The sequence below is a fragment of the Burkholderia sp. AU33803 genome, from assembly GCF_002223095.1.
In the GTDB taxonomy this organism is placed as follows: domain Bacteria; phylum Pseudomonadota; class Gammaproteobacteria; order Burkholderiales; family Burkholderiaceae; genus Burkholderia.
The window spans coordinates 55,463-170,805 of record NZ_NKFJ01000003.1; the positions used below are offsets into that span (position 1 = coordinate 55,463).

Sequence of the window (115,343 nt, forward strand, 5' to 3'; positions counted from 1 at the left end):
CCTGGCTGCGCGGCCGCTCGGCGGCTTCGAAGCGGCAACCGCCGGCTTCACGCTGTTCGCCGCGCCGCTCAGCCGTGTGCTCGACGTCGAACTGAGCGCGCTCGAGGCGCAAGGGCGGGGCCAGATCGTGTCGAGCCCGCGCGTGGTGACTGCCGATCGCGTCAAGGCCATCGTCGAACAGGGCTCGGAGTTGCCTTACCAGGCGAAGGTCGGGAACGGCGTGAGCGGCGTGCAGTTCCGCCGGGCCACGCTCAAACTGGAGGTCGAGCCGCAAATCACGCCGGACGGGCGCGTGGTGCTCGACCTGGACGTGACGAAGGACAGCATCGGCGAGCCGACGGCGGCCGGCCCCGCGATCCATACGAAGCACGTCCAGACGCGCGTCGAGGTCGAGAACGGCGGGACGGTCGCGATCGGCGGGATCTATGAACAACTGAACCGGAACGATGTGACGCGCGTGCCGCTCTTGGGCAAAATACCGTTTCTGGGCGCGCTATTTCGGCACCGCGCGCAACGCGATCAACGTAACGAACTGGTCGTTTTCATCACGCCGACCGTCGTCGATGCGCGCTGCAATGCGCGCGGCGCGGTCAGCACGGATGCCGAAAAAACGGGGACGGAAGCCGCCGACGCAGGCTCGACAAGGCAGCCGCTTTGCCAGTAAGCTGCGCCACACACCAGCAAGATTGAAGCAGAGGAAGCCGTTGCAAGCGCGGGACCCACATGCAAACGTATTTTTCGTCGGCCTTATGGGAGCGGGTAAGACCACCGTGGGCCGTGCGGTCGCGCGTCGTCTCGACAGGACGTTCTTCGACTCCGACCACGAAATCGAGGCCCGCACGGGCGCGCGCATTCCGGTGATCTTCGAGATGGAGGGCGAGGCCGGGTTTCGCGATCGCGAAACGCAGGTGATCGCCGATCTCACGCAGCGCGAGAACATCGTGCTCGCGACGGGCGGCGGCGCGGTGCTGCGCCCGGAAAACCGCGACTGCCTGAAAAACCACGGCATCGTCGTCTACCTGCGCGCCAATCCGCACGATCTGTGGCTGCGCACGCGCAAGGACAAGAACCGCCCGCTGCTGCAGACCGAAGATCCGAAGGGGCGTCTCGAAGCGCTGTACGAGGTACGCGACCCGCTGTACCGCGAATGCGCGGATTTCGTCATCGAGACCGGCCGTCCGTCGGTCAACGGTCTCGTCAACATGGTGCTGATGCAACTCGAACTGGCCGGCGTCATCGCCAAGCCGCTACAAGCATGATTACTGTCAACGTCGACCTGGGCGACCGCGCCTATCCGATTCACATTGGCGTCGGCCTGATCGGCCGCGCCGAGCTGTTCGCGCCGCATATCAAGGGCTCGTCCGTCACGATCGTCACGAACACGACGGTCGATCCGCTCTACGGCGACGCGCTGCGTGCGGCGCTTGCGCCGCTCGGCAAGCGCGTGTCGACGGTCGTGCTGCCGGACGGCGAGGCGTACAAGAACTGGGAAACGCTGAACCTGATCTTCGACGGCCTGCTGACCGACCGCGCGGATCGCAAGACGACGCTCGTCGCGCTCGGCGGCGGCGTGATCGGCGACATGACGGGTTTCGCGGCCGCGTGCTACATGCGCGGCGTGCCGTTCATCCAGGTGCCGACGACGCTGCTGTCGCAGGTCGACTCGTCGGTCGGCGGCAAGACGGGCATCAACCACCCGCTCGGCAAGAACATGATTGGCGCGTTCTACCAGCCGCAGGCCGTGATCGCGGACATCGGCGCGCTGACGACCCTGCCCGACCGCGAACTGGCGGCCGGCGTCGCCGAGATCATCAAGACCGGCGCGATCGCCGATGCGGAATTCTTCGACTGGATCGAGGCGAACGTCGACGCGCTGAACCGTCGCGACCCGGCTGCGCTCGCGCATGCGGTGAAGCGCTCGTGCGAGATCAAGGCGAGCGTGGTGGCGGCCGACGAACGCGAAGGCGGCCTGCGCGCGATCCTGAACTTCGGCCACACGTTCGGCCACGCGATCGAGGCCGGGCTCGGCTATGGTGAGTGGCTGCACGGCGAAGCGGTCGGCTGCGGGATGGTGATGGCGGGCGACCTGTCGGTGCGGCTCGGCCTGCTCGACGAAGCGTCGCGGCAGCGCCTCGATGCGGTGATCGCGGCCGCGCACCTGCCGACCCGCGGGCCCGCGCTCGGCGACGCGCGCTATATGGACCTGATGCGCGTCGACAAGAAGGCCGAGGCCGGCGCGATCAAGTTCATCCTGCTGAAGCGATTCGGCGATACGCTGATCACGCAGGCGCCGGACGAAGCCGTGTTCGCCACACTGGCGCAGACCACCCGCTAACGGCGGCCCGGATGCCCCGGCGCCCCTGACATGGAGGAGACGTGAGCGAGACATCCAGCAGCACACTGCCCGAAGCCGGCCACGCGTCAGCTGCGCCGGTGGCCGAGCCGCCGACGCTGGCGGCGCTGGAAGCCCATCTCGCTCCGTATGCCGCACACGCGTCGCAGTCGCGCGGCCGTCGCCATCCGGAAGCACCGCCGGCGGCGCGCACCGAATTCCAGCGCGACCGCGACCGCATCGTCCATTCGACCGCGTTCCGCCGGCTCGAATACAAGACGCAAGTCTTCGTCAATCACGAAGGCGACCTGTTCCGCACACGCCTCACGCACAGTCTCGAAGTCGCGCAGATCGCGCGCTCGGTCGCGCGCAACCTGCGCCTGAACGAGGATCTCGTCGAAGCGATCTCGCTCGCGCACGACCTCGGGCATACGCCGTTCGGCCATGCCGGGCAGGATGCGCTGAATGCCTGCATGCGCGAGCATGGCGGCTTCGAGCACAACCTGCAGAGCCTGGCGGTCGTCGACGAGCTCGAGGAGCACTACGGCGCGTTCGACGGGCTGAACCTGTGCTTCGAGACGCGCGAAGGCATTCTGAAGCACTGCTCGCGCGAGAATGCGCGCAAGCTCGGCGCGCTCGGCGAGCGCTTCCTGCAGGGCCGCCAGCCGTCGCTCGAAGCGCAGCTCGCCAACATCGCGGACGAGATCGCGTACAACAACCACGACGTCGACGACGGCCTGCGTTCCGGCCTGATCACGATCGAGCAGCTCGCGGAAGTCGAGCTGTGGCAGCGCCACTACGAGGCGGCGCTCGCCGAATTCCCGCACCTCGAAGGCCGCCGCCTCGTGCACGAGACGGTGCGCCGCATCATCAACACGCTGATCGTCGACCTGATCGACGAGACGACGCGCAATCTCGCGCGTGTCGCGCCCGCATCGCTCGACGACGTGCGCGCCGCGCCGCCGCTCGTGTCGCACAGCGAAACGGTCGCTGCGCAAGCGGCCGCCCTCAAGCGTTTCCTCTTCAAGAACCTCTATCGCCACTACAAGGTGATGCGCATGGCGAGCAAGGCGCAGCGCGTCGTCACCGGCCTGTTCGACGCGTTCATCGACGATCCGCGCCTGCTGCCGCCGCCGTATCAGTCCGACGACACCGCGCAGCAGCCGCGCCTCGTCGCGCACTACATCGCCGGCATGACCGACCGCTTCGCGCTGAAGGAGTATCAGCGCCTGTTCGTCATCGGCGACAACTGACTGTCACAAACGATCACTAGACTTCGCCGGTTCAATGGCGACGGGAATGTTGCAGACGCTGTTGGTAACGTTTTCATAGGAGAGAGGTCGATGAAGAAGAAGCCTGCGGGGACACTGGTTCGTTCGATCGCGCTCGGCGGCGCGCTGATGTTCGGGATGCAGCACGTGGCGCTCGCCGCGACGGAAATCCAGTTCTGGCATGCGATGGAGGCCGCGCTCGGCGAGCGGGTCAATGCGATCGCCGACCAGTTCAATGCGTCGCAGAGCGACTACAAGATCGTGCCGGTCTTCAAGGGCACCTACGACCAGGCGCTCGCGGCCGGCATCGCCGCCTATCGCAGCGGCAACGCGCCGGCGATCCTCCAGGTCTATGAAGTCGGCACGGCCACGATGATGCAGGCGAAGAAGGCCGTCGTGCCGGTCTACGACGTGTTCAAGCAGGCCGGCGTGCCGCTCGACGAAAAGGCGTTCGTGCCGACCATCGCGAGCTACTACAGCGACGCCAAGACGGGCCATCTCGTTTCGATGCCGTTCAACAGCTCGACGCCGGTGCTGTACTACAACAAGGACGCGTTCAAGAAGGCCGGCCTCGACCCGAACCAGCCGCCGAAGACGTGGGCCGACGTGCAGGCCGATGCCGAGAAGCTGCGCAAGTCGGGGATGGCATGCGGCTTCACGACCGGCTGGCAGGGCTGGATCCAGCTCGAGAACTACAGCGCGTGGCACGGGCTGCCGTTCGCGAGCCGCAACAACGGCTTCGACGGTACCGACGCGGTGCTCGAATTCAACAAGCCGCAGCAGATCGCTCACATCTCGTTCCTGCAGCAGATGGCGAAGGACGGCACGTTCACGTACGCGGGCCGCAAGGATGAAGCGTCGGCGAAGTTCTACAGCGGCGACTGCGGGATCCTGACGACGTCGTCGGGCGCGCTCGCGAACGTGCAGAAGTTCGCGAAGTTCAGCTACGGCACGGGCATGATGCCGTACGACGCGAACGTGAAGGGCGCGCCGCAGAACGCGATCATCGGCGGTGCGAGCCTGTGGGTGCTGGCGGGCAAGGATCCGGCGACCTACAAGGGCGTCGCGAAATTCCTCGCGTATCTGGCGTCGCCGGCCGTCGCCGCGAAGTGGCACCAGGACACGGGCTACCTGCCCGTGACGACCGCGGCGTACGACCTCACGCGCCAGCAGGGCTTCTACGCGAAGAACCCGAGCGCCGAAACCGCGATCAAGCAGATGCTGAACAAGCCGCCGCTGCCGTACACGAAGGGGCTGCGCCTGGGCAACATGCCGCAGATCCGCACGGTGGTCGACGAGGAATTCGAACAGGTCTGGGCGCAGAAGAAATCGCCGAAGGACGCGCTCGATTCGGCCGCGTCGCGCGGCGACGAACTGCTGCGCCGCTTCGAGAAGTCGGGCGGCTGAGCCCGCATCGCACCGTGCCGCCGGCCGCGTCGCGTCCTGTCCGGATGCGTGCGCCGGCCGGCGGCACGACCCCCTTTCCGTTACGCCTGACCGGATATCCGCGATGCAATCCCGTTCCCGTTTTGGTACGAGCCTGCTGCCGTACCTGCTGATCGCGCCGCAGCTCGCGATCACCGCCGTGTTCTTCCTGTGGCCGGCCGGCGTCGCGCTGTGGCAGTCGACGCAGATGCAGGATGCGTTCGGCACGTCGAGCGAATTCGTCGGCCTCGCGAACTTCACGCACCTGTTCGCCGATCCGCTGTATCTCGATTCGTTCCGCACGACGCTCGTGTTCAGCTCGCTCGTCACGGTGAGCGGGCTCGTCGTGTCGCTGATTCTCGCCGCGTGCGCCGATCGCGTGATTCGCGGCGCGCGCGTGTACCGCACGCTGCTGATCTGGCCGTACGCAGTCGCGCCGACGATCGCCGCCGTGCTGTGGGCGTTTCTGTTCAACCCGAGCATCGGCCTGATCACCTATGCGCTCGCGAAGAGCGGCATCGTGTGGAACCACGCGCTGAACGGCGGGCAGGCGATGTTCCTCGTCGTGCTCGCGTCGGTATGGAAACAGGTGAGCTACAACTTCCTGTTCTTCTACGCGGGCCTGCAGGCGATTCCGCGCTCGCTGATCGAGGCGGCGGCGATCGACGGCGCCGGGCCGGTGCGGCGCTTCTTCAACATCGTGCTGCCGCTGCTGTCGCCCACCAGCTTCTTCCTGCTGGTCGTGAACCTCGTCTACGCGTTCTTCGACACGTTCCCGGTGATCGACGCGGCCACCGGCGGCGGCCCGGCGCAGAGCACGAAGACGCTGATCTACAAGATCTTCGCGGAGGGCTTCCAGGGGCTCGACATCGGCAGCTCGGGCGCGCAGTCGGTCGTGCTGATGATCATCGTCGTCGGGCTCACGGTGATCCAGTTCCGCTTCGTCGAACGCAGGGTGCAATACGCATGATCGAAAATCGCAAGGGCTTCGACCTGTTCTGCCACGCGGTGCTGATCGCCGGTGTGGTGCTGATCGTGTTTCCCGTCTACGTCGCGTTCTGCGCGGCGACGATGAACGCGCAGGAAGTGTTCACGGTGCCGCTGTCGCTCGTGCCGAGCACGCACCTGTTCGAGAACGTCGCGTACATCTGGGGGCACGGCAGTGGCGGCACGACGGCGCCGTTCGGCCGCCTGCTCGTAAACAGCTTCGCGATGGCGCTCGGCATCGCGGTGGGCAAGATCGCGGTGTCGATCCTCTCCGCGTACGCGATCGTCTATTTCCGCTTCCCGTTCCGCAACACGGCGTTCTGGCTGATCTTCGTCACGCTGATGCTGCCGGTGGAAGTGCGGATCTTTCCGACCGTGCAGGTCGTGTCGACGCTGCACCTGACGAACACCTACGCGGGGCTCACGCTGCCGCTGATCGCATCGGCGACCGCGACGTTCCTGTTCCGCCAGTTCTTCATGACGCTGCCCGACGAGCTGATGGATGCGGCGCGCATCGACGGCGCGGGGCCGCTGCGGTTCTTCTGGGACGTCGTGCTGCCGCTGTCGAAGACGAGCATCGCGGCGCTGTTCGTGATCACGTTCATCTACGGCTGGAACCAGTATCTGTGGCCGATCCTGATCACGACGGAGGCGTCGCTGTCAACGGCGGTGGTGGGTATCAAGACGATGATCGCAAGCGGCGACGCCGCGACCGAATGGCAATACGTGATGGCGGCGACGCTGCTGGGAATGATCCCGCCGCTCGTCGTCGTGCTGGCGATGCAGCGCTGGTTCGTGCGCGGCCTCGTCGATTCCGAGAAATGAATGACGGACGGCAACCGGGAGAAAGACCAAGAATGGCTGCGCTGAGCTTGAAGGGCGTCAGGAAATCCTACGACGGCAAGCAGCACGTGCTGCATGGCATCGACGTGGAGATCGCCGACGGCGAATTCATCGTGCTGGTCGGCCCGTCGGGCTGCGGCAAGTCGACGTTGCTGCGGATGATCGCGGGGCTCGAGACGGTGACGGACGGCGAGATCGCGATCGGCGAGCGCGTCGTCAACGCGCTGGAGCCGAAGGATCGCGACATCGCGATGGTGTTCCAGAACTATGCGCTGTACCCGCACATGACGGTCGCGCAGAACATGGGCTACGGGCTGAAGATCCGCGGGATCGAGCGCGCGACGATCGACGCGCGGGTGGCGGCTGCCGCGAAGATCCTCGAACTCGAGCCGCTGCTCGCGCGGCGGCCGCGCGAGCTGTCGGGCGGCCAGCGGCAGCGTGTCGCGATGGGGCGTGCGATCGTGCGCGAGCCGTCGGTGTTCCTGTTCGACGAGCCGTTGTCGAACCTCGACGCGAAGCTGCGTGTGCAGATGCGGCTCGAGATCCAGCGGCTGCATGCGCGGCTCGCGACGACGAGCGTCTACGTGACGCACGACCAGATCGAGGCGATGACGCTCGCGCAGCGCGTGATCGTGATGAACCGCGGCTACGCGGAGCAGATCGGCGCGCCGGTCGACGTGTACGAGAAGCCGGCGACGGTGTTCGTCGCGGGCTTCATCGGCTCGCCCGCGATGAACCTGATGCACGGCCGGCTGTCGGACGACGGCGCGACGTTTACGGTCGCGGGCGGTGGCCCGGCGCTGCCGGTCGCGGGCGCCCCCGGCATCGGCCGCGAGATCGCCGCCGGGCGCGACTGGGTGCTCGGCGTGCGTCCCGAGCACATGACGCCGCAGCCGGGCGTCGCGCAGGCGACGCTGCCGGTCGACTCGTGCGAGCTGCTCGGCGCGGACAATCTCGCGCACGGCCGGTGGGGCAGTCACGACGTCGCGGTGCGCCTGCCGCACGCGGACCGCCCGGCGCGCGGCACGGCGCTGGCGGCCGCGCTGCCCGCGCACCGGCTGCATTTCTTCGATCCCGAGACCGGCAAGCGTGCCGGCTGAACCTGCCGACCTTGCCGAGAGACCGACGATGACGACCCGTACCGACTGGTGGCCTTATCCGCGCGTCGTCGCCCATCGCGGCGGCGGCACGCTCGCACCGGAGAACACGCTCGCCGCGCTCGACGAGGGCGCGCGCCGTGGCCACCGGATGGTCGAGTTCGACGCGAAGCTGTCGGCCGACGACGTGACGTTCCTGCTGCACGACGACACGGTCGACCGGACCTCGAACGGTCACGGCGCGGCGGCGGGCATGCGTTATGCGGCGCTGGCCGCGCTCGATGCGGGCACGTGGCGCGACGCGCGCTTCGCGGGCGAGCGGATGCCGACGCTCGAGGCGGCGGCGGCGCGCTGCCTCGCCCACGGGCTGGCAGCGAATGTCGAGATCAAGCCGTGCCCGGGGCGCGAGATTGAGACTGGGCAGCGCGTGGCGGCCGACGCGGCTGCGTACTGGCGTGATGCCGCGGTTCCGCCGCTCCTGTCGTCGTTCTCGTTCGATGCGCTGCAACAGGCACGCGCGACTGCGCCTGCGCTGCCGCGCGGGATGCTTTACGAGGCCGTGCCGGACGATTGGCATGCGCAAGTCGTCGGCGTGCTCGGCTGCGTTTCGTTGCATGCAGACCACAAACAGCTCGACGAACCGCTCGTGCGCGCGATCAAGGCGGCCGGGCTGCGCATCCTGGTTTACACGGTGAACGACCTCGAACGGGCACGCGAACTCGCGCGCTGGGGTGTCGATGCGGTCTGCACGGATCGCATCGACCTGATCGCGCCCGATGCGCTGGACGACATCGCCATCCCCTGACGGCCGCGCCGACGGCCGGCGAAACCCTTGCGCGGAACGTGCCTGACGCGAAAAAACGACGCCCCGACGGGATTTCCGCCGGGGCGTTTTGCATCGTGGAGACGTTACGCCAGGAAAAATCCGCTACAAATTGCAGCAGGATTAACCATTCCCCAAATATTCGACTACGCTTAGAAGCGGTAGCCGACGTTCAGGTACGTGACGATCGGGTTCAGCGAGATGTGGGCCTTCGACGTTTCCGTCAGCGTGCCGACCGGCGTCCGGCGGGCCGTCGTAAAGGTCGCCGTCACGCTGACCGGGATGTACGAGAGCGACAGGCCTGCGAACCAGTGTTTCGTGAAGTTGTACGTGAAGCCGGCGTTGAAGACAGGCGCCCACTGGTTGCTGGTCGTGGCGCTGGTCGGGCCGCCGAGCACGCCGTTCTCGAAGCTGCTGTTCGTGATCTTTGCACCGGTGAACCAGACGTACGTCGCGCCGATGCCGACATACGGACGGAACTTCGCGTTGGCGTCGTTGAAGTGGTAGCGCAGCAATACGGCGGGGCTCCACTGGTACGCACGGCCGAGTACGCCGAATCTATCGAACTGACCCTTGCCGGTAATGTCGAACTTCGGCGGTATCCCCATAACGAGCTCGGTGGAGATATGGTCGGTGATGAAGTAGCCCGTTGCGAGTCCAAGCGTATCGGCGTCGTTGATGCCGGCGCCGGTGTTGGGAATCGATTGGTTGATGGGCGTGCCGCCTACGCCGTAGACGAACAGCGGGTCGCTGCTGTCCTGCGGCGCAAGGTGGAACCAGCCGGTGCTGACGTAGAAATCACCTGCGGATTGTGCATGTGCCGTACCGCCCGCGAAAGCGAATGCGAGCGCTGCGGCCCCCGTAATGGCCAGTTTTCGTTTCATTGTGTCTCCTCCGATCAAAGGCGTGCTCATTATGACGACTGCGTTTAAAACCAAACAAGCTCGTAAGTTAGAGTTTTCTCCCTAGGTTTCGTACGACCGTACGCTTTCGCGCCCCGCGGGGAAAGGCATTCTACGCAGGTGCGCAATTTCGGACCCCCGGGTATTTCCTAACGCGTTCAAACGGACATTCAGCATGGCACGGTTAGCACGACTCTACGTTCCCGACCAGCCGCAGCACGTGATACTGCGCGGCCTGGATCAGCAACCCGCGTTCGTCGACGACCAGGACTACGAACTCTTCATCGATTGTCTGAAGGCCGCCGCGCGCGATCATCACCTGTCGGTGCACGCCTACGTGCTGCTGCCGCGCCAGGTGCAACTGCTCGTGACGCCGAGCGACGAAGCGAGCCTGCCGAAAGCGATGCAGGCCGTCGGTCGCCGCTACGTCGCGCATTTCAACCGCCGCTACTCGCGGCGCGGCACCCTGTGGGAAGGCCGCTATCGCGCGACCGTGATCGAAGGCGAGCGCTATTTCCTGCTCGCGAGCCGCGTGGTCGAGATGAGCCCGGTGCGCGCGCAGCTCGTCGCGACGCCCGAGGCCTATCGCTGGTCGAGCTACCGGCACCACGTCGGGCTCACCGTCGACAGCCTGATCACCGACCATCCGCTCTACTGGGCGCTCGGCAATACGCCGTTCGACCGCCAGCGCGCGTACAAGGAGCTGTGCGAGCAGCCGCTCGACGAGCGCCAGGCCGACCAGCTGCAGCAGGCGACGTTGAAGGGCTGGGTGCTCGGCGGCGAGAATTATCGCGAATGGGCCGCACGTACCGCGAACCGGCGCGTGTCGCCGCTGCCGCGCGGACGCCCCAGAAAGGTGCGTGAAAACACGCCGCCGATCCAGCAGTAAAGCAGGAACGGCGGTTCAGGAGGCGGCGCTGCGGGCGCCGCTTCTTTTTGCACCAAAACGATACGGCCCTAATAAAACGGCACCAGATCGAGGCATCCATTTTATTGGGGTTCGATCAAGCGGTTTTTGTTGCTATTCCTTTGATTCGTCGCGTATATTCCGAATTCCGGTGGCCCGGGCGAAGCATGCCCATCCACGGTCGGCCGCGCCGTCTCCCGCCGGGAGCGGGATCGACGGCAACAAGAAAATGGTTCAACGGCCTCCAGGCCCCCTTTACGACGGTGTCCCCATGAACGACCACCAGCAGCCGCTCGCCGCGGTGCCCGCCGCACAAGGTCTGTATGACCCGCAAAACGAACACGACGCCTGTGGCGTCGGCTTCGTCGCTCACATCAAGGGCAAGAAGAGCCACGAGATCATTCAGCAGGGTCTGAAGATCCTCGAGAACCTCGATCACCGTGGCGCGGTCGGCGCCGATCCGCTGATGGGCGACGGCGCTGGCATCCTGATCCAGATTCCGGACGCGTTCTATCGCGAGGAAATGGCGAAGCAGGGCGTGAATCTGCCGCCGGCGGGTGAATATGGGGTCGGCATGATCTTCCTGCCGAAGGAAAACGCGTCGCGTCTCGCATGCGAGCAGGAGCTCGAGCGGACGGTGAAGGCCGAAGGCCAGGTCGTGCTCGGCTGGCGCGACGTGCCGGTCGACCATGCGATGCCGATTTCGCCGACGGTCAAGGCGAGTGAGCCGCTGATCCGCCAGATCTTCATCGGCCGCGGCAAGGACATCATGGTGACGGACGCGCTCGAGCGGAAGCTGTACGTGATCCGCAAGACCGCGAGCCACCGCATCCAGGCGCTGAAGCTCAAGCACGGCAAGGAATACTTCGTGCCGTCGATGTCGGCGCGCACGATCGTCTACAAGGGGCTGCTGCTCGCGGGCCAGGTCGGCGTGTACTACCGCGACCTGCAGGACACGCGCGTCGTGTCGGCGCTCGCGCTCGTGCACCAGCGCTTCTCGACCAACACGTTCCCGGCGTGGGAGCTGGCTCACCCGTACCGGATGATCGCGCACAACGGCGAGATCAACACCGTGAAGGGCAACGTGAACTGGCTGAACGCGCGTACCGGCGCGATCGCGTCGCACGTGCTCGCCGACGACCTGCCGAAGCTGTGGCCGCTGATCTACCCGGGCCAGTCGGATACCGCGTCGTTCGACAACTGTCTCGAGTTGCTGGTGATGGCCGGCTACCCGCTCGTGCACGCGGTGATGATGATGATCCCGGAAGCATGGGAACAGCACACGCTGATGGACGAGAACCGCCGCGCGTTCTACGAATACCACGCCGCGATGATGGAGCCGTGGGACGGCCCGGCCGCGATCGCGTTCACCGACGGCCGCCAGATCGGCGCGACGCTCGACCGTAACGGCCTGCGTCCGGCGCGCTACATCGTCACCGACGACGATCTCGTGATCATGGCGTCGGAAGCCGGCACGCTGCCGATCCCCGAATCGAAGATCGTCAAAAAGTGGCGCCTGCAGCCGGGCAAGATGTTCCTGATCGACATGGAGCACGGCCGCATCATCGACGACAAGGAACTGAAGGACAACCTCGCGAACGCGAAGCCGTACAAGAGCTGGATCGACGCCGTGCGCATCAAGCTCGACGAGATCGAGCCGAAGGCCGAGGAAGTCGCGGCCGGCCGCACGCAGGGCGCCGCGCTGCTCGACCGCCAGCAGGCGTTCGGCTATACGCAGGAAGACCTGAAGTTCCTGATGGCGCCGATGGCGCAGCAGGGCGAGGAAGCCGTCGGTTCGATGGGCAACGACTCGCCGCTCGCGGTGATGTCGAACAAGAACAAGACGCTCTATCACTACTTCAAGCAGCTGTTCGCGCAGGTCACGAACCCGCCGATCGACCCGATCCGCGAGAACATGGTCATGTCGCTCGTGTCGTTCATCGGCCCGAAGCCGAACCTGCTCGACACGAACAACATCAACCCGCCGATGCGTCTCGAAGTGTCGCAGCCGGTGCTCGACTTCAAGGACATCGCGAAGATCCGCGCGATCGACCAGTACACGGGCGGCAAGTTCAGCGCATACGAACTGAACATCTGCTACCCGGTCGCGTGGGGCAAGGAAGGCATCGAAGCACGCCTCGCGTCGCTGTGCGCGGAAGCCGTCGACGCGGTGAAGTCGGGCTACAACATGCTGATCGTGTCGGACCGCAAGACGGACGCCGAGCATGTCGCGATTCCGGCGCTGCTCGCCACGTCGGCGATCCACTCGCACCTCGTCCAGCAAGGGCTGCGCACGAGCACGGGCCTCGTCGTCGAGACGGGCTCCGCGCGTGAAACGCACCACTTCGCGCTGCTCGCGGGCTACGGCGCGGAAGCCGTGCACCCGTACCTCGCGATGGAAACGCTCGCGAAGATGGCCGAAGGGCTGCCGGGCGACCTGTCGCCGGAGAAGGCCGTCTACAACTTCACGAAGGCGGTCGGCAAGGGCCTGCAGAAGGTGATGTCGAAGATGGGCATCTCGACGTACATGTCGTACACGGGCGCGCAGATCTTCGAAGCGCTCGGCCTGTCGAGCGACCTCGTCGAGAAGTACTTCAAGGGCACGGCGTCGAAGGTCGGCGGCATCGGCCTGTTCGAAGTCGCGGAAGAGGCGATCCGCCTGCACCGCGACGCGTTCGGCGACAGCCCGGTCCTGCGCGACATGCTCGACGCGGGCGGCGAGTACGCGTACCGCGTGCGTGGCGAAGACCACATGTGGACGCCGGATTCGATCGCGAAGCTGCAGCACGCGACGCGCAGCAACTCGTACCAGACGTACAAGGAATACGCGCACCTGATCAACGACCAGACCAAGCGTCACATGACGTTCCGCGGCCTGTTCGAGTTCAAGGTCGAGCCGACCAAGGCAATCCCGATCGACGACGTCGAACCGGCGAAGGACATCGTCAAGCGCTTCGCGACGGGCGCGATGTCGCTCGGTTCGATCAGCACCGAAGCGCACGCAACGCTTGCGATCGCGATGAACCGGATCGGCGGCAAGTCGAACACCGGCGAAGGCGGCGAAGACGAGAAGCGTTACCGCAACGAACTGCGCGGCATCCCGATCAAGTCGGGCGAGACGCTGAAGTCGGTGATCGGCGATGAAATCGTCAGCGACATTCCGCTGAAGGATGGCGATTCGCTGCGCTCGAAGATCAAGCAGGTCGCGTCGGGCCGCTTCGGCGTCACCGCCGAGTACCTCGCGTCGGCCGACCAGATCCAGATCAAGATGGCGCAGGGCGCGAAGCCGGGCGAAGGCGGCCAGCTGCCGGGCCACAAGGTGTCCGAATACATCGGCAAGCTGCGTTACTCGGTGCCGGGCGTCGGCCTGATCTCGCCGCCGCCGCACCACGACATCTACTCGATCGAGGATCTGGCGCAGCTGATCCACGACCTGAAGAACGTGAACCCGAGCGCGAGCATCTCCGTGAAGCTCGTGTCGGAAGTGGGTGTCGGCACGGTCGCGGCCGGTGTCGCGAAGGCGAAGGCCGATCACGTCGTGATCGCCGGCCATGACGGCGGCACGGGTGCGTCGCCGCTGTCGTCGGTCAAGCATGCGGGCACGCCGTGGGAACTCGGCCTGGCCGAAACGCAGCAGACGCTGGTGCTGAACCGCCTGCGCGGCCGCATCCGCGTGCAGGCCGACGGCCAGATGAAGACGGGCCGCGACGTCGTGATCGGCGCGCTGCTCGGCGCGGATGAATTCGGCTTCGCGACGGCGCCGCTCGTCGTCGAAGGTTGCATCATGATGCGCAAGTGCCACCTGAACACGTGCCCGGTCGGCGTCGCGACGCAAGATCCGGTGCTGCGTGCGAAGTTCAAGGGCCAGCCCGAGCACGTCGTGAACTACTTCTTCTTCGTCGCCGAGGAAGTGCGCGAGATCATGGCGCAGCTCGGCGTCGCGAAGTTCGACGACCTGATCGGCCGCGCCGACCTGCTCGACACGCGCAAGGGCATCGAGCACTGGAAGGCGAAGGGCCTCGACTTCTCGCGCGTGTTCTACCAGCCGGAAGAATGCGAGGACGTCGCGCCGCGTCACGTCGACGTGCAGGATCACGGCCTCGAGCGCGCGCTCGACCACGTGCTGATCGAGAAGGCGAAGGCCGCGATCGAGAACGGCGAGCATGTGTCGTTCATCCAGCCGGTGCGCAACGTGAACCGGACGGTCGGCGCGATGCTGTCGGGCGTGATCGCGAAGAAGCACGGCCACGAGGGCCTGGCCGACGACGCGGTGCACATCCAGCTGAAGGGCACGGCCGGCCAGAGCTTCGGCGCGTTCCTCGCGAAGGGCGTGACGCTCGACCTCGTCGGCGACGGCAACGACTACGTCGGCAAGGGCCTGTCGGGCGGCCGGATCATCATCCGCCCGACCAACGACTTCCGCGGCAAGTCCGAGGAAAACATCATCTGCGGCAACACGGTGATGTACGGCGCGATCGAAGGCGAATCGTTCTTCCGCGGCGTGGCGGGCGAGCGCTTCTGCGTGCGCAACTCGGGCGCGACGGCGGTCGTCGAAGGCACGGGCGACCACGGTTGCGAATACATGACGGGCGGCACGGTCGTCGTGCTCGGCGAGACCGGGCGCAACTTCGCGGCCGGCATGTCGGGCGGTCTCGCGTACATCTACGATCCGGAAGGCACGTTCGCGGCGAAGTGCAACAAGTCGATGGTCGCGCTCGAGCCGGTGCTGCAGCAGGCCGAGCAGGAGCGCACGGTCGACCGCGCGCTCTGGCACGAAGGCACGACGGACGAAGCGCTGCTCAAGGGGCTCGTCGAGCGTCATTTCCAGTTCACGGGTTCGCCGCGCGCGAAGTCGCTGCTGGAAAACTGGGACGCGGCGCGCCGCCAGTTCGTGAAGGTGTTCCCGCACGAATACAAGCGCGCGCTGGGCGAGATCGGTGCGAAGAAGGCGGCGAAGGAAGAACTGGCCGCCTGAGCGACGAACGACATAGCGAATGCCGCGCGCGCCTGACTGCCGCGCGCGGCTCCCCCACCCGATACACCGAACAGAAGAGCACCTTATGGGCAAGGCAACCGGTTTTCTGGAGTTCGAACGCCGCCACGAGGCGTACGAAGCACCGCTCACGCGCGTGAAGCATTACAAGGAATTCGTCGCGGCACTGACCGACGCGGACGCGAAGGTCCAGGGCGCGCGCTGCATGGATTGCGGCATCCCGTTCTGCAACAACGGCTGCCCGGTCAACAACATCATTCCGGACTTCAACGATCTCGTTTACCGGCAGGACTGGCAGCAGGCGATCGAAGTCCTGCATTCGACCAACAACTTCCCGGAATTCACGGGCCGCATCTGCCCGGCGCCGTGCGAGGCAGCTTGCACGCTCGGGATCAACAACGACCCGGTCGGCATCAAGTCGATCGAGCACGCGATCATCGACAAAGCCTGGGCGGAAGGCTGGGTGAAGCCGCTGCCGGCCGAGCACAAGACGGGCAAGAAGGTCGCGGTCGTCGGTTCGGGCCCTGCGGGTCTCGCCGCCGCGCAGCAGCTCGCGCGTGCAGGCCACGACGTGACGGTGTTCGAGAAGAACGACCGGGTCGGCGGCCTGCTGCGTTACGGGATCCCCGATTTCAAGCTCGAGAAGTGGCTGATCGACCGCCGCATGCGTCAGATGGAAGCGGAAGGCGTGACGTTCCGCACCAGCGTGTTCATCGGCAAGGATCCGCTGCCCGAGTCGATCGGTAGCCTCGCGAAGGAAACCATCTCGCCGGACACGCTGAAGGAAGAATTCGACGCGGTCGTGATCGCCGGCGGTTCGGAAACGCCGCGCGACCTGCCGGTGCCTGGCCGCGAACTCGCGGGCGTGCATTTCGCGATGGACTTCCTGCCGCAGCAGAACCGCGTGAACGCGGGCGACAAGCTCGTCGACCAGCTGCTCGCGAAGGGCAAGCACGTGATCGTGATCGGTGGTGGCGACACGGGTTCGGACTGCGTCGGCACGTCGAACCGTCACGGTGCGAAGCAGGTCACGCAGTTCGAGCTGCTGCCGCAGCCGCCGGAAGAGGAAAACAAGCCGCTGGTGTGGCCGTACTGGCCGATCAAGCTGCGCACGTCGTCGTCGCACGAGGAAGGTTGCGAGCGCGACTGGGCGGTCGCGACGAAGCGTCTCGAAGGCAAGAACGGCAAGGTCGAGAAGCTGATCGCGGTGCGCGTCGAGTGGAAGGACGGCAAGATGCAGGAAGTGCCGGGCTCCGAGTTCGAAATGAAGGCCGACCTCGTGCTGCTCGCGATGGGCTTCACGCAGCCGGCAGCGCCGGTGCTGGAGGCATTCGGCGTCGCGAAGGATGCGCGCGGCAATGCGCGTGCGGCGACCGAAGGCGATCGTTCGTACTACACGTCGGTCGACAAGGTGTTCGCGGCGGGCGACATGCGCCGCGGCCAGTCGCTCGTGGTGTGGGCGATCCGCGAAGGCCGCCAGTGCGCACGCTCGGTCGATGCGTACCTGATGGGGCATTCGAACCTGCCGCGATAAGCGCAGGTCGGTAGCCGTCGTGGAAACCGGGCGTCCGAAAGGGCGCCCGGTTTTTTTGCGCACACGATTCGGTGATCGTGCGGTGCGCGCCGTGCGCTTCGTATCGGGCGACCGGCCGGCGTCTCGCTGCGTCCGACACCGCCCCGGGCGCGCCACGACACGATCCCACGCCGCGGCTGTCGCGATCCTTGCACCTCCGCATTTTCGCGAAGCGTCGCCTAATCTGATCACATCCGGCAGCAATTTCCGGTCATCCCAAACCTTTCGTTTTGTAATGATCCTTGCAAACTGTCATATCATGTCGCCCCTCCGGCCGTGAAGCGAGCGGCTATCACATGTGACTGACCCTATTTACAAGGATTCTGGATGGAAGCACTCGTGCAAGGGCTGATCGACGCCGTCAACGGCGTGTTGTGGAACTACGTGCTGATCGCGCTGCTGCTCGGCGTGGGCCTGTGGTTCACGTTGCGGTTCCGGATGATCCAGCTGAAGGCGCTGTTGCTCAGCGTGAAGCTGGTCGGCAGCAAGGGCGAGCCGGGCAGCATCTCGTCATTCCAGGCGTTCGCGACGGGGCTCGCGAGCCGCGTCGGCACCGGCAACATCGCCGGCGTCGCGGTCGCGCTGACCGTCGGCGGGCCGGGCGCGATCTTCTGGATGTGGATGACGGCGCTGGTCGGGATGTCGTCCGCGTTCGTCGAGGCGACGCTCGCGCAGATCTTCAAGGTGTCGCATTCGGACGGCAGCTATCGCGGCGGCCCCGCGTACTACATCCAGACGGGCCTGCGCTCGCGCGGCTTCGGCGTGCTGTTCTCGCTGTCGCTGATCCTCGCGTTCGGCTTCGTGTTCAATGCGGTGCAGGCCAACGCGATCGCCGATGCGTTCGACACGTCGTTCGGCTGGAGCCGCGCGACGGTCGGTCTCGGGCTCGTGCTGCTGACCGCGCCGATCATCTTCGGCGGGATTCGCCGGATCGCGGCGGTTGCGCAGGTGATCGTGCCGCTGATGGCGATCGGCTATCTCGCGCTCGCGGTCTATGCGGTCGCCACGCATATCGCGCTGGTGCCGGGCGTGATCGCGCTGATCGTGAAGAGCGCGTTCGGTCTCGAACAGGCGGCGGGTGGCCTGACGGGCTATGCGGTCAGCCAGGCGGTCGCGATGGGCGTGAAGCGCGGGCTGTTCTCGAACGAGGCCGGCATGGGCAGCGCGCCGAATGCGGCGGCAACCGCCAGCACGCGGCATCCGGTCGTGCAGGGGCTGATCCAGATGCTCGGCGTGTTCGTCGACACGATCGTGATCTGCAGCGCGACCGCCTTCGTGATCCTGCTGTCGGGCCAGTACGAGCTGGGCACCGGCATGGAAGGTGCGGCGCTCACGCAGCGCTCGATCGCGAGCCACGTCGGCGACTGGGGCGGCATCTACATGGCGTTCGCGATCTTCTTCTTCGCGTACTCGTCGGTGATCGGCAACTACGCGTATGCGGAAGGCAACGTCGAATTCATCACGAAGCGGCGCGGCGTGCTGCCGCTGTTCCGCGTCGCGGTGCTCGCGATGGTGATGTTCGGCAGCGTCGGGCAACTGCCGCTCGTGTGGGCGATGGCCGATACGAGCATGGGGCTGATGGCGATCATCAACCTGATCGCGATCCTCGCGCTCGGCAAGTACGCGCACGCAGCCTGGCGCGACTATCGCCGCCAGCGCGCGGCAGGCGTGGCCGAGCCGGTGTTCACGCGCAACACGATTCCGGAACTCGCGAACGTGCTGCCGACCGACGTGTGGGGCGAGCATGGCCCGCTGCCGCAACGTCCGGCCGCGGCTGATCCGGCGCGCGCGCCGCGCGCGGTGGCGAGCGAGTCATGAACGGCGACCGGCTGCGCGTGTTCGTCGCGCTGATGCCCGATGCGGCATCGCGCGACGCGCTGCACGCGTTGCCGGTTACCCGGGGCGCGCGGCGTCCGCTGCCCGCGCAACTGCATGTGACGCTTGCGTTCGTCGGCGCGATCGAGCGGGCGTGCTGCGACGCGCTGGCCGCGTGCCTGCCGGCGCTCGCGGCCGCGCATGCACTGCCGTTGATGCCGGTCGAACGGATCGCGTGGTGGCCGAGCCTGCCGCGCGCGCGGCTGATCGTCGCCGAGCTGGCCGCCGTGCCGGCGTGCGCGGCGTTGAATCTCGCACTGTCGGCGAAGCTGCGCGAACTCGGCGTGCCGGCCGACCGGCGGCCGTTCCGCCCGCACGTGACGCTCGCGCGGCTGCCGCACGATGCGGTCGGGCAGCCGGCGCACGGCGGTGCGGTGAAGCGGCCGGTCGCGCTGCGGTTCGACGCGCTCACGCTGTTCGAAAGCCGGCTGTCGCACGAAGGCGTGTCGCATCGGCCGATCGTGTCGGCGCCGATTGCGCGGGCGGATGGAGAGGCGGACGGTGAGGCGGGCGGCCACGCGGCGCAGTGAGCGGCTTGTGAGCCGCGTTGCGATTGCCGGTCGCCATGTGTTTTGCGTCAGCGCATCGCGTCGACGATATCGTCGTGCCTGCCGAGCCTACCGAGCGTAGCGCGCGAGCGTCAATCCCGACAGGTCGATCTCCGGATCTCGCCCCGTGACGAGATCCGCCACCACCTTCCCCGAGCCCATCGACATCGCCCAGCCCGTCGAACCGTGGCCGACGTTCAGCCAGAGTCCGTCGACCCCGCTCGCGCCCAGCAGCGGCGGCCCGTCGGGTGTCATCGGTCGGCGGCCGACCCAGAAGCGCGCCGACGCGCGATCGGCCGCGTGCGGGAACCAGTCGTCGAGTACCTTCATCAGCGTATCGAGCGCCTGCTGGCGCAGTGCGGCGTGCCGGTTGCCGAGTTCCGCGGTACCCGCGACGCGCAGCGTCGGGCCGAAACGCGTGATCGCCGTCTTCAGCGATTCGTCCATCAGCGCGGCGTGCGGCGATTTTTCGTCGTCGACAACGGCGAGCGTCGCCGAGTAGCCCTTCACCGGATACAGCGGCACGTCGATGCCGTGCGGCCGCAGCAGGCCGGCGCTGTCGACACCGAGCGCGACGACGATCGCATCGGCGGCGAGCCGCACGTCGCGGCGCTTGCCGCCAGGGTTCGATGCGCGCGGGTTCGGTCCGCCAGCGTCGCCGCCGTTACCGAGGATCCGCACGCCGCGCACGCGGCCGGCTGCAACGTCGAGCGCCCGCACTTCCGTGCGAAAGCGGAACGTCACGCCGTTGGCTTCGCACAGCGCTCGCAGTTCGCGCGTGAAGCGTGCGCAGTCGCCGGCTTCGTCGTCGGGCAGGTAGATACCGCCGACGGGTGCCTGCCGCGCCCAGCGCAGGCCCGGCTCGATCGCCGTGCAGCCGGCCGCGTCGAGTTCGCGGAACGTGATGCCCGCGTCGCGCAGCACCTTCAACGCGGGCTGCACCATCTCGACGTCGAACGCGCCGCGCAGCAGTTGCAGGTAGCCGCGGCTCGCGCCGTAGTCGAACGGATGGCTGTCGCGAAACGCGTGCAGGCACGCGCGGCTGTAGTACGCGATGCGCTGCATCCGCTGCTTGTTCACACGGAACCGCTCGAACTCGCATTCGCGCAGCCAGTGCGCGATCCAGCGCCACTGCGCGGCGTCGAGCGTCGGCCGGAAGATCAGCGGCGAAGCGGGCTTGAACAGGTACTTGAGGATCTTGCCCGGCATCCCCGGCGCGGCCCACGGCGTCACGTAGCCGGGGGCGATCACGCCCGCATTGCCGAGGCTCGTCGCCTGCGCGACGTCGGCTTCGCGTTCGATCACGGTGACGTCGCAGCCTGCTTCGCGCAGGTGCCAGGCGGTGGTGACGCCGATTACGCCGGCGCCGAGAACGATCACGTGCATGCGGTTTCCCGAACGAGGAGGCCGCTCATGACGCGACGGCCGGATCGTCGACGAGCGACTTGCCGCGCGTTTCCGGCAGCACGAGCGCGGCGACGATCACGAGCAGGTAGCCGCCGCCCGCCACGAGGCCGATCGCCTTCACGAGCGACATCGATTGAGACAGCGCGCCGACGAGAATCGGGAAGAACGAGCCGAGCCCGCGCCCGAGGTTGTAGCAAAAGCCCTGGCCCGAGCCGCGGATCGCGCCCGGATACAGCTCCGACAGATAAGCGCCGACGCCCGCGAAGATTCCCTGCACGACGATGCCGAGCGGGAAGCCGAGCAGCAGCATCGCGGTATCGGTGATCGGCAGCATGGTGTACGCCATGCCGAGCGAGAACGAGCCGATTGCGAACAGGATGAACGACGCGCGGCGGCCGAGCCGGTCGGACAGGATCGCGCCGACCACGTAGCCGACGAACGAGCCGACGATCAGCACGACGAGATAGCCGCTCGTGTTGAACACCGACAGGTGGCGGACGGTTTTCAGGTAGGTGGGCAGCCACGTCGTGATGGCGTAGTAGCCGCCGAGCATCCCGGTGCACAGCGCGCTGCCGAATAGCGTCGCGCGCAGGTGCGGCGGCGAGAAGATCTCGAGGAAGTGGCCCGACACGCGGCCTTCGTCGCGCGCGCGGCGGGTGGCCGTGTAGATGTCGGGATCGCTGACGTTGCGGCGGATGTACAGGATCCACAGCGCGGGCAGGATGCCGATCCAGAAGCACGCGCGCCACGCGACCTGCTCGGGCAGCAGCGCGAAGAACGCCCAGTAGAGGATCGCGGCCGCGCCCCAGCCGAACGACCAACTGCTCTGCACGGTGCCGACCGCCTTCCCGCGATGCTCGGGCGAGCGGATCGTCTCGGCCATCATGATCGTCACGACCGACCATTCGCCGCCGAAGCCGAAGCCCTGCAGCGTGCGCGTCGCGAGCAGCTGCCAGAACGAATGGGTGAAGCCGGACAGGCACGTGAACAGCGCGAACGTCGCGATCGTCCACTGCAGCACGCGTACGCGGCCGTAGCGGTCGGCGAGGATGCCGGCGACCCAGCCGCCGAGCGCCGACGAGATCAGCGAGCTCGTCGCGATCATCCCGGCCTCGCTCTTCGTCATGCCCCAGGTGGCGATCAGCGTCGGAATCAGGAACGAATAGATCATGAAGTCGAACGCATCGACCGCGTAGCCGCCGAAACCGGCGTATAGCGTCCTGCGCTCGCGCGTCGACAGTTCGTTGAACCACTGGAATGCCTGCATGCTTGCCGCCCCCTCTTCTGTCTCGTCTCGCGCTGCCGTCTGACGGCTATTTTACGGGCGGGATGCGGGGTGCCAAAAAGGGGAGTGCCGGTGCGTGTCGGCTCAATGAACGGTGAGGGCGGCGGGTGTTTGCTCGCGGAAGGCGGGATGGCGGACCCAATCGCTTGGGCGTCGTGCAGGTCTGGGCAAAGGTGGCGGTCCACGCGCCGGCACCGTGCGCCGGCACGTGCTTCAGAGCGTCAGGCCACCGTCGACATGCACGACCTGGCCGGTGATCTGCCGCGCGGCGTCCGACAGCAGGAACGCGATCAGCGCGGCCACATCGTCGGGTTCGGCGATCCGGCCGAGCGGTGTCGCCTGTTCGGCCTGCGCCCATGCGGCGGCATTGCCGGCGCTCGGCCCGTGGTCCTTGCGCGTGAAGCCGGGCGCGACCGCATTGACGGTGATGCCGCGCGCGGCGAATTCGGCGGCTGCGGAGCGCACGAGCGATTCGAGCGCGGCCTTAGCCGCGGCGGTGGCCGCGAACGGCGCGTCGGCGCGGTAGCGGTGCGCGACGAACGAACTGACCGCGACGATCCGCGGCGCCACCGACGCTTCGAGCAGCGGCCGCGCGCGGCCCGCGAGCGCCGAGAACGCGCCGGGCATCGCCGCGAAGGCCGACGTGAGCGCATCCGCGGAAAGACCGGAAAAGGATTGCCGCGCGGCGAAGCCGGCATTGGCGACGAGATGATCGAGGCCGCCGAAGTGCGTGGCGGTTGCATCGACGAGCGACGCGGCGACGCCCGGCTCGCCGAGATCGCCGGTAAGCGTGACGCACTCCGCGCCGGCCGCCGTGCATGCATGAGCAACGTCGGTGAGCCGGGCGCGCGCCGCTTCGTCCGCGCCGCGCGCATGCAGCGCCAGCGCGATGCCGGGTGCCGCGAGCCGCCGCGCGAGCGCCGCACCGATCCCGGAACCCGCGCCGGTGATCAGCGCGATCCGTGCGATGGGCGCGGCGCGTGTGCTCAAGCCGCGACCTTGTCGCTGTCGTTCACGCGCTCGACGTTGATCGTGCCCACATGGAACGCGGCCAGCGACTCGCGGTGCGCGATGCTGACGATCGCGGCCTTCGGCAGCCGTTCGGCGAACAGGTGGTACAGGCGCGCTTCGTTGTCGGCGTCGAGCGCGCTGGTCGCTTCGTCGAGGAACAGGAAGTCGGGCTTGTGCAGCAGGACGCGCGCGCCGGCCAGGCGCTGCTGTTCGCCCGGCGACAGCACGCGGGTCCAGTGCGCGGTTTCGTCGAGGCGGCCGACGTAATCCTCGAGGCGGCATGCGCGCAGCGCGTCGCGGCAGGCTTCGTCGCTGAACGCGTCGGCCGTCGCCGGATAGGTGAGCGCGGCCTTCAACGTGCCGATCGGCAAGTAGCTCGTCTGCGGCACGAACATCATCCGCGCGCCGACCGGTGCATCGATCGCGCCGTCGCCGAACGGCCACAGGCCCGCGAGCGCGCGCATGAACGTGCTCTTGCCGGAACCCGACTTGCCGACCACGAGCCAGCGCGAGCCGGGCTCGATCGTGACGCTGCCGATGGTCGCGAGCGCGTTGCCGTTCGGCAGCGCGAGCTTGAGCGACGACGTCGACAGCTTCGCGTCGTCGACGTAGTGCAGGTTGATGCCGCCGTGCTCGGTCGCGGGCGACAGGCTTTCCTTCAGGTGCGACGTGCCCATCACGCGCTTGAATTCGCGCAGACGGTTGACGGTGGCGCGCCACTCGACGAGGGTCGAGTAACTGTTGATGAACCACGAGAACGAATCGCTGACGGTGCCGAACGCGGACGAGATCTGCATCAGCACGCCGAACGAGAACGCACCCGCGAAATAGCGCGGCGCGGCGACGACGAGCGGGAAGATGATCGCGATCTGCCCGTAGAAGCTCAGCACGAACGTGAGCCGCTTCGTGTACTTCATCACGTGCCACCAGTTGTCGCGGATGCGCATGAAGAGGTTTTGCGCGTTGCCGGTCTCGGTCTTCTCGCCGTCGTAGAACGCGATCTGCTCGGCGTTCTCGCGCACGCGGATCAGCCCGAAGCGGAAGTCGGCCTCGACGCGCTGCTGCTGGTAGTTGATCGACACGAGCGGATGGCCGACCTTCTGGATGATCAGCGAGCCGACCACCGCGTACAGCGCGGCCGCCCACACCATGTAGCCGGGGATCGCGATCGGCGTCGCGCCGAGCGAAATCGTCAGCGCGCCGGCGAGCGACCACAGGATCGTGATGAACGATACGAGCGTGACGACCGTCGACAGCAGGTCGAGCGACAGCGCGAGCGTGGTCGTCGCGAACGACTGGAGGTCGTCGGTGATCCGCTGGTCGGGGTTGTCGGCGAGGCGGTCACGCTCGATCCGGTAGAACGCGCGATCGCCGAGCCACTGGCCGAGAAAGCGGTCGGTGAGCCACTGGCGCCAGCGGAAGCCGAGCATCTGCCGCAGGTAGCGGCCGTACACGGCGAGGATGATGAACGCGAACGCGAGCGCGGAGAACTGCATCAGCAGGTTCGGGAAGTCGTGGACGTCCTTCGACTGCAGCGCGTTGTAGAACTCCGCATTCCACTTGTTCAGCCGGACGTTGATCCAGACCACGCAGAGGTTGATCGCGATGATCGTGACCAGCAGGCCCCACGCGATTTTCCATTCGGACGATACCCAGTAGGGCTTGATGAGGCTCCATGCGGATACCGGGCGCTCGTCCTGCGGCGCGTCGGAGGCGGAGCGGACGGGATCGATCGATTGGGTCATGTGCTTCCTGATGAGTAGCCGGCGCGCGGGCCGGGCGAAGCCGGGTGCGCGCCGCGATACGGCATGCCGGGACGCGGCGCCGACTGACGGCGGGCGTCCGGATGGTCGCCCGCGCGTCTTAAACGGCACTTAAGGCCGGCGGTGACGCGGCAACCGGCCGCTCGCGCGGCCGGCCTGCGGGCATTGTGCCAGAGCGGCGCGGCACGTCGGCGAATTTGCCGCAAGGGGGACAGTTTGCGGCGCTTTCCGCTTTTATGGTCTAATGGCCGACGACGAAACAGGGGTGCTTCGTGGCGCGGCCGGCAGATGTTCCGGGCAGCGCGATGAGGCTGAGAAAGACCCTTCGCACCCGATCCGGGTAATACCGGCGAGGGAAGTTTCTGATCCCGCCGGGTCGCGCTGGCTGCCATCCCACATGGTCAGCGCCCTTGTCCCGCCCGGCCGGCCTTTGCTGCCGGTTTCGTCCTTTTGGGTACGCGCTTTGCGCGTTACGGAAGGAATGATGACCGCACAATCTTCAGTCTTTTGCATGGTTCCCGGCCCGATGCCGCGTGCGTCCGCATGCGGCGGCGCGTGCGCGTCGACGCTCGTCGTGCGTGCTCGCGCGGAGGGCGCGCGATGAACGCCCGGGATTCCCGACCCGATTTCGCGGTGCTCGGCGGCGGCCTCGTCGGCCGCCTGATCGCCTGGCGGCTCGCGGGCGACGGGCATCGCGTCGCGCTTTACGAGCGCGGCGGCCCGGACGGCGAGCAGTCGGCCGCGTGGATCGCGGCCGCGATGCTCGCGCCGCTCGCGGAAGCGGCGAGCGCCGAGCTGCTGATCACCGAGCTGGGCGCCGCGTCGCTCGCGCGCTGGCCGCAGTGGCTCGCGGAACTGCCCGAACCCGTCTTCTTCCAGCAGCACGGCACGCTCGTCGTCTGGCATCACGCCGATCGCGCGGAGGCGCCGCTGTTCGAGCGGCGCGTGCGCGCGAACGCGCCGGCCGACCTGTTCGACCGCGGTTTCGTGACGCTCGCCGGCGCGCAGGTCGACGCGGCCGAGCCCGTGCTCGCCGGCCGCTTCGCGCGTGGCCTGCTGTTGCCGAACGAAGGCCAGCTCGACAATCGCCAGGCGCTGCGCGCGCTCGCGGCCGGCCTCGTCGAGCGCGGCGTCGACCTGCACTGGCACGTCACGATCGACGACGCGAACCTGCCCGCCGCGCATTTCACGATCGATTGCCGCGGGCTCGGCGCGAAACCCGCGCTGCCCGCGTTGCGCGGCATCCGCGGCGAAGTCGCGCGCGTGCGCGCGCCCGGCATCGGGCTCGCCCGGCCCGTGCGGCTGCTGCATCCGCGCTACCCGCTGTACATCGCACCGAAGCAGGACGATCTCTATGTGATCGGCGCGACCGAGGTGGAGGGCGAGGACATGTCGCCCGTCAGCGTGCGCTCCGCGCTCGAACTGCTGAGCGCGGCGTTCTCCGTGCACCCGGCGTTCGGCGAGGCGCGCATCCTCGAACTCAATGCGCAATGCCGGCCGACGCTGCCGGATCATCGCCCGGCGGTGATCTGGGATGGCGCGTCGACGCTCGCCGTCAACGGCCTGTACCGGCACGGCTTCATGATCGCGCCGGAAGTCGCGCACGCGGCGGTCGCGGTCGCCGAAGCCGCGCTCGGCGGCGCGTTCGGCGATGCCGATGCGTTCGCCGCGTGGCGCGACGCCGCGCGCTGGCCGACGCTCCTTCATCACCGCAACGACGCGCGCCAGCCGGCCTGACGCGCGCTGCCGACCGAATTCGACGAAGCCTCATGGATATCCAGATCAACCAACAGAACCTGACGTTGCCGGACGGCGCAACGGTGGCCGACGCGCTCGCCGCGTACGGCGCGCGTCCGCCGTACGCGGTCGCGGTGAACGGCAACTTCGTCGCGCGCACGCAGCACGCGGCGCGCGCACTCGCGGCGGGCGACAAGCTCGACGTCGTGCACCCGGTCGCGGGCGGCTGAGCGCCGCCGCGTTGTTCACGCATCGTCCCCGCTCTTTCAGGAAAACGACATGACGTCCCTCACCTCCGCCGACGCGTTGACGCTGTACGGCGAAACCTTCGCAAGCCGCGTGTTGCTCGGCACGTCGCGCTACCCGTCGCTGCAGTCGCTGTCCGATTCGATCGCCGCGTCGCGTCCCGGGATGGTGACGGTCGCGCTGCGCCGCCAGATGACGGGCGGCACGGCCGAAGCCGGCTTCTTCGACCTGCTCAAGCGCCACGCGGTGCCGCTGCTGCCGAACACGGCCGGCTGCCAGACCGTCGCCGAAGCCGTGACGACCGCGCACATGGCGCGCGAGGTCTTCGGCACCGACTGGATCAAGCTCGAACTGATCGGCGACGACTACACGCTGCAGCCCGACCCGGTCGGCCTGATCGAAGCGGCTGCGCAACTGGTCAAGGACGGTTTCAAGGTGCTGCCGTACTGCACCGAGGATCTGGTGATCGGCCGGCGCCTGCTCGACGTCGGCTGCGAGGCGCTGATGCCGTGGGGCGCGCCGATCGGCACGGGCAAGGGCGTCGTGAACCCGTACGGCCTGCGCGTGCTGCGCGAGCGGCTGCCGGACGTGCCGCTGATCGTCGACGCGGGGCTCGGCGTGCCGTCGCATGCGTGCCAGGTGATGGAGTGGGGCTTCGACGGCGTGTTGCTGAACACGGCCGTGTCGCAGGCCACGCATCCCGAGATCATGGCGCGCGCGTTTGCGCAGGGCGTCGAGGCCGGCCGTGCCGCGTATCTCGCCGGGCCGATGGATGCGCGCGAGACCGCGCATGCGAGCACGCCGGTCGTCGGGATGCCGTTCTGGCACCAGGACGGAGGCGCCGCATGAGCGCGCGTTTCGCCGATGCATTCTGGCCGCCGGCCGACGAGCTGGCCGAAGCGGCCGAACGGATTCGCGCGCGGCTCGGCGACTGGCCGCGCGGGGCGGCGCCACGGCGGCTCTGCGTCGCGGTGCCCGATGTGCCGGCCGATGGCGACGTGCTGATCGTCTCGGCTGGCGACCACGCCGCGCAGGCGCGCGTGTCGGCCGCGTCGCGGCCCGCGGCGCCGGGCGCCGTCGCGATCGAATTCGACGAGCAGGGCGCGGTGTTTCACACGGCGGGTGCGCGTTATGCGCTCGACGCCGCGCATCCGCTCGGGGACGACTGGATCGCCGCACTCGCGGCGTTCCTCGATTGCGGCTTCGCGCCGATCGATGCGCTGGTGCTCGCGCTGGCCTGGCGCGACGGCGATGAAACCCGCGCCGCCGATGCGTGGCCGGTCGACGCCGCGCAGTTCCCGCGGGTCGCCGGGCTGCCGGCCGCGCCCGAACCCGCATTCGCGCCGTGCCCCGCGCAACTCGGTCTGTATCCGGTCGTGCCGGACGCCGAATGGGTCGAACGCGTGCTCGATTGCGGCGTGCGGACCGTGCAACTGCGTGTGAAAGGCGCGACGCCGGACGTGATGCGACGGGAAATCGCCCGCGCGGTCGCGGCCGGGCGCCGCTGTCCCGATGCGCGCGTGTTCATCAACGATCACTGGCAGATCGCTGCAGAAGAGGGGGCGTACGGCGTGCATCTGGGTCAGGAAGACCTCGAGACGGCCGATCTGGCCGCGATCGCACGCGCGGGCCTGCGGCTCGGACTTTCGAGCCACGGTTATTACGAAATGTTGCGGGCATTGCACGAGCGCCCGAGCTACCTCGCGCTCGGCCCCGTGTACGCGACTGCGACCAAGGCCGTTGCTGCGCCGCCACAGGGCCTCGCGCGGATCACCCGCTATGCGCGCTTCGTGGGTGCCCAGGCGCCGCTCGTCGCGATCGGCGGGGTGGGGCTCGATGCGCTGCCGGGCGTGCTGGCAACGGGCGTCGGCAGTGTCGCGGTGGTCAGTGCGGTGACGGGCGCGGCCGACTATCGGGCTGCCATTGCTGCGTTGCAGCAATGCTTTCCGGGACAATTTGACAATCGTTGACCGCAGGGCCCGGAACGGCTTCACGACATCATTCCAATGCAGGCCCTATAATTCGGCGTTCTGCGTAAAAGGACTGTCAGCTCCGTGAGCCCCACTCCTACCGAGTCACTGCTGGAACTTCGCGACGTCGACTTTGGCTACGGCGACCGCCTCGTCCTGTCCAACCTGAACCTGCGCTTCGGGCGTGGGCAGGTTGTTGCGGTCATGGGCGGGTCGGGTTGCGGCAAGACGACCGTGCTGCGCCTGATCGGCGGCCTCGTGCGTGCGCGCCGCGGCCAGGTGCTGTTCGACGGCGCCGATGTCGGCGCGCAGACGCGCGACGGCCTGTACGCGCTGCGCCGCAAGATGGGCATGCTGTTCCAGTTCGGCGCGTTGTTCACCGACATGTCGGTGTTCGAGAACGTCGCGTTCGCGCTGCGCGAGCACACCGACCTGCCCGAAGACCTGATCCGCGACCTCGTGCTGATGAAGCTCAACGCGGTCGGGCTGCGCGGCGCGCGCGACCTGATGCCGTCCGAGGTGTCGGGCGGGATGGCGCGCCGTATCGCGCTGGCACGCGCGATCGCGCTCGATCCGCAGCTCATCATGTACGACGAGCCGTTCGCGGGCCTCGATCCGATCTCGCTCGGCATCACCGCGAACCTGATCCGCACGCTGAACCAGGCGCTGGGGGCCACGTCGATCCTCGTCACGCACGACGTGCCGGAATCGTTCGCGATCGCCGACTACGTGTATTTCCTGGCCAACGGCGGCGTGCTCGCGCAGGGCACGCCCGACGAGTTGCGCGCGTCGACCGATCCGAGCGTGCGGCAGTTCATCGACGGCGCGCCGGACGGCCCGTTCAAATTTCATTACACGAGCCCGCCGCTCGCAGCGGATTTCGGCCTCGGCGGAGGGCGCGCATGATCAGCGCGATCGGACGTTACGTCATCGGCGGCCTCGAACGCGCGGGCTACGGCACGCGGCTGTTCGTGCGCCTCGTGCTGCAATTCTTCCCGCTGCTGCGCCGGCCGCGGCTGGTCACGAAGCAGATCCACTTCCTCGGCAACTATTCGTTCGTGATCATTGCCGTGTCGGGGCTGTTCGTCGGCTTCGTGCTTGGCCTGCAGGGCTATTACACGCTGAACCGCTACGGTTCCGAGCAGGCGCTCGGCCTGCTGGTCGCGCTGTCGCTCGTGCGTGAGCTCGGGCCGGTCGTCACCGCGCTGCTGTTCGCGGGGCGTGCGGGCACGTCGCTCACGGCCGAGATCGGCCTGATGAAAGCCGGCGAACAGCTCACCGCGCTCGAGATGATGGCGGTGGACCCGATCAAGAACGTGATCGCGCCGCGCATGTGGGCGGGCATCATCGCGATGCCGCTGCTGGCGGCGATCTTCAACGCGGTCGGCGTGCTCGGCGGTTACTTCGTCGGCGTCGTGCTGATCGGCGTCGATCCGGGCGCGTTCTGGTCGCAGATGCAGGGCGGCGTGCAGGTCTGGGCCGACGTCGGCAACGGCGTGATCAAGAGCATCGTGTTCGGGTTCGCCGTGACCTTCATTGCGCTGTATCAAGGGTATGAAGCGAAGCCCACGCCCGAGGGCGTGTCGCGCGCGACCACCAAGACGGTCGTGTTCGCGTCGCTCGCCGTACTCGGCCTCGATTTCCTGCTGACCGCGCTGATGTTCAGCTAAGCCTCAGCCAAGCCAAATTTTGGGATGACGATGAAAAAGACTGCTCTCGACTTCTGGGTCGGCCTGTTCGTGGTGGTGGGCTTCCTTGCGGTGCTGTTCCTGGCGCTCAAGGTCGGCAACATGAGCTCGCTGTCGTTTCAGCCGACCTATTCGGTGAGGATGAAATTCGACAATATCGGCGGGCTGAAGCCGCGCGCGGCCGTGAAGAGCGCGGGCGTCGTGGTCGGCCGCGTGAAATCGATCGGCTTCGACACGAACACGTACCAGGCACTCGTCACGATCGATGTCGACGGCCAGTATCAGTTCCCGAAGGATTCGTCGGCGAAGATCCTGACGTCGGGCCTGATCGGCGAGCAATATATCGGCCTGGATCCGGGCGGTGACACCGAAATGCTGAAGTCGGGCGATACGATCACGATGACGCAATCGGCGATCGTGCTCGAGAACCTGATCGGCCAGTTCCTGTACAGCAAGGCCGCCGATGCGGGCGGTGCGAAGCCGGCCGCCGGCGCATCGGCCGCCGCGCCCGCCGCGCCCGCACCGGTGGCGGTGCCGGCGTCGGCGGTGTCCGGTTCGGCCGGCCAATAACCACACGAGAGAAAACAAGAGGGAATGACCATGCAGACGATCCGCATCAGGCAGGCCGCGCTGGCGGTAGCGGCAGTCGCCGCGTTGAGCGGCTGCGCGACCGTGCAGACGCCGACCAAGGGCGATCCGCTCGAAGGCTTCAACCGGTCGATGTACAAGTTCAACGACACGGTCGACACGTACGCGCTGAAGCCGGTCGCGAAGGGCTACCAGTACGTGGTGCCGCAGCCGGTGCGCGACAGCGTGACGAACTTCTTCTCGAACATCGGCGACGTCTACATCGCGGCGAACAACATCGTGCAGCTGCGCATTGCCGACGGCGTGGGCGACATCATGCGCGTCGTGATCAACACGGTGTTCGGCGTCGGCGGCCTGTTCGACGTCGCGACGATCGCGAAGCTGCCGAAGCACACGGCCGACTTCGGGATCACGATGGGCCGCTACGGCATGCCGTCGGGTCCGTACCTCGTGCTGCCGCTGCTCGGCCCGAGCACGCTGCGCGACACGGCCGGCCTGGGCGTCGACTACGTCGGCAACCCGCTCACGTACGTGAAACCGGATGGCCTGAGCTGGGGCCTGTTCGGCGTGAATCTCGTCAACACGCGCTCGAACCTGCTCGGCGCGGGCGACGTGCTGGATGCCGCGGCGCTCGACAAGTATTCGTTCGTCCGTAACGCGTACCTGCAACGCCGCCAGATGCTGATCAGCAACGCGCGCGGCGAGGCGGCCGCGACGTCGAGCAACGATGCGCTGCCGAAGTACGATCTGCCGGAAGACGGCGCGGCCCCGGCGGCAGCCGGCGCGGCCGGGGCGGCGGGCGCAGCGGCGGTGGGCGGTGCAACGGCGCCGGCAGGCGCATCGGGCGCGGCGGTGGCTGCGCCGGCTTCGGGCACGGCCGAATCGCCGAACCCGGCCAGCGAAACGAACGTGCCGGCGATGCAGGTGGCGCCGCCGTCGCCGGGCGGGTTCCGGTTCCCGAGCATCCGGCTGCACTGACGGATTTACATTCGTTACAGCCGGAAACGATTCAGTCGGTAGCGTATGCGAACTTGCGCGTAAGCTACCTGCTCCAACCTTCGCATCGACTCATTCATGCAGGCCACTATGATGAAAAAACTGTTCCTGATCCCCGTTTTCGCGGCGCTGTTCTCGTTCGGCAGCGCAGCCCACGCGCAAGTCGACCAGTCGAACCCGCAGGCGCTGATCAAGACGGCGACGCAGCAGGTGCTCGACGAAGTCAAGCAGCAGACGATCAAGCAGGGCGACACCAACCGCATCATTTCGATCGTCAACAAGGACATCCTGCCGTACACCGATTTCCGCCGCACCACGCAGCTCGCGATGGGCCGCAACTGGCGCACGGCCACGGCCGACCAGCAACAGCAGGTTCAGGAGCAGTTCAAGCTGCTGCTGATCCGCACGTACTCGGGTGCGCTGGCGCAGCTGAAGCCGGACCAGCAGATCCAGTACCCGCCGTTCCGTGCCGATCCGGCCGATACCGATGTCGTGGTCAAGACGGTCGCGATGAACAACGGCCAGCCGGTCCAGATCGACTACCGCCTGTACAAGACGGCCAACGGCTGGAAGGTGTATGACCTGAACGTGCTCGGCGCGTGGCTGATCCAGACGTACCAGCAGCAGTTCAACGAGAAGATCCAGCAAAGCGGCGTGGAAGGCCTGATCCAGTTCCTCACGCAGCGCAACCAGCAACTTGCCGCCGGCAAGCAAGCGTCGTGAGCGGCTTCGAAGCCGGCTCCTCGCTGACCGTCGCGAGCGCGAAGTCCGCGCTCGCGGACGGTCTTGCGCGCATCGGCGCGGGCGCGACCGCCGTCGATTGCGCGGCGCTGACGCAGTTCGACTCGTCCGCGCTCGCCGTGCTGCTCGCATGGCAACGTGCCGCGAAAGCGCGCGGCGCGACCCTCGACATCCACAATCTCCCCCCGAAGCTCGCCAGCCTCGCGCGCGCGTACGGCGTCGACGCGCTCATCGACGGCACCGGGCGACATTGACCCTGTCCGACCGGAGCCTGCCGCGCCGCCCGGCGCGCGCAAGCTTCAGGCCGCGTGCCTCCGGCACCGGCTCCCCCAGCCGGTTTGCCCTATAATCAAGCGTTTTGCGGGGCAGCCAATCGGCGTCCGGCCCCCATTTTCATACGCAGCAAGCACAGAATAGGCGTCGCGGCCCTGGCGTCGCGCACAGTCATGTCAGCCATAGAAATCCGTCACGTCAAGAAGCGCTACAAGTCGCTTCAGGCGCTCAAGGGCGTCAGCCTGTCGGTCGAGGAGGGCGAGTTTTTCGGTCTGCTCGGCCCCAACGGCGCAGGCAAGACCACGCTCATCAGTATCCTCGCCGGGCTTGCCCGGGCCGACGAAGGCAGTATCTCGGTGCGCGGTCACGACGTCGTCAAGGACTTCCGTGGCGCGCGCCGTGCACTCGGCGTCGTGCCGCAGGAACTCGTGTTCGATCCGTTCTTCACCGTCCGCGAGACGCTGCGGATCCAGTCCGGCTATTTCGGGCTGCGCCGCAACGACGACTGGATCGACGAAGTGATGGCCAATCTCGACCTCACCGAGAAGGCCGACGCGAACATGCGCGCGCTGTCGGGCGGGATGAAGCGCCGCGTGCTGGTCGCGCAGGCGCTCGTGCACCGGCCGCCCGTGATCGTGCTCGACGAACCGACCGCCGGTGTCGACGTCGAATTGCGCCAGACGCTGTGGAAATTCATCTCGCGCCTGAACCGAGAAGGCCACACGATCGTGCTGACCACCCATTACCTCGAGGAAGCCGAGTCGCTGTGCGACCGCATCGCGATGCTGCGCCGTGGCGAAGTGGTCGCGCTCGACCGCACCGACGCGCTGCTTCGCCGCTTCGCGGGGCTGCAGCTCTACCTGCGCCTCGCGACCGGCGCGCTGCCGTCCGAGCTGCGAGGGCTGGAGTCCGACCCGGCCGCCCGCGCGCCGGGCGAGCATCTGCTGCGCCTGACGAGCTATGACGATGTCGAACGCATCCTCGCGCAGTGCCGCGCGGCGGGCTGCACGTTCGACGAGATCGAGGTCCGCAAGGCCGACCTCGAGGATGTGTTCGTCCAGGTGATGAACGGGGCCGACGTCATCGAGGGTCTGGCATGAATCAACAACCCCCACGCGAACTGCGTTCGCTGCCCCCCGAGGGGGCGCCCGCCACTCTTGGGGCGGCCCGGCGAGTGTCGGGAAGCGGTTTTCAAACGCTGTTCTACAAGGAACTGCTGCGTTTCTGGAAAGTGTCGTTCCAGACGGTGTGCGCGCCGATCGTCACGGCGCTGCTGTATCTGACGATCTTCGGTCATGCGCTGTCGGGCCGCGTCGAGGTCTATCCGGGCGTCAAGTACGTGAGCTTTCTCGTACCGGGCCTCGTGATGATGAGCGTGCTGCAGAACGCGTTCGCGAACAGCTCGTCGTCGCTGATTCAGTCGAAGATCACCGGCAACCTCGTGTTCATGTTGCTGCCGCCGCTGTCGTACCGCGACATCTTCGGCGCGTACGTGCTCGCGTCCGTGGTGCGTGGCCTCGCCGTCGGCACGGGCGTGTTCGTCGTGACGATCTGGTTTATCCCGATGCATTTCGCGGCGCCGCTGTTCATCATTGCGTTCGCGTTGCTCGGCTCGGCGATCCTCGGCACGCTCGGCCTGATCGCCGGGATCTGGGCCGAGAAGTTCGACCAGCTCGCCGCGTTCCAGAACTTCCTGATCATGCCGCTGACGTTCCTGTCCGGCGTGTTCTATTCGACGCACTCGCTGCCGCCCGTGTGGCGCGAGATCTCGCGTCTCAATCCGTTTTTCTACATGATCGACGGCTTCCGTTTCGGGTTCTTCGGCGCGTCCGACATCAACCCGTTCGCGAGCCTCGCGATCGTCACCGGTTTCTTCGTGCTGCTCGCGCTGATCGCGATGCGGCTGCTCGCGACCGGCTACAAACTGCGTCATTGATATCGACAGGCAGCGGCCGCCATCCGGGCGGCGCGCGCCGACAGGAGCCTTACACCATGTTGCCGACTCCCGAACAGGTCAAGCAATACATCGCCGGCGGTCTCGCCTGCACGCATCTGGAAGTCGAAGGCGACGGCCAGCATTTCTTCGCGACGATCGTGTCGGCGGCCTTCGAAGGCAAGCGCCCGATCCAGCGGCACCAGCTCGTCTATGCGGCGCTCGGCGATCGCATGAAACAGGAAATTCACGCGCTCAGCATGAAGACGCTGACGCCCGCCGAATGGCAGAACGCATAAACGGAAATCACTGAGTGCAAGTCACCGTCAACGAGCGCGACGCCGTCCAGAGCGTCGCCACGGCACACCCGGCCGCCAACGGGGAAGCGCATGGCCATGGGATGGACAAGCTCGTGATCGAAGGCGGCCACCGCCTGTCGGGCGAGATCGTCGTGTCGGGCGCGAAGAATGCCGCGCTGCCGATCCTGTGCGCGGGGCTGCTCACCGGTGACCCGGTCGATCTCGACAACGTGCCGAATCTCAAGGACGTGCGGACCACGCTGAAGGTGCTGAACCAGATGGGCGTGAAGAGCGAGACCGACGGCTGCCGCGTGCGGCTCGACGCGTCGCGCGTCGACAACCTCGTCGCGCCGTACGAGCTCGTGAAGACGATGCGCGCGTCGATCCTCGTGCTCGGGCCGCTGCTCGCGCGCTTCGGCGAGGCGAAGGTGTCGCTGCCGGGCGGCTGCGCGATCGGCGCGCGTCCGGTCGACCAGCACATCAAGGGCCTGCAGGCGATGGGCGCCGAGATCAGCATCGAGCACGGCTTCATCGAAGCCCGCGCGAAGCGCCTGAAGGGCGCGCGCATCGTGACCGACATGATCACGGTGACGGGCACGGAAAACCTGCTGATGGCCGCGACGCTCGCCGATGGCGAGACGGTGATCGAAAATGCCGCGCGCGAGCCGGAAGTGAGCGATCTCGCACACTTGCTGGTCGCGATGGGCGCGAAAATCGACGGCATCGGCACCGATCGCCTCGTGATCCAGGGCGTCGAGCGGCTGCACGGCGCGCGTCATTCGGTGATCCCCGACCGCATCGAGGCCGGCACGTTCCTGTGCGCGGTCGCGGCGGCCGGCGGCGACGTGATGCTGACGGGCGTGCGCCCGCACATCCTCGACGCGGTGATCGACAAGCTGCGCGAAGCCGGCGTGTCGATCGAGGAAGGCGACAGCTGGCTGCGCGTGAAGATGGACCGCCGCCCGTCGGCGGTGACGATCCGCACGTCGGAATACCCGGCGTTCCCGACCGACATGCAGGCGCAGTTCATGGCCCTCAATACGGTCGCGACGGGCACCGCGCAAGTCGTCGAAACCATTTTCGAGAACCGTTTCATGCACGTGCAGGAGCTGAACCGGCTCGGCGCGAACATCACGATCGACGGCAACACCGCGCTCGTGACGGGGGTCGAGAAGCTGTCGGGCGCGAACGTGATGGCGACCGACCTGCGCGCGTCGGCGAGCCTCGTGATCGCCGGGCTGCGTGCCGACGGCGAAACGCTGGTCGACCGCATCTATCATCTGGACCGCGGCTACGACCGCATGGAAGCCAAACTGACCGCCGTCGGCGCGAACGTGCGCCGCCTTTCCGGGAGCCAAGCATGACCGCGCCGCTGACCCTTGCCCTGTCGAAGGGCCGGATTTTCGAGGAAACCCTGCCGCTGCTGGCCGCGGCCGGCGTGCAGGTGACCGAGGATCCCGAAACGTCGCGCAAGCTGATCCTGCCGACGACGAACCCTGACCTGCGCGTGATCATCGTGCGCGCGAGCGACGTGCCGACCTACGTCGAATACGGCGCGGCCGACTTCGGCGTGGCCGGCAAGGACGTGCTGGTCGAGCACGGCGGCTCGGGCCTGTACCAGCCGATCGATCTGAACATTGCGCGCTGCCGGATGTCGGTGGCGGTATCGGCCGGTTTCGACTACGCGAGCGCGGTGCGCCAGGGCGCGCGGCTGCGCGTCGCGACGAAGTACGTCGAAACCGCCCGCGAACACTTTGCCGCGAAGGGCGTGCACGTCGACCTGATCAAGCTGTACGGCTCGATGGAGCTGGCGCCGCTGGTCGGGCTGGCCGATGCGATCGTCGACCTCGTCAGCTCGGGCGGCACGCTGAAGGCGAACAATCTGGTCGAGGTCGAGGAGATCATGGCGATCTCATCGCGTCTCGTCGTGAACCAGGCAGCGCTGAAGTTGAAGCGCACGGCGCTCAAGCCGATCCTCGACGCGTTCGAACGCGCGTCGCAGAATGGCGGTTGAGCGCATCACCGTAACGGAACTCCCATGTCCATCACCATCCGCAAGCTCGATTCGACGAGCGAAGGCTTCGGCGCCGAGCTGCGCGCGCTGCTCGCATTCGAGGCGAGCGAAGACGCGGCGATCGAGCAATCGGTCGCGCAGATCCTCGCCGACGTGAAGTCACGCGGCGACGCCGCGGTGCTCGAGTACACGAACCGCTTCGACCGGCTGAACGCGACGAGCGTCGCCGCGCTGGAGCTGCCGCAGGACGCGCTGCAGGCGGCGCTCGACGGCCTCGCGCCGAAGGCGCGCGCGGCGCTGGAAGCCGCTGCCGCGCGGGTGCGTGCGTACCACGAGAAGCAGAAGATCGAGTGCGGCACGCATAGCTGGCAATACACGGAAAGCGACGGCACGGTGCTCGGCCAGAAGATCACGCCGCTCGACCGCGTCGGCCTGTACGTGCCGGGCGGCAAGGCCGCGTATCCGTCGTCGGTGCTGATGAACGCGATTCCCGCGCGCGTCGCGGGCGTCGGCGAGATCGTGATGGTCGTGCCGACGCCGGACGGCGTGAAGAACGACCTCGTGCTCGCCGCGGCGCTGCTCGGCGGCGTCGATCGCGTGTTCACGATCGGCGGTGCGCAGGCGGTCGGCGCGCTCGCCTACGGCACGGCGACGGTGCCGGCCGTCGACAAGATCTGCGGCCCCGGCAATGCGTACGTCGCGTCGGCGAAGCGCCGCGTGTTCGGCACGGTCGGCATCGACATGATCGCCGGGCCGTCGGAAATCCTCGTGCTGTGCGACGGCACGACCGATCCGAACTGGGTCGCGATGGACCTGTTCTCGCAGGCCGAGCACGATGAACTCGCGCAATCGATCCTGCTGTGCCCGGACGGTGCGTTCCTCGAGCGCGTCGCAAAGGCGATCGACGAACTGCTGCCGTCGATGCCGCGCCAGGACGTGATCCGCGCGTCGCTCGAAGGCCGTGGCGCGCTGATCAAGGTGCGCGACATGGCCGAGGCCTGCCGGATCGCGAACGACATCGCGCCCGAGCACCTGGAAATTTCCGCGCTGGAGCCGCAGCAATGGGGCCAGCAGATCCGCCATGCGGGCGCGATCTTCCTCGGCCGCTACACGAGCGAAAGCCTCGGCGACTACTGCGCGGGCCCGAACCACGTGCTGCCGACGTCGCGCACCGCGCGCTTCTCGTCGCCGCTCGGCGTGTACGACTTCATCAAGCGCTCGAGCGTGATCGAGGTCAGCGCGGAAGGTGCGCAGACGCTCGGCGAGATCGCATCCGAGCTCGCGTACGGCGAGGGGCTGCAGGCGCACGCGAAGAGCGCCGAGTTCCGGATGAAGAACTGACCGCACGCTGCACGGGGCCGCGGCCGGCGCTGACGTGCCGCCCGGCCTGCCCCGGTAGGCCGGGGCAGGAGACACCTGTGCAGGGCGGCAACCGCCGCTTTGCCGACCCATTGACGCCGGCGCGACGTACGCCGGCTTGAGACCATGACGACGCCACAAGACATCATCCGCCGCGACGTGCTCGCGATGACGAGCTACCCGGTGCCCGACGCGAGCGGGTTCGTGAAACTCGACGCGATGGAGAACCCGTACCCGCTGCCCGAACCGCTCGCCGCGGCGCTTGGCGAGCGTCTCGCGCAGGTCGCGCTGAACCGCTACCCGGCGCCGCGCCCGGCCGCGCTGCTCGACAAGCTGCGCCATGTGATGGGCGTGCCGGCCGGCTGCGACGTGCTGCTGGGCAACGGCTCGGACGAAATCATCAGCATGATGTCGATGGCCTGTGCGAAGCCGGGCGCGAAGGTGCTCGCGCCGGTGCCGGGCTTCGTGATGTACGAACTGTCCGCGAAGCTCGCGCAGCTCGAATTCGTCGGCGTGCCGCTGAAGGCCGACCTGACGCTCGACGTCGACGCGATGCTCGCGGCGATTGCCGAGCATCGTCCGGCGCTCGTCTATCTCGCGTACCCGAACAACCCGACCGGCACGCTGTACGACGATGCCGATATCGAACGGATCGTCGCGGCCGCGCGGCACAGCCTGGTCGTGATCGACGAGGCGTACCAGCCGTTCGCGGTGCGCTCGTGGCTGCCGCGCGCCGCCGAATTCGACAACGTCGTCGTGATGCGCACGGTGTCGAAGCTCGGCCTCGCGGGCATCCGCCTCGGCTATCTGGTCGGTTCGCCCGCGTGGCTGACCGAATTCGACAAGGTGCGCCCGCCGTACAACATCAACGTGCTGACCCAGGCGACCGCCGATTTCCTGCTCGACCACCTCGACGTGCTCGACGCGCAGGCGGCCGACCTGCGAGCGGAACGCACGCGTCTCGCCCAGGAAGTGGCCGCGCTGCCGGGCACGACGGTGTTCCCGAGCGCGGGCAATTTCCTGCTGGTGCGCGTGCCGGACGCGGCCGCCGTGTTCGACGCGCTGCTCACCGAGCGGGTGTTGGTCAAAAACGTGAGTAAAATGCATCCGTTGCTGGCTGAATGCGTGCGGCTGACCGTCGGTTCTCCCGACGAAAACGCGCGCCTGCTGGCCGCTTTGAAACTCGCGCTGCCCGGTTGAGCCTCAGGGCGCCGCAGCGCGAAACGATCAATCCCCATTTACATCGACTCAGTCAAGGAATTGCCATGCGTGTGGCGGAAGTCGTTCGCAATACCAGCGAAACGCAGATCCGTGTGAAGCTCAATCTCGACGGCACGGGCCAGCAGAAGCTGGCCACCGGCGTGCCGTTCCTCGACCATATGCTCGACCAGATCGCGCGACACGGTCTGGTCGATCTCGAGGTTGAAGCGCATGGCGATACGCATATCGACGACCACCACACGGTCGAGGATGTCGGCATCACGCTCGGCCAGGCCGTCGCGAAGGCGATCGGCGACCGCAAGGGCATCCGCCGCTATGGCCATTCGTACGTGCCGCTCGACGAGGCGCTGTCGCGCGTCGTGATCGACTTCTCCGGCCGGCCGGGCCTCGAATTCCACGTGCCGTTCACGCGGGCGCGGATCGGCACGTTCGACGTCGACCTGTCGATCGAATTCTTCCGCGGTTTCGTGAACCACGCGGGCGTCACGCTGCACATCGACAACCTGCGCGGGATCAACGCGCACCATCAGCTCGAAACGGTGTTCAAGGCCTTCGGCCGTGCGCTGCGCGCGGCGGTGGAGCTGGACGAGCGTGCGGCGGGGCAGATCCCGTCGACGAAGGGCAGTCTCTGAACCTGAACTGACCGGACGGCGCGTCAAGGACAACCTCACGGCTTCGGCGCGCGGCGCCGGCTTGCGATGGATCTGCTCAAATCGTTCATCTCGCTGCTGGCGCTGATCAACCCGGTCGGCGCGGTGCCGTTCTTCCTGAGCCTGACGGCGCAGCAGACGGATGCCGAGCGGCGGCGCACGATCCGGATCGCGTCGGTGTCGGTGTTCTGCGTGATCACGGTGACGACGCTGCTCGGGCAGCAGATCATCGACTTCTTCGGCATTTCGGTCGGGTCGCTCGAAGTGGGCGGCGGGATCATCATGCTGCTGATGGCGATCAACATGCTGAACGCGCAGATCGGCAACACGCGATCGACGCCGGAGGAGCGCCACGAGGCCGAGCTGAAGGACAACATCGCGGTCGTGCCGCTGGCGATTCCGCTGCTCACGGGCCCCGGCTCGATCAGCACGGTGATCATCTATGCGGCGAACTCGCATCACTGGTATGAGCGGGCCGGGCTGGTCGCGATCGGCGCGGTCCTGGCTTTTCTGTGTTTCGTCGCGATGCGGCTCGCCGAGCCGATCGCGAACTGGATCGGCCGCACGGGCATCAACATCGCCACGCGGCTGATGGGTCTGATGCTGTCGGCGCTGGCGGTGGAATTCATCGTCAATGGACTGAGGGCGCTACTGCCTGCACTGAGATGAAAACTTCGATTGCGATTGTGGATTATGGGATGGGCAACCTGCGCTCGGTCGCGCAGGCGCTCAAGAAGGCCGAGCCGGCCGCCGAGGTGGCGATCGTCGACACGCCGGCCGCGATCCGCGCGGCCGACCGTGTCGTGCTGCCCGGCCAGGGCGCGATGCCCGACTGCATGCGCAGCCTCGGCGAATCGGGCCTGCAGGAGGCCGTGATCGAGGCCTCGCGCACCAAGCCGCTGCTCGGCGTGTGCGTCGGCGAGCAGATGCTGTTCGACTGGAGCGCGGAAGGCGACACCAAGGGCCTCGGCCTGTTGCCCGGCAAGGTCGTGCGTTTCGCGCTCGACGGCCGCCTGCAGGACGACGGCTCGCGCTTCAAGGTGCCGCAGATGGGCTGGAACCGCGTGCGCCAGTCGCAGCCGCACCCGCTGTGGGACGGCGTGCCCGACGACGCGTATTTCTACTTCGTGCACAGTTATTACGTCACGCCGGACAACCCGGCGCATACGGTTGGCGAAACGGCCTATGGCGCGCCGTTTACGTCCGCGGTCGCGCGGGACAACCTCTTCGCGACCCAATTCCACCCCGAGAAAAGCGCGGAGGTCGGGTTGCGTCTGTATCGCAACTTCGTACACTGGAAACCGTGAAACGTGGTGCGCGAGCCACAGTCGATCTGGCCGAACGGCCTGTCGCACGGCGCGCTCGCGCCTAAGCGCCGAAAGAGTTGTACTAAACTAGCGAGACGGCGCGGTACCGGATTGGCCGGTACGCGCCGGATTCTTTTCTTTTTCCACGACGACACCCGATTGCTATGTTGCTGATTCCGGCCATCGACCTCAAAGACGGTCAGTGTGTGCGCCTCAAACAGGGCGATATGGACCAGGCCACGATTTTTTCCGAGGACCCGGCGGCGATGGCCCGCAAGTGGGTCGATCTCGGCGCCCGGCGGCTCCATCTCGTCGACCTGAACGGCGCGTTCGCCGGCAAGCCGAAGAATCTCGAGGCGATCGAAGCGATCCTCGACGAGGTCGGCGATGAAATTCCCGTCCAGCTCGGCGGCGGCATCCGCAGCCTCGAGACGATCGAGAAGTATCTCGACGCCGGCCTGTCCTACGTGATCATCGGTACGGCCGCGGTGAAGAACCCCGGCTTCCTGCAGGACGCATGCACCGCGTTCTCCGGCAACATCATCGTCGGCCTGGACGCGAAGGACGGCAAGGTCGCGACCGACGGCTGGAGCAAGCTGACCGGCCACGAAGTGATCGACCTTGCGCGCAAGTTCGAGGACTACGGCGTCGAATCGATCGTCTACACGGACATCGGCCGCGACGGGATGCTGCAGGGCATCAACATCGAGGCGACCGTGAAGCTCGCGCAGGCAGTCGGCATCCCCGTGATCGCCAGCGGCGGCCTGTCGAACCTCACGGACATCGAGAACCTGTGCGAAGTCGAGGAGCACGGCGTCGAAGGCGTGATCTGCGGCCGTGCGATCTACTCCGGCGATCTCGATTTCGCGGCCGCGCAAAAGCGCGCGGACGAACTGAACGGCGAACTCGACAACGCGTAAGCGCGGTTGTCCCGCTCGCCGGGGCTGCCTGCAGGCGGCCCCGACCGGAAGCCTCGCGCGAGGCTTTCCGCAACCGGCCGTCCCATCGCGGCATTTGGCGCAACATCATGGCTCTAGCTAAACGCATCATCCCCTGCCTGGACGTGACTGCCGGGCGTGTCGTCAAGGGCGTCAACTTCGTCGAGCTGCGCGATGCCGGCGATCCCGTCGAAATCGCCCGCCGCTACGACGACCAGGGCGCCGACGAACTGACGTTCCTCGACATCACCGCGACGTCCGACCAGCGCGACCTGATCCTGCCGATCATCGAAGCCGTCGCGTCGCAGGTCTTCATTCCGCTGACCGTCGGCGGCGGCGTGCGCGCCGTCGAGGACGTGCGGCGCCTGCTGAACGCGGGCGCGGACAAGGTCAGCATGAATTCGTCGGCGGTCGCGAACCCGCAGCTCGTGCGCGACGCGGCCGACAAGTACGGCTCGCAGTGCATCGTCGTCGCGATCGACGCGAAGCGCGTGTCGGCCGATGGCGAGACGCCGCGCTGGGAAGTCTTTACGCACGGCGGCCGCAAGAATACGGGCCTCGACGCGATCGAATGGGCGCGCAAGATGGCCGACCTCGGCGCGGGCGAGATCCTGCTCACGAGCATGGACCGCGACGGCACCAAGTCGGGCTTCGACCTCGCGCTCACGCGCGGCGTGTCGGACGCGGTGCCGGTGCCGGTGATCGCATCGGGCGGTGTCGGCTCGCTGCAGCACCTGGCCGACGGCATCAAGGACGGCCGCGCCGACGCGGTGCTGGCCGCGAGTATCTTCCACTACGGCGAGCACACGGTCGGCGAGGCGAAGCGCTTCATGGCCGACCAGGGCATCCCGGTGAGGCTGTGATGAATACGGAATCGAATGCATTGCCCGCGTGGCTCGACAAGGTCCGCTGGGACGACAACGGCCTCGTGCCGGTGATCGCGCAGGAAGCGTCGACGAACGACGTGCTGATGTTCGCGTGGATGAACCGCGAGGCACTGGCGAAGACGATCGAGACGCAGCGCGCGGTCTACTATTCGCGCTCGCGCAAGCGCCTGTGGTTCAAGGGCGAGGAGTCGGGCCACGTGCAGCACGTGCACGAGGTGCGGCTCGACTGCGACGAGGACGTCGTGCTGCTGAAGGTCGAGCAGGTGTCGGGCATCGCGTGCCACACCGGCCGGCATTCGTGCTTCTTCCAGAAATTCGAAGGCACCGTCGACAGCGGCGACTGGGTCGCGGTCGAACCGGTGCTGAAAGATCCCGAACACATCTACAAATGACGCAATCGACCGAAGACACGCTGCTGCGCCTCGCGGCCGTGATCGATAGCCGCAAGGGCGGCGATCCCGATCAATCGTACGTATCGCGCCTGTTCCACAAGGGCGACGACGCGGTGCTGAAGAAGATCGGCGAAGAGGCGACGGAAGTCGTGCTGGCCGCGAAGGACGTGCGCCAGGGCGGCGCGCCGACCGCGCTCGTCGGCGAGGTGGCCGACCTGTGGTTCCACTGCCTCGTGATGCTGTCGCATTTCGACCTGAGCCCGGCCGACGTGATCGCCGAGCTCGAGCGCCGCGAAGGGCTGTCGGGTATCGAGGAGAAGGCCCTGCGCAAGCGTCGCGAGCGCGAGGAAAACGGCGGTTGACAGGCCCTTGTCGCGGGATGGCCACAGTGCGGTAAGCTGTAAGAATTGTCATCTAACGGGGGTAGCATCATGACCGATACGCCAAGCCAGTTTCCGCCGCCGTCGGTGCCGGGGGCCGCGGACGCCGAGCGCCTGAACGGGCTGCGCACGCTGACTCACGTGCTCTACGGCCTCTATGCGTTTCATTGGCTGACGGGCGGCGTCACGGGCATCATCGCGATCATCATCAACTACGTGAAGCGCGACGATGTGGCCGGTACGCCGTATGCGGCCCACTTCGAGTGGCAGATCCGCACGTTCTGGCGCGCGCTGATCGCCTACGTGATCGGGTTCGCGCTGATGTTCGTGGTGGTCGGATTCGCAGTGATGTTTGTCACATGGATCTGGACGCTGTACCGTATCATCAAGGGTTGGCTGTACCTGAACGACAACAAGCCGCTCGATCCGCAGGCCTGGTTCTGACCGGCCGCGCTCGGGCGTCTGCAGGAGCAACATGAGTCACGATCCGAATTGCCTGTTCTGCAAGATCGCGGCAGGCGAGATCCCGAGCACGAAGGTGCACGAGGATGACGAATTCGTCGCGTTCCGCGACATCCGCCCGGCGGCCGAGACACACGTGCTCGTGATTCCGCGCCAGCATCTGCCGACGCTGTCGGCGGCGAGCGATGCCGATGCACCGATGCTCGGCCGGCTGATGCTGCTCGTCTCGCGTCTCGCCGGCCAGCTCGGCGTCGCATATATGGGCGGCGAAACCGGTTTCCGTACGGTGATCAACACGGGCCCGGGCGGCGGGCAGGAGGTCTACCACCTGCACGCGCATATCCTGGCCGGCCCGCGCCCCTGGCAGCGGATGGGTTGACGGCGCGGGGCGTTTCCCCGCATCGATGGTCGAAGCCGGCGCGTTGCCGGCGATTTACGCCGCATCGCGGCGTGGTTGAGGAGAGGTTTCATCATGGGTGGATTGAGCATTTGGCACTGGCTGATCGTGCTGCTGATCGTCGCGCTGGTTTTCGGTACGAAGAAGCTGCGCAACATCGGCAACGATCTCGGCAGCGCCGTGAAGGGTTTCAAGGACGGCATGAAGGACGGCGAAGCACCGGCGGACGCGCAGCAACTGCCGCGTGCGGGCTCGGTCGACGTCAACGCGAAGGAAACGACGCGTTCCGACTCGAACAAGGCGTAACGCCGGTACGCTGACAGGCATTCGCGATGCTGGATCTCGGTCTTTCGAAGATGGCGCTGATCGGCGTCGTCGCGCTCGTGGTGCTCGGCCCCGAGCGCCTGCCGCGCGTTGCGCGCACGGCAGGCGCGCTGTTCGGCCGTGCGCAGCGGTACATCAACGACGTGAAGGCCGAGGTCTCGCGCGAAATCGAACTCGACGCGTTGCGCACGATGAAGACCGATTTCGAGGCGGCCGCGCGCAATGTCGAGACGACGATTCACGACAACCTGCGTGAGCACGAGAAGGATCTGAACGACACGTGGCATTCCGCGGTCGGCGGTCTCAACGAAGCGGCGGGCGACGCCGGTTCGATCGGTTCCGGCATGCCTGCCACGCCGTCGTGGCGCGGCAGTACGGCCGCGCTCGCGCCGAAGCGCCGCAACTGGCGCGTCAAGCAGGCGGCTGCGCCTGCCTGGTACAAGCGCGCGACCACCCGCCGTACGCACGTGCAGTCGGGCGCCGCGCGTGTCGCGCGCCACCAGCCGGCCAGCCTGCGCCGGCCGACGCGCTTCTTCTGAGCCGAGCGCATGCTCGCTCGTCAATCCTACCGAGGGCCGGTGTGAGCGACCCCCAGCAGAACCCGGGCGACGCCCCGGAAGAAACCTTCATTTCCCATCTCGTCGAGCTTCGCGATCGCATCATTCGCGCGGGCGCGGCCGTGATCGTCGTGTTCCTCGGGCTCGTCTACTGGGCGCCCGACATCTTCCGGCTGCTCGCGCGGCCGCTGATGGAGAACCTGCCGAAGGACGGCAAGATGATCGTCACCGACGTCACCGGCTCGTTCTTCGTGCCGATGAAGGTCACGATGCTCGTCGCGCTCGTGATCGCGCTGCCGATCGTGCTGTACCAGATCTGGGCGTTCGTCGCGCCCGGCCTGTACCAGCACGAGAAGAAGCTCGTTGCGCCGCTCGTCGGCAGCAGTTACCTGCTGTTCCTGTGCGGGATGGCGTTCGCGTACTTCCTCGTGTTTCCGACGATCTTCCGCGTGATGGCGCACTACAACGCGCCGCTCGGCGCGGAAATGACCACCGACATCGACAACTACCTGAGCTTCGTGCTCGGGATGTTCATCGCGTTCGGGGTGACGTTCGAGGTGCCGATCGTCGTCGTGCTGCTCGTCCGGATGGGCGTGCTGTCGCTGAAGAAGTTGAAGGAGATGCGTCCGTACGTGATCGTCGGCGCGTTCGTCGTCGCGGCGGTCGTCACGCCGCCGGACGTGTTCTCGCAACTGATGCTCGCCTTGCCGCTGGTCGTGCTGTTCGAGATCGGGCTGCTGGCGGCGCGGTTCTTCGTGCCGAAGAAGCCGGCCGAGGAAGGCGAGGCGGAGAACGGCGAAGCCGCCAGTTGACGGCAGCGCACCGGGCGGCGCGTGGGTGGCCGGACATCCGGGTGCCGGGCTTGAGCGAAACCCGGTGGCGTAGTCGGTCGGTAAGCGGAGGATGGGGCCATCTGCCCGGCAACACTGGTCTTTCGAGACAAAGCAAAAGGGCAGCCAACCGGCTGCCCTTTGTCATTTCCCGACGGTGTCCGGGCATGCGGCCGCGCGCCGCTCGCCCGACGTCACTCGGTATCGCTGTCCTGCTCGTCGAGCGCCTGCTTCGGCGGCGGCGGGCGCTTGCCGATCACCACGTTCAGGTCGAATGCCTTGCCCTTGCGCACGACGTGCACCTTGGTCGCCGTGCCGGGCTTGATTTGCGCGACGGTGTTCAGCAGCTTCGTGGTGTCGGTGATCTCGTCGCCGTTGACCGAGATCAGGATGTCGCCCGGCTTGATGCCGGCCTTGTCGGCCGGGCCGCCCTGCAGCACGCCGGCGACGATCGCGCCCGATTTCTGCGTCAGCCCGAACGACTCGGCGATCTCCGGCGTGACGTCTTGGGGCTCGACGCCGATCCAGCCGCGCGTGACCGAGCCCGTCGTGATGATGCTTTCCAGCACCGTGCGCGCGGTCGACACGGGGATCGCGAAGCCGATGCCGAGCGAGCCGCCCGAACGCGAGTAGATCGCGGTGTTGATGCCGAGCAGGTTGCCGTTCACGTCGACCAGCGCGCCGCCCGAGTTGCCGGGGTTGATCGGCGCATCGGTCTGGATGAAGTTCTCGAACGTGTTGATGCCGAGGTGGTTGCGGCCCAGCGCGCTGATGATCCCCATCGTGACCGTCTGGCCGACGCCGAACGGGTTGCCGATCGCGAGCACGACGTCGCCGACCCGCGACTGGTCGGAGCGGCCGAGCGTGATCGTCGGCAGGTTCGTCATGTTGATCTTCAGCACGGCGAGATCGGTTTCGGGATCGCTGCCGATCACCTTCGCGGTGGCCGTGCGGCCGTCGGCGAGCGCGACTTCGATCTGGTCGGCGCCGTCCACGACGTGCTGGTTCGTTAGAATGTAACCTTCAGGGCTCACGATAACGCCCGAGCCAAGGTTGGCGGCCGGTTCGTCCTGCTGCTTGCGGGCGTTGCGGTCGCCGAAGAAGTAGCGGAACAGCGGATCTTTCGCGCGCGGGTCGGGCGGCAGCGAGCCGTCCTTGCTGGAGAACACGTTGACGACGGCCGGCATCGCCTTTTGCGCGGCTTCGGCGTACGACGTGGTCGCCGGTGCGCCGCCGATGCCCGGCGCGACTTCGCGCAGCGCGACGATCGGCGTGGCGAGCTGCTTGCCGAGCTGTCCTTGCCGTTGCAGCCATTGCGGCTTGAGCGTCACGACGATGAACATCAGCGCGAGCAGCACGGTAACCGCCTGCGCGAAGAACAGCCAGAAGCGTCTAAGCATCTGAATGGATTAGAGGTTTATATGGATCGGATCGAACTTGAATTGTACTTGAACAATACCCTTGAAACCGCGCGCTTCAAGGACTATTGCCCGAATGGCCTCCAGGTCGAGGGGCGTCGCAAGATCGACAAGATCGCGACCGGCGTGACGGCGTCGGTCGCGTTTCTCGAAGCCGCGCTCGAATGGGGGGCAGATGCCGTGCTGGTCCATCACGGCTATTTCTGGCGCAACGAGCCGCCGCAGATCACGGGCCGCAGGTACCAGCGCCTGAAGCTGCTGCTCGCGAACGACCTTAACCTGTTCGCGTTCCACCTGCCGCTCGACGCGCATCCCGAATTCGGCAACAACGCGCAGCTCGGCGACCGGCTCGGCCTGATCGGCGAGCAGCGGTTCGGCGAAGGCGACCTCGGCTGGATGGCGACGCTGCCGATGCCCGTCACGCTCGAGCACTTCGTCGCGAAGGTCGAGCGCACGCTTGGCCGCACGCCGCTCGTACTCGGCGATCCGGACATGCAGCTGCGCCGCATCGCGTGGTGCACGGGCGCCGCGCAAAGCTATTTCGACGCGGCGATCGACGCCGGCGCGGACGTGTTCCTGACCGGCGAGGTGTCCGAATACGTGACGCATACGGCGGCCGAGAGCGGTGTCGCGTTCGTTGCGGCAGGGCACCATGCGACCGAGCGCTACGGAATCCAGGCACTTGGCGCCCACTTGTCCGAAGAATTCGATATCGAACACCTTTTTATCGATATCCATAACCCGGTCTGAATGCCGGATTTGCGGCAGCGCATCGAAATTTCGCAATGTAGCAAACGCTTAAAAGCGAAATGATTTAATCGCTCCGATAGTGGGGGGAAACCCTTAACTATCAATCACTTCGAAGGGATTTTCATCTCCGGGCCTTGTAAATGGCGACTCCATTCGCGCAAACTAGCGGCGGAATGAAAAGTCGTGACGGAAAATCCAACTCAGAAGTGGGGCGTGTGATGCGAGACAAGGAAGAGAAACGCGTCGACAGCGGCCGCCGTACCTGGCTGATTGCGACATCCGTAGCAGGTGGCGTGGGAGGCGTAGCCACCGTCATACCTTTCGCGGCGTCGCTTGCGCCGTCCGCGAAAGCGAAAGCGGCCGGTGCACCGGTCGAAGTCGACATCAGCGGGCTGAAGCCTGGTGAAATGGTCACGGTGCCGTGGCGCGGCAAGCCGGTGTGGATCCTGAACCGCACCGACGCGATGCTCGCCGATGTGGTCAAGGCCGACAAGGAAGTGGCCGATCCGACCACCGAAAAGCCTTATACGATGCCGTTGCCCGCGTATTGCGCGAACGAATATCGCGCGCGGGCCGATCGCAAGAACATTCTCGTCGTGATGGCCGTGTGTACGCACCTCGGCTGCACGCCAAGCCAACGCTTCACGCCGGGTCCGCAGCCGAACCTGCCGGACGACTGGCCGGGCGGTTTCCTCTGCCCGTGCCATGGTTCGACCTACGACCTCGCCGGCCGTGTGTTCAAGAACAAACCGGCGCCTCAGAATCTCGACATCCCGCCCTACATGTTCACGTCGGCAACGACCCTCGTGATCGGCAAGGACGAGAAAGGAGAAGCGTGATGGCTGACAACAAGGAAGTCTCCACGACAGGTCTCACCGGCTGGATCGATCAGCGCTTTCCGCTCACGTCCACCTGGAAGAAGCACGTTTCCGAGTACTACGCGCCGAAGAACTTCAACTTCTGGTACTTCTTCGGCTCCCTCGCGCTGCTGGTGCTGGTCAACCAGATCGTCACCGGCATCTTCCTGACGATGAACTACAAGCCCGACTCGACGCTCGCGTTCGCGTCGGTCGAGTACATCATGCGCGAGGTGCCGTGGGGCTGGCTGATCCGCTACATGCACTCCACGGGCGCGTCGATGTTCTTCGTGGTCGTCTACCTGCACATGTTCCGCGGGCTGCTCTACGGGTCGTACCGCAAGCCGCGCGAGCTGGTGTGGATCTTCGGCTGCGCGATCTTCCTGTGCCTGATGGCCGAGGCGTTCTTCGGCTACCTGCTGCCGTGGGGCCAGATGTCGTTCTGGGGCGCGCAGGTGATCGTGAACCTGTTCTCGGCGATCCCGTTCGTCGGCCCGGACCTGTCGCTGTGGATTCGCGGCGACTACGTCGTGTCGGACGTCACGCTGAACCGCTTCTTCGCGTTCCACGTGATCGCGATTCCGCTCGTGCTGGTCGGCCTCGTGATCGCGCACCTCGTCGCGCTGCACGAAGTGGGCTCGAACAACCCGGACGGCATCGAGATCAAGGCGAAGAAGGACGAGAACGGTATTCCGCTCGACGGCATCCCGTTCCACCCGTACTACTCGGTGCACGATTTCCTCGGCGTGTGCGGGTTCCTGATGGTGTTCGCGCTGATCGTGTTCTTCTCGCCGGAGATGGGCGGCTACTTCCTCGAGGCGAACAACTTCGTCCCGGCGAACCCGCTGCAGACGCCGCCCGAGATCGCGCCGGTCTGGTACTTCACCGCGTTCTACGCGATGCTGCGCGCGACCACCGACCCGTTCAAGATCGTGCTGATGATCGTGATCGCGCTGCTCGGCGTGCTCGCGCTGATCCGCGCGCGCGGCAAGTGGAAGGTCGGCCTGCCGGTGCTGGCCGCGGCGATCGTCGTGTTCATGTACCTGACGGAGTCGAAGTTCTGGGGCGTCGTCGTGATGGGTTCCGCGGTGGTCTCGCTGTTCTTCCTGCCGTGGCTCGACCGCAGCCCGGTGAAGTCGATCCGCTACCGGCCGCTGTTCCACAAGGTGTTCCTCGGGATCTTCGTCGTGGCGTTCCTGACCCTCGGGTTCCTCGGCACGCGGCCGCCATCGCCGGCTTCGACGCTGATCGCGCAGGCCTGTGCGCTGATCTACTTCGCGTTCTTCCTCGGCATGCCCGTCTGGACGCCGCTTGGCACGTTCAAGCAGCCGCCGGAGCGGGTGCGCTTCAAGCCCCATTAACGTGAGCGAGGAGAGAACGACATGAAGAAACTGCTTTCGACACTCGCGCTGATCGGGGCGACCGCGTGTGCGCTGCTGGTGGCGCCGGCGGTTCGGGCGGAAGGTAATTTTCCGCTCGACCGGGCGCCCGATAACACGGAAAATCTCGTTTCGCTTCAGCACGGCGCGCAATTGTTTGTAAACTATTGCCTGAACTGCCACAGCGCGAACCTGATGCGCTACAACCGTCTGACGGATCTGGGCATATCCCAGAAGGAGATCGAAAAGAATCTCCTGTTCACGACCGACAAGGTCGGCAATACGATGTCCGTCGCGATGCGGCCCGAAGACGCGAAGAACTGGCTCGGCACCTCGCCGCCCGACCTGTCGGTCGAGGAGCGCGCGCGCGGCCGCGACTGGCTGTATACGTATCTGCGGAGCTTCTACCGCGACGATACACGGCCGAGCGGCTGGAACAACGCGGTGTTCGAGAACGTCGGCATGCCTCATGTACTGTGGCAGCTGCAGGGGCAGCGCACCGCCAAATTCGAAGACAAGACGGACGAGGAGACGGGCGAGAAGGTCCATACGCTCGTCGGCTTCCAGCAGGTCACACCGGGGACACTGTCCGCGGTGGATTATGATTCTGCGGTTGCCGACCTGGTGGCGTACATGACCTGGATGTCCGAGCCGGCTCAGCAGACCCGCAAACGCCTCGGCGTATGGGTGCTGATCTTTCTCGGTGTCCTGACTTTCCTGGCCTGGCGGCTCAATGCCGCGTACTGGAAAGATATCAAGTAATCACGCCTGACCGGCGTGGGGCCGGCGCAAGGTGGAACCCCGGAAGGGGCTCGCCGCGTGCCGGCCCTCGGCTTTTTTGAGGAAACGCAAACATGATGGTTCTGTATTCCGGCACAACTTGCCCGTTCTCCCAGCGTTGCCGGCTGGTGCTGTTCGAGAAGGGCATGGACTTCGAAATCCGTGACGTCGACCTGTTCAACAAGCCGGAAGACATTTCGGTGATGAACCCGTACGGTCAGGTGCCGATCCTGGTCGAGCGCGACCTGATCCTGTACGAATCGAACATCATCAACGAGTACATCGACGAGCGCTTCCCGCATCCGCAACTGATGCCGGCCGACCCCGTGCAGCGCGCACGTGCACGTCTGTTCCTGCTCAACTTCGAGAAGGAGCTGTTCGTCCACGTCAGCACGCTCGAGAACGAGAAGGGCAAGGCAGCGGAGAAGAACCACGAGAAGGCACGCCTCGCGATCCGCGATCGCCTGACGCAGCTCGCGCCGATCTTCGTGAAGAACAAGTACATGCTCGGCGAGGAATTCTCGATGCTCGACGTCGCGATCGCGCCGCTGCTGTGGCGTCTGGATCACTACGGCATCGAGCTGTCGAAGAACGCAGCGCCGCTGATGAAGTACGCCGAGCGGATCTTCAGCCGTCCGGCCTACATCGAAGCACTGACGCCGTCCGAAAAGGTCATGCGTCGTTGATGGTGCAATGAGTGCATGACGGAGAGGGCGGCGCGGCGTGCCGCGCCCCCGCTCCGGGTTCGAGGATTGTGATGCAAGAGATTTCAACGAAGCCTTATCTGCTGCGCGCGTTGTACGAGTGGTGCACCGATAACGGTTACACGCCGCATATCGCGGTGAGGGTCGACAACTCGACGCGCGTGCCGCGTCAGTTCGTGCGTGACGGCGAGATCGTGCTCAACATCAGCTTCGAGGCGACGAGCCAGTTGCAGATGGGCAACGAGTGGATCGAGTTCACGGCCCGGTTCTCCGGGAAGGCGCACAAGATCGAGATTCCGGTTGCCAACGTGCTCGCGATCTATGCGCGCGAGAACGGGCAGGGCATGGCGTTCCAGGTCGATGCGGTCGCGGGCGAAGGCGCGGATTCAGGTGCGTTCGACGATGAAGCCGCGCAGACGGATGATGCGCAGCGCGACGAGTCGCCTGTTGCGTTGACGCCGGTTGCCGACAGCGGCGCGAACGAGGAACCCTCCGAAGGCGCCGACGAGCCGCCGAAAACCGACGGCGATGGCGACGGTTCAAAAGGTGGCAGCAGACCTCGCCTCAAGATCGTGAAATGAGGTAGAATCTCGCGCTACGCCGGCTTAGCTCATCTGGTAGAGCAGTTGATTTGTAATCATCAGGTGGCGGGTTCGAGTCCTGCAGCCGGCACCACATTGAACGAAGGGCCGGGAGGTTTTGCCTCCCGGCCCTTTGTCGTTTCTGCGTTCACTTTACCGGCTCGCGGGTTGTCGCTGGTTCCGTGTGGCGACATATAGCTCGGTTCATCGTTTTGGCATTGAATGTAGCGGCACGTTCGTGGGCGAATGTTGCCGGCTTCATGACAGTCGGTCCGACTCGCCTCAATACGGGCGCGCCGTTCGTAGCGTTGAACGATCCACTTCGGCATGCAGAAGGCCTCAGAACGGAAGGGGTTCTTCGTGCCCGCCAGTTCTCTGGTTTGCGCAGGACCATTTGGCCAAGAGCATCGAGCTCGAGAAGAGCACAACGCAAGACCTCAATAACGCGTTTCACATTACCTTTGCCTAGAAAAAGAAAAATGCAGATCGTTAAGACGTGGTGCGTCACTGTCCTGGTTTCAGTGCTGGCCGGTGGCAGCGCTGCCGCATTTTCCCGACCGTCTGCGCAAGACTGCCTGACGCAAGCCGAGGTCCGGCAGATGGATCGCGACTTCTGGGCGACATTTCCGTCGCCGGACGGTTTCGCCGCGTACGCAGCGCCGAAGTTTTCGCTGGGTACCAACATCACGGAACTGTCGCGGTCGCTTGCGGCCACGACGAGCGGTCCGGCACGGGCGCGCGCCGTTGCCACATTCCTTGCGCAGCATCCGGACGTGTTCGGGACGTTCAAGAATGCGCATGACGCGGCCTATGTGTACTATCCCGGACGCGATCACAGTCCTGATGCCGTGCTTACGTCGTCAACGTTCCCTGTCGGGCAGTGCGTTTCCGAATTCAATTACTCGATCGATACAAGCCGTGCCCGGTGCGAGGCCGGGCAGCGCATTCGCGCATACAGTCTGTCGTTCATCAAGGACAAGGGACGCGTGATGCTGCAAACAGGTGTGCTCGGGCTCGACGCCTGCAATTGAACCGCGCGCCAGCGAACGGCATGGCTGCAGTGTCATCCTGGTTCAGCGCATGGAGGCAGATACCATCACATCTGCCTGAACAACCCCGCATACGCCCGACTGACCGGCAGCATCTCCCGCTGCCCATGCACGCGGATCCGCAACCGTCCCAACAGATCGCGCTCGACACGATCGATCGCTGCGTACGCAACGATCACGCCGCGATGCACCTGCGCGAACCGCGCCGGATCGAGCCGCTGCATCAGTTCCTTCAGCGGCGTGCGAATCACGAGCCGTTCGCCTGCCGTGACGACTTCCGTGTATTTCTCCGACGCCTGGAAGTACAGCACGTCGTCGACCGAGACGAGCCGTGTCGCATCCTTGACGCCTACCGTCAACCAGCGGATCGGCGCCGTGTCCCGCGCTTGCGCCGCCTGCGTGAGCGCATCGGCCTGCGCAAGCGCCGGCCCGCCGCGCTGCAGCTTCGCGATACAGCGCAGCAGCCGCTCGTCGGTCACCGGTTTCAGCAGGTAGTCGACCGCCGCACGATCGAACGCGTCGACCGCGTATTCGTCGTAGGCCGTGACGAACACGACGTGCACGTCGGGTGCCAGCGCCGCGAGCTTCAGCCCGTCGATGCCGGGCATCCGGATGTCGAGAAACGCGATGTCCGGGCGCGGCGACGCGTTCAGCGCAGCCAGCGTTTCGATGCCGTTGCGCGGCATCGCGACGATATCCAGTTCCGGCCAGAGCTGATCCAGCCGCTGCGCGAGGGAGGTGGACAGGTTCGGTTCGTCGTCGGCGATGAGAGCGGTCGGCATGTCAGTCGATCGGAATCAGCAGGGTAGCGGCGACGCCACGCGCGGCGGCGGCGTTCGTCTCGACGCAGACACGGCCGCGCTCGCCGTGCAGCGTCCGGATGCGCGCTGCGACGTTGGCGAGCCCGACGCCGCCGTGCAGGCGCGAGTCGCCTTTGCCGAGGCCGACGCCCGTATCGATCACGTTCAGTTCCAGGCTGTCGCCACGCATCCTGCCGCGAATCACGATCACACCGCCGTCGATCGACGGCTCGATCCCGTGCAGCAGCGCATTCTCGACGAGCGGTTGCAGCAGCAGCGGCGAGAACGGCAGCGCATGCAGATCCGCGGGCACGTCGATCGCATAGGAAAGCCGCTCGCCGAGCCGGATCGACGCGATCTTCAGCAACGCGTCGACGAGCTCGAGCTCCTCGCCGAGCGTCGACGTCGCATCGCGCGTGCGTCGCAGGCTCGCACGCAAGTAGCGGTTCAGGCTGTCGAGCATCGTCGACGCGCGCGCCGGATCGCGCTCGATCAGGCTCTGCACGTTCGCGAGCGTATTGAACAGGAAGTGCGGCTCGATCTGCGCCTGCAGCAGCGCCAGGCGCGCGGCCGTCTCGGCCTGGCGTGCCTCGGCGGCTTCGCGGCGCTCGGTCTCGAGCGTCGCGCGCATGCGCATCGACTGCAGGAACAGCGACACGCACACGAACAGGATCGCCGAGATGAGAAACGACGGCCCGTAGTTGTCCCACGTGCCGATGCGGGCGCGCCCGAACACGTGCGGCACGTTTCCGCTGATGATCGCTGCCGTGATCTCGAAACCGATGAGCACGCTGGCCGGTGCGATCACGATAGCCTTGAGCGCGAGCCCCGGCTTGCGCGGCAGGAGCCAGTCGGCGGCGTGACTGAGCAGCAGCGCGGAGAAACCGATCGCGTTGGCGACGACGAGGTCGGGCAACAGCGGTTCCTGGAAATGGAGTGCCCAGAAACCCAGGCCGACTACCGAGTTGAAGCACGCGAACGCGAGCAGTGCGGCCGGATCGCGCAACAATCGCGGTGCCGCGCTGGCGGGGGGCGGCGAAATCGGCGAAGGGTCGGACGTGGCTCGCATGGTGTCGGGTGAGGAGGGCGCGCGATGCGCTGATGGTCTTGACCTTACTGCCGGGCGGGCTGACTGCGCACGCATTGCGACGAACGGTGCGCGGCCGCGACGAAGCGCGTCGGCTGCCGACGGTTGGCCGGTTTCCGTCACGAGTGTAGTGGAAGGGGCTGCGGAAGGACACCAGGCGCGGCCGGTGTCGTGTCGAGCATGAAGCGCCGGCCTTTCGGTTCGGAAGTCACCGGCCGCCGGATTCTCGGGCACATCGGTCTTCTCGATCAGCCGAACGATCATCGCCGCGACGCGCCACTCGTCCGCGAATTTCGGCCGCCCGTCGCAAGCCCCGCCGTCTGTCGGGATCGGGCAGTACGGTATTGCCGTGTCCACTCCGATCAGGCGACTCCGACCATGTCCGCGCTCCTCCACCTGAAGCCTTACGTGTACGTGATGTTCTGCGTGCTGCTCTATATCGGCATCAAGCGCTGTTTCCCGCGCGAGGTGCCGGCTGTCCGACCGCTGATCTCGCCGGTCGCGTTCGGGATGCTCGGCATCGTCAGCCTGAACGGGCGCTTTCCGCATGCGGGCATCGACGCGAACGCAGTCGCGCTGGCGGCCGTCCTGGGCGGCGCGGCGCTGGGCTGGCTGCACGCAAGCCGGTGGCGGCTCGCGTTCCGTCCGGCCTCGTCGGGTCTGCGCGTGCGCCTGCCCGGCGATGCGAGCCTGCTCGCCACGCTGATGCTGACGTTCGTCGCCGAAACCGGCATCCATTACGCGGTCGCCGTGCATGCGCCGTGGGCGGCGACGGGCGGCTTCGTGATGCTGTCGTTCGCGGTATGGGGCGTGCTCATCGGGATGACACTCGGGCGCGCGGTGAACGTGGTCGTGCGCTGCATGCGCCATGCGAGCGGATCGAAGCAGGGGAGTTTCCCGTATTCGGTCGATCCGCGATGACGGGGTGCGAAACGCCCGGCGAGCGGGCAACTGACGGCCTGACAGGGGATGCGGCCCGTCTTCGTCAATCGTGGCGGCCTCGAACCGAAACGGCGCGTGACGTGCACCGATTTGCGCCCCGTTTTCCTGTCACGGTCGCGTCATGGGGGGCCCATAACGTTGCACGTTCCCGTCGTGGCGGCACTGCCGGACCGGGAACGTGCGCAACCCGCTCGCGACGACGTGCCCGCGTCGCAGGTGGGGGCCGACCGGGATCTCGCTCCCGGCGGCGCAGCGGTCATGCATCGCGCCATTTCATTCGAAAATACGATCGACGACGGTTCGAACCGGGCCGCGGACGATCAGGAGACAGGGACCATGCTGAGTCCGCATGAATTCTCGATGCTGTTGCGCGTCGCGCGTGCGCCGGACAGCGTCGATCCGTCGAATCCGGCCTTCGCCGTGCTGGTCGAGAAGCGGCTGGTCGACGATACGCAGGTGCGAATGAATGCCGTGGCCGCGCGCCCGGCGCTGACACCAATCGGCCAGATGCTGCTGGCGCGCTTCGACGAAGCGGCTTGAGGGGAGGCGTCACGCCTTCGTCGAGACGAAGGGCGTGACGCGTTGAAGCGCCGGGCCGCTTACTGCGCGACCGGGACGGTCACGTCGCTGCCGAACCAGTGCATCGAGATCTTCTTCAACGTGCCGTCCTTGTGCAGCGAGTCGAGCGCGTCGTTGATCGCTTTCTCGAACTTCGGGTTGCCCTTGCGGAACGGGATCGCCATTTCCTGCTTGCCGCCGTTCAGCACCGCGCCCGCGCGCAGCGGCAGGTTCGACGTCTTGATCATGTACGGCAGCATCAGGCGGTCGTCGAGCGTCGCCTCGATCCGGCCCGCGGCGAGGTCGCGCAGCTTCTCCGGCGCGCCCGGATACGTCTGCACCTCGATGCCGGGCACGGTGCGCGCCATCTGGTCATAGTTGGTGCCGAGCGTCACGCCGAGCTTCTTGCCCTTGAAGTCGTCGAGCGACTTGAAGTTGCGCGTGTCGTCCTTGCGCTGGATCAGCTGCGCTGCCGAGTACGTGTACGGCTGGCTGAAGTCGAGCGCTTCCTTGCGCTGCGGCGTGATCGTGACCTGATTGACGATCACGTCGAACTTGCCGGCCTGCAGGCCCGCGATGATGCCGCTCCATTCGGTCGGGACGAACTGCGTCTTCACGCCGAGCTTGCCGGCGACCGCGTTCGCGACGTCGACGTCGAAGCCTTCGAGTTGCCCAGACGTGCCGCGCGAGTTGAACGGCGGATACGTGCCTTCGAGGCCGACGCGCAGCACGCCGGCTTTCTTCACTGAATCGAGCAGGTCGTCCGCGTGCGCGGCAACGGCCGTGAAACCGAGGGCCGACGCAAGCAGCAGGCCCGACAGCAGGAACTTCGAACGTTTCATCGCAGATCTCCAGTGGTCAGCGTGGTGTGGGTGAGCGCCGGCGCCGGGTGGGGCGCGGCGGGCCGCAAGACGGGCACGTAGACACTACTCGCAACCGGGCCGCGCCGGAAGTCGAATTGGCCCTGATTGAAAGCGATTTCATCGATGTGCGGCACGGCGGGCGTGGTTGCCGTCCGCCAGCGTGGCACGCGGGCGGGTCGGATTCTGCTCGTTTAAATCAGGTCAGATTCGAGAGTTTGCGAAGTTTTGTCTGTAAAATCGCGCGAGCAAAATCGAATGCTCGCGCCATCCGAGGGCGTGTCAAAAGAAAAAAGGCCGTTCATGAACATGCAGAACACAATCGCCGCGTTGCGCGGCGGATTGCTTCAGCAGGACCGGTTGCTGAAGCTCGATACGCCATTGGGGGCCAACGTCCTGACCGTTCAGCGGGCAGTCGGTCGCTCACGTATTGGGCGCGCATACGAGTTCACGCTCGACGTGCTGTCGACCGACAGCGATGTGGAACTTAAAAAGCTGATCGCCCAGCCCGTCACGTTGTGGATCCAGCAAGGCGATCTTGGTTACCGGCCGATCAATGGCTATGTGCATACCGCGCGCCGGCTCGGTGACGACGGTGGGCTCACGACCTATCAGCTCGCGTTCGCCGATTTCACCCACTTCCTGAAGTTTCGTCGCGATCAGCGTCTCTGGAACGACACGACCGTCGACCAGATCATCAGCGACGTGCTGAACCAGCACCCGCAGGCGCAGGGGCATTTCCGCTTCGCGCTGTCGAAGCCCTTGCCGAACCGCTCGTACACGCGACAGCACGATACCGACTGGCATTTCGTGCATCGGCTGATGGAGAGCGAAGGGCTCTACAGCGCATGGCAGCAGGCCGACAACGGCAAGTCGCATACGCTCGTGATCACCGACAACCTGCAGGCGTTCGCCCCGCTGTCGCCGGAAACCGTGCGCTTTTATCGCGGCGACGCGGCCAGCGAACCCGACGCGTTCACGCAATGGTCGGGTACGCGCACGCTGCAGAGCGTGACGCGTACGACGCGCACGTTCGACTACAAGAATCCTTCGCAGCCGTCGAACCCGAAAGGCACGTCGCTGCCGACGATGGGCGGCCAGGGCGAGTTGCCGGATCAACTCGAAGTTTACGAGTACACGGGCGCCTACACCTATCTCGACCAGACGCGCGGCGACCATCTGACGAAGATCAAGATGGAGGAGTGGGAGTCGCGGGCGAAGCGTTTCCATGCCGCGGGCGGGGTGCGCGCGATCGATGCCGGCCGGCGCTTCACGCTGGCCGACCATCCCGAGCACGATCGTGATCCCGCGGATCAGCGCGAATTCGCCGCGATCGAGGTGGCGTGGTGGATCGAGAACAATCTGCCCGTCGCAAGCGACAGCGCGGACTTTCCGTACAGCCTGCGCGAAGCGTTGACGCAGGCACAGGACAACTACGGTACCGATCCCGCGTTTCGCGTGCAGCACGACGACGGATCGGCCGGGTTCTATCTCGTCGAAGTCGAAGCGCAGCGCGTGAGCGTGCCGTATCGCAGCCCGTTCGAACATCACAAGCCGGAGATGCATCTCGAGACGGCGATCGTCGTCGGGCCGCAGGGCGAGGAGGTCTATACCGACGAGTTGAACCGGATCCGCGTGCAGTTCGTGTGGGACCGCCTGAATCCGGGTAACGAGAACGCGTCGTGCTGGGTGCGCGTCGTGCAGTCGGATACGGGCGGCGGCTACGGCGGCGTGCATGTGCCGCGCATCGGCGAGGAAGTGCTGATCGATTATGTGGGCGGCGACTGCGACCGGCCGCTCGCGGTCGGGCGCGTGTACAACGGTGCGAACCAGCCGCAATGGCATACCGACGGGATCCTGTCCGGGTATCGGTCGAAGGAGTATTCGGGCGGCGGCTACAACCAGCTCGTGATGGACGACGCGACCGGGCAGAACCGCGTGCAGCTGATGAGCAGCAGCGCGAACAGCCTGCTGCATCTGGGCTACATCATCGACCAGAACGGCAATTCGCGCGGGTCGTACCTCGGCAGCGGGTTCGACCTGCGCTCGGATGCGTATGGCGCGGTGCGGGCGAGCCAGGGCCTGTACGTGACGACGCACCCGAAGGCGGCGAACAGCCAGCCGCTCGACGTGAAGGAAGCGCAGCAGCAGCTCGTGACGGGCGAGAGCCTCGTCGAGGCGATGTCGGGCGTGAGCGAGCAGCATCAGGCGGAAAGCCTGAAGGACGCGCAGGACACGATGCGCGCGTTCACGGATGCGACGCAGGACAGCGCATCGGGTAGCGCGTCGGGCGGGCGTACGGCAGGCGGCGGCACCGGTAACGCGAACGCGTTCAAGGAGCCGGTGATGCTGTTCGGCAGCCCGTCGGGGATCGGGATGTCGACGCAGCAGTCGGTACATGTGGTCGCGAACGATCACGTGAACGTGGCGAGCGGGCAGAGTGTGCACGTCGCGGCGGGCAAGTCGCTGATCGGGAGCATCGGGCAGAAGCTGAGCCTGTTCGTACAGAACGCGGGGATGAAGCTGTTCGCGGGCAAGGGCAAGGTGGAGATCCAGGCGCAGTCGGACAACATCGAGGTGACCGCGCAGAAGGCGGTGAAGGTGGTGTCGGCGACGGACCGGATCGAGATCGCGGCTGATCAGGGGATCCTGCTGACGAGCGGCGGCGGGTATATCCGCATTCAAGGCGGGAACATCGAGATTCATACGCCGGGTGCGGTGGATGTGAAGGGGGCGTCGCATACGTTCGCGGGGCCGGCGAGCATGGGGTATCCGTTGCCGAGCCCGCGGCCCGATCAGCCGGGGCAGTTGGAGTTGTTGCATACGTACGGGAACGGCCAACCGGTGAAGGGCGGTTTGTTCTCGGTGTTCGATGCGAATGGCGGGCTGTTGAAGAAAGGAGCGCTCGATAACAACGGGCACATGATCGTGAGCGGCCTGCCACCGGGGGCGGTGCAGGTGAAGTTCGGGGAGGATCCCCGCTCGCAGGATCAGCAGTCGAGCCGGTTCGATGTGGCGCCGTGGCCGGCCAATCCGGCGCCGGCGGCAGGCGCCGCGGAAACCGCGCAGGCGCAGCTCGGTTCGTTTTTGTCGGCAGCAGGCGGTGCCGCCGGCGCGCTGACGGGCCTGGCCGGTGCGGCGACGCAGGGTGGCGCGGCGCTGGCGAAGGCCGCCGTTGGTCAAGGCGTGGGCATGGCGCAGCAGGCGGTAGGCGGCATGTTGCCGGCGGGTGCGTCGAATGCACTGGGTGCGGCGAAAACGGTCGCGGGATTGGCGAGCTCGGCGTCGCAGGGCGGAGCCGCGTTGGCGAAGGCGGTGGCAGGCCAGGGCCTCGGTATCGCACAGCAGGCTGCGGCCAATATGCTGCCGGCGGGAGCGCAGGCGGCGCTGTCGCAAGCGGGCCAGTTGAGTGCCGCCGCTCAGCAGGTCAGCGGTCTCGCGCAGACGGCGCGTAGCGCCGCAGCCGTGCTGAAAATGAGCTGAGCATCGCCCCTTTCACCTATTCGAGAACAGAAAAATCATGACCACTGCGGGCGTCCTTCAACCCAAACCTACCGACGTGTTCGTGTCTCCGATCATGAAGATCACGGAGGCCGACGTACAAGCCGGCATCGATTCATTCGACAAGTGGCTGATCAAGGTCAGCGGCGGCGTCGTCAACGTCGGCCGGCTGAAGACGGTCGCGGAGAACGTGCCGGTCCTGGCCAATATCTTTGCGGCAGTCGATGCGGTGCTCGATATCAAGGCGATGATCGAGCATGGCGACAAACCGATCGACATGTTCGACTGGGTCAACCTCGGTCTCGACCTGATCGGGGTCGTGCCGCTGCCGCCGGCCACCGCCGAGCTTCGGCTCGGCGCGCGGCCGGTGCTGAAGCTGATTCGACAGAAGGTCGTCGAGAGCGGCAAGGCAGCGGGGGAGGCTGCCATGCTGGCGCTGCGCGATTCGATCATCTCGGCGATGGTGGCGAACGTGCAGGAGCGTTACGCGGGCGAGATCGAGAAATTCCTGAAGGTGATACGTGATGGGCTGAAGGAACTGCTCGACCACTGCGCCAAATTCATCGGCGATCTGATGAAGGCTATTGCCGACGTGTTCGCCCACGCGGCGGGGAAAAAGTACGAAGTCGGGCACAACGTGAAGTCGGCCGGGTCGCATCTGAAGGGTGTCGGGGCGGCTATCGTTGCGTATGACGGCAGGAAGGTTCTCGACAATATCGGGGGATTCCTCTCGGATATCCGCAAGGTCGAGGGGAAGATCGCTATCAACACGGTGACCTCGGCCGCCGATTTGATCGACCCGAATTCGACGAAGAAGCTGCAGCTCTTCGCTGACGATATCTACAAGCGGATTCCGACGGTTCAGAAGTGCATTCGCGAGCTCGATGGGAACGATGCGGGCAAGATCGGGTGGATCATCACGATCGGTGAAGACGGCATGCGGAGCTGGCACAAGCGCAATCCGAAGCCGCAGACGACGGGGATTCAGGAACACACGACGGCGAAGGTCAATGAGACGCGTGCGCAGCATCGAATTGACGAGGTTCAAAAAACCACTGAAGCGCATCATCCGGGGCCGAATTGCTGCCTGACACATACCCCGGTGAAGACGCCACCTGCCGCCACCCTGAATTCAATCGGATTCGCGCTCGGCGACGAGCAGATCAATCACGAAGATTTCACGATCGACGGGCCGTTGCCCATTGTCTGGGCGCGTACCTATCGATCGTTCTTCGACGCGAACGACGAGCATGGCGAACTGGGCGCACGCTGGATTACGCCGTATACGACTCGTTTCGATATTGCCTCAGAAAAGCTCGTCTATCACGACGCCGCCGGACGAAGTATCGAATACCCGCTGCTCCGCGTCGGAAGTGCGCATGATGATCTTTCCGAGGGGCAAACGTTGTTGCGGCTGGACGAGCAGTGGCTGACCGTGACGCGCGGGCATGTGTTGCTCGAAGCGTACGAGCGGCACGGTAACGTGTTCCGTCTCGCATTCGTCAAGGACCGCGCCGGCAATCAGGTGACGCTCGACTACGATGCGGAAGGGCGGTTGCATCGCCTGATTGCACCGCACGTTCAGGTTGCGTTCCGACATGACATGCGAGGGCGGATCGTTGGCGTCACTCATCATGACGCACAAGGCGAATACGTCGGCACGCTTGCGAACTATGAGTACGACGACGAGAACGACTTGATCGGGGCGACGGATCGCTACGGTAATCGCCGCGAATACCGTTATCGACATCACCTCGTGACGCGATATACCGATCGCACCGGTCGAGGTGTGAACCTCGAGTGGAACGGTGACGGGCCGAAGGCAAAATGCTTCCGCGAATACGCCGATGACGGCAGCGATGAGGTTCGCCTCGCGTGGCATCCGGACTTCCGGATGGTCAGCGTGACCGATGCGCTTGGCAATGTCACGCACCACTACTACGACAGCAAGGGTTATTCGTTCCGTGTGATTCATCCGGACGGTAGCGAAGAGTGGATGTACCGGGATGCGAACGACAAACTCGTTCAGTACATCCATCGCGACGGTACCGTTGAGCGCATGGAATACGATGCGCGCGGCAACTTCGTCCGCCATCAACGTACCGACGGCAGCGTGGTCGAGATGGCGTATGACCAGAAGGACCAACTCGTCCGCGTGACCGATCCGCTTGGGCACCCGTGGCTGCGTGAATATGACGATGCGGGGAACATGGTTGCGGAGGTCGATCCGCTCGGCCACAAGACCGAGTATGCGTACGACGAGCGAGGGCTGCTTACCCGGATCAAGGATGCCAAGGGGGGCGTAAAAGCGCTGAAGTATGACGACGTCGGCCAGTTGATCAGCTATACCGACTGCTCGGGCAAGACATCGCAGTGGGCGTATGACGCTCAGGGTCGCCTCTCGGAAGCGAAAGATGCCGAGGGTGGGGTAACGGCATACCGTTATGGCGCGAATGGCCAGTTGATCGAAGTCGTGTCGCCGGCGGGGCGCGAGCAGTTGAGCTACGACGCGGAAGGGCGTCTGCTGACGCATATCGATCCGCTGAACCGCAACACGCGTTACGGATACGACGCGAGCGGGCGTATCAATATCCGCACCGATGCATTGGGACAATCGCTGTCGTATCGCTATGACCGGCTCGGGCGGATCGTCGGGCTGACCGACCAGAATCACGCGAATTACACGTTCCGCTATGACGCAACAGGCCGATTGATCGAGGAGATCGATTTCGACGGGAAGGCCACGCGCTATTCGTATGACGAGGCGAGCAGCCGTCTCGAGTCGGTCGACGAGGCGGGACAAGTCATGACGATGTCCCACGATCGCGGTGGACGGCTTGATGGCCGTTCGGTCGGCGAAGAGGCGGAGCGTTTCGCCTACGATCCGTTGGGACGATTGATCGAGGCCAGCAATCGATATAGCCGCGTTCAACGGTTCTTTGACCCCGTCGGCAATCTGGTGCGCGAGCATCACGCTTACGACCTGTTCGGCGCGAGCCGGAGCTTCGTGTGGCATCACCAGTACGACGAAATCGGTAACCGAATCAGAACGGTCAGGCCGGACGGCCATGCCGTCGATTGGCTCACGTATGGCTCGGGACACGTCCACGGGCTGATGCTGGACGGCAAGGAACTCGTTCAGATCGAGCGCGATGATCTGCATCGGGAAACATTGCGTACCCTGCCGAGCAAGATCGATCAACACACTGCATACGATCGCGCAGGCAGGTTGGCGCAGCGCACGGTACAGCGTGCGAATGCACCTGCGCCGCTGGCAGAGCGCCGGTATCGCTACGACGCGGCCGGCCAGCTCGTGCAGATTGAAGACAATCGCAGAGGGTTGACGGACTATCGTTACGATCCGGTCGGACGGTTGCTGGAGTCGATTGGTCCGGCGGGCAAGGAGCGGTTCGCGTTCGATCCGGCGAGCAATATCATCGACCCGGCACGTGTTGAAGCGCCTCGCACGGAGAGCCGGCCGAGTCCGGTACGTGCTACGGAGAGCACGTTCCCCGCGGAAGTGCCCAAGGTGTTGGGCAACTTGTTGAAGCAATACGCGGGGGAGCATTTCGCGTACGACGCGCGCGGCAATCTCGTTCATCGCAGATCGCCAGCGGGTGAGCAGCGTTACGAGTGGAACGCGTTCAATCGGATGACTGCAGCGACGGTTGACGAGGTCGCTCGCAGGAGCGAGTCGCGGTACTACTACGATGCGCTGGGCCGTCGGATTGCGAAAGAGGTGAACGGCGAGCGCACGGTGTTCGGGTGGGATGGCGACACGCTGGCGTATGAGAGCGGGGAGCAGGGCAGCACGCATTACCTTTACGAAGCGGGTTCGTTCGTGCCGATGGTGCAATACGTAAGTGCATCGGTAGACGGGTTCGAGACGCCGTCACGCCGTGAGACCGATCGCTATGTACCGGAAGACGATCCGTTGCAACGGTTGCCGGAACGGGTGGGTGAGGCGCACGCGTTCTATTACCACTGCGACCAGATCGGCACGCCGCAATTGCTGACGGATGATGAAGGCGATGTGGTGTGGGAGGCGTCGTATAAGGCTTGGGGGGAAGCGCGGGAGGTGATCGCGCGGGCGTCGAAGGCGGCGGGGATCGTGCCGCGGAATCTGTTGCGGTTCCAGGGGCAGCAATTTGATGATGAAACGGGGCTGCACTATAACCGGTATCGGTACTACGATCCGAACAGTGGGCGGTTCGTGTCGAAGGATCCGATTGGGCTCGCTGGTGGCGTCAATGTTTATCAATACGGGCCCAATCCGATACAGTGGGTTGACCCGCTTGGACTGACATGTAAGTGTCCTTGTCCTGGTACGTTCTGGACTGATAGGTCGCTACCTCGCGACAATCACGGCAATCCCGTGCCGGACGTAGACGCGCCTCACACGCAATTGGGTAGGAGAGACGGACGTCGAGGTGCGTACAACCAGGCACGAGAATGGGGTCACGATGCAAACGGGAATCTTGTTCCCACGCGCGACATAGATTTCACTGATCACGGCCGCCCCCAAAACCACCCGTGCCCACATCAGCACAATTGGCTTCCCAATCCGACGGGAGGAACACGACAGCACGGGCCCGCGGTCCCTATGGAGATGCCATGATGCAAATGCGCTCGTTTCCGATGAGTCGGTCAGACGGCTCCAAGATCTCGCTCGAAGAACTGCTATCAGTTGTTCCAGGTAGCGAATGGACTTGGTATGTGCTTGATTTTTACGGTATCGGTTGTGCCCCCGGCGGCCAAACCATGGTCTCTTTTGAAGAAGAGGTACGCTCTTCGGAAAATGGTGTCGCCATGACTTGGGCTGAGTTGAACGACTTTGCTCGCGCGTTGGATCAGACGATCGATTGCCAAATAGTTGCGACCATGCTTCAAAATCCGGTTTCCCGCGAGCGGGTGGAAAGGAGGGACTTTCGCGGATATGAGATGGTACTCGATGGATTTGATAGTACTGAATGGGCTGTTTGGGCTTGCGACGCGAACGTATCTGATTGCGTCGTAAGAGTGGCTTCGAAATTAAAATAGTAAGGGGTACGCCTCCCGTGCTTAAAGGCTTTATCAATGCCGACGGGGGCATTCTCGCGGGTAGAGAGTTAGCCAATGGGCCTGTCAGTAATTTCGTGTTCAAGGCATATGATGCTCCGAAGGAGGATGTATGCCTCGCAAACCGAAAGCCAAGCCGGTAGACCTGCCGGCCATTCCCGCCGAGTTACTTGAGCAATTCGGCAACGGCCCGATGACCGCAGACGCGATCAATGCCGCGACGCTGGCCCTCAAGAAGGCGCTGATCGAGCGGGCGCTGGGCGGCGAGATGAGTCACCATCTCGGCTACCCGCCAGGCGCTGCCAAGCCGAGCGCCGTGACCAACCAGCGCAATGGCACGGGCGCCAAGACAGTCCTGACCGAGGACGGCCCGATCCGTATCGAGGTGCCTCGCGACCGCGACGGCAGCTTTGAACCGCTGCTGATTCCCAAACATGATAGACGCTTCACGGGCTTCGACGACAAGATCGTCGCCATGTACGCCCGGGGCATGACCGTGCGCGAGATCCAGGGATTATTGCAGGAGCAATACGGCACCGAGGTTTCGCCCGATTTCATCAGCTCGGTCACCGACGAGGTCATGGCCGAAGTGACCGCCTGGCAAGCACGGCCGCTCGAACCGATGTATCCGGTGGTGTTCTTCGATGCGCTGCGGGTCAAGATTCGCGAAGACGCCGTGGTCCGCAACAAGGCGATCTACCTTGCACTGGGCGTTCTGCCCGACGGCACGCGCGATATTCTGGGTTTGTGGATCGAAGGCACCGAAGGCGCCAAGTTCTGGATGAAGGTGTTCAACGACCTCAAAACGCGTGGCGTCCACGACATCCTGATCGCCGTGACCGATGGCCTCAAAGGCATGCCCGAGGCGCTGGCCGCCGTATTTCCGGCGACCACGCTGCAAACCTGCATCGTTCACCTGATCCGCAACAGTCTCGATTACGCCAGTTGGAAAGACCGTCGAGGATTAGCCGCCGTGATTCGCCCGATCTACACCGCGCCGAGCGCCGAAGCGGCTCAGGCAGAACTCGATGCCTTTGCCAACGGGCCATGGGGCCAGAGATTCCCGACGGTCAGCGCGGCGTGGCGCAACGCCTGGGATCGTGTGATTCCATTCTTCGCGTTTCCGCCGGCGGTTCGCAAGGTTATCTACACTACGAACGCCATCGAGAACATCAACTCGCAGCTGCGCAAGATCATCAAGACCCGAGGACACTTCCCGACCGACGAGGCTGCCACCAAGCTCATCTGGCTGGCACTGCGCAACATCACTGCCGATTGGGGGCGTGCGGCTCATGATTGGAAGACGGCGATGAACCAGTTCGCTATCCTCTACGAGGATCGATTCGTTCGACCATCCGTATGAATCTCAACCCGCCTTGAACACGGAAATTCTGACACTCCCCGCCGCCCAGGGCAGCAGTTCGTCGATTCGGTTGACCGGGTGATCCGCGATGCGCGCCAGGACATACGCAGGTACGTCTCGGGATCGATACCATTGAGCTTGGCCGTGCCGATCAGGCTGTAAATCGCGGCCGCACGTTCACCGCGGGAATCCGCGCCGGCGAACAGGTAGTTTCGTCGGCCCAGGGCAACGCCCGCGTGGACAACCGCCTCGCCCACACAAGTCCGGACAGGTTTGCGCACACACCTGGCACCAACCGTCATGTTCCCGGCCACTTCAGGCCGGCCGCGTTTCGACTGACTTGCCTTGGGGTCGACGGGCGGCCAATCAGGCGTCGGCCAGTCTCACGGACCGGGAATTGGCATAATCACGGCTCGCCGATACGAGGGCCGCGGCGCAACGCACGCTCGTGCAATTGCCTCATCGCGGCTCCGGCGCATTGACTTCAGCCCAGTTACCACCGCAATACCCATGTCGAACACCATCACGACCACCGCGTCGCTGAAACAAATCCTCGAACATCCCGGCGACTTCTCCGGATGGCTCTGCCTGCCGTCGATGCCATGGGCGCTCGATACCGAGGGCGCATTCATCGAAGACGGCCATCAAGCCGAAGTCGACACGCCACCCGCCACCGCACCGCACCCCGGCTGGCGCGTCACACTGAACAGCGCGACGATCGAGGACATCGTGATCAACGCACACGACCAAGTCGACGAACCGAGCGTCGCGCAATTATTCGACGCATTCGTGTACTACGTCGACAACGACGAGTTCATTCTGCTCTGACGAGGCATGTGCCGTGCGCCACAGTAAAAAAGGACCGCCAAGCGGTCCTTTTTCATGCAGCGTCAACGTCCGAACGACGCCCACCCCTCAAGGCAACGAAATCGTCAAATTAGCCGACTCCGGCCCGACCTTGATGACTTGGGAATAAGGCGCCAACGCTTGCAGCGTCTTGTCCTTCAGATACGTATTCAGCCCGAGATACCCAAGCAGCGCAACCAGCGCAAAAACCGCCCCGATCGCCCAAACCGGCACTTCACGCTTGAGTCGATGCGCGATCTGATCGGGCAGCGGCCAATGCGGCGCAAACGCGGCCCGCTTGCCCTTCATATGCGCGATCTCGTCGCCCAGCCGCGCGGTGAGATAAGCCAGCTTCTCCGGCCCCTCGAGCAGATACTTCCCCTGGAACCCGAGCAGCAGGCACATATGAAACACCTCGAGCGACTGCAGCCGCGCCGCACCCTGCGCGCGACAATCCTCGAGATACTGGAAGAACTTCTCGCCCGCGAGCTGCTCGCCGAACAGCACGAGCTGCAGCGGCCGGCGTTCCCACTCCGTGCGGATCTTGAACTGCGACGACAGCACCATCTCGTCGATCGCCGCGCAGAACGCGAACTTCGCGCCGTACACGTCTTCAGCGGCGATATTCAGCTTCTTCGCGCCGCGCTCGAAGTCCGACAGGAATTCCTGGATGCGCGTGCCGAACTCGCCCGCGCTCTCCGGCTCCCGCCCGTTCTTGAGCAGGAACAGCATGAAGAACCCGTCGTACAGCAGGTCGAGCAGCGAACGGGCCTGGAACGAGGCGTCGGTCGACGCCGGCGTATGCAGGGGTGCCGGCGCGTTGTCGCCGAACAGGGAAGGCGCGTAGCTCATGATGTGACCGCGATCAGTTCGAATTTCAGGTCATTGATGCCAGTCGGCGCGTAGATCATCGCGGACTGGGCCTGCAGCATGCGTTCGTACAGCGGGCTACGCGAATCGAGCGCGAAGTAGCATGCGCCGGGGCGCACCGGAATCGCGGGCGGCACCTGCGGCGTGTACGAGAGCCGCACGCCGGGCATCGCCGACAGCACGAGCTTGTCGACGTCGTCGGGCGCGCCGACCTTGAAGCGGGCCGGCACTGCATCGACGAGCTCGACGCTCGGCATGTCCGCGGACACCGCCAGGTAGAACTCGGTCTTGTCGTCGATCTTGCCGGAATCGAGGCGGCCGAGGTGGAACGACGGGCGCACCTCGTCGAGCGTGATCGCGAAGTAGCGCGTCGAGATCACGGTGTCGAGCAGTTCGCGCAGCATCAGGTCGAGACGCGCGAAGCTCGGGCCCGGGTCGTCATGGCGGTACACCGGCAAATCAGCCAGCGTATAGCCCTTCGAGAACGTCATCAGCTGGCCTGCGAGGCGCAGCAGTTCCTGGAACAGCCGCTCGGGGTGCAGCGCCGAGTGCTGGTGCAGGTGCGCGAGCGTCGCGAACGCGGCGTTCGCGGTGTGCAGCAGCCAGAACGACGCGATGTCGCCCGAGCGGAATTCGATGATGTTCTTCGACGGCTCGCGGTGGAAGCCGTACAGCGCGTTCACCTTCGCCTGCAGCGCGTCGACGAGCTGGCGCAGCCGCTGGTGGAGGATCGGCGACGCGTCGATCGCGAGGCACGGCGGCACGAAGCTGTCGTCGATCTCGAAACCGGACGTCGCGGTGCGGCGCACGCGCACGAGCGGCACCGACAGCAGCTGGTCGCGCGGTTCGCTGTGCGCGATCAGCTTGACCTGCGTCTTCAGGAACGTGATGTCGGCTTCGGCGGCGTCGGTGAAGTTGTCGCCGACGCTCGTCTGCTCGCTGACGAAGCGCGTCATGAAGCCGGCGGCCGGATCGTCGCTGTAGTTGGTGCCGTTCTCGCGCAGCGGGTGCAGCGCGAGATAGAACACGAATTCGTTGATGCCGTCAGGCAGCGTGTCCAGCGCGATCGGCGGCGGCAGGTCGTCGGCCTGCGGCGCGGCATACAGCGCGCCGTCCGGGAACACGAGCGCAAGCTCGGCCACCCGCAGCACATTGCTGCCGAGCGCATCGCGGTCGATACGCACCGAGCGCACGCCCCAGTTGTACGGCTGGATCGCCTGGATCGATTCGAACAGGCGCGCTTCGTGGTACGCGTCCTGTCGCTGAAAGTGTTGAGGCCGGAGGAACAGCCCTTCCCCCCACAGCACCTTGGCCGAATAACTCATGTCAAATCCGGTTAATGTCGCGTTGCGATGTAATCGATTTGTTCGTGCCCGAATTAAATCGCCAATTGTTAACTCTTGTTAATTGACATTCGTGCGTCATTGTTTAACCGCAGGAGACCGAAGAAAGCAAATTCAGCGGTTGTGAAGGCGCACCCTGTTGCGGTGCGATGACAGTGCCGTCGGTGACCGTCATCGCGCAATTATGCAGGCCGATGATTATGCCGGATTTCTCCGACTTCACCGGGTCGAACGTCAGTTTCCATCGTTGGAGTGCGGGATCGCGGAACAGCGCGACGACGCCGAATGCCTGCGCTTCGCGCGAAACCTTCTCGGTCGCCGTATAGCGCTGGCCCGGAATCAGCGTGATTTCACGCACGTTGAGCAGATCCGCGCCCAATGCGGCCTTTTCCTTGGTCGGATCCGTGAATGCGTCGAACGGCGCCTGCTGGAACGACGTCGGGTCCTTCAGCGTATAGAGCCGCACGACGAGCGCGAGCGGCTTGTGGTCGGTCGCGGCATTCAGGTTCGGCGCGGCGGCGAGGGTGATGCCGAGGTTGCGCGGCGGCTTCTGCGCGTCGGGCACCTCGGGCTTGCCGATGCCGGCCGCGGACATCACGGCGCTCGCGGCCGAGCCGAGCAGCGGGGCGGCCGCGCATCCGGCCAGAAGGGCGCAGGCAACCAGTGGCAGCGCGTAGCGAATCATCAACGATCTCATCGTATTTCCGGCGGGCTGCCTTTTATCCCTGTCAAATCTGCCGGGTATTTCCGCGTTCGCCGCGTATCCCCGGCATTGCACTGTTCAACTATTAAGCACGCCCGCGTCGAGGCAGGCGCCCGGAAAATTTTTCCGCCGTCCGGGCGGCGCGTCGCGAAACCAGTAAAACTTGCCCGTTCCGGCCGAAAGAAAAATCGCTGCGAGCCCGCTGCGAGAGGCCATTGGAGGGGGTAGCGCCCGGTTTTAAAAGGAATTACTCTTCACACGACGATTGAATTATGAAAAATTGATCGGTACTATACCCGCGCGCTTCTTGCAAAGCAAAAGAACCAGATTCTCAACGATTTAAAACTCACGCGCCGGTGGATATAACGATGAAAGACCGTCTCTTCGCAAAACTGTCTGGGGTAGTAGTGGCTTGCGGCGTGATCGCCGGTTGTGCGAGCCAGCCTCCCGCGCCGCCGACCGCCGACGTGTTCAACAAGTCGCTGGCGGATGCGGATGCAGTTGCGAAGGCAGGGGATCAGGACAAGGCCCTCGGCCTGTACCAGCAGCTCGCGAAGTCGGATCCGACGCGCGAAGAGCCGTGGTCGCGCATCGCGCAAATCCAGTTCGCCCAGAACCATTACGGTCAGGCAATCGTCGCCGCGCAGGAAGCGCTGCAGCGCGACGCGACCGACCGTCAGGCGAAGAGCGTGCTGGCCGTGGCCGGCCTGCGGATCGCGACGCAGTCGCTCGGCGAGCTGCGCCAGGATTCGTCGCTCGCGGGTGACGCGAAGTCGGATGCGCAGGCGCTTGCGAAGCAGCTGCGCGATACGCTGGGCGAATCGGCGCTGTTCCCGCCGGAAACAACGCCCCGCGCCACGGGCCGAGTCAAGAAGGGTCGTACGGTCGTCCATACGAAGAAGGCGCAGACGCAGACCGCCGAAACCAACGTCGCGCCGCCGCCGACCAACACGTCGTCGGGCGGCGGGGCGAAGGGCGGTGACCCGTTCGGCGCACTGCGCAACTGACCGCAAAACTGACGCGATAACCACAACTAACCTGGGAGCCGTCGAGATGGCCAAGAAAGAAAGCATTCAGAAAAGCTTGCAGAAAATACGGCCGCCGCGCGTCCAATTGACCTACGAGGTCGAGAAGGGCGACGCGATCGAGGTGAAGGAACTGCCGTTCGTCGTCGGGGTCGTCGGCGATCTGGCGGGCCAGTCCGAAATCGAGCAGCCGAAGCTGCGCGACCGTAAATTCGTCAACATCGATCGCGACAATTTCGACGACGTGATGAAGGCGATCGAGCCGCGTGCCGCGTTCCAGGTGGAAAACCGCCTGAGCCCGGAAGGCGGCAAGTTCGCGGTCGACCTGAAGTTCCGTTCGCTGTCGGATTTCAGCCCGGACGAAGTCGTCGAACAGGTCGAGCCGCTGCGCCGCCTGCTCGAGGCGCGCTCGAAGCTCGCCGACCTGCGCAACAAGCTCGCCGGCAACGACAAGCTCGAGGATCTGCTGTCCGAGGTGCTGAAGAACACGCAGCAGCTGCAGGAGCTCGCGAAGGGCACGGGCAGCGACAAAGACGGCGAATGACGACGGAGTGTTGAGATGAACCAGCAAACGGCTGCGGCCCAAGCGAGCGGCGCGGACTACGCCGCCGGGACTTCGCTGCTCGACGACATCGTCGAGAAGAGCAAGGTCGCGAAATCCGATTCCGAGCATGCGCGAGCGAAGGACCTGATCGGCGAACTCGTGCACCAGGTGCTCGACGGCACGGTGATCGTGTCGGACAACCTGTCGGCCACGATCGACGCGCGCGTCGCGGAACTCGACCGCCTGATTTCCACGCAGCTTTCCGCGGTGATGCACGCGCCGGAATTCCAGCGCCTCGAAAGCACGTGGCGCGGGATGGACTACCTGGTCAAGGAAAGCAACACCGGCCAGACGATCAAGATCAAGGCGCTGCACGCACCGAAGCGCGACCTCGTGCGCGATTTCAAGGGCGCGAGCGAATTCGACCAGAGCGCGCTGTTCAAGAAGGTCTACGAAGAGGAATTCGGCACGTTCGGCGGCTCGCCGTTCGGTGCGCTGATCGGCGATTACGAGATCTCGCGCCAGCCGGAAGACATGTACTTCATCGAGCAGATGTCGCACGTCGCGGCGGCCGCGCATGCGCCGTTCATCGCGTCGGCATCGCCCGAGCTGCTCGGCCTCGAGTCGTTCTCCGACCTCGGCAAGCCGCGCGACCTGGGCAAGGTGTTCGATACGGTCGAATATGCGAAGTGGAAGTCGTTCCGCGACGCCGAAGATTCGCGCTACGTCGGCCTGACGCTGCCGCGCTTCCTCGGCCGCCTGCCGTTCAATCCGAAGGACGGCCAGACCGCGGAGAACTTCAACTTCGTCGAGGACGTCGACGGCACCGACCACGACAAGTACCTGTGGTGCAACGCCGCGTGGGCGTTCGCTGCGCGCCTGACGGCCGCATTCGACGACTTCGGCTGGTGCGCGGCGATCCGCGGCGTCGAAGGCGGCGGCCTCGTCGAGGACCTGCCGACCCACACGTTCAAGACCGACGACGGTGAAGTCGCGCTGAAGTGCCCGACCGAAATCGCGATCACCGATCGCCGCGAGAAGGAGCTGAGCGACCTCGGCTTCATCCCGCTCGTCCATTGCAAGAACTCAGATTACGCCGCGTTCTTCGCTGCGCAGTCGGTGCAGAAGCCCAAGAAATACAGCACCGACAGCGCGAATGCGAACGCCGTCCTGTCCGCCCAGCTTCAGTACATCTTCTCGGTATCGCGCGTCGCGCACTACCTGAAGGCGATGATGCGGGACAAGATCGGCAGCTTCGCATCGGCGCAGAACGTGGAGACTTTCCTCAACCGGTGGATTTCGCAATACGTCCTGCTCGACGACAACGCCTCGCAGGAACAGAAAGCGCAATTTCCGCTGCGCGAGGCATCCATACAAGTGTCGGAGATTCCGGGCAAGCCGGGCTCGTATCGTTCGGTCGCGTTCCTGCGCCCGCACTTTCAGCTCGACGAACTCTCGATTTCTCTGCGACTTGTCGCTGATCTGCCCAAACCGGCAAATTCATAAGCGAGTAAATCGCCCGGGCGGGCCGCCTGGGTAGGACGTTAAAACCACCTCTTTGGGGAGTCGAAGGGCCATGTTACATATGCACTTGCAGTTTGGTAGTCCCGCGGTGAAGGGCGAATCCGCGGACAAGGACCACCAGGGCTGGATCGAGCTGAAATCGTGGGATCACTCGATCGTTCAGCCGCGTTCGGCAACCGCATCGACCGCTGGCGGTCACACGATGACGCGTTGCGAACACGGCGACATGATCTTCACGAAGGAAATCGATTCGTCGAGCCCGCTGCTGTACCAACACGCTTCGGGCGGCACCACGTTCGACGAGGTGACGGTCCATTTCTCGCGCGCTGACGGTGAAGGCAAGCGCGTGCAGTATCTGGAAGTCAAGCTCAAGTACGTGATCATCTCGAGCATCGCCCCGAGCGTTCGCGAAGAAGGTCTGCCGCTCGAGACGTTCTCGCTGAAGTACGCAGCTGTGCAGTGGAAGCAAACCCAGCAGAAGATCGGCGGCAACCAGGGCGGCAACACGCAAGGCGCCTGGAGTCTGACGAAGAACGACAAGACCTACGCGGTCTAAGGTCGGTTGCGGCAACGGGGCGCTCGGCGTCCCCGTTGCCGTTTTCGCTGTGAATCCCGGCCGATGAAACGATTCGAACCCAGTTTTCTCGACAAGCTGTTCGACGACGAACCGCACCTGCCGGCCTCGGCAGCGATGCGGCAATTGTCGCTGGACGAGCTCAAGAACACGGTCGCCCGCGACGTCGAGGCGATCCTCAACACCCGTATCGCCCACACCGAAAACGAGCTGGCCGCGCTGCCGGAGTGCCAGAAGTCGGTGCTGACCTACGGGCTGAACGATTTCGCGGGGCTGAGCCTGGCGAGTCACTACGATCGCGCGTTCATCTGCAAGTCGATCCAGCAGGCCATCGCCCGCCACGAGCCGCGCCTGCAGCAGGTGCAGGTGACGTTCGAGCTGAACGAGCAGGCCACCAACGCGCTTTACTTCGCGATCCAGGCGCTGCTCGTCGTGCACCCGGCCGAGGAGCCGGTGAGTTTCGACGCGATGCTGCAGCCCTCGACGCTGCAGTATTCGGTCACGCGCGCACGCGCCGCAAGAATGCAGTAAATCAAGCCGCCGAGCGGGCCGGACCGCCCGGTGGTGGATCAGGGTCCGGCAGGAAATATTGAGGTTCGGGGTCGTCGATGGAAGAATTGCTGCCGTATTACGAGCGCGAATTATCGTTTTTGCGGCGCTATTCGCGAGATTTCGCCGAACGCTATCCGAAGATCGCGGCGCGGCTCGCGCTGTCGGGCGAGCATTGCGAGGATCCGCACGTCGAGCGGATGATCGAGTCGTTCGCGCTGCTCGGCGCGCGCATCAACAAGAAGCTCGACGACGATTACCCGGAATTTACCGAAGCGCTGCTGGAAGTGCTGTATCCGCACTACCTGCGGCCGTTCCCGTCGTGCTCGATCGCGCAGTTCACGCCCGCGTCGCCCGGCCAGCAGACCGAACCGGTCGTGATCGATCGCGGCACCGAGCTGAAGAGCCGCCCGATCCGCGGCGTGCAGTGCCGGTTCCGCACCGCCTATGACGTGACGCTCGCGCCGATCCGCATCTCGGAAGCACGCTTTACGCCGGTCGCGCTCGCGCCGAGTGCGACGGTGCTGCCGTCGAATGCGACCGGCGTGATCTCGATCACGTTCGAATCGCTCGCCGCGCAGCTCGATCTCGGCGCGCTGAAGCTGCCGACGCTGCGCGCGCACCTGCACGGCGAGCAGTCGTTCGTCGCCGCGCTGACCGACTGCCTGTTCGTCAACGTGCTCGGCGCGTATGTCGAGCCTGAGCGCAACGGCCGCTGGACCGCGCTGCGCAAGCTGCCGATCGCACACGCCGGCTTCGACGAGGACGACGCGCTGATCGACTACCCGGCGAAATCGCATCCCGCGTATCGCCTGCTTACCGAATACTTCGCGTTCCCCGACAAGTTCGATTTCGTCGACTTCGACATCGCGGCGATCGCGCGCGCGAGCGGCCGCTGCCAGCGCGCGACGCTGCATCTCGTGCTGCAGGACGTGCGCAGCGATTCGCACGTCGCGCGGCTGCTCGAACTGCTGACGGCGAGCCACTTCCGGCTGTTCTGCACGCCGATCGTCAACCTGTTCCGCCAGCACGGCGAACCGATCCGCATCACGCACCGCGCGGTGTCCTACCCGGTGATCGCCGAGGCGCGGCGCGCGTTCGCGTACGAGGTATATTCGATCGATTCGGTGAAGCTCGTGAGGCAGCAGGCGCACGAGGAGTCGGTGATCGAGTTCCGGCCGTTCTACTCGCTGCATCACGGCGAATCGGCGCGGATCGGCCATTACTGGTTCGCGCGCCGCAACGACTGGGTCGCGCAGAAGAGCCCCGGCTACGAAACCGAGATCTCGATCGTCGACATCGATTTCGAGCCGACGTCGCCGCAGACCGACACGCTGAGCCTCGACCTCACCTGCACGAACCGCGACCTGCCGGCGATGCTCGCGTTCGGGCTCGAAGGCGGCGACCTGTTCCAGGAAGGCGGCGCGCAGACGAGCGGCATTTCGCTGCTGCGCCGCCCGACGCAGAGCGTGCGCTTCGAGCGCGGCCGCGCCGCGCACTGGCGGCTCGTGTCGCACCTCGCGCTCAATCACGTGTCGCTGGTCGCGCACGGCCTCGCGCCGTTGAAGGAAATGCTGACGCTGTACGACCTGCGGCGCACCGCCGTGTCGATGCGCCAGATCGACGGCCTGGCCGGTATCGAGCAGCGCGGCGCCGTGCAGTGGCTGCCCGGCAAGCCGTTCGCGACGTTCGTGCGCGGCATCGAGATCCGCCTGACGATCGACGAGGAACACTTCGTCGGCGCGAGCCTGGCCTCGTTCGTGCGTGTGCTCGACAGCTTCTTCGGGCTGTACGTGCACCTCAACAGTTTCGTTCAATTGGTCGTCGTGTCGAAGCGCACCGGCGAGGAGATCATCCGATGCAAGCCCCGAACCGGCGAATCGATCCTGGCGTAGTCGACGCGCTGCTCGACGAACCGCACCGCTTCGAGTTCTTCCAGGCGGTGCGCGTGCTCGAAGGGCTGTTCGCGCGGCAGGCGTCGGACGCGCCCGGCGCGTGGCGGCAGGGCGACGTGGTCGCGCAGCGCATCGAATTCCGCAATACGTTGTCGCTCGGCTTTCCGCCGAGCGAGATCGAAGGCGCGCGTTCGTTCGATGACGACGGCACCCACCTCGACACGGGCGAGGCGCGCGGCGCCGCGCTCGCGGCCGGTGAGCTCGGCCACGTCGAGCTGACGCCCGCGTTCTTCGGGCTGCTCGGCGGGCAAGGCGCGCTGCCGCTGCATTACACCGAGCAGATCGTCGCGCGCGAGCACCTGAAGCGCGACCATGCGGCGCGCGCGTTCTTCGACGTGTTCTCGAACCGCGCGACCGCGCTGTTCTACGCCGCGTGGAAGAAATACCGGCTGCCGTTCCATTACGAGCTCGATCGTGACGAACGCTATCTGCCGCTGCTGCTCGCGATCGCGGGCGTGCCGAGCGACGAGGTGCGCGACAGCCTCGCGGCCGGCGTGGGCGGCGTGCTCGACGAGGCCGTGGCCGGCTATGCGCTCGCCGCGCGGCACCGGCCGATGTCGGCCGCCTACCTGCAGCGCACGCTGTCCGACTATTTCCGCGTGCCGGTGAAGATCGACCAGTTCGTCGGCAAGTGGTACGACGTGCCGCCCGACCAACTGAGCGTGCTCGGCGAAGTCAACGCGGTGCTCGGCGCGACGGCGCTCGTCGGCGAACGCGTGTGGCAGCGCGACATGCGCGCGCGGATCGTCGTCGGCCCGCTGTCCAAGCGCGACTACGAGGCGTTCCTGCCCGGCGGCGCGCACGCCATCGCACTGGAGCGGATGCTGACGCTGCTCGCCGGCGTCACGCTCGAATACGAAGTGAAGCTCGTGCTCAAGCGCACCGAAGTCGGCGCGAGCGTGCTCGGCGCGGGCTCGCGGCTCGGCTGGGACGCGTTCCTCTGCACGCGCGACGCGATAGCGGACCGCTCCGACGCACGCTATGAACTGCACGTGATTCACTGATTCCGAACGACAACAAACACGCAATCGAACCTGAGACTGAGATCGACGCCATGAGCACGCCTCTGAAGACCCTGATCACGAAACTGAACCCGCTGTGCCGCCACGCGACCGAGCGTGCGGCGAGCGCGTGCCTGGCGCGCGGCCACTACGAGGTCGATCTCGAGCACCTGTTCCTCGCGTTGCTCGACGAAGCGACGGGCGACCTGCCGCTCGCCCTGCGCGCGAGCCGCGTCGATCCGCACGCGCTGCACGCCGATCTCGAGCGCGAACTGACGCGCCTGAAGACGGGCAATACGCGCACGCCGGTGTTCTCCGTGCACCTGATCGCGCTGTTCGAACAGGCCTGGCTGATCGCGTCGCTCGACTCGCAGCTCGGCCGCATCCGTTCGGGGCACCTGCTGCTCGCGCTGCTGACCGCGCCCGATCTCGCGCAGTTCGCGCAGCGGATGTCGTCGCAGTTCGCGGAAATGAACGTGACGGACCTGAAGCACAAGTTCGACGAGATCATGGCCGGCTCGAGCGAAGCCGAACCGCGTCAGGCGGACGACGAAGGCAGCGACGTCGCGCCGGCCGCCGACGGCTTCGCCCCTGCGGCCGGCCCGTCGAAGACGCCCGCGCTCGACACGTACACGACCAACCTCACGCAGCGCGCACGCGACGGCAAGATCGACCCGGTGATCGGCCGCGAAGCCGAGATCCGCCAGGCGATCGACATCCTGATGCGCCGCCGCCAGAACAACCCGATCATGACCGGCGAGGCCGGCGTCGGCAAAACGGCGGTCGTCGAGGGGCTCGCGCTGCGCATCGCGGCCGACGACGTGCCGCCGCCGCTGCGCGGCGTCGCGCTGCACGTGCTCGACATGGGGCTGCTGCAGGCCGGCGCGAGCGTGAAGGGCGAGTTCGAGAACCGCCTGAAGAGCGTGATCGACGAGGTGAAGAAGAGCGCGCATCCGATCATCCTGTTCATCGACGAGGCGCACACGATCATCGGCGCGGGCGGCCAGGCTGGCCAGAACGACGCGGCGAACCTGCTGAAGCCGGCGCTCGCGCGCGGCGAGTTGCGCACGATCGCCGCGACGACGTGGAGCGAATACAAGAAGTACTTCGAGAAGGATGCGGCGCTCGCGCGGCGCTTCCAGGTCGTGAAGGTCGAGGAGCCGAGCGAGCCGCTCGCGGCCGCGATGCTGCGCGGGATGTCCGGCCTGATGGAGAAGCACTTCAACGTGCGGATCCTCGACGACGCGATCACCGAGGCCGTGCGCCTGTCGCACCGCTACATCAGCGGCCGCCAGTTGCCGGACAAGGCGATCAGCGTGCTCGACACCGCGTGCGCGAAGGTCGCGCTCGCGCACAGCGCGACGCCGGCGGCGATCGACGACACGAAGAAGCGCATCGAGCGGATCGACGCGGAGATCGCGTCGCTGGAGCGCGAGGCAGCGGGCGGCGCGTCGCACGACGAGCGGCTCGGCGAGCTGCGCGGCACGCGCGACACGGCGCTCGAACAACTGGCGAAGGACGAGGCGCGCTATGAAGCCGAGCGCGCGATCGTCGCCGAGATCACCGAACTGCGCGAAGCGCTCGACAAGGCACGCGGCCCGTCGGAAGACGGCCAGCCGGTCGACGTGCAGGCCACCCGCGACACGCTCGCCGAACGCGTCGCGGCGCTGCACGCACTGCAGGGCGGCGAGCCGATGGTGCCGCTGCAGGTCGACGGCCACGTGGTGGCCGAGATCGTCGCCGCGTGGACGGGCATTCCGCTTGGCCGGATGGTGAAGGACGAGATCGACACCGTGATGAACCTGCAGCCGCTGCTCGCCGCGCGCGTGATCGGCCAGGATCACGCGCTGGAAGCGATCGCGCAGCGCGTGCGCACCGCGACCGCGAGCCTCGAGGATCCGAACAAGCCGCGCGGCGTGTTCATGTTCGTCGGGCCGTCGGGCGTCGGCAAGACCGAGACGGCGCTCGCGCTGGCCGACATCCTGTACGGCGGCGAGCGCAAGATGGTCACGATCAACATGAGCGAGTACCAGGAAGCGCACAGCGTGTCGGGCCTGAAGGGCTCGCCGCCGGGCTACGTCGGCTACGGCGAAGGTGGCGTGCTGACCGAGGCCGTGCGCCGCAACCCGTATTCCGTCGTTCTGCTCGACGAGGTCGAGAAGGCGCACCCCGACGTGCTCGAGATGTTCTTCCAGGTGTTCGACAAGGGTGCAATGGACGATGCGGAAGGCCGCGAGATCGACTTCCGCAACACGCTGATCATCCTGACGTCGAACGTCGGTTCCGCCGCGGTGATGCAGGCGTGCCTGAACAAGCCGGCCGAGGAGCTGCCCGATCCGGACGCGCTCGCCGAGACGCTGCGCCCGCAGCTGTACAAGACCTTCAAGCCCGCGTTCCTCGGGCGGATGAAGGTCGTGCCGTACTACCCGATTTCCGACGACGTGCTGGCCGAGATCATCGAGCTGAAGCTCGAGCGGATCCGCCGCCGGATCGAGGCGAACCACAAGGCCGTGTTCGAATGGGACGAGTCGCTCGTCGAGGCGGTGCTCGCGCGCTGCACCGAGGTCGATTCGGGCGCCCGCAACGTCGACCACATCCTGAACGGCACGCTGCTTCCGGAGATCGCGGGCCACGTGCTCGGCCGGATCGCCGACGGCGAGGCCATCGCGCGCATCGCGGTGCGCGCGGACGAGGCCGGCGAATTCACGTACACCGTCGAATGAGCGCGGCCGAGCAACGCAAGCATTTGATGAACTGACCGAACCATGCCGATCAATCTCCCCGAGCTGCTGACGCCGATCAGCGATGCGTCGCCCAGCGGCGACGACCTGCTGTTTTCGAACGAATTCGACGCGATCCAGGATGCGCGGCGCTACGACGATCCGACGCTCGACCAGGGCGAGTGGGTGACCGAGATCAAGGAGGCCGACTGGGGCTTCGTGGTCGACCATGCGGGCGAGCTGCTGCGCACGCGCACGAAGGACCTGCGGCTCGCCGTGTGGCTGACCGAGGCGCTCGCGCTCGAGGACGGCATCACCGGCCTCACCGAAGGCTATGCGCTGCTCGAGGGCCTGTGCCGCGACTTCTGGGACACCGTGCACCCGCTGCCCGAGGACGGCGATACCGAGCACCGGCTCGGCAACGTCGCGTGGTTGTCCGGCCGCACGGCCGAGCTGCTGCGCGCGGTGCCGATGACGGACGGCGCGTCGAATGCGTTCAGCACGCTCGACTGGGAAGTGGCGCAGCACGTCGCGCAGGCCATCAAGCGCGACCCCGAACACGCGGACGACATCGCGCGCGGCAAGCCGTCGATCGAGCAGATCGATTCGTCGCGGCGCGTGACGTCGATCGCGTTCTACACCGCGTTGCTCGCGAACCTGAAGGCGTTCGAGTTCGCGCTCGATGCGTTCGAGGAACGGCTCGTCGAGCGCGCGGGCGATTCGGCGCCGAGCTTCCGGCAGGCGCGCGACGCGTTCGAGACCGTGTACCGGCTCGCCGAGCGCTTTGCGCGCGAGCAGGGCTATACGGGCAGCGCGCCGCACACGCAGGCGGCACAGCAGGCGCAGCCCGAGCGCATCGAGCCGGTGTTCGGCAACCCGATCCAGACGGAGGAGACTCACGTGCAGCCGCAGCCCGTTCCGCGCGCCCCGGTGACGCAGATGATCGCCGGCATCCAGAACCGTGCGCAGGCCGTCGACCAGTTGCGCGCGGTCGCCCGTTACTTCCGCCAGACCGAGCCGCACAGCCCGGTCGCGTATCTCGCGGACAAGGCCGCCGAATGGGCCGACATGCCGCTGCACAAGTGGCTCGAGAGCGTCGTGAAGGACGACGGCTCGCTGTCGCATATTCGTGAGTTGCTGGGCGTGAGGCCGGACGAGCAGTCGTGAAGACGATGGGGTGGCGGCGCGCGTGACGCGTGCCCGGACGCCGTCGTGCGGTGAGAGAAGGGCTCTTTCCTGAGAGCGTGGACCTGGGCGGGTCCGCGGCAAACAAGAAGATGAGTGACGCATGAACATGACAGAACTGGCGCAGGCGATTCGCGGTGGCCTGATTCAGCAGGATCGCCTGCTGAAGACGGACATCCCGTCGCTGCCGGACCATGCGCTCGTACCGCGCCGGGCCATGACCCGTTCCGAACTGGGGCGCGATTTCAGCGTGACGCTCGATCTCGTGTCCACCGCGAGCGACGTCGAGCTCAAGACGCTGATCGCGCAGCCGATGACGCTGTGGATCCAGCAGGTGGACCGGTCGTATCTCCCGATCAACGGCTACGTCCATACGGCGCGCCGGCTCGGCACGGACGGCAGCCTGTCGGGCTACCAGCTCACCTTTGCGTCGTGGATGCACTTCCTCAAGTTCCGCAACGACATGCGGTACTGGCAGGACAAGCCGGTCGACGCGATATTGGCCGACGTGTTCGATACGCATCCACAGGCCAAGGGGCGCTATCAGTTTGCGCTGTCGAAGCCGCTGCCGTCGCGGTCCTACTGTCGCCAGAGCGAAACCGACTGGAACTTCGTGCATCGCCTGATGGAAGACGAAGGGCTGTTCGGGTTCTGGCGGCACGCCGAGGACGGCGGCGCGCACACGCTCGTCATCACCGACGACCTGCACGCGCTCGACGAAGTGTCGCCGAATATCGTCCGGTTCGACCGCTCGGGAGCCGGGAGCGAAGCCACCGGATTCACGCAGTGGGCCGCGTCGCGCACCTTGCAGAGTTCGCAGCACACCACGCGCACGTTCGATTACAAATCGCCGTCGACGCCCGGCAATCCGAACGGCACGACGTTGCCCACGAAGGCCGGCCAGGGCGATCTGCCGGGCCAGACGGAGATCTACGAATACACCGGTGCATACACGTACGCGGGGCAGGACCGCGGCGAGCATCTGTCGAAGATCCGCCTCGAGGAATGGGAGTCGCGCGCGAAACGCTTCTTCGGCGTGGGCGGCGTGCGGGGGATCGACGCGGGGCGGCGCTTCACGCTGGCGGACCATCCCGAGCACGACCGCGATTCGGCGCAGGACCGGGAATTTGCGGCCTTGAAGGTGTCGCGGTACATCGAGAACAACCTGCCGATCTCGGACCACGAAGCGAACTTCCCGCACAGCCTGCAGGCGCGGCTTGCGCAGGCGAAAGCCGGGCACGGTGCGGCGGCCGCGTTCGAAGTGGGCCATGACGACGGTTCGGCCGGGTTCTATCTCGTCGAGGTCGAAGCGCAACGCGCGGCGGTGCCGTATCGCAGCCCGTTCGAACACAAGAAGCCCGTGATGCAGCTCGAGACGGCCGTCGTCGTCGGGCCGAAGGGCGAAGAGGTGTATACGGACGAGCTGAACCGCATCAAGGTCATGTTCGTCTGGGACCGGCAGAACGGGGGCACCGAAACCGCATCGTGCTGGATGCGTGTCGTGCAGTCGGATACCGGCGGCGGCTACGGCGCCGTCCATATTCCGCGGGTCGGCGAGGAAGTGCTGATCGGTTACATCGGTGGGGACTGCGACCGGCCGATCGTCATGCATCGCGTCTACAACGGGGCAACCAAGCCGCAGTGGCATAGCGACGGCATCCTGTCGGGCTTCCGGTCGAAGGAGTACGCGGGGTCGGGGCACAACGAGATGGTGCTCGACGACGCGACCGGCCAGAACCGTGCACGCCTGTTCAGCAGCAGTGCGAATTCGCTATTGCATCTCGGCTACCTGATCGAGCAGAACGGCAACACGCGGGGTGCGTATCTCGGCTCGGGGTTCGACTTGCGCACCGATGCGTATGGTGCCGTGCGTGCCGGGCAGGGGCTGTACGTCACGACGCATCCGAAAGCGGCGAATAGCCAGCCGCTCGATGCGAGCGAGGCGCGGGACCAACTCACCGATGCAGACGGGCTACTGGAAGCGATGTCGCAGGCCAGTGAAATGCATCAGGCCGAAAGCCTCGGCCCCGGTCACGACGCATTGAAGCAGTTCGCCGATGCGACGAAGAACAGCGTGACGGGGGCATCGTCGGGCGGCAGGACGTCGGGCGGCGGGACGGGTGATGCGAATGCGTTCAAGGAGCCGGTGATGCTGTTCGCGAGCCCGGCGGGGATCGGCGTGTCGTCGCAGCAGAGCGCGCACGTGGCAGCGGACCGGCACGTGAACCTTGTCAGCGGTCAAAGCACGCATCTCGCGAGCGGCAAGTCGCTGGTGGCGAGCGTCAAGGACAAGCTCAGCCTGTTCGTGCAGAACGCGGGCATGAAGCTCTTTGCCGGCAAGGGGCCGGTCGAGATTCAGGCACACAGCGACAACGTCGAGATGATTGCGCAGAAGGCGATCAAGGTGTTATCCGCGACGGCATCGATCGAAGGCGTCGCGAAGCAGGAGATCCTGCTGACGGCGGGCGGCGCGTATGTCCGGATCAAGGACGGCAACATCGAGATCCACGCACCGGGCCAGATCGACGTGAAGGGCGGGCAGCATGCATTCAGCGGGCCGACGAGCATGCACAAGACGTTCAAGGCCGAAGGCCGCAAGGCGGACATGCGGATTCGCTATGTCGACGCCGACGGCAACGTGCCGCACGGGGAGCCGATCAAGTTCGCGACCGAGGACGGGACCGAACATAGCGTCGCGCTCGACGCGGAAGGCCGGGCGGAATTGAAGAACATCGATTTTGACGAGTTCGTTGCGAGCCAGGTCAAACGGACGGGAGAGTGAAATGGGCAGGCCGCTTGTTGAGCATAATGTTTGCATTGATTTGCCGGGGGAGGCAGTGAGCTGCCGGGCCGAGACGGATCTGACGGTGCTATTGCGCAAGCATCGAGACGTGGTGTTCGACATCAAGCTTCATGCCGGCGCGACGTATACCGTCTCGACGACGCATCCCGATCGACCGACCGGGCGCTTTTATGACACGAAGCGGAAGGTGAATACCGGTGAGACGACGTTCAAGGACGGGGAGTCGTGTCACATCTGGATCGGCCGCAATTTCGAGGGGAGCCTGATTCTCAAGCAGGGCCAAAAGGTGCTGGGGCGCTACCCGATCAGCAAGATGGACTATACGAACAGTTGTACGGACGATCCGAAGGATAAGCCGGCGCCGATGTTCATTACCCTGCATGACGATCAGAAATTCGTCAGTGACCTTCTTGCATTGAGCGAAATCCCCGAGCTGTCGCAACGCCCTGTTTCACCGCTATTGGCGAGTGGGTTTGAACAGGCAAAGGCACGTCTGGACGAACAAAAATTCAACTCGGCTTTGGGTCAAGCTCGTCGCGCAGCTTCGGCCCCAGTACCGTATTCCGAAGCCAAGGTCGAAGTGCCGACTGAAGGATTGCCGGCAATTCATGCGTTCAAAATCAAGCAAACTTCCGGGCCGGAGGTGCCTCCGGAGCTTACGGGTTTTTTCAAGAGTGGTGCAGACGCATACAAGTGGGATCCGTTCAATACGTTGTCCCGGAATTTTTTGCTCAGTCAAATTCCTGGTTTCTTCGGATATATGACCGATACGATATGGAAGGGGCCACTTAAGGGGTTTTGGAATCGAACATTCATCATTCAGAGGGATTTGAGTGGGGAATTCACTTTGATATTTTCGACGGCCGCCAAAGAGACAAAAATCGTCGGTTATCTGCTCGGCGTATATAAAACGGTTTCCACGGACGTCAAGGTAATGACGATCGCTGGAGGAACCGGATCGTTGGCTGCAACCAAGCTTGCTGCGAAAGGGGCCGCAAAAGCTTCGGTTTTACCGACGACGGCGACGGGTAAGGCGTTGGGCGTGACGATCGCGATGGACTATATGGCATGGCTGCACGATTATGAACCGTCAGCTGATGGTGGGCCGCCAAGGAGAGATTTGGGGAAACTCTTTGCATCTGTCATCTCGGACACGTCTCAAATGTGGATGACAACATACATTACGACGTGGATCATCTCATTGCTGTTTGCGGGAGGAGCGGTCCTTGCGGGTGGCGCGGTGGTCGGAGCTTCCATAGGCACAATTGCGCTCGGAACTGTCGCGCTAATTGTGATTGTGGGCTATGCCGTGGCGGTCATGTTCAATGTTGTGAAGTTCAATGACCATATCACGGAGTTATATCATCTTATTGGTAGTCAGTTGGAGAAGAAGTTGCCTGGAGATTACGGAAATTCCTATTCGCAGTCATCGTGGCAAGTGTTTCCGCTTGGAGCAACGCCATGAAACCCGTTTTGATGCAAAGTCCTGGTGATGCGAAGTCGAGCGGCAGAACTCGAATTGATGATCATCCACTGGCCGCCAAAATCGGTCTGGTAATTGGAGTGATCCCGATCATTATATATTGGCATGCATTTAACGGATTTTGGTCGTCCAGGTTGCCTTGGATCATTGCCTTGGTGTTGGAGATCGGGTGTCCCCTGTTTTTGTATGTGCATTACCTTCTGAATCGAAGAGCCAGGCGATTGATTTGGGAGGGGGTTGCAGTGTGTGTCGGGTTTGTCCCGACGTGGATGCTGCTCGGCTCGTACTGGTTGTTTTATTTTTGTTTTGCGCCGATGTCGGTTGCAATTCGTGCGATTGCACTTTTGATGTGCTTGGTGGTGGTGGCAACCTGGGCCTGGTTGTCGTGGGCTGCTTTTGCTCGGGAAAATGATCGACTTGGATTGCTTAAGCAGCTCTTCAAGGATGAAGGCGATTGTATCGTGTATCCGGACGAGTCCGATTCCGTTATTGGAAAACTGGACGGGCCGGGGAAGTCGATTGCGGTCCCGTATTGGCTGGTTTCGGTGGTCGGTCCGATACTTATCGGATATTCCATGTTGTCGGCCCGGCTTTTTGAAGGAAATGGTGGGCCGCACGGGATGTTTATTATCCTGTCGGCGATAGGGCTTCCTATTACTTGCTGGTTATTGACGAAATTCTTTGTGCGATTCGCTTATTTTCATATTTATCTCGCTATCAAGCTGGAGCGAAAAACCGGGAAGAAGGTCGTTCTTGGCTCGTGAACGTCGATCGCCTGATAGAACCTGATTCTGCGTCACTCGTGTGGCGGGTATATCGATCGCTTGACGGCAAGAAATGCCGTGAAAGAGGGGCGTTGTCGGTGATGTCTTTCGCCGCATCGTTTGGGGGGCACGCTTTTGACGAGGACATCGGTCCCCATGTGTTGTGTATCGCTTTTTCGCTTCTTGCGTTTCCAATGACGCTCCCACAATTCGTTGCTGGTCGTACCGGCCGCATATCGCCCCGTATGCAGCGGCGTCTGCTTCGCAACGCTCCGATCCCCGTAGCACCGCCACAGCCTGAAAATACGTGACGGCATTTGACTCGATGCAGCCAATGGAAACGACGGAACCCTGCACCATCCACGATCGATATCTCGCAATTTTCAAAGCGAACCTGCTCGCCGGCACATTCCTGATCGGATGTGCGGTTATGATCGGATCGCCGCTATTTCTCGACGATTCGCTGCCGTGGAAGATCGCCGGCGGTGTGGCGCTGGCCACCACCATCGGCCAGGCCGCCGCATGGAGAGTCGACGACGGGCGCGGGCGCCTGTGGCTATACGGCGTGGCTGCGGTTCTCGTGAGCGCGTCGATCTACGTGTGGACCGCGGGTATCTCATGGATATTTTTTGTTTCATCCGTGCCGATGCCGTCGACGCTTCGCGCCATGTGCATTGCTGTGACCATGACGGGGACTCTTCTCTGGGTGGTCATGACGGCCCGCCAGGTATCCGCCGTTCTCGGGAAGCCCGAATTCATCGTGCAGGCCTTCAGAGACGCCGGCAGCGAGATTCAGTACAGCCTGTCGGCAATGCAGCAGTTGAGCACATTGTCGAACTATCGCGGCCCGATTGCCCGGATCGCTCAGGGGCTCGTCCTGTTCGCCGCGCCGGCCGTGTTCCTGGCAGTGAGGATACGGGCACCTTTGCCGGCGTCAGCGGATTTATTGTTATTTTCGACGGTGTTGCTGACCCCGTGCTCGCTGTTCTTCGCGGGCCTTGCCGTCAAGAGCATCCTGTTGATGATTGTCACACCCCATCGGCTGGAGCGCGTTCACGGGAAGCCGGTCACATTGACGGACGATTGAAACAACGAGGCTGGCAGCCGGCCACGATCCGACAGCCGCCAGCGAGCGCTTAGAGGGCCTGCGCGGCAACAGCCCCGCGCGACCCGCTTCCAACGAAGCGATGCGAACACCGCCCCGCGAGGCGGCAACGCCCTCCGCCTACTGCCCCACCCGAAACTCGATCCGCCGATTCCGTGCCCGCCCATCCGCCGTATCGTTCGGCGCGATCGGCTGATCCGGTCCGACGCCCGTCGTCGTCATCTGCTGCGGCGGAATGCTCTTCGTGATCAGGTAGCCCTTCACCGAATCCGCACGCGCCTGGCTCAGCGCGATGTTCGACGTGCGGTTCCCCGAATTGTCGGTGTGGCCGATGATGTCGACCGTGCGGTTCGGCATCTTCGCAAGTGCCGCCGCCATCTGGTCGAGGATCAGCTTGCCCTGCGGCGTGAGCGTCGCGCTGCCCGTCTCGAACTCGATCGTCCGGTTCGCGAGCGTCTGGTCGAGCACGCCCTGTTCGGACGCCGACACGCGCAGCCCGTTCTTGATCGTATACGTCGGGTTCAGCGTGTTCGCCATGTCGCTCGCGAGCTGCTGGCGTTGCGCCTCGTTGTGCACCTCGCCCTTCATCTCGATCTGCGTGCCGTTGATCTTCAGCTGCCCCTTGCTGATCTGCTTGAGCTGCGTGCCGAGCAGCTTCTGCACGTTCGCGCTCCAGTTCGGCGGCGTGGCGACATCGCCCACCTCGATCTGGTCGACGACGTTCGTCGCGCCGTAGGTATCGCGCAGCTTCTGCAGCACGGCGGCCTTGGTCGCCTCGTCGGGCACCTTGCCGCCGACGACCACCTGGCCGGGCGTCGCGGTCGCGGGCGGCGGCGTGACGGTGTTCGCGGTGCCGGCCGTGCCGTGCACGACGGCGCCGGACGCCGTCCCCGGCGCGGCGCCGGGGTTCGCGGACAGCGCGGTGGTCGCGACCGTGCCGTTGCCGACCGGTGTGACGGTCGCGCCGGTGTTCTGCGCGAGGGCCGCGCCGCTGGCGAAGAGCCCGGCAGCGAGGAGGGCGGCGACGGCGGGCGAGCGCGCGGCCGAAAAGCGCGCGCGCCGGGCTTGAATCGTGCGATGCATGCCGTCAGCCTCCGATGAACGCTTCGCGGAACGCGTCGATGGCGACACGCAGCGAGAGTTGCGGTTGGTCGAGGTAGCTGACGAGCTTGCTGATCTGGTGATCGTTTTGCGCATGGGCGTCGATCCACTCGGGATCGTCGATGTCGATGTTGTGGGCGGCGTAGGTCTGCGGGTCGACGACGCTCAGCAGCGTCTTCGCCGACGCGCCGTTGAAGCCGATGATGAGCCGTTCGCGCTCGGCGATCGTGCCGATGAAGATCGCGAGCTCGAAGTCGGCCTGCGCGACGAACGGTGCGATCAGTTCGAGCCAGAACGCGGCGACGAGGCTGCGGTAGAACGGATCGACCGGCAGCGGCAGCGTGAGGCCGCGCTCGATGTGCGACGAGCCGCTCTGCATCACCGGCCGCAGCAGCGAGCCGAGCGCGAGCATCGCGCCACGCAGCCGCACCGGATGACCGCTTTCGAGCAGCATCTCCTGGAGGCCGTGCAGCGTCTGGTGCTCGACGAAATCGTTGAAGGTGCCGTCATGCGACGTGCCGGGGCCGCCGATGTCGATCGGCACCTGCGTGTCGCCGAGCGCCTGCAGCGCGCCGGGCGGCTCGTCCTTGCCGAGCAGCGGCGGGATCTGCGTGGCGACGCGCGACCACAGCCGCGCGAACGCGAGCGGGCTGCGCGCGAGGAACGCGAGCGGCCGGTCGACCTCGAGCGCGGTCGCGCCGAGGAACGGGAAGCGGCGCATCGACACGTCGTGGCTCGCGACCATGTGGCCCGCGATCGCGAGCTTGCTGCGCGAGCCGAGGAACGCGAAATGCATCGGCTTCGCATCCTCGTAGACGAGCTTCCAGCGCGGATCTTCCGCGAGCAGTTCGAGCGCCTGCGCGATCCAGCGGTCGAGCGTCTGCAGCAACTGCGGGTTGTGCGGGCTCTTCACGAAGTCGCCGCGCGACGGGATCTTGCCGAAGTAGGCGATCTGCGCCTGTACGGTTTGCGTCATTGCGCCCCCTGGGCATGCGTTGCGTTGGCGGCCGCGACGGCCGGCGCTGCGGCCGGCGTGCCCGTGCCGGCGGTCTGGGTTGCGTTCTGCGCGGCACCCGCGCTGGCGTCGGCGACCGACGACGGCAGCTGCAGGCCGCGCAGGCTCTGCTGCTGCGGCTGGTCACCGCCACCGCCGGACGGTTGCGACGTGCTGATGATGCGCATCGTCACCGACACGTTCACGCTGCCCTGCGCCCACGTCAGGTCGAAGGTGCCGTCCGGACGGCGCTTGCGCTGTGCCGAGTTGATCAGCTTCTCGAGACCGTAGCGGCCCGGCTCGTTGACGAGCTGCACCGTGCGGCCGTCGAAGGTCGTCGCGGACAGCGTCGCGCCCGGCGAGCCCTGCGGGTTCGGCCACACGAAGTTGGTCCACTGCGGCGGCGTGTTGCGGTAGCGCAGCTGCTGGCCGTCGATCGCGATCGTGTATTCCGTCGTGCCCGTGCTCGGCTGCGGCAGGATCTGGAACACGGTCTGCGGCTCGGACGACGCGGCGGCGCTGCCTGCTGCTCCGCCTGCAAGCGGCGCGACCCAGCGTGCGAAGCCGTTCGTGAAGTCCGGCGTGAGGCCGATGCCCATGTCGCCCCACGTGCGGGCGGCGAGGGTGTCGCCGCGGCGCACCGCGAGCGGCCCGAGCGTCGTGCCGACGAACTTCGCGATCGAGCCGTCCGGACCGAACACCTGCGCGATTTCACCGGCGCCGGCCTCGACCTTCGCGCTCGCCGCGAACGGGTACTTCGTCGCGAGCGAGTTCTGGAACGGCTGGTAGACCTGCGCGTTCCACACCTTGTTGACTTCGGCGCTGGCCGGCTGGATCACGACCGCGAACGCCTGCATCAGCGGCCGCACCAGCAGCGGACGCAGCGACTTGCGTTGCGAATCGGTGAGGCCCGTCAGCATCTGCTCGTCGACGAGCTTCAGCGAATCGGCGAGTTCCGAACCGTTGCCGTCGAGCGTCTGCTGCATCAGCTGGCGTGCGCCCGGGCCCGGGTCGCCCTGGTTCTTGATCACGTTGAAGCGCGTGCGGACCTTCGACAGCGATTCCATGTAGCCCTTGAGCATCGACGTGCCGTCATGCGTCGCGACGATCCGCGCGAGCCCGATGAACTCCTGGCCGATCGGACCCATCGGCACCTCGGCCGGATTGCCGTTGATGTCGATGTTGGCAGCCGCCACCTGGCCGGCCGGCGAGCGCGAGAACAGTTGCTTGACCCAGTTCACGACGCCCGTCTGCGCCTTCTTGATCGTCACGTTCGCGAGCGACGGGTTGTCCCACGAAGTCTGGTCGTACGCGGTCTCGAGGATCTTGCGGATCGGCGAATCCTGCGGGTCGCCGAGGCGGTTCATCCCGTCGACGGCCTGGCCGAAGCTGCTGAAGCCCTGCACCGCGATGCCCTGCATGAACTTCTGCCAGTGCTGCGCGTACTCGGTCTTGTACATGCCGACCAGCGTCTTCTGGATCTGCTCGGGGCTACCCTCGAGCGTCAGGTCGTCCTGAGTCGACGTGTTCAGCACCCAGTCCTTCGCCTGCAGTTCCTTGGTCGCCGCGTCGCGGATCGCCGGCTGCACGTAGTCGAACCACGCTTCGCGCGTGAACGTGCCCGGAATCGCGTAGCTGCCTGCCACGAGCCCCTGGTTGCCGTCGCCGACGATGCGCGCGATGGTCATCGGCGCGAAGCGGGTCGACGCGCGCGCCTTGATTTCCTCATAGACGCGCTGGCGGGCCGGCATTCCGCGCACGACGTGGCGCAGGTTCTCGCGGGTCTGGTCGACGAGCGCGAGGTTCGCGTCGATCATCGGCCAGTTGTCGTCGTTCACGCGGGCCAGGTAGAACGAGATCATGCGCTCCGCGCTCTTGATCATCTCGTCACGCGGCATGTTGCCGCGATTCGTCTCGAGCCAGCCGCGCCAGAAGCGGGCGAGCTGGTCGGTCAGGTGCGCCTGCTCGACGTGACGCTTGTCGGACAGCATCAGGTACGTCTTGAGCGCGTTGTACGCGTCCTGCACGTTGGTCGGCGACGCGTCGCTGTAGAGGCCGCCCTGCGGTGCGGCCGGCTGCTGCGGTGCTGCCGGCGCGGCGCCGGACGCGGCCAGTGCGGCACCGGCCTGCGGCGCGGCGCCCGCCGCGTTCGTCGAGACCGGCATCGTGCCGCCCTGCACGGCGCCCGATTCGGGCGGGCGCGTCATCGGCACGAGCTGTTCGGGGTGCGCGTTCACGTCCTTCATGAACGACGCGAGGTTCTGCGACACCGGGGCGAGCAGGATCTGGCGCACGCCGTTGTAGTACTCGGTCAGCAGGTGCTGCTCGAGACGGTCGCCCTGGTACAGGCCGAGCGACACCGAAATCGGCTTGTCGCGGCGGAACTGCTCGAGCTGCTCGATCCGGTCCTCGAGGATGTCCATCGCCTGCAGGCGCGACTGCAGGTCGTTGCGGCCCTGCTGCAGGCGCGTGACGTTGTCGAGGTCGGCCTGCACGTTCGCGACGAGCTGCTGGTTGCCGATCGTCGACCAGGTCCAGCCGCCCAGCGCGAGCGCAAGCGCCGCGACGAAGCCGAAGAAGGTCGCGTAGCGCAGCCGCGTCTTGGTCGGGCTCGCGAACTGCCGCACCGTCTGGCGATCCGCGAAGATCACCTTCGAGAACAGGTCGCGCAGGAAGAAGCCGTTCTTCGAGAATGCGCTGTGCGGCTTCGGCAGCGCGGCGCCGTCGAGGCCGAAGCGATGCGCGATGCGCTGCGCGGCCGCGCTGTTGGTTTCGCCTTCCTGCAGCGCGCTGGTGAAGTAGAAGCCGCGGAAGATCGGCTTGTACTGGAACGGGTTGTTCTCGAACAGCGTCGCGAGGAATGCGCGCAGCGACGGCTTGATCGTCGAGAATTCGAGCGGGAAGCTCAGCTGGCCCGGCGACAGCTGGTTGCCGCGCGACAGCGACAGCTGCGCGACGCTGATCTCCTTCAGCCCTTCGTAGAGTTCCTCGAAGTGCGTGTCGAACTGCGCGACGACGTCACGCTTGTCGTCGGGTTCGTAGGGCAGGGTGGCGCCCCACACGCGGTCGTACTCGTGCTTGTCGCTGCTGCTGAAGAATTCGGTGAAGCCGGTGATCAAGTCGGCCTTCGTGAACATCACGTAGACCGGCGCGAACACTTCGAGCTTCTCCGTCAGCTCCTGAACGCGCTGGCGGAGGTTTTTCGCGAGGTTGATCGCGAATTCGGGGCGGTTGCCGGTGAGTTCGGCGATGCTCGCGGTGACGATGATGCCGTTGATCGGCGCCTTCGGGCGGTAGCGCTTGAGCAGGCCGAGGAAGCCGAGCCACTCGCTGCGGTCTTCTTCATGCACCGAATAGCGGCCGGCCGTATCGAGCAGGATCCCCTCGGTCGTGAAGAACCAGTCGCAGTTACGCGTGCCGCCGATGCCGTGGATCACGGCGCTGTTCTTGTCCGCGAACGGGAATTGCAGGCCGGAATTGAGCACGGCGCTGCTCTTGCCCGCGGCCGGGTTGCCGATCACGATGTACCACGGCAGTTCGTACAGCGCGGAGCCGCCCGACACCTGGCCGATCTTCGACGTCTTGATCGTCTTCACCGCATCCGACAGGCGCGTGCGCAGCACGTCGAGGTCGGCCGTCTTCGCGTCGGGGGCGAGCGCGGCGGCGGCGGGCGCGGCGATCTTGCCGGTTTCCGCCTGCTCTTCCAGCACCTGGCCGAGTTGCTGGTTCGCGCGCTTCACGCGCCAGCGGCGCCACAGCGCGACGACGAGCCACAGCGCGAGGATCGCCGCGAAGGCGATCGCCGCCCACAGGAGCGGCAGCTGCAGCATGTCGGCGACGATGAACAGAATGGCCGCTAGCGCGACGATCCCGACGATCGAGAGCGTACGCGGATGAGTCAGCACGTTGAGGATGCGTTGCATAGGACGTTCAGGTTCCGGTGCGATTCGATGAGGCGACGCAGGCGCGCCGAGCGGCAAGGGTGGCGCCGCGATGTGTCGCCATGCTGTCAAACGGGATGAAGGGGGCTGGCATCAATGCGCCCGCGGCATCGGAGAAGGCGCGCGCATTAACGAAAGGACGCTGTGAGATTTAAAACGGAAGCGGCGGCCGGAAAAAATCGCGCACCGGAATGCATGATTTTTTGCGCCGCCCATATCGTTTCCTGCCGGGATATTAAAAAGCCCCATGCCGCCCTCATTATTTCCTGTCCGGCAGCCCTGGCTAGCTGCCGCGTCCCAGTTTAAAACCGGGTTTATGGTATTCCACGTGCCCGAGATCCATCATTTTCCAGCGGCCCCCCCAGGTCAGGCCAACCTGTTCGGCGACCTGGCCATACAACTGGTAGCCGCGCATCGCCCACGGATCTTTCTCGGAGATGACCAGCTTGCCGTCACGCAGGAATGCATTGTCGGCCGCCAGCCCGAATTGGTGATAACTCTGGAAGGCGGCCGCATTGGTCACGTTGGTGCCCATCTGCGCAAGCCGGTTCTGCCGTTCCGGGCTCCGGTAACCTTCCAGCAACGCCATTTCATAACCATATTGTTCGTGCATGATCTTGTAGACCAGCAGCAAACGCGTACGGAAATCCGGATCCAGCAGGTTCCAGTCGCGGCTCGCATCCTTCAGCGCCGGGCGTACCTGTTCGACTTCCTTGGTGGCGAAGACTTCCGGCGGCAGCGGCGGGGGCGGCACGAGCTGTTCGCCCTGCAGCAGCGCGGCGATCTTCTCGTCGGGCACGCGCGCCGTGTCGTCGTACTGGAACAATTGCCGGCCGCGTAACGCAATGGCGACCAATGGCGGCGTCGCAAGAATACCTGCCGATACCATAATCATCAAGCGCCGGCGAACCAGTAAATTTTGCACGTCGTTTAAAGCACCGCGCGTAGCGCTTGCCGATTTAACAATCTGACTTCGCGTACGCGAGGCGCGATCGTTCGCGCGGCGCGTTAGACGGCCGTGAAACTGGGCGACGGATTCGAATACGGTCGCCCGGATACCCGGTAAAAGCAACAGTGCCGCAACCGCGACGGCAAGGGCGAAATAGGCGACGAGTGCGACGGCAATCAAAGAAATCCCCGGAAATTGGAATTGATTGTGTTTTGCAATGCTTGCTCTTAGAATCAGGCTGCTTCGAGAGGCCGGGCTATATTATCGCGGTGAATTAAACCAGGATTCAATGAGACGCTGAATGAGTGCGCCGGAAAATTCAAATTCGAAATCTCCGCCCAGCCTGCTGTCCGATACCAAACCGGCAGGCGACGGAGCTCAGCAGTCGCGCATTCTCGCGAATCTGGAAGGACGTGTCACGCCGCCGGCCGAGCCGCCGCGCCGTTCGCTGAAGGCGCCGATCGCCGCCGTCGTGGCCCTGGTGGTCGCCGTCGGTGGCTGGGGCGCATGGCGCATGCAGCATGCGGGCGGGCAGGCCCCCGCCGTCACGGCCGAGGCTGCGCCGGCAGCCGCGCCGGCGAAGGCCGCGGCGGCCAGCGATGCCGCCGTGCAGGTCGCGCAGAATGCCGCGTCCGCCGCATCCGCCGCGCAGCCGGCCACGATCGTCAACGACGACGCGGCTTCCCGAACCGTTGCATCCGCATCGTCCGCGCCCGCCGCGGACAACAGCCGCCTGTCGCGTGCGCTCGCCAACGGCGCCGACGACGCGTCGGGTGCGGCCACGGCCGGTGCGGCCGCCGCCGCCGCTGCCGCGACGACCAAAACCGCCAAGGCCGACGCCGCGAAGGGCGCGAAGGTCGCCGCGCACGGCAAGACCGATACGAAGGCCGACACGAAAGCCGAGGCCCGCAAGCGTCACAAGGAACAGCAGGCCGAGCTCGCGCAGGCGAAGAAGCATCGCGACGCGACGCCGGCCCGTACCGCGAAGGCGGCCGGGAAGGACGATCCGGATGCGGACCTGCTCGCAGCGCTCGTCGCGCGCACGAAGCCGGCCGACAAGAAGCTTGCCGCGCAGAAGGCGCAGGCCGTGCCGACCAAGACGGCCGCGACGACCGGCTCGCTGGCGTCGCGCGTGAAGGAGTGTTCGGAGCGCGGTTTCTTCGAGGATCAACTGTGCCGCTGGCGCGTCTGCGATGGTCACTGGGGCAAGGACCCCGCGTGCCCGAGCGCCGCGCAGTCGGAGACGCGGCAGTAACGCGTCCCGCGCGTGTCGACCCGCCGCACCTGCGCCGCCCGTTGGGCGGCGCGTTGCTTTTGGGGCCGCGGAACCGGACGGTATGATGCGGCGTGACGCTGTCACCGGCGCGTCACGCCCGTCGGGCATACGTCTCCTTTCCTTTTCCGGCGCGGGTGCGCGACCCGCTATGCGCGGCGCGCCGTGCGCCGCACGACCTTCGACACGATGGACCTGATCGTACAGACTTACGGCGCCGATACGTCCGGCATGGTGTGCGGATTCCGCTTCGTTCCCGGCGGCTCCGGCGCGACGCTCGATGCGGACACGGCTGCCGGGTGGCTGCGAACGTGCCGCGAGCACGATGCCGCGTCGGGCGATTTCGTCTGGCTGCACTTCAATCTCGCGCACGGCGCGAGCGAGCGCTGGATGCGCACGCATCTCGGGCTGCCCGACAGCTTCTTCGCATTCCTCCACGAAGGCTCGCGCTCGACGCGCATCGAGCAGGAAGACGGCGCGCTGCGCGCGATCGTCAACGACGTGATGTTCAACCTCGAACTGACGCCGTCGGAGATCGCGACGCTGTTCGTCCACGTCGAGCGGCGCATCATGGTCACCGCGCGGCTCAAGCCGCTGCGCTCGGTCGACACGCTGCGCGCGTGCGTGCGCGACGGCGAGCAGTTCAGGTCGCCCGCGGAACTGCTCGTCCACCTGCTGCGCGACCAGGCCGACCTGCTGATCCAGATCATGCGGCGCACGAGCGTCGACGTCGACCGCATCGAGGATCGCTTCCTGTCGCAGCGGCTCACGTCGAGCCGCATCGAGCTCGGCGCGATGCGCCGCACGCTGACGCGCCTGCAGCGCATGCTCGCGCCCGAGCCCGGGTCGATCTTCCGGTTGCTCGCGAAACCGCCTGCGTGGCTGCATCTGGAAGACGTGCAGGAACTGCGCGAATCCACCGAAGAGTTCTCGCTGGTGCTGGCCGACCTGGCGGGGCTCAACGAGCGGATCAAGCTGTTGCAGGAAGAGATCGGTTCGCGTCTCGACGAGCAGAACAACCGGACGCTGTTCACGCTGACGCTCGTGACCGTGATCGCGCTGCCGATCAACATCGTCGCCGGCTTCTTCGGGATGAACGTCGGCGGCGTGCCGTTCTCGGAGAACAAGCACGGCTTCTGGCTGATGGTGCTGCTCGTCGCGGGTTTCACGGCGCTCGCCGCATGGTGGGCGTTCCGCCGGCGCAACGACCGCTAGCACCACCGGCGCCGCATCGCCGCATCGACGCGTCAGCGCAACAGCGCGATCGCGCGTTCGCCGATCACCATCCCGAGCAGGCCCACGAGCGCGACGAGCGGCGGGGCCGGCGAGCGCACGTGCAGCAGCGCGTACAGCACGCCGACGCCGAGGCCCACTGCGAGCGAAGTCACGTAATCCATCATGGCGGTCTCCCGTGTGGTCCGGCGTCAAGGCTTGAGGATGACGCGCTCGCGCGCACCGGCCAGCACTGCGCGATACGCGTCGTGTGCGCGCTCGAGCGGGTACACGTAGTCGTCACCGATCGGGAACGGGCGCAGCGTGCCGTTGCCGAAGCCGGGCGCGAGCGTGTCGAGGAACTGCGCGACCGTGGCGCCGCCGAGCTGCAGCGAATCGACGCCCACGAACGTGTGCTGGCCGCGATAGAACGCGAAGATGTCGAACGGCACGCTGCGCTCGATCGTCGAGATGAAGATCTGCCGCGCGCCGATCGCCATCGACGCGTTCGCCGCTTCGAAGTACGGGCTGCCGACCGTGTTGTAGACGATGTCGGCACCGTGGCCGCCGGTGGCCGCGCGTACCGCATCGGCCACCGGTTCTTTCGACGCGTCGATCATGCGCACGTCGCCCGATGCGTGGCCGCGATAGCCGCCGGCGCTGCGCTCGACGCCGATCACGGTCGCGCCGTGCGCGGTCGCGAGCTGGATCGCCGCCTGGCCGACTTTCCCGTTCGCGCCGAATACGAGCACGACGTCGCCGGCCTTCGGCATGCCGGCGCGGCGCAAGCCCTCATAGGCGGTGACGAACGGCACGCCGACGCCGGCCGCTTCGTCGAGCGTCAGCACGGCGGGCTTGCGGCGCACCAGGGGCGCGTCGAGCACGAGCCACTCCGCGTGCGAGCCGTCGCGATGCACGCCGAGATCGCCGCCCGAGCCCCACACCGGCGCGCCGATCCAGCCGTCCGGGCCGCTGCGCACGATGCCGGCCCAGTCGCGCCCGGGCGTGCGCGGCCACACCGCGTGCGGCATGCGGCCGAGCGCGGCCTTCACGTCGCTCGGGTTCACGCCGGCCGCGCGCACCTCGATCAGCATCTGGCCGTCGGCGGGGACGGGCGGGTCGATTTCCCTGACGCGCGCGTCGAGCGACTCGATGTCGGCGGCGGGGGCGTCGAAGCGGATGCTGCGCATGATGATCTCCGTAGCGGATGGCTGGCGCGCGGCCCGATGGGGCGGGGCGCGCAGCGGGTGAAAAGGATGCATGCAGTCTAGTCGGCCCGGTTTGACGCGGAAACGTGCAAAGGCGGATGATTGCTTTGCGTTAAACGCATAGCCAAATCGGAAGGCACCGAATGGACGACTTTCTTTCCCCGCATCTGGCGCTGTTCGTCGACGTGGTCGACCAGCAGAGCTTCTCGGCGGCCGCGCGCCGGCTGGGCGTCGCCGCGTCGTCGGTCACACGGCGCATCGACCGGCTCGAGACGCAGCTCGGCATCCGCCTCCTGCATCGCACCACGCATGCGCTGCGGCCGACCGAGGCAGGCCAGTTGCTGTACGAACGCGCGACGCGGATGCTGGCCGAGCTGCGCGGCCTGCAGGAAGACCTGCACAGCCAGCACGACGAGCCGAGCGGGCTGCTGCGCGTCGACTGCCCGGCGCCGTTCGGCCGCCGGCACCTGATGGCCGCGCTGGCAGCCTTCATGCAGCGCCATCCGGCGCTGCAGGTCGACCTGGTGCTGACCGACAGCATGGTCGACCTGCAAGGCGCGCGGCTCGGCTCCGACGTCGATCTCGCGATGCGCATCGGCCCGCTCGAGGACACGCGCTTCGTCGCGACCGTGCTGGCGCCGCAGCGGCGCGTGCTGTGCGCGAGCGCGGCGTATCTCGCGCGGCGCGGCGAGCCCGAGTCGCCCGACGCGCTCGCCGGCCACGACTGCCTCGCCTGGCACGGTGCGCCGCCGCCGGGCGCATGGCGCTTCGGCGAGCGCCGCCACGTGCCGGCGCAGCCGCGGTTTCGCAGCAATCATTCGGAAGCGTTGCTCGAAGCCGCGATCGACGGGCTCGGTCTCGCGCACCTGCCGACCTGGCTCGCGGGCGACGCGCTGCGCGACGGACGCTTGCGCGCGGTGCTGCCGCAGTTCGCGGCGGCGCCCGAGCCGGCGACGATCCACGTGTTGCGCCAGCAGGCGCGCGGCACCGCACGCGCGTCGCGGCTCGTTGCGTTTCTCGCGACGTGGTTCGCGCAGCCGGCGTGGGATGCCGCGTGGGCATGACGGCCGGCGGCAGCCCGTGCCGAAAGAAAAAAGGGCCTCGCATGCGAGGCCCGTCAAAGGTCGGAGAAACCGGTACGCCGGCCGGCAGCCGCAGGCTGCGCGGCGCCGGCCGGATGCGCACCGTTACTGCGTCACTACCTTGCGCGGCTTGAAGATGCCCTGGTATTGCAGCGCCGGGCGTTCCTTCGTCACCGGCTCGAGGCCGCCGAAGGTCGGCGTCTGGCGCAGCTTCATCGCGGCCGGCGAAGCGACCGAACCGATCGACGTCGAGCGCGAGGCCGGCGCGAGGTTGTTCGCGACGAGCAATGCGGCCTCGCTCTTCAGGTTCGCGAGCAGGACCGGATCGGTCGAGCTGTTGACCTGCGTGAGCAGCCCGCTCCAGGCCGCGTCGCTGTAGTTCACGACGTAGTAGTCGAGCCCGCTCGGGTCGGCGACCACGCCCGTGCAGCCGTCGACGCGCGTTTGCGTCTGCGTGTCCTTCAGCGCGAGCGTCGTGCGTTTCGCGAGACCCTGGCCGTACGCGAGCGTGATCGGCACCGTCCATTGCAGGCCCGGATACGCGTTCTTGTTCGGGAACGGCTGCTGTTTCAGCGTGATGACCGTCTGGTTCTTCGTCAGGTCGCACTGCGTGTCGAGCGAGATCAGCGGCACGCCGGTCTGGCGGACGTAGCTGTCGCCGATCGCGCCGATCGCCTGGCCGCTTTCCTTCGACAGCGCATCCCACAGACGCTTCGGCGTACCGTTGCCGAACGAGTAGTCGACCAGGTACTGCTGCAGACCCTTGCGCAGCGTCTGTTCGCCGAGATAGTTCTCGAGCGTCTTCAGCACGTGGCCGCCCTTGTCGTACGTGAACGCGCTGGCGCTCAGCACGAAGTCGTTCGACGCCCAGCCGTTGAAGTTCGGCGCGACCGGGAACGCGTTCGGGCCGATGTCACGATTGATCACGCGGTACTTGTTCTTCACCTGGTCGAGCCAGCTGAACTCGTTGGGGAAGAACTGGATCGTCGTCTTCGTCTCGAAGAACGTCGCGAACGACTCGTTGAGCCACACGTTGTCCCACCAGTCGGTCGTGACCAGATCGCCGAACCACTGGTGCGCGACTTCGTGCGTCAGCACCTCGTTGCCGTAGTGCGACATCGGCTGGCCCGGCTGCGGCAGGATGTCGTCGGCGAACTCGAGGATCGATCCCCAGTTCTCCATCCCGCCGAAGTTCAGGTCCTTCTGATCCTTGAACGCGTCGTTCGCGGCCACCGTGTCGAACTTCGTCAGCGGCAGCGCGATGCCCGTGTAGCGGTAGTAGAAGTCGAGCGCCTGCTTGGTGCGATCCATCGCCGGCTTCGCCCAGTCGCTCATGCCCGGCGGCGTGAACACGCGCAGGTGCAGGCCGCCCTTGCCGCCCGGCAGCGGGCTCGTGAAGTCGTCCTCGTAGGTGTCGAACAGGCCGCCGCCGAAGAACAGCAGGTACGACGGCATCGGCGGGGTCTTCTCGAACTGCACGAGCTTGTAGCCGCCGCCGACGTTGGTCGACGGTTTCTCGGCTGCGTTCGACACCACGCGCCAGCTTTGCGGCACTTCGGCCGTCACTTCATAGGTCGGGCGGAATGCCGGCTCGTCCCAGCCGGGGAACCACTGGCGCGACAGGTTGGTTTCGCCTTGCGTGAGGATCGCGCCGCTCGTCTTGCCGTCGGTGCCCTTCAGGTCGACGCGGAAGATGCCTTCCGCGGCCGAGCAGCCCGGATACGGATCGTCGCCGCAGCTGCCGCCGGTCTTCGCGACCGGATCGTCATACGACTTGAAGTTGATGATGCCCGACCATTCCATGTGCAGCGAATAGTTGCCCGGCGAGATCGTGCCGCTCACCGGGCGCAGCTGGTAGAAGTCGCCCTTGTCCTGCGGTGTCGCGATCAGCTGGATGTTGCCCGGCTGCAGCGTGATGCGGCCGTTCGTGAACTTGATCCGGTGGCCGGCGATCACGATGTTGTTGACCGGCTTCAGCACCTTGATCTCGACGTCGGCACGGCCGTCGAACGCGTTCAGCGCGTCGTTCGGGCGGAACCACAGCCGGTAGTTCACGGGTACCACGGTGTCCGGCAACTCGACAGGCGAGACGCTCTTGTCGACGTTGGACGTGGCCGGCGGAGGTGCGCTCGGTGGCGCGGTGACGGTGGGCGACGAGCCCGAGTGCGGCGCGCCGGCGGAGCTGAGCGCGGACGCCGAGCCCGCGCCGCCGTCGTCGCCGCCGCACCCGGCTAGCGCGAGCGCGGCGACGATCGGCAGATAACGCATCTTGCGAATGTTGATCGACATGACTGAAACCTCGATTGTTGAAAGAATCGTTCAGTGCTGCGAAAACGCCGGCAAAAACAATCCCCTCGCCGTTAATCAACAGCGATGAAAATGCCAATGACGGATTATTCGAAAAGACGGCGGCCGACTACGTGAAGGTAATCATGGTTTACTGCCCCCTCTGGATTTCCGGATGTCGGTTAACTTGCCGGTTCAAAATGGCCGGGCGCGTGTTGTACTGAATTGATTTCGCGCGCACGACACGGAGCCGCACGCCCTGGGCGGGCGCGCTGTCCCCTTTGAACAGACGACCTACGGGGCTGGCCGGGCCTCGTCGCAAGATGGCAGGAAGGCATGTCGCCGTTCCGTAAAATCACCGTCATGCGGCATCAAGGTTTGTCGGCTTGCTCGAAGGATGCGTAAATATACTTGATGGTTTTGGGTAAAGGAAACGAAAAATTTAGAAATTGAATCTATTGAATTCGCCGTGCTTCATTGAATGCTGGGAAGCATTAATGCGCATTCCATTCGGCATTTATTTTCGTAGTTTTAATCTATTAACGATCTCGCGAGACTGCGAAAACTACGAAACCCGGCGTACCGGGGCGTGCTCGGTACAATGCAGCGACGACAAGCTCACCGATTGCTGCGAGGAGGTTCTCCCATGCCACGACTCCTGTTCCGTATCGCGCCGCTGCGCGCCGTGCTGCTGCTGTTCGCCGCCGTGCTCCTGCTCGGCGGCTGTGCGGGGCTGACGCGCGACCCGGTGCGCGTGACGGTCGCCGGGCTCGACCCGCTCGTCGGGCAGGGCCTCGAGATGCGTTTCAGCCTGAAGCTGCGCGTGCAGAACCCGAACGACACGCCGATCGACTACGACGGCATTTCGGTCGCGCTCGACCTGAACGGCACGCCGTTTGCGAGCGGCGTCAGCGATCGCTCGGGCACCGTGCCGCGCTTCGGCGAGGCCGTGCTCGACGTGCCGGTTTCCGTGTCGGCCTTCGCGGCCGCGCGGCAGGCGTGGAACCTGCCCGGCGCGGCCGCGAACGGCGAGCTGCCGTATGCGCTGCGCGGCCGGCTCGCGGGCGGCGTGCTCGGCACCGTGCACTTCAACGATGCCGGCACGCTGCGCCTGCCCGCGATGCCGGGGTGGGGCGGCTGAACCCGGCGTACCCGGCGGCGCGCGGCGCGGGCCGGCCCCCGCGCTTTGCCGCGCGGGCAAAGCGCGGTATGGTGTGAGCCGCGCGGCGCCCGCATTACCGTCGCGCCGCCCGTTGAAGCCAACCGTAACCGAGTTCGCGTGACCGATTTCCCCGTTTTCCACTGGACCGACGCCGACGGCGCCGATCATGCCGTACGCTGGCGCTCCGAAGCCGGCGTGCAACCGCCGAAGCGCGCGGTGCCCGCCGACGACCGCCTCACCGCCGACGCGGCCTACCGTCTCGCCTGCGAGGGCACCGCGCTCGTCTGGCAGGGCGATTTCCAGAATGCGCGCCAGCTCGTGCAGGCGATGGCGCGCCGTGTCGAGCGCAAGCCGAAGAAGGCGAAAGCCGCGGCCGGCGTCGACGCGTTCAACCTGCATCGTCTCGCGCAGTCGCAGCGCGCCCGCACGCTCGGCATGCTGCTGATCCCGCTCGAGGCCGACTACACGATTGCGCTGCGCCGTGCGCCCGACGTGCGCGCCGCATGCGAAGAGGCGTACGGGCCCGGCGGCGCGCCGTCGGTCGTGTCGCTGCGCGAACTGCTCGGCCTCGTCGGCGCGCACGAATGGCGCAAGAAAGGGGTGCCGATCCCGGCGCTCGGCGGTGCGCCGATCCACCCGCACTACGGCGTGTTCTCGCCGGTGCGCGGCGAATACGTCGAACTCGTCGCGCGCGCGCCGCTGCCGGCAACCTCGCTCGCGTTCGACATCGGCACCGGCACCGGCGTGCTGGCGGCCGTGCTGGCGTCGCGCGGCGTCGAGCGTGTCGTCGCGACTGACCAGGATCCGCGCGCGCTCGCCTGTGCGCGCGAGAACGTCGAGCGGCTGGGCCATGCGGATCGCGTCGAAGTCGTCGAGGCGGATCTGTTTCCGGCCGGCCGTGCGCCGCTCGTGGTCTGCAACCCGCCGTGGGTGCCGGCCCGGCCGAGCGCGCCGATCGAATACGCGGTCTACGATCCGGACAGCCGCATGCTGCGCGGTTTCCTCGCGGGGCTTGCCGCGCACCTCGAGCCGGGTGGCGAAGGCTGGCTGATCCTGTCCGATTTCGCCGAGCATCTCGGCCTGCGGCCGCGCGACACGCTGCTGCAATGGATCGACGAAGCCGGCCTCGTCGTGCTTGGCCGCGACGACATCCGTCCCGCGCACCCGAAGGCGATGGATGCCGACGATCCGCTGCACGCGGCACGCCAGGCCGAGGTCACGTCGCTCTGGCGGCTCGGCGCACGAGCCTGACCGCGCATTTTCGGTAAACTGTCGCCATTCCTCACGAATTCCCGCCGCCGGGCCGTGGTCGACCGACCGTGGCCCGGCGCCGCATCACGATGTCGAACAAGACCCACGAAATCCGCCCGGAGCAGTCCGTCGAGCTGCTGAAGGAACTGCACATCCTCACCCGCGACGGGAAGCTGAACCAGGACAGCCGCCGCAAGCTGAAGCAGGTCTATCACCTGTTCCAGTTCATCGAGCCGCTGCTCGCCGGCGTGCAGGCCGAGCGTGGCAGCGTGACGCTCGTCGATCACGGCGCCGGCAAGTCGTATCTCGGCTTCATCCTGTACGACCTGTTCTTCAAGCAGCAGCCGGGGCACGGCACACCGGCGTTCGCGTCGCACGTGTACGGGATCGAGACCCGCGAGGAGCTCGTCACGCGTTCGGCCGAGCTCGCGGCCCGGCTCGGGTTCGGCGGCATGTCGTTCCTGAACCTGTCGGTTGCCGATTCGATCACGTCGCCGAAATTGCCTGAAACGGTCGACGTCGTCACCGCGCTGCACGCGTGCGACACGGCGACCGACGACGCGATCCGCTTCGCGCTCGCGAAGCGCGCGCAGCATATCGTGCTGGTGCCGTGCTGCCAGGCGGAGGTCGCGGGCGTGCTGCGCAAGAACAAGGGCAAGTCGCTCGCGAACGCGCTGACGGAAGTGTGGCGGCATCCGCTGCATACGCGCGAATTCGGCAGCCAGATCACCAACGTGCTGCGCTGCCTGCAGCTCGAAGCGCACGGCTATCAGGTCAGCGTGACCGAGCTGGTCGGCTGGGAGCATTCGATGAAGAACGAGCTGATCATCGCGCAGTACAAGAACCTGCCGCGCCGGCGGCCCGGCGAGCGGTTGAACGAGATCCTCGGAATGTTCGGGCTGGCCGAGCTGAACGCACGCTTCTTCGTGCCGGAAGCCGCGGCCGCGGGCGGCGAGGTCGCCGAACCGGCCGCCGGCTGACCTGCGCATGGGCGGGCGCGTCGCGTGGCGCCCGTTGCTCGTCGCCCGTTACACGCCCCCCGTTGCACGTCGCACGTTACACGCCGTGTCAGACGTCGTCGCCCGGCCGGCGCATCCATTCGCGCCAGCCGTCATGGCCGAGGCGCCGCAGCGTTTCCTGATTCTTTTCGTAGATCGCGGACGCGTCCGGGAACGCGTCGACCGCGCGCGCGATGCTGTCCTCGCGCAGCAGGTGCAGGATCGGGTACGGCGCGCGGTTTGTGTAGTTCTCGATGTCGTCGGGCTCGCTGCCCTCGAACCGATAGTGCGGATGGAAGCTCGCGATCTGCAGCACGCCGTCGAGCCGCAGTTGCCGCACCAGCCGGTCGGCAAAGAACAGCGCATCGTTGTAGTCGATGAAATCGGCGAACGCATGCGGGAAGATCACGAGCGTCGTGTCGACCTGCTGCGGGTCCGCCGCGTCGAGCGCGCGCAGCTCGGTTTCGAGTTCGGCGAGCGCGTCTTCCAGCGTCGTCGCTTCGCTGATCGCGTAGCGCACCTGTTCCTTCACATAGACGCTTTTCGCGAACGGGCACAGATTGAGCCCGATCACCGCGCGCGCGAGCCAGTGCCGCGTGGCGGCGAGGATGTCGTCGTGCGATTCGGGGCGGGTGTCGGTCATCGTGAAACCAGTCGGGCGGAAGGGCGGCGAGGACCGCATTGTAGCGGGCGCGCCGTCACGCGCAGGCGGCCTCGATCAACTGCGTGACGAGTGCGGGCGCTACGCCGATCGGCGTTTGGCCGTGCCGGTAGGTCTGGCTTGCCGCGTAGATGCCTTCGATCACCAGCGCGAGCGAATCGGCGAGCGCCTGCGGCTGCCGCGCGCCGGCGGCTTCGCATAGCGCGACGAGCCGCTTCATCAGCTGCTCCTTGTTCTGCGCGACGCGCTCGCGCGCCGGGTGCGACGCATCCGGGAACTCGGCCGCGACGTTGACGAACGGGCAGCCGCGGTAATCCTGCTGCGTCGCGCGCTCGGCGAGATCGACGAAATACTGGATCAGCTGCGCTTTCGGCTGGCCCGGGCGCTTCGCGACGCTCGTGTTGAAGCGGTCGAAGAAGCACGCATCCATCCGCTCCAGATACGCGAGGATCAGTTCGTCCTTCGACGAGAACTGGCGATACAGGCTCATCTTGTTGACGCCCGCGCGCTCCACGACCGCCTCGACGCCCACCGTCCGAACGCCTTCCCTGTAAAACAGCTCCTCGGCGGCGCGTAGCAGGTGCTCCTGCGCGGTGGCGCCGTCGATCGGCCGGCGCGTGCGGCGCGGCAGCGGTTTGGCGATCTCGATGCCCGACATGATGACCCTCGACTGCATATTGGATTGCTTGACATGTTACCGATTGGTCACTACGATCGCAACACACTTGTGACCGGTCGGTAACAAAGCCGCCCGGATCGACAGACAAATGCCAAGCGTCGGCCCGGGTCAGCCGATGCAGTGTGCGGCGGAGGTGGCCTGGCAGGGCGGGCGGCGCGGGTGCGGAGGCACCGGAGCCGCCAACTGGAGAACGCGAAGATGAACTGGGCGGTGACACGAATCGGCGGGCGCTTCCACTACGGATGGCTCGCGGCGGCGGTGGTATTCCTGATCTTGCTGGCGGCGGCCGGCACGCGCGCGACGCCGAGCGTGCTGATGGTGCCGCTCGAGCGCGAACTCGGCTGGAGCCGCGCGGCGATTTCGCTGGCGATCTCGGTGAACATCGCGCTGTACGGACTGACGGGCCCGTTCGCGGCCGCCGCGATGCAGCGCTTCGGGCTGCGTCCGACCATTCTCACCGCGCTCGTGACGATGAGCGTGGGCGTCGCGCTGTCGTCGATGATGACGCAGAGCTGGCAGATGGTCGTGATCTGGGGCCTGATGGTCGGCTGCTCGACGGGCGTCGTCGCGCTGACGCTGTCCGCGACCTTCGTCACGCGCTGGTTCCATGCGCGGCGCGGCCTCGTGATGGGGATCCTGACCGCGAGCACGGCCACCGGCCAGCTCGTGTTCCTGCCGATGCTCGCGGCGATCGCGCAGCGCCATGGCTGGCGGCCGGTCGTGCTGGTCGTCGCGGTCGCGGCCGCGATCGTGATTCCGCTGGTTGCATTCCTGTTGCCCGAGCGCCCGGCCGACGTGCAGCTGCGCCCGTACGGCGAGCCGGCCGATGCGCCGGCCGCGCCCGAGGGGGCGAAGGAGAACCCGCTCACGGTCGCGTTCCGCACGCTGCTGACGGCGAGCCGTTCGCGCGATTTCTGGCTGCTGTTCTTCAGCTTCTTCATCTGCGGCGCGAGCACCAACGGTTACGTCGGCACGCACCTGATCGCGATGTGCAGCGACTACGGGATGACGGAAGTGCAGGGCGCGTCGCTGCTCGCGGCGATGGGCGTGTTCGACCTGTTCGGCACGACGCTGTCGGGCTGGCTGTCCGACCGCTACGACAATCGCATGTTGTTGTTCTGGTACTACGGGTTGCGCGGGCTGTCGCTGATCTACCTGCCGCATGCGTTCGGGATCGATTTCTTCGGTCTGCCGCTGTTCGCGATGTTCTACGGGCTCGACTGGATCGCGACCGTGCCGCCGACCGTACGCCTCGCGACCGACGTGTTCGGCAAGGCCGCGGCGCCCGTCGTGTTCGGCTGGATCGTCGCCGGCCACCAGCTCGGCGCGGCGTTCGCGGCGCTCGGCGCGGGGCTGCTGCGCGCGAGCCTCGGCACCTACACGATCGCGTCGATGATCTCGGGCGGGCTGTGCATCGTCGGCGCGCTGATCGTGCTGCGGATCAACCGCGGCCCGTCGCGGGCAGCCGCGCAGGCGGCCTGAGCGCGGCAAGCCGATGGCCCGGCCGGCCGCGCGACGGATGGCCGGGCAATGCACGCACGGAGATTTGCATAGCGCGGGAGGATCGGGCGCGCATCGGCTCAAGCGGGTATGCTTTCGGTTCGCGAGGCGTTCGCGCCCCTTCATCGATGTCAGCGAGGAACCGCATGTCCGTCAAACCTGCTCCCACCACTGTTTCGATTCACGATCTGATCGCGGGCCGCTGGAGCCCGCGCGCGTATTCGGATGAAGCCGTCAGCGCCGGCGATCTGCACGCGGTGCTCGAAGCCGCCCGCTGGGCGCCGTCTGCCTACAACGCGCAGCCGTGGCGCTTCATCGTATTCGACCGCACGCAGGACGAAGACGCATTCAAGCGCGCGTTCGCGACGCTGGTGCCGTTCAACCAGGGCTGGAATGCGCCGGCGCCCGTGCTGATCGCGGTGACCGCGCACACGCTCACGCCGAAGGGCGAACCGGCCCCCACCGCGCTGTACGACGCGGGCGCCGCCGCGATGTCGCTGGTGCTGCAGGCGCACGCACTGGGCCTGGCCGCCCACCAGATGAGCGGCTTCGACGCGAAGGCGTTCCGCGATGCGTTCGCGATTCCGGCCGACGTCGCGATTCCGGCAATCATCTCGCTCGGTCACTACGGCAACGTCGACAAGCTCGATCCGGTGCTGCGCGATCGCGAGAAGGCGCCGCGCACGCGCCATGCGATCGGCGAGGTCGTCTACGCGGGCGCGTGGAAGAAGGGCTTCGACGCGGCAGCCTGACCTGCGTGGCGGACGGGCTGCGTCGCGCATCCCGCCCGCATCTCTCCCCGGCGCGCCAGGTTGCGCGCCGCCGCCAGCCGGGCCCGTTGCGCGGGACTGGTGGCCGGCCCGGTTGTGATCCCGCGGGCTTCATGTTAAAAAGCCCGTCCTTTCCGTTTTCGCGCCGGCCCTGCTGCGGCAACTTCCCATGACTTACTGCGCGATCGATTTCGGCACGTCCAATTCCGCCGTGGCGCTGCCCGATGGCGACGGCATGCGCCTCGCGCCCGTCGAGGGCGACCACCTGACGCTGCCCACCGCGATCTTCTTCAACAACGACGAAGAGACGGTCGAATACGGCCGTGCGGCGCTGGCTTCCTATATCGACGGTTTCGACGGCCGGCTGATGCGCTCGATGAAGAGCATCCTCGGCTCGCCGCTCGCGGAAACGACGACCGATCTCGGCGACGGGAGCGCGATCGCGTACACCGAAATCATCGCGCGCTTCCTGACGCACCTGAAGCGCAAGGCCGAAGTCCGGGCGGGCGCGCCGATCGGCCGCGCGGTGCTCGGCCGGCCGGTGTTCTTCGTCGACGACGATCCGCGCGCCGACCGCCTCGCCCAGGACCAGCTCGAGGCCGCCGCGCGATCGGTCGGCTTCACGGACGTGCAATTCCAGTACGAACCGATCGCGGCCGCGTTCGACTACGAGTCGCGCCAGCAGGCGGAGCGCCTCGTGCTCGTCGCCGACATCGGCGGCGGCACGTCCGACTTCTCGCTGGTGCGCGTCGGGCCCGACCGGATGGCGCGGCTCGAGCGCAAGGACGACGTGCTGGCCCACCACGGCGTGCACGTCGCGGGCACCGATTACGACCGGCGTGTCGAGCTGGCGGCGATCCTGCCCGCGTTCGGCTACCGTTCGCTCGACCCCGAAGGGCGCGAGCTGCCGAACAAGATCTACTTCGATCTCGCCACCTGGCACCTGATCAACACGGTCTACACGCCGAAGCGGCTCGGCGAGCTGAAGCTGATGAAGCACCTGTACCGGGACGTGCAGCAGTACGACCGGCTCACGAGCGTGGTCGAGCAGCGGCTCGGGCATGCGCTGATGGCGCGTGCGGAAGAAGCGAAGATCGGCGTCGCGGCGGGTGGGGAGACGATGATCGACCTGAACGACGTGGAAGAGGATCTGCAGATCGCATTCGATGCCGACCGGCTCGTCGACGCGAGCCGCGACGACACCGCACGCATCGTCGACGCCGCGCGCGAGACGGTGCGGCTGGCGGGCGTGGCGCCGCGCGATGTCGGCGCCCTGTACTTCACCGGCGGCTCGACGGGGCTCGCGTTCCTGTCGGGCGCGCTCGCGGGTGCATTCCCGGATGCGCAGCCGGTGTTCGGCGACCGCCTCGCGAGTGTCGCGACGGGTCTCGGCATTCACGCGCAGCGATTGTTCGGTTGAATGCGGGCGGCTGAAAGGCCGCCATGCCGTTTGAGCGGCGCCGAAAAACAAAAAGCCCCGCCGAAGCGGGGCTTTTTTCACGAATTATCGCGCCAAGCTTAGACCGGACGGATGTTCGCAGCTTGCAGACCCTTCGGGCCCGTCTTCACTTCGAATTCAACCTTCTGGTTTTCTTGCAGCGTCTTGAAGCCTTCGACGCGGATTTCCGAGAAGTGCGCGAACAGATCGTCGCCGCCGCCTTCCGGGGTGATGAAGCCGAAGCCCTTTGCGTCATTGAACCACTTGACGGTACCGGTTGCCATGTTACTTGTTCCTAAAAAGATAAAACGGGGCCGAGGCCCATGGGGTGCGGAAAATCAAGGAAGGGGTAATAGGACCAACCGGAGTACCGTTGATGGGCGAACTACGAAAGAACCAATTCACTCGCCACTTGAAATCCTGCGAAGTCCTTTATACGGCTTATCCAGCGCGTGGTCAACCGTATTTCCATGGACTCAGGGTTATTGCGGAGATCAGGTTTACAAAGCTTGCAAACGATGCGAATTTTTTGTAGGGGCCGAACGATTTTGGCGCCACGTTTGAGGTGCAACCGTTAAACTACGCGCCGCGTGGACGGGTTGCCCCGATCGGGTGACACGCCCCCCCAAAATTGCGTGCGCGGTGCCGTCCGAGCCGATCCCGGACGGCGAGCCGACCATGCTTTTTGAGACACAGGAGAGGATGTGAAGAGTTCTATTCAACGGAACATCGGCCCGTTTGCATTGATGCTGACGGGGCTGGGTTCGATTATCGGCTCGGGCTGGCTGTTCGGCGCCTGGAAGGCCGCGAAGATTGCCGGTCCGGCGGCGATCTGCGCCTGGATCATCGGCGCTGTCGTGATTCTCGCCATTGCACTGACTTACGCGGAATTGGGCGCGATGTTCCCCGAGTCGGGCGGCATGGTGCGCTACGCGCGCTATTCGCACGGTTCGCTGGTCGGTTTCATCAGTGCGTGGGCGAACTGGATCGCGATCGTATCCGTGATTCCGATCGAGGCTGAAGCATCGATCCAGTACATGAGCACGTGGCCGTATCCGTGGGCGCATGCCCTGTTCGTGAACGGCGAATTACAGACGCTCGGCCTGCTGCTGTCGGCCGTGCTGGTCGTCGTCTACTTCATGCTGAACTACTGGGGCGTCAAGGCCTTTGCGCGGGCGAACACCGCGATCACGATCTTCAAGTTCCTGATCCCCGGCCTCACGATCCTCGGCCTGATGCTGACGAGCTTCCACTCGGAGAACCTGGGCGTCGCATCGAATGCGAGCTTCGCGCCGTACGGCTGGTCGGCCGTGCTGACCGCGGTCGCGACGAGCGGCATCGTGTTCGCGTTCAACGGCTTCCAGAGCCCGGTGAACCTGGCCGGTGAAGCGCGCAACCCGTCGCGCAGCGTGCCGTTCGCGGTGATCACGTCGATCCTGCTTGCACTCGTCATCTACGTGCTGCTGCAAATGGCGTATATCGGCTCGGTGAATCCGGCCGACGTCGCGAAGGGCTGGGCGCACTTCAACTTCTCGTCGCCGTTCGCGGAACTGGCGATCGCGCTGAACCTGAACTGGCTCGCGATCCTGCTGTATGTCGACGCGTTCATCAGCCCGAGCGGCACCGGTACGACCTACATGGCGACGACCACCCGCATGATCTACGCGATGGAGCGCAACAACACGATGCCGAAGATGTTCGGCAACGTGCACCCGATCTACGGCGTGCCGCGCCAGGCGATGTGGTTCAACCTGCTGGTCTCGTTCGTCTTCCTGTTCTTCTTCCGCGGCTGGAGCTCGCTCGCGGCCGTGATCTCGGTGGCGACGGTGATTTCGTACCTGACCGGCCCGATCAGCCTGATGGCACTGCGCCGTTCGGCGACCGACATCGAGCGTCCGCTGTCGATTCCGCTGATGAAGCTGATCGCCCCGTTCGCATTCGTCTGCGCGTCGCTGATCCTGTACTGGGCGAAGTGGCCGCTGACGGGCGAGATCATCCTGCTGATGATCGTCGCGCTGCCGGTGTACTTCTACTTCCAGGCGAAGTCGGGCTGGACCGGCTGGGGTGACGACCTGAAAGCCGCCTGGTGGCTGGTCGCGTACCTGCCGACGATGGCCGTGCTGTCGCTGATCGGCAGCAAGGAATTCGGCGGCCACGGCGTGCTGCCGTACGGCTGGGACATGCTGGTCGTCGCGGCGATCTCGCTGGTGTTCTACTTCTGGGGCGTGAATACCGGCTACCGGACCAAGTATCTCGACGAGCGTGAATCGCACGACGAGATCCTCGAGGGGGTCGGTGCCTGACGCGTGACCTGTCGCCGGATTCGGCGGCGGCAGCAAGCAGCGTAAAAAAACCCGCCCGGGCGATGCTCGGGCGGGTTTTTTGTTGGGCGGCCGGCAGCGGCCGCGCGACCGCTCAGGCGGCTGCGCCGGCGAACACGTAGTTCGTCATCGCAAGCACGCGCTGGTACGTGCCGAGCGACTGGATGCCGAGCTGGTAGTCGTCGTCCGCCGCGCCGAGCGCCGTGAATACCGGCAGCAGGTGCTCGTCGGTCGGATGCATCAGCGCCGCGTGCGGCGCCTGCCGGCGGTAGTCGAGCAGCGCGTCGACGTCGCGCGCGGCCAGCTTCGCCTCGAACCAGTCGGTGAATTCCGTGACGCGCGGGTCTGCATCCTCCGGTGCCGCACCGAAATCGGCGGCGCGCAGGTTGTGCGTGATCTGGCCGGAGCCGATCACCATCACGCCTTCGTCGCGCAGCGGTCGCAGCGCGCGGCCGAGCGCGAAGTGGTGGGCGGCATCCGCGCGCGGCTGGATCGACAGCTGCGCCACCGGCACGTCGGCTTCCGGGAACATCAGCAGCATCGGCACCCACGCGCCGTGGTCGAGGCCGTGCTCGGTCGTCGCGGTCTCGATGCCGGCCGCATTC

General features: G+C 65.8%; 103 protein-coding genes, 1 tRNA gene, 1 pseudogene and 1 riboswitch (2 of these 106 running past the window's edge). Of the genes and pseudogenes, 81 read left to right on the top strand and 24 right to left on the bottom strand.

From position 1 onward, the window contains the following. The 9 genes from CFB41_RS01660 to ugpQ all read left to right on the top strand — a co-directional run. Positions 1-664, top strand: the 3' portion of a protein-coding gene (locus CFB41_RS01660) for a type IV pilus secretin PilQ (RefSeq protein ID WP_089455455.1). Its footprint begins 968 nt before the window's first position; 664 of the gene's 1,632 nt are visible here — the last part of the coding sequence; its start codon lies off the left edge, out of view; its stop codon occupies positions 662-664. Between the two features lie 40 nt (positions 665-704). Beyond that, the gene (locus CFB41_RS01665) at positions 705-1,259 is read left to right on the top strand and encodes a shikimate kinase (RefSeq protein WP_089424313.1); all 555 of its coding nucleotides are present in this window, start codon (positions 705-707) and stop codon (positions 1,257-1,259) included. Beyond that, on the top strand, positions 1,256-2,335 hold the full coding sequence (gene aroB, locus CFB41_RS01670) for a 3-dehydroquinate synthase (protein ID WP_089455456.1): 1,080 nt from the start codon (positions 1,256-1,258) through the stop codon (positions 2,333-2,335). Before CFB41_RS01665 ends, aroB begins: the two co-directional genes overlap by 4 nt. 41 nt (positions 2,336-2,376) lie before the next feature. Beyond that, positions 2,377-3,585 carry a deoxyguanosinetriphosphate triphosphohydrolase gene (locus CFB41_RS01675; protein ID WP_089424315.1) on the top strand — a complete coding sequence of 403 codons (1,209 nt, stop codon included), beginning with the start codon at positions 2,377-2,379 and terminating at the stop codon, positions 3,583-3,585. 90 nt (positions 3,586-3,675) lie between these two features. Beyond that, a complete protein-coding gene (ugpB, locus tag CFB41_RS01680; protein ID WP_089439054.1) occupies positions 3,676-5,010 on the top strand; it encodes a sn-glycerol-3-phosphate ABC transporter substrate-binding protein UgpB in 1,335 nt (444 codons plus the stop codon). Between the two features lie 103 nt (positions 5,011-5,113). After that, on the top strand, positions 5,114-5,998 hold the full coding sequence (ugpA, locus tag CFB41_RS01685) for a sn-glycerol-3-phosphate ABC transporter permease UgpA (RefSeq protein ID WP_039366730.1): 885 nt from the start codon (positions 5,114-5,116) through the stop codon (positions 5,996-5,998). Next, a complete protein-coding gene (gene ugpE / locus CFB41_RS01690; protein ID WP_039366729.1) occupies positions 5,995-6,840 on the top strand; it encodes a sn-glycerol-3-phosphate ABC transporter permease UgpE in 846 nt (281 codons plus the stop codon). The genes ugpA and ugpE overlap by 4 nt, the downstream gene beginning before the upstream one ends. A 32-nt stretch (positions 6,841-6,872) precedes the next feature. After that, positions 6,873-7,958 carry a sn-glycerol-3-phosphate import ATP-binding protein UgpC gene (locus CFB41_RS01695; RefSeq protein WP_089455457.1) on the top strand — a complete coding sequence of 362 codons (1,086 nt, stop codon included), beginning with the start codon at positions 6,873-6,875 and terminating at the stop codon, positions 7,956-7,958. 28 nt (positions 7,959-7,986) lie between these two features. Then, on the top strand, positions 7,987-8,760 hold the full coding sequence (ugpQ, locus tag CFB41_RS01700) for a glycerophosphodiester phosphodiesterase (protein WP_089455522.1): 774 nt from the start codon (positions 7,987-7,989) through the stop codon (positions 8,758-8,760). Between the two features lie 170 nt (positions 8,761-8,930). Here the strand turns inward: ugpQ and CFB41_RS01705 are convergent, their stop codons facing one another. Continuing rightward, complete coding sequence (locus tag CFB41_RS01705) at positions 8,931-9,662, bottom strand: OmpW family protein (RefSeq protein ID WP_089439057.1); 732 nt, start codon at positions 9,660-9,662, stop codon at positions 8,931-8,933. Positions 9,663-9,855: 193 nt separating this feature from the next. Here CFB41_RS01705 and CFB41_RS01710 point away from each other — a divergent pair, with 193 nt between their 5' ends. The 5 genes from CFB41_RS01710 to thpR all read left to right on the top strand — a co-directional run bounded on the left by CFB41_RS01710 (position 9,856) and on the right by thpR (position 19,558). Next, on the top strand, positions 9,856-10,569 hold the full coding sequence (locus CFB41_RS01710; protein WP_006477151.1) for a transposase: 714 nt from the start codon (positions 9,856-9,858) through the stop codon (positions 10,567-10,569). 289 nt (positions 10,570-10,858) lie between these two features. Continuing rightward, positions 10,859-15,562, top strand: a complete 4,704-nt coding sequence (locus CFB41_RS01720; protein ID WP_089455458.1) for a glutamate synthase-related protein — start codon at positions 10,859-10,861, stop codon at positions 15,560-15,562. A gap of 85 nt (positions 15,563-15,647) precedes the next feature. Beyond that, positions 15,648-17,114, top strand: a complete 1,467-nt coding sequence (locus CFB41_RS01725; protein ID WP_039366713.1) for a glutamate synthase subunit beta — start codon at positions 15,648-15,650, stop codon at positions 17,112-17,114. Between the two features lie 366 nt (positions 17,115-17,480). Next, the gene (locus CFB41_RS01730; RefSeq protein ID WP_089455459.1) at positions 17,481-18,971 is read left to right on the top strand and encodes a sodium:alanine symporter family protein; all 1,491 of its coding nucleotides are present in this window, start codon (positions 17,481-17,483) and stop codon (positions 18,969-18,971) included. Continuing rightward, positions 18,968-19,558 carry an RNA 2',3'-cyclic phosphodiesterase gene (gene thpR / locus CFB41_RS01735; RefSeq protein WP_089455460.1) on the top strand — a complete coding sequence of 197 codons (591 nt, stop codon included), beginning with the start codon at positions 18,968-18,970 and terminating at the stop codon, positions 19,556-19,558. The genes CFB41_RS01730 and thpR overlap by 4 nt, the downstream gene beginning before the upstream one ends. A gap of 87 nt (positions 19,559-19,645) precedes the next feature. Here thpR and CFB41_RS01740 read toward each other — a convergent pair whose 3' ends face one another. The 4 genes from CFB41_RS01740 to CFB41_RS01755 all read right to left on the bottom strand — a co-directional run bounded on the left by CFB41_RS01740 (position 19,646) and on the right by CFB41_RS01755 (position 25,024). Beyond that, positions 19,646-20,962, bottom strand: a complete 1,317-nt coding sequence (locus tag CFB41_RS01740; RefSeq protein ID WP_089455461.1) for a D-amino acid dehydrogenase — start codon at positions 20,960-20,962, stop codon at positions 19,646-19,648. A gap of 25 nt (positions 20,963-20,987) precedes the next feature. After that, the gene (locus tag CFB41_RS01745; protein WP_089430505.1) at positions 20,988-22,250 is read right to left on the bottom strand and encodes an MFS transporter; all 1,263 of its coding nucleotides are present in this window, start codon (positions 22,248-22,250) and stop codon (positions 20,988-20,990) included. Positions 22,251-22,481: 231 nt separating this feature from the next. Then, positions 22,482-23,258 carry an SDR family NAD(P)-dependent oxidoreductase gene (locus CFB41_RS01750; RefSeq protein ID WP_089455462.1) on the bottom strand — a complete coding sequence of 259 codons (777 nt, stop codon included), beginning with the start codon at positions 23,256-23,258 and terminating at the stop codon, positions 22,482-22,484. Further along, positions 23,255-25,024, bottom strand: coding sequence for an ABC transporter ATP-binding protein/permease (locus CFB41_RS01755; RefSeq protein WP_089455463.1), 1,770 nt, complete (start codon positions 25,022-25,024; stop codon positions 23,255-23,257). Before CFB41_RS01755 ends, CFB41_RS01750 begins: the two co-directional genes overlap by 4 nt. 269 nt (positions 25,025-25,293) lie before the next feature. Beyond that, positions 25,294-25,417, top strand: a riboswitch (TPP riboswitch). Between the two features lie 225 nt (positions 25,418-25,642). Between CFB41_RS01755 and CFB41_RS01765 the strand changes: the two genes are divergently transcribed. The 29 genes from CFB41_RS01765 to tatC all read left to right on the top strand — a co-directional run bounded on the left by CFB41_RS01765 (position 25,643) and on the right by tatC (position 47,213). Next, complete coding sequence (locus CFB41_RS01765) at positions 25,643-26,779, top strand: FAD-dependent oxidoreductase (protein WP_089455464.1); 1,137 nt, start codon at positions 25,643-25,645, stop codon at positions 26,777-26,779. 32 nt (positions 26,780-26,811) lie between these two features. Next, positions 26,812-27,009, top strand: coding sequence for a sulfur carrier protein ThiS (gene thiS / locus CFB41_RS01770; protein WP_069246958.1), 198 nt, complete (start codon positions 26,812-26,814; stop codon positions 27,007-27,009). Positions 27,010-27,058: 49 nt separating this feature from the next. Then, entirely contained in the window at positions 27,059-27,874 is an 816-nt protein-coding gene (locus CFB41_RS01775) for a thiazole synthase (protein ID WP_089455465.1), read from the top strand. Then, entirely contained in the window at positions 27,871-28,995 is a 1,125-nt protein-coding gene (gene thiE, locus CFB41_RS01780; protein WP_089455466.1) for a thiamine phosphate synthase, read from the top strand. Before CFB41_RS01775 ends, thiE begins: the two co-directional genes overlap by 4 nt. 84 nt (positions 28,996-29,079) lie before the next feature. Next, complete coding sequence (locus tag CFB41_RS01785) at positions 29,080-29,901, top strand: ABC transporter ATP-binding protein (RefSeq protein ID WP_039366673.1); 822 nt, start codon at positions 29,080-29,082, stop codon at positions 29,899-29,901. Then, positions 29,898-30,665, top strand: a complete 768-nt coding sequence (gene mlaE / locus CFB41_RS01790) for a lipid asymmetry maintenance ABC transporter permease subunit MlaE (protein ID WP_089455467.1) — start codon at positions 29,898-29,900, stop codon at positions 30,663-30,665. Before CFB41_RS01785 ends, mlaE begins: the two co-directional genes overlap by 4 nt. Positions 30,666-30,689: 24 nt before the next feature. Then, entirely contained in the window at positions 30,690-31,253 is a 564-nt protein-coding gene (mlaD, locus tag CFB41_RS01795; RefSeq protein WP_089455468.1) for an outer membrane lipid asymmetry maintenance protein MlaD, read from the top strand. Between the two features lie 30 nt (positions 31,254-31,283). Next, positions 31,284-32,249 (top strand): VacJ family lipoprotein, encoded by a 966-nt coding sequence (locus tag CFB41_RS01800; RefSeq protein WP_046546273.1) that lies wholly within the window; start codon positions 31,284-31,286, stop codon positions 32,247-32,249. A 111-nt stretch (positions 32,250-32,360) separates the two neighbouring features. Beyond that, positions 32,361-32,990, top strand: coding sequence for a phospholipid-binding protein MlaC (locus CFB41_RS01805; RefSeq protein ID WP_089439148.1), 630 nt, complete (start codon positions 32,361-32,363; stop codon positions 32,988-32,990). Then, positions 32,987-33,262: a lipid asymmetry maintenance protein MlaB gene (locus tag CFB41_RS01810; RefSeq protein ID WP_089424333.1), complete on the top strand. Its 276-nt coding sequence runs from the start codon at positions 32,987-32,989 to the stop codon at positions 33,260-33,262. Before CFB41_RS01805 ends, CFB41_RS01810 begins: the two co-directional genes overlap by 4 nt. Positions 33,263-33,454: 192 nt before the next feature. After that, positions 33,455-34,381: an ABC transporter ATP-binding protein gene (locus tag CFB41_RS01815; RefSeq protein ID WP_011350722.1), complete on the top strand. Its 927-nt coding sequence runs from the start codon at positions 33,455-33,457 to the stop codon at positions 34,379-34,381. Continuing rightward, positions 34,378-35,217, top strand: coding sequence for an ABC transporter permease (locus tag CFB41_RS01820; RefSeq protein ID WP_256940830.1), 840 nt, complete (start codon positions 34,378-34,380; stop codon positions 35,215-35,217). The genes CFB41_RS01815 and CFB41_RS01820 overlap by 4 nt, the downstream gene beginning before the upstream one ends. Positions 35,218-35,273: 56 nt before the next feature. Continuing rightward, complete coding sequence (locus tag CFB41_RS01825; protein WP_006477131.1) at positions 35,274-35,513, top strand: BolA family protein; 240 nt, start codon at positions 35,274-35,276, stop codon at positions 35,511-35,513. A 14-nt stretch (positions 35,514-35,527) separates the two neighbouring features. Further along, a complete protein-coding gene (murA, locus tag CFB41_RS01830) occupies positions 35,528-36,877 on the top strand; it encodes a UDP-N-acetylglucosamine 1-carboxyvinyltransferase (RefSeq protein ID WP_089439069.1) in 1,350 nt (449 codons plus the stop codon). Next, the gene (hisG, locus tag CFB41_RS01835) at positions 36,874-37,527 is read left to right on the top strand and encodes an ATP phosphoribosyltransferase (RefSeq protein WP_011350725.1); all 654 of its coding nucleotides are present in this window, start codon (positions 36,874-36,876) and stop codon (positions 37,525-37,527) included. Before murA ends, hisG begins: the two co-directional genes overlap by 4 nt. 24 nt (positions 37,528-37,551) lie before the next feature. Then, complete coding sequence (gene hisD / locus CFB41_RS01840) at positions 37,552-38,868, top strand: histidinol dehydrogenase (protein ID WP_089455470.1); 1,317 nt, start codon at positions 37,552-37,554, stop codon at positions 38,866-38,868. Between the two features lie 144 nt (positions 38,869-39,012). Continuing rightward, positions 39,013-40,086 (top strand): histidinol-phosphate transaminase, encoded by a 1,074-nt coding sequence (gene hisC, locus CFB41_RS01845; protein WP_089455471.1) that lies wholly within the window; start codon positions 39,013-39,015, stop codon positions 40,084-40,086. 65 nt (positions 40,087-40,151) lie between these two features. After that, positions 40,152-40,739, top strand: a complete 588-nt coding sequence (gene hisB, locus CFB41_RS01850) for an imidazoleglycerol-phosphate dehydratase HisB (RefSeq protein WP_011350728.1) — start codon at positions 40,152-40,154, stop codon at positions 40,737-40,739. Positions 40,740-40,805: 66 nt separating this feature from the next. Next, positions 40,806-41,426: a YchE family NAAT transporter gene (locus CFB41_RS01855; protein ID WP_039366649.1), complete on the top strand. Its 621-nt coding sequence runs from the start codon at positions 40,806-40,808 to the stop codon at positions 41,424-41,426. Next, a complete protein-coding gene (hisH, locus tag CFB41_RS01860) occupies positions 41,423-42,064 on the top strand; it encodes an imidazole glycerol phosphate synthase subunit HisH (RefSeq protein ID WP_089455472.1) in 642 nt (213 codons plus the stop codon). The genes CFB41_RS01855 and hisH overlap by 4 nt, the downstream gene beginning before the upstream one ends. Before the next feature lie 164 nt (positions 42,065-42,228). Then, complete coding sequence (gene hisA, locus CFB41_RS01865) at positions 42,229-42,984, top strand: 1-(5-phosphoribosyl)-5-[(5-phosphoribosylamino)methylideneamino]imidazole-4-carboxamide isomerase (RefSeq protein WP_039366646.1); 756 nt, start codon at positions 42,229-42,231, stop codon at positions 42,982-42,984. Between the two features lie 107 nt (positions 42,985-43,091). Beyond that, positions 43,092-43,865, top strand: coding sequence for an imidazole glycerol phosphate synthase subunit HisF (gene hisF / locus CFB41_RS01870; RefSeq protein WP_089455473.1), 774 nt, complete (start codon positions 43,092-43,094; stop codon positions 43,863-43,865). Further along, a complete protein-coding gene (hisI, locus tag CFB41_RS01875; protein WP_089455474.1) occupies positions 43,865-44,281 on the top strand; it encodes a phosphoribosyl-AMP cyclohydrolase in 417 nt (138 codons plus the stop codon). The genes hisF and hisI overlap by 1 nt, the downstream gene beginning before the upstream one ends. Continuing rightward, entirely contained in the window at positions 44,278-44,643 is a 366-nt protein-coding gene (locus CFB41_RS01880; RefSeq protein ID WP_006485344.1) for a phosphoribosyl-ATP diphosphatase, read from the top strand. Before hisI ends, CFB41_RS01880 begins: the two co-directional genes overlap by 4 nt. Before the next feature lie 69 nt (positions 44,644-44,712). Next, on the top strand, positions 44,713-45,105 hold the full coding sequence (locus tag CFB41_RS01885) for a DUF4870 domain-containing protein (protein WP_046544796.1): 393 nt from the start codon (positions 44,713-44,715) through the stop codon (positions 45,103-45,105). 31 nt (positions 45,106-45,136) lie between these two features. Next, positions 45,137-45,502, top strand: coding sequence for a histidine triad nucleotide-binding protein (locus CFB41_RS01890; protein ID WP_089455475.1), 366 nt, complete (start codon positions 45,137-45,139; stop codon positions 45,500-45,502). A gap of 93 nt (positions 45,503-45,595) precedes the next feature. After that, positions 45,596-45,826, top strand: a complete 231-nt coding sequence (gene tatA / locus CFB41_RS01895; protein ID WP_089439073.1) for a Sec-independent protein translocase subunit TatA — start codon at positions 45,596-45,598, stop codon at positions 45,824-45,826. Positions 45,827-45,852: 26 nt separating this feature from the next. Continuing rightward, a complete protein-coding gene (tatB, locus tag CFB41_RS01900) occupies positions 45,853-46,383 on the top strand; it encodes a Sec-independent protein translocase protein TatB (RefSeq protein WP_089439074.1) in 531 nt (176 codons plus the stop codon). A 41-nt stretch (positions 46,384-46,424) separates the two neighbouring features. Then, on the top strand, positions 46,425-47,213 hold the full coding sequence (tatC, locus tag CFB41_RS01905) for a twin-arginine translocase subunit TatC (protein WP_046544799.1): 789 nt from the start codon (positions 46,425-46,427) through the stop codon (positions 47,211-47,213). A 212-nt stretch (positions 47,214-47,425) separates the two neighbouring features. On the opposite strand, the gene CFB41_RS01910 is transcribed toward tatC, so the two are convergent. Next, on the bottom strand, positions 47,426-48,631 hold the full coding sequence (locus tag CFB41_RS01910; RefSeq protein WP_089424342.1) for a Do family serine endopeptidase: 1,206 nt from the start codon (positions 48,629-48,631) through the stop codon (positions 47,426-47,428). Between the two features lie 21 nt (positions 48,632-48,652). Between CFB41_RS01910 and CFB41_RS01915 the strand changes: the two genes are divergently transcribed. From CFB41_RS01915 to CFB41_RS01950, 8 genes are all read left to right on the top strand, one after another. Beyond that, a complete protein-coding gene (locus tag CFB41_RS01915; protein WP_089439076.1) occupies positions 48,653-49,399 on the top strand; it encodes a Nif3-like dinuclear metal center hexameric protein in 747 nt (248 codons plus the stop codon). A gap of 218 nt (positions 49,400-49,617) precedes the next feature. Further along, positions 49,618-50,238 carry a ubiquinol-cytochrome c reductase iron-sulfur subunit gene (gene petA, locus CFB41_RS01920; RefSeq protein ID WP_039366620.1) on the top strand — a complete coding sequence of 207 codons (621 nt, stop codon included), beginning with the start codon at positions 49,618-49,620 and terminating at the stop codon, positions 50,236-50,238. Then, positions 50,235-51,617: a cytochrome bc complex cytochrome b subunit gene (locus CFB41_RS01925; protein ID WP_089455476.1), complete on the top strand. Its 1,383-nt coding sequence runs from the start codon at positions 50,235-50,237 to the stop codon at positions 51,615-51,617. Before petA ends, CFB41_RS01925 begins: the two co-directional genes overlap by 4 nt. A gap of 21 nt (positions 51,618-51,638) precedes the next feature. Further along, complete coding sequence (locus CFB41_RS01930; protein WP_039366615.1) at positions 51,639-52,397, top strand: cytochrome c1; 759 nt, start codon at positions 51,639-51,641, stop codon at positions 52,395-52,397. 92 nt (positions 52,398-52,489) lie between these two features. After that, on the top strand, positions 52,490-53,101 hold the full coding sequence (locus CFB41_RS01935; protein ID WP_006400565.1) for a glutathione S-transferase N-terminal domain-containing protein: 612 nt from the start codon (positions 52,490-52,492) through the stop codon (positions 53,099-53,101). 71 nt (positions 53,102-53,172) lie between these two features. Next, positions 53,173-53,700 (top strand): ClpXP protease specificity-enhancing factor, encoded by a 528-nt coding sequence (locus tag CFB41_RS01940; RefSeq protein ID WP_089455477.1) that lies wholly within the window; start codon positions 53,173-53,175, stop codon positions 53,698-53,700. 18 nt (positions 53,701-53,718) lie between these two features. Beyond that, positions 53,719-53,794 (top strand) — tRNA-Thr (locus CFB41_RS01945). Positions 53,795-54,179: 385 nt separating this feature from the next. After that, entirely contained in the window at positions 54,180-54,731 is a 552-nt protein-coding gene (locus CFB41_RS01950; RefSeq protein WP_179249944.1) for a hypothetical protein, read from the top strand. Positions 54,732-54,796: 65 nt separating this feature from the next. On the opposite strand, the gene CFB41_RS01955 is transcribed toward CFB41_RS01950, so the two are convergent. Together CFB41_RS01955 and CFB41_RS01960 are read right to left on the bottom strand one after the other, a co-directional pair. Next, positions 54,797-55,531 (bottom strand): LytTR family DNA-binding domain-containing protein, encoded by a 735-nt coding sequence (locus CFB41_RS01955; protein WP_089455478.1) that lies wholly within the window; start codon positions 55,529-55,531, stop codon positions 54,797-54,799. A 1-nt stretch (position 55,532) separates the two neighbouring features. Further along, the gene (locus CFB41_RS01960) at positions 55,533-56,555 is read right to left on the bottom strand and encodes a sensor histidine kinase (RefSeq protein ID WP_373558608.1); all 1,023 of its coding nucleotides are present in this window, start codon (positions 56,553-56,555) and stop codon (positions 55,533-55,535) included. A gap of 459 nt (positions 56,556-57,014) precedes the next feature. On the opposite strand from CFB41_RS01960, the gene CFB41_RS01965 reads away from it, so the two are divergent. Continuing rightward, positions 57,015-57,557 (top strand): hypothetical protein, encoded by a 543-nt coding sequence (locus tag CFB41_RS01965; protein WP_089455480.1) that lies wholly within the window; start codon positions 57,015-57,017, stop codon positions 57,555-57,557. Positions 57,558-57,914: 357 nt separating this feature from the next. After that, positions 57,915-58,118 carry a hypothetical protein gene (locus CFB41_RS01970; protein ID WP_011350748.1) on the top strand — a complete coding sequence of 68 codons (204 nt, stop codon included), beginning with the start codon at positions 57,915-57,917 and terminating at the stop codon, positions 58,116-58,118. Between the two features lie 59 nt (positions 58,119-58,177). Here CFB41_RS01970 and CFB41_RS01975 read toward each other — a convergent pair whose 3' ends face one another. Beyond that, the gene (locus CFB41_RS01975) at positions 58,178-58,978 is read right to left on the bottom strand and encodes a transporter substrate-binding domain-containing protein (RefSeq protein ID WP_089455481.1); all 801 of its coding nucleotides are present in this window, start codon (positions 58,976-58,978) and stop codon (positions 58,178-58,180) included. Positions 58,979-59,299: 321 nt separating this feature from the next. Here CFB41_RS01975 and tssI point away from each other — a divergent pair, with 321 nt between their 5' ends. The 4 genes from tssI to CFB41_RS01990 all read left to right on the top strand — a co-directional run bounded on the left by tssI (position 59,300) and on the right by CFB41_RS01990 (position 68,918). Beyond that, positions 59,300-62,479 carry a type VI secretion system Vgr family protein gene (gene tssI / locus CFB41_RS01980; protein ID WP_089455482.1) on the top strand — a complete coding sequence of 1,060 codons (3,180 nt, stop codon included), beginning with the start codon at positions 59,300-59,302 and terminating at the stop codon, positions 62,477-62,479. 37 nt (positions 62,480-62,516) lie between these two features. Next, entirely contained in the window at positions 62,517-67,115 is a 4,599-nt protein-coding gene (locus CFB41_RS01985) for an RHS repeat-associated core domain-containing protein (RefSeq protein WP_256940832.1), read from the top strand. After that, positions 67,112-67,537: a hypothetical protein gene (locus tag CFB41_RS37130; RefSeq protein WP_143330790.1), complete on the top strand. Its 426-nt coding sequence runs from the start codon at positions 67,112-67,114 to the stop codon at positions 67,535-67,537. Before CFB41_RS01985 ends, CFB41_RS37130 begins: the two co-directional genes overlap by 4 nt. Positions 67,538-67,667: 130 nt before the next feature. Further along, positions 67,668-68,918, top strand: a complete 1,251-nt coding sequence (locus CFB41_RS01990; RefSeq protein WP_089455483.1) for an IS256 family transposase — start codon at positions 67,668-67,670, stop codon at positions 68,916-68,918. A 3-nt stretch (positions 68,919-68,921) separates the two neighbouring features. Here CFB41_RS01990 and CFB41_RS01995 read toward each other — a convergent pair. Further along, positions 68,922-69,148 (bottom strand): annotated as a pseudogene (locus tag CFB41_RS01995) (transposase domain-containing protein); the annotation flags it as partial. 280 nt (positions 69,149-69,428) lie between these two features. On the opposite strand from CFB41_RS01995, the gene CFB41_RS02000 reads away from it, so the two are divergent. After that, positions 69,429-69,746, top strand: coding sequence for a hypothetical protein (locus CFB41_RS02000; RefSeq protein WP_089455484.1), 318 nt, complete (start codon positions 69,429-69,431; stop codon positions 69,744-69,746). Positions 69,747-69,833: 87 nt separating this feature from the next. Here the strand turns inward: CFB41_RS02000 and icmH are convergent, their stop codons facing one another. The 3 genes from icmH to tssJ form a co-directional block, all read right to left on the bottom strand. Then, positions 69,834-70,616, bottom strand: a complete 783-nt coding sequence (icmH, locus tag CFB41_RS02005) for a type IVB secretion system protein IcmH/DotU (RefSeq protein WP_089455485.1) — start codon at positions 70,614-70,616, stop codon at positions 69,834-69,836. Further along, complete coding sequence (tssK, locus tag CFB41_RS02010) at positions 70,613-71,959, bottom strand: type VI secretion system baseplate subunit TssK (protein WP_039352024.1); 1,347 nt, start codon at positions 71,957-71,959, stop codon at positions 70,613-70,615. The genes icmH and tssK overlap by 4 nt, the downstream gene beginning before the upstream one ends. A gap of 103 nt (positions 71,960-72,062) precedes the next feature. Next, complete coding sequence (gene tssJ, locus CFB41_RS02015; protein ID WP_089439097.1) at positions 72,063-72,674, bottom strand: type VI secretion system lipoprotein TssJ; 612 nt, start codon at positions 72,672-72,674, stop codon at positions 72,063-72,065. Between the two features lie 374 nt (positions 72,675-73,048). Here tssJ and CFB41_RS02020 point away from each other — a divergent pair, with 374 nt between their 5' ends. The 13 genes from CFB41_RS02020 to CFB41_RS02080 all read left to right on the top strand — a co-directional run bounded on the left by CFB41_RS02020 (position 73,049) and on the right by CFB41_RS02080 (position 89,894). After that, complete coding sequence (locus tag CFB41_RS02020; RefSeq protein WP_089455486.1) at positions 73,049-73,687, top strand: tetratricopeptide repeat protein; 639 nt, start codon at positions 73,049-73,051, stop codon at positions 73,685-73,687. A gap of 46 nt (positions 73,688-73,733) precedes the next feature. After that, entirely contained in the window at positions 73,734-74,249 is a 516-nt protein-coding gene (gene tssB, locus CFB41_RS02025; RefSeq protein ID WP_027783377.1) for a type VI secretion system contractile sheath small subunit, read from the top strand. 15 nt (positions 74,250-74,264) lie between these two features. Next, positions 74,265-75,755 (top strand): type VI secretion system contractile sheath large subunit, encoded by a 1,491-nt coding sequence (gene tssC / locus CFB41_RS02030; RefSeq protein ID WP_011350759.1) that lies wholly within the window; start codon positions 74,265-74,267, stop codon positions 75,753-75,755. A 70-nt stretch (positions 75,756-75,825) separates the two neighbouring features. Further along, positions 75,826-76,329 carry a type VI secretion system tube protein Hcp gene (locus CFB41_RS02035; protein WP_006477093.1) on the top strand — a complete coding sequence of 168 codons (504 nt, stop codon included), beginning with the start codon at positions 75,826-75,828 and terminating at the stop codon, positions 76,327-76,329. 63 nt (positions 76,330-76,392) lie between these two features. Next, positions 76,393-76,878, top strand: a complete 486-nt coding sequence (gene tssE / locus CFB41_RS02040) for a type VI secretion system baseplate subunit TssE (RefSeq protein ID WP_006477092.1) — start codon at positions 76,393-76,395, stop codon at positions 76,876-76,878. Between the two features lie 77 nt (positions 76,879-76,955). Further along, the gene (tssF, locus tag CFB41_RS02045; protein ID WP_089455487.1) at positions 76,956-78,791 is read left to right on the top strand and encodes a type VI secretion system baseplate subunit TssF; all 1,836 of its coding nucleotides are present in this window, start codon (positions 76,956-76,958) and stop codon (positions 78,789-78,791) included. Then, on the top strand, positions 78,755-79,855 hold the full coding sequence (gene tssG, locus CFB41_RS02050) for a type VI secretion system baseplate subunit TssG (protein ID WP_089455488.1): 1,101 nt from the start codon (positions 78,755-78,757) through the stop codon (positions 79,853-79,855). Before tssF ends, tssG begins: the two co-directional genes overlap by 37 nt. A gap of 50 nt (positions 79,856-79,905) precedes the next feature. After that, positions 79,906-82,575: a type VI secretion system ATPase TssH gene (gene tssH / locus CFB41_RS02055; protein ID WP_089455489.1), complete on the top strand. Its 2,670-nt coding sequence runs from the start codon at positions 79,906-79,908 to the stop codon at positions 82,573-82,575. A 42-nt stretch (positions 82,576-82,617) separates the two neighbouring features. Then, positions 82,618-83,739 carry a type VI secretion system protein TssA gene (gene tssA, locus CFB41_RS02060; RefSeq protein WP_089439100.1) on the top strand — a complete coding sequence of 374 codons (1,122 nt, stop codon included), beginning with the start codon at positions 82,618-82,620 and terminating at the stop codon, positions 83,737-83,739. Positions 83,740-83,860: 121 nt separating this feature from the next. Further along, entirely contained in the window at positions 83,861-86,539 is a 2,679-nt protein-coding gene (locus CFB41_RS02065; RefSeq protein ID WP_089455490.1) for a type VI secretion system Vgr family protein, read from the top strand. A 1-nt stretch (position 86,540) separates the two neighbouring features. Further along, positions 86,541-88,025, top strand: a complete 1,485-nt coding sequence (locus tag CFB41_RS02070; RefSeq protein WP_256940833.1) for a hypothetical protein — start codon at positions 86,541-86,543, stop codon at positions 88,023-88,025. Next, a complete protein-coding gene (locus tag CFB41_RS02075; protein ID WP_089455491.1) occupies positions 88,022-88,807 on the top strand; it encodes a hypothetical protein in 786 nt (261 codons plus the stop codon). Before CFB41_RS02070 ends, CFB41_RS02075 begins: the two co-directional genes overlap by 4 nt. Positions 88,808-89,141: 334 nt before the next feature. Then, on the top strand, positions 89,142-89,894 hold the full coding sequence (locus CFB41_RS02080) for a hypothetical protein (RefSeq protein ID WP_089455492.1): 753 nt from the start codon (positions 89,142-89,144) through the stop codon (positions 89,892-89,894). 138 nt (positions 89,895-90,032) lie between these two features. Here CFB41_RS02080 and CFB41_RS02085 read toward each other — a convergent pair whose 3' ends face one another. The 4 genes from CFB41_RS02085 to CFB41_RS02100 form a co-directional block, all read right to left on the bottom strand. Next, on the bottom strand, positions 90,033-90,995 hold the full coding sequence (locus CFB41_RS02085) for an OmpA family protein (RefSeq protein WP_179243604.1): 963 nt from the start codon (positions 90,993-90,995) through the stop codon (positions 90,033-90,035). Between the two features lie 4 nt (positions 90,996-90,999). After that, positions 91,000-91,989: a type VI secretion system-associated protein TagF gene (gene tagF / locus CFB41_RS02090; protein ID WP_069246999.1), complete on the bottom strand. Its 990-nt coding sequence runs from the start codon at positions 91,987-91,989 to the stop codon at positions 91,000-91,002. Next, positions 91,986-95,930: a type VI secretion system membrane subunit TssM gene (tssM, locus tag CFB41_RS02095; RefSeq protein ID WP_089455493.1), complete on the bottom strand. Its 3,945-nt coding sequence runs from the start codon at positions 95,928-95,930 to the stop codon at positions 91,986-91,988. Before tssM ends, tagF begins: the two co-directional genes overlap by 4 nt. A 301-nt stretch (positions 95,931-96,231) precedes the next feature. Then, positions 96,232-97,077 carry a M15 family metallopeptidase gene (locus tag CFB41_RS02100; RefSeq protein ID WP_069247001.1) on the bottom strand — a complete coding sequence of 282 codons (846 nt, stop codon included), beginning with the start codon at positions 97,075-97,077 and terminating at the stop codon, positions 96,232-96,234. Between the two features lie 121 nt (positions 97,078-97,198). On the opposite strand from CFB41_RS02100, the gene CFB41_RS02105 reads away from it, so the two are divergent. Next, positions 97,199-98,152, top strand: a complete 954-nt coding sequence (locus CFB41_RS02105; protein WP_089455494.1) for a phage tail protein — start codon at positions 97,199-97,201, stop codon at positions 98,150-98,152. A 207-nt stretch (positions 98,153-98,359) separates the two neighbouring features. Beyond that, positions 98,360-99,385: a transporter gene (locus CFB41_RS02110; RefSeq protein WP_089455495.1), complete on the top strand. Its 1,026-nt coding sequence runs from the start codon at positions 98,360-98,362 to the stop codon at positions 99,383-99,385. 32 nt (positions 99,386-99,417) lie between these two features. Here the strand turns inward: CFB41_RS02110 and CFB41_RS02115 are convergent, their stop codons facing one another. Next, positions 99,418-99,567 (bottom strand): DUF1427 family protein, encoded by a 150-nt coding sequence (locus tag CFB41_RS02115; protein ID WP_242808692.1) that lies wholly within the window; start codon positions 99,565-99,567, stop codon positions 99,418-99,420. A gap of 27 nt (positions 99,568-99,594) precedes the next feature. After that, positions 99,595-100,572, bottom strand: a complete 978-nt coding sequence (locus CFB41_RS02120; RefSeq protein ID WP_089455496.1) for a zinc-binding alcohol dehydrogenase family protein — start codon at positions 100,570-100,572, stop codon at positions 99,595-99,597. Between the two features lie 161 nt (positions 100,573-100,733). Between CFB41_RS02120 and CFB41_RS02125 the strand changes: the two genes are divergently transcribed. Continuing rightward, positions 100,734-101,654: a LysR family transcriptional regulator gene (locus tag CFB41_RS02125; RefSeq protein WP_089455497.1), complete on the top strand. Its 921-nt coding sequence runs from the start codon at positions 100,734-100,736 to the stop codon at positions 101,652-101,654. 123 nt (positions 101,655-101,777) lie between these two features. On the opposite strand, the gene CFB41_RS02130 is transcribed toward CFB41_RS02125, so the two are convergent. Further along, complete coding sequence (locus tag CFB41_RS02130) at positions 101,778-103,961, bottom strand: M1 family metallopeptidase (protein ID WP_089455498.1); 2,184 nt, start codon at positions 103,959-103,961, stop codon at positions 101,778-101,780. Positions 103,962-104,604: 643 nt separating this feature from the next. Here CFB41_RS02130 and CFB41_RS02140 point away from each other — a divergent pair. From CFB41_RS02140 to CFB41_RS02150, 3 genes are all read left to right on the top strand, one after another. Beyond that, positions 104,605-105,099, top strand: coding sequence for an LEA type 2 family protein (locus CFB41_RS02140; protein WP_089455499.1), 495 nt, complete (start codon positions 104,605-104,607; stop codon positions 105,097-105,099). A 138-nt stretch (positions 105,100-105,237) separates the two neighbouring features. Next, positions 105,238-106,371, top strand: a complete 1,134-nt coding sequence (locus tag CFB41_RS02145; protein WP_089455500.1) for a class I SAM-dependent methyltransferase — start codon at positions 105,238-105,240, stop codon at positions 106,369-106,371. Between the two features lie 89 nt (positions 106,372-106,460). After that, entirely contained in the window at positions 106,461-107,351 is an 891-nt protein-coding gene (locus CFB41_RS02150) for an SAM-dependent methyltransferase (protein ID WP_089439153.1), read from the top strand. An 88-nt stretch (positions 107,352-107,439) separates the two neighbouring features. Here CFB41_RS02150 and CFB41_RS02155 read toward each other — a convergent pair whose 3' ends face one another. Together CFB41_RS02155 and CFB41_RS02160 are read right to left on the bottom strand one after the other, a co-directional pair. Beyond that, complete coding sequence (locus CFB41_RS02155; protein WP_089455501.1) at positions 107,440-108,012, bottom strand: DUF1415 domain-containing protein; 573 nt, start codon at positions 108,010-108,012, stop codon at positions 107,440-107,442. A 55-nt stretch (positions 108,013-108,067) separates the two neighbouring features. Beyond that, entirely contained in the window at positions 108,068-108,688 is a 621-nt protein-coding gene (locus tag CFB41_RS02160; protein ID WP_089455525.1) for a TetR/AcrR family transcriptional regulator, read from the bottom strand. A gap of 219 nt (positions 108,689-108,907) precedes the next feature. Here CFB41_RS02160 and CFB41_RS02165 point away from each other — a divergent pair, with 219 nt between their 5' ends. From CFB41_RS02165 to CFB41_RS02175, 3 genes are all read left to right on the top strand, one after another. Further along, positions 108,908-110,191 (top strand): MFS transporter, encoded by a 1,284-nt coding sequence (locus tag CFB41_RS02165; protein WP_089455502.1) that lies wholly within the window; start codon positions 108,908-108,910, stop codon positions 110,189-110,191. Positions 110,192-110,355: 164 nt separating this feature from the next. Next, a complete protein-coding gene (locus CFB41_RS02170) occupies positions 110,356-110,961 on the top strand; it encodes a nitroreductase family protein (protein ID WP_089439116.1) in 606 nt (201 codons plus the stop codon). A gap of 187 nt (positions 110,962-111,148) precedes the next feature. Then, positions 111,149-112,399 (top strand): Hsp70 family protein, encoded by a 1,251-nt coding sequence (locus CFB41_RS02175; RefSeq protein ID WP_089455503.1) that lies wholly within the window; start codon positions 111,149-111,151, stop codon positions 112,397-112,399. A gap of 98 nt (positions 112,400-112,497) precedes the next feature. Here the strand turns inward: CFB41_RS02175 and CFB41_RS02180 are convergent, their stop codons facing one another. Continuing rightward, a complete protein-coding gene (locus tag CFB41_RS02180) occupies positions 112,498-112,701 on the bottom strand; it encodes a cold-shock protein (RefSeq protein ID WP_006477070.1) in 204 nt (67 codons plus the stop codon). 420 nt (positions 112,702-113,121) lie between these two features. On the opposite strand from CFB41_RS02180, the gene CFB41_RS02190 reads away from it, so the two are divergent. Then, the gene (locus CFB41_RS02190; protein WP_089439118.1) at positions 113,122-114,720 is read left to right on the top strand and encodes an APC family permease; all 1,599 of its coding nucleotides are present in this window, start codon (positions 113,122-113,124) and stop codon (positions 114,718-114,720) included. Positions 114,721-114,832: 112 nt separating this feature from the next. On the opposite strand, the gene CFB41_RS02195 is transcribed toward CFB41_RS02190, so the two are convergent. After that, positions 114,833-115,343: the 3' portion of a class III extradiol ring-cleavage dioxygenase gene (locus CFB41_RS02195; RefSeq protein WP_089455504.1), read on the bottom strand. Its footprint extends 281 nt past the window's final position; the window shows 511 of its 792 coding nt (coding positions 282-792); its start codon lies off the right edge, out of view; it ends in the stop codon at positions 114,833-114,835.

Excerpts from the sequence above, each read along its gene's own strand:
- aroB (WP_089455456.1), top strand. The coding sequence starts at position 1,256 with ATGATTACTGTCAACGTCGACCTGGGCGACCGCGCCTATCCGATTCAC.
- ugpB (WP_089439054.1), top strand. The coding sequence starts at position 3,676 with ATGAAGAAGAAGCCTGCGGGGACACTGGTTCGTTCGATCGCGCTCGGC.
- ugpA (WP_039366730.1), top strand. The coding sequence starts at position 5,114 with ATGCAATCCCGTTCCCGTTTTGGTACGAGCCTGCTGCCGTACCTGCTG.
- ugpE (WP_039366729.1), top strand. The coding sequence starts at position 5,995 with ATGATCGAAAATCGCAAGGGCTTCGACCTGTTCTGCCACGCGGTGCTG.
- CFB41_RS01695 (WP_089455457.1), top strand. The coding sequence starts at position 6,873 with ATGGCTGCGCTGAGCTTGAAGGGCGTCAGGAAATCCTACGACGGCAAG.
- ugpQ (WP_089455522.1), top strand. The coding sequence starts at position 7,987 with ATGACGACCCGTACCGACTGGTGGCCTTATCCGCGCGTCGTCGCCCAT.
- CFB41_RS01705 (WP_089439057.1), bottom strand. The coding sequence starts at position 9,662 with ATGAAACGAAAACTGGCCATTACGGGGGCCGCAGCGCTCGCATTCGCT.
- CFB41_RS01710 (WP_006477151.1), top strand. The coding sequence starts at position 9,856 with ATGGCACGGTTAGCACGACTCTACGTTCCCGACCAGCCGCAGCACGTG.
- CFB41_RS01720 (WP_089455458.1), top strand. The coding sequence starts at position 10,859 with ATGAACGACCACCAGCAGCCGCTCGCCGCGGTGCCCGCCGCACAAGGT.
- CFB41_RS01725 (WP_039366713.1), top strand. The coding sequence starts at position 15,648 with ATGGGCAAGGCAACCGGTTTTCTGGAGTTCGAACGCCGCCACGAGGCG.
- CFB41_RS01730 (WP_089455459.1), top strand. The coding sequence starts at position 17,481 with ATGGAAGCACTCGTGCAAGGGCTGATCGACGCCGTCAACGGCGTGTTG.
- thpR (WP_089455460.1), top strand. The coding sequence starts at position 18,968 with ATGAACGGCGACCGGCTGCGCGTGTTCGTCGCGCTGATGCCCGATGCG.
- CFB41_RS01740 (WP_089455461.1), bottom strand. The coding sequence starts at position 20,962 with ATGCACGTGATCGTTCTCGGCGCCGGCGTAATCGGCGTCACCACCGCC.
- CFB41_RS01745 (WP_089430505.1), bottom strand. The coding sequence starts at position 22,250 with ATGCAGGCATTCCAGTGGTTCAACGAACTGTCGACGCGCGAGCGCAGG.
- CFB41_RS01755 (WP_089455463.1), bottom strand. The coding sequence starts at position 25,024 with ATGACCCAATCGATCGATCCCGTCCGCTCCGCCTCCGACGCGCCGCAG.
- CFB41_RS01765 (WP_089455464.1), top strand. The coding sequence starts at position 25,643 with ATGAACGCCCGGGATTCCCGACCCGATTTCGCGGTGCTCGGCGGCGGC.
- thiS (WP_069246958.1), top strand. The coding sequence starts at position 26,812 with ATGGATATCCAGATCAACCAACAGAACCTGACGTTGCCGGACGGCGCA.
- CFB41_RS01775 (WP_089455465.1), top strand. The coding sequence starts at position 27,059 with ATGACGTCCCTCACCTCCGCCGACGCGTTGACGCTGTACGGCGAAACC.
- thiE (WP_089455466.1), top strand. The coding sequence starts at position 27,871 with ATGAGCGCGCGTTTCGCCGATGCATTCTGGCCGCCGGCCGACGAGCTG.
- mlaE (WP_089455467.1), top strand. The coding sequence starts at position 29,898 with ATGATCAGCGCGATCGGACGTTACGTCATCGGCGGCCTCGAACGCGCG.
- mlaD (WP_089455468.1), top strand. The coding sequence starts at position 30,690 with ATGACGATGAAAAAGACTGCTCTCGACTTCTGGGTCGGCCTGTTCGTG.
- CFB41_RS01800 (WP_046546273.1), top strand. The coding sequence starts at position 31,284 with ATGCAGACGATCCGCATCAGGCAGGCCGCGCTGGCGGTAGCGGCAGTC.
- CFB41_RS01805 (WP_089439148.1), top strand. The coding sequence starts at position 32,361 with ATGAAAAAACTGTTCCTGATCCCCGTTTTCGCGGCGCTGTTCTCGTTC.
- CFB41_RS01815 (WP_011350722.1), top strand. The coding sequence starts at position 33,455 with ATGTCAGCCATAGAAATCCGTCACGTCAAGAAGCGCTACAAGTCGCTT.
- CFB41_RS01820 (WP_256940830.1), top strand. The coding sequence starts at position 34,378 with ATGAATCAACAACCCCCACGCGAACTGCGTTCGCTGCCCCCCGAGGGG.
- CFB41_RS01825 (WP_006477131.1), top strand. The coding sequence starts at position 35,274 with ATGTTGCCGACTCCCGAACAGGTCAAGCAATACATCGCCGGCGGTCTC.
- hisG (WP_011350725.1), top strand. The coding sequence starts at position 36,874 with ATGACCGCGCCGCTGACCCTTGCCCTGTCGAAGGGCCGGATTTTCGAG.
- hisD (WP_089455470.1), top strand. The coding sequence starts at position 37,552 with ATGTCCATCACCATCCGCAAGCTCGATTCGACGAGCGAAGGCTTCGGC.
- hisC (WP_089455471.1), top strand. The coding sequence starts at position 39,013 with ATGACGACGCCACAAGACATCATCCGCCGCGACGTGCTCGCGATGACG.
- hisB (WP_011350728.1), top strand. The coding sequence starts at position 40,152 with ATGCGTGTGGCGGAAGTCGTTCGCAATACCAGCGAAACGCAGATCCGT.
- CFB41_RS01855 (WP_039366649.1), top strand. The coding sequence starts at position 40,806 with ATGGATCTGCTCAAATCGTTCATCTCGCTGCTGGCGCTGATCAACCCG.
- hisH (WP_089455472.1), top strand. The coding sequence starts at position 41,423 with ATGAAAACTTCGATTGCGATTGTGGATTATGGGATGGGCAACCTGCGC.
- hisA (WP_039366646.1), top strand. The coding sequence starts at position 42,229 with ATGTTGCTGATTCCGGCCATCGACCTCAAAGACGGTCAGTGTGTGCGC.
- hisF (WP_089455473.1), top strand. The coding sequence starts at position 43,092 with ATGGCTCTAGCTAAACGCATCATCCCCTGCCTGGACGTGACTGCCGGG.
- hisI (WP_089455474.1), top strand. The coding sequence starts at position 43,865 with ATGAATACGGAATCGAATGCATTGCCCGCGTGGCTCGACAAGGTCCGC.
- CFB41_RS01880 (WP_006485344.1), top strand. The coding sequence starts at position 44,278 with ATGACGCAATCGACCGAAGACACGCTGCTGCGCCTCGCGGCCGTGATC.
- CFB41_RS01885 (WP_046544796.1), top strand. The coding sequence starts at position 44,713 with ATGACCGATACGCCAAGCCAGTTTCCGCCGCCGTCGGTGCCGGGGGCC.
- CFB41_RS01890 (WP_089455475.1), top strand. The coding sequence starts at position 45,137 with ATGAGTCACGATCCGAATTGCCTGTTCTGCAAGATCGCGGCAGGCGAG.
- tatA (WP_089439073.1), top strand. The coding sequence starts at position 45,596 with ATGGGTGGATTGAGCATTTGGCACTGGCTGATCGTGCTGCTGATCGTC.
- tatB (WP_089439074.1), top strand. The coding sequence starts at position 45,853 with ATGCTGGATCTCGGTCTTTCGAAGATGGCGCTGATCGGCGTCGTCGCG.
- CFB41_RS01910 (WP_089424342.1), bottom strand. The coding sequence starts at position 48,631 with ATGCTTAGACGCTTCTGGCTGTTCTTCGCGCAGGCGGTTACCGTGCTG.
- CFB41_RS01915 (WP_089439076.1), top strand. The coding sequence starts at position 48,653 with ATGGATCGGATCGAACTTGAATTGTACTTGAACAATACCCTTGAAACC.
- petA (WP_039366620.1), top strand. The coding sequence starts at position 49,618 with ATGCGAGACAAGGAAGAGAAACGCGTCGACAGCGGCCGCCGTACCTGG.
- CFB41_RS01930 (WP_039366615.1), top strand. The coding sequence starts at position 51,639 with ATGAAGAAACTGCTTTCGACACTCGCGCTGATCGGGGCGACCGCGTGT.
- CFB41_RS01935 (WP_006400565.1), top strand. The coding sequence starts at position 52,490 with ATGATGGTTCTGTATTCCGGCACAACTTGCCCGTTCTCCCAGCGTTGC.
- CFB41_RS01940 (WP_089455477.1), top strand. The coding sequence starts at position 53,173 with ATGCAAGAGATTTCAACGAAGCCTTATCTGCTGCGCGCGTTGTACGAG.
- CFB41_RS01950 (WP_179249944.1), top strand. The coding sequence starts at position 54,180 with ATGCAGATCGTTAAGACGTGGTGCGTCACTGTCCTGGTTTCAGTGCTG.
- CFB41_RS01955 (WP_089455478.1), bottom strand. The coding sequence starts at position 55,531 with ATGCCGACCGCTCTCATCGCCGACGACGAACCGAACCTGTCCACCTCC.
- CFB41_RS01965 (WP_089455480.1), top strand. The coding sequence starts at position 57,015 with ATGTCCGCGCTCCTCCACCTGAAGCCTTACGTGTACGTGATGTTCTGC.
- CFB41_RS01970 (WP_011350748.1), top strand. The coding sequence starts at position 57,915 with ATGCTGAGTCCGCATGAATTCTCGATGCTGTTGCGCGTCGCGCGTGCG.
- CFB41_RS01975 (WP_089455481.1), bottom strand. The coding sequence starts at position 58,978 with ATGAAACGTTCGAAGTTCCTGCTGTCGGGCCTGCTGCTTGCGTCGGCC.
- tssI (WP_089455482.1), top strand. The coding sequence starts at position 59,300 with ATGAACATGCAGAACACAATCGCCGCGTTGCGCGGCGGATTGCTTCAG.
- CFB41_RS01985 (WP_256940832.1), top strand. The coding sequence starts at position 62,517 with ATGACCACTGCGGGCGTCCTTCAACCCAAACCTACCGACGTGTTCGTG.
- CFB41_RS37130 (WP_143330790.1), top strand. The coding sequence starts at position 67,112 with ATGATGCAAATGCGCTCGTTTCCGATGAGTCGGTCAGACGGCTCCAAG.
- CFB41_RS01990 (WP_089455483.1), top strand. The coding sequence starts at position 67,668 with ATGCCTCGCAAACCGAAAGCCAAGCCGGTAGACCTGCCGGCCATTCCC.
- CFB41_RS02000 (WP_089455484.1), top strand. The coding sequence starts at position 69,429 with ATGTCGAACACCATCACGACCACCGCGTCGCTGAAACAAATCCTCGAA.
- icmH (WP_089455485.1), bottom strand. The coding sequence starts at position 70,616 with ATGAGCTACGCGCCTTCCCTGTTCGGCGACAACGCGCCGGCACCCCTG.
- tssK (WP_039352024.1), bottom strand. The coding sequence starts at position 71,959 with ATGAGTTATTCGGCCAAGGTGCTGTGGGGGGAAGGGCTGTTCCTCCGG.
- tssJ (WP_089439097.1), bottom strand. The coding sequence starts at position 72,674 with ATGAGATCGTTGATGATTCGCTACGCGCTGCCACTGGTTGCCTGCGCC.
- CFB41_RS02020 (WP_089455486.1), top strand. The coding sequence starts at position 73,049 with ATGAAAGACCGTCTCTTCGCAAAACTGTCTGGGGTAGTAGTGGCTTGC.
- tssB (WP_027783377.1), top strand. The coding sequence starts at position 73,734 with ATGGCCAAGAAAGAAAGCATTCAGAAAAGCTTGCAGAAAATACGGCCG.
- tssC (WP_011350759.1), top strand. The coding sequence starts at position 74,265 with ATGAACCAGCAAACGGCTGCGGCCCAAGCGAGCGGCGCGGACTACGCC.
- CFB41_RS02035 (WP_006477093.1), top strand. The coding sequence starts at position 75,826 with ATGTTACATATGCACTTGCAGTTTGGTAGTCCCGCGGTGAAGGGCGAA.
- tssE (WP_006477092.1), top strand. The coding sequence starts at position 76,393 with ATGAAACGATTCGAACCCAGTTTTCTCGACAAGCTGTTCGACGACGAA.
- tssF (WP_089455487.1), top strand. The coding sequence starts at position 76,956 with ATGGAAGAATTGCTGCCGTATTACGAGCGCGAATTATCGTTTTTGCGG.
- tssG (WP_089455488.1), top strand. The coding sequence starts at position 78,755 with ATGCAAGCCCCGAACCGGCGAATCGATCCTGGCGTAGTCGACGCGCTG.
- tssH (WP_089455489.1), top strand. The coding sequence starts at position 79,906 with ATGAGCACGCCTCTGAAGACCCTGATCACGAAACTGAACCCGCTGTGC.
- tssA (WP_089439100.1), top strand. The coding sequence starts at position 82,618 with ATGCCGATCAATCTCCCCGAGCTGCTGACGCCGATCAGCGATGCGTCG.
- CFB41_RS02065 (WP_089455490.1), top strand. The coding sequence starts at position 83,861 with ATGAACATGACAGAACTGGCGCAGGCGATTCGCGGTGGCCTGATTCAG.
- CFB41_RS02070 (WP_256940833.1), top strand. The coding sequence starts at position 86,541 with ATGGGCAGGCCGCTTGTTGAGCATAATGTTTGCATTGATTTGCCGGGG.
- CFB41_RS02075 (WP_089455491.1), top strand. The coding sequence starts at position 88,022 with ATGAAACCCGTTTTGATGCAAAGTCCTGGTGATGCGAAGTCGAGCGGC.
- CFB41_RS02080 (WP_089455492.1), top strand. The coding sequence starts at position 89,142 with ATGGAAACGACGGAACCCTGCACCATCCACGATCGATATCTCGCAATT.
- CFB41_RS02085 (WP_179243604.1), bottom strand. The coding sequence starts at position 90,995 with ATGCATCGCACGATTCAAGCCCGGCGCGCGCGCTTTTCGGCCGCGCGC.
- tagF (WP_069246999.1), bottom strand. The coding sequence starts at position 91,989 with ATGACGCAAACCGTACAGGCGCAGATCGCCTACTTCGGCAAGATCCCG.
- tssM (WP_089455493.1), bottom strand. The coding sequence starts at position 95,930 with ATGCAACGCATCCTCAACGTGCTGACTCATCCGCGTACGCTCTCGATC.
- CFB41_RS02105 (WP_089455494.1), top strand. The coding sequence starts at position 97,199 with ATGAGTGCGCCGGAAAATTCAAATTCGAAATCTCCGCCCAGCCTGCTG.
- CFB41_RS02110 (WP_089455495.1), top strand. The coding sequence starts at position 98,360 with ATGGACCTGATCGTACAGACTTACGGCGCCGATACGTCCGGCATGGTG.
- CFB41_RS02115 (WP_242808692.1), bottom strand. The coding sequence starts at position 99,567 with ATGGATTACGTGACTTCGCTCGCAGTGGGCCTCGGCGTCGGCGTGCTG.
- CFB41_RS02120 (WP_089455496.1), bottom strand. The coding sequence starts at position 100,572 with ATGCGCAGCATCCGCTTCGACGCCCCCGCCGCCGACATCGAGTCGCTC.
- CFB41_RS02125 (WP_089455497.1), top strand. The coding sequence starts at position 100,734 with ATGGACGACTTTCTTTCCCCGCATCTGGCGCTGTTCGTCGACGTGGTC.
- CFB41_RS02130 (WP_089455498.1), bottom strand. The coding sequence starts at position 103,961 with ATGTCGATCAACATTCGCAAGATGCGTTATCTGCCGATCGTCGCCGCG.
- CFB41_RS02140 (WP_089455499.1), top strand. The coding sequence starts at position 104,605 with ATGCCACGACTCCTGTTCCGTATCGCGCCGCTGCGCGCCGTGCTGCTG.
- CFB41_RS02150 (WP_089439153.1), top strand. The coding sequence starts at position 106,461 with ATGTCGAACAAGACCCACGAAATCCGCCCGGAGCAGTCCGTCGAGCTG.
- CFB41_RS02155 (WP_089455501.1), bottom strand. The coding sequence starts at position 108,012 with ATGACCGACACCCGCCCCGAATCGCACGACGACATCCTCGCCGCCACG.
- CFB41_RS02160 (WP_089455525.1), bottom strand. The coding sequence starts at position 108,688 with ATGTCGGGCATCGAGATCGCCAAACCGCTGCCGCGCCGCACGCGCCGG.
- CFB41_RS02165 (WP_089455502.1), top strand. The coding sequence starts at position 108,908 with ATGAACTGGGCGGTGACACGAATCGGCGGGCGCTTCCACTACGGATGG.
- CFB41_RS02170 (WP_089439116.1), top strand. The coding sequence starts at position 110,356 with ATGTCCGTCAAACCTGCTCCCACCACTGTTTCGATTCACGATCTGATC.
- CFB41_RS02175 (WP_089455503.1), top strand. The coding sequence starts at position 111,149 with ATGACTTACTGCGCGATCGATTTCGGCACGTCCAATTCCGCCGTGGCG.
- CFB41_RS02180 (WP_006477070.1), bottom strand. The coding sequence starts at position 112,701 with ATGGCAACCGGTACCGTCAAGTGGTTCAATGACGCAAAGGGCTTCGGC.